Source organism: Corynebacterium sp. MSK032 (assembly GCF_030232065.1).
Taxonomy (GTDB): Bacteria; Actinomycetota; Actinomycetes; order Mycobacteriales; family Mycobacteriaceae; genus Corynebacterium; species Corynebacterium jeikeium_D.
In genome coordinates, this window is record NZ_JASPJR010000012.1 from 1 (window position 1) to 87,797 (window position 87,797).

The 87,797-nt window shown below is 58.8% G+C and carries 84 protein-coding genes, 2 tRNA genes and 1 other RNA gene; 39 read left to right on the forward strand and 48 right to left on the reverse strand.

Going from position 1 to position 87,797, the window contains the following annotated elements:
* Nucleotides 1-140: 140 nt before the first annotated feature.
* Nucleotides 141-214 (reverse strand) — tRNA-Met (locus tag QP995_RS07790).
* A 184-nt stretch (nt 215-398) separates the two neighbouring features.
* Complete coding sequence (locus QP995_RS07795; protein ID WP_049189694.1) at nt 399-3,386, reverse strand: UPF0182 family protein; 2,988 nt, start codon at nt 3,384-3,386, stop codon at nt 399-401.
* A gap of 151 nt (nt 3,387-3,537) precedes the next feature.
* Between QP995_RS07795 and QP995_RS07800 the strand changes: the two genes are divergently transcribed.
* On the forward strand, nt 3,538-4,119 hold the full coding sequence (locus QP995_RS07800) for a PPA1309 family protein (RefSeq protein WP_016423245.1): 582 nt from the start codon (nt 3,538-3,540) through the stop codon (nt 4,117-4,119).
* Nucleotides 4,120-4,381: 262 nt separating this feature from the next.
* Entirely contained in the window at nt 4,382-5,221 is an 840-nt protein-coding gene (locus tag QP995_RS07805; RefSeq protein ID WP_048733544.1) for a GDSL-type esterase/lipase family protein, read from the forward strand.
* A 73-nt stretch (nt 5,222-5,294) separates the two neighbouring features.
* Here the strand turns inward: QP995_RS07805 and ssrA are convergent.
* Nucleotides 5,295-5,679: a transfer-messenger RNA gene (gene ssrA / locus QP995_RS07810) on the reverse strand.
* A 355-nt stretch (nt 5,680-6,034) separates the two neighbouring features.
* Here ssrA and QP995_RS07815 point away from each other — a divergent pair.
* A complete protein-coding gene (locus QP995_RS07815) occupies nt 6,035-6,430 on the forward strand; it encodes a DUF3887 domain-containing protein (RefSeq protein ID WP_016423247.1) in 396 nt (131 codons plus the stop codon).
* Nucleotides 6,431-6,458: 28 nt separating this feature from the next.
* Here the strand turns inward: QP995_RS07815 and smpB are convergent, their stop codons facing one another.
* Nucleotides 6,459-6,962 (reverse strand): SsrA-binding protein SmpB, encoded by a 504-nt coding sequence (smpB, locus tag QP995_RS07820; protein ID WP_038626299.1) that lies wholly within the window; start codon nt 6,960-6,962, stop codon nt 6,459-6,461.
* Between the two features lie 178 nt (nt 6,963-7,140).
* Here smpB and QP995_RS07825 point away from each other — a divergent pair, with 178 nt between their 5' ends.
* The 3 genes from QP995_RS07825 (at nt 7,141) to QP995_RS07835 (ending at nt 10,680) form a co-directional block, all read left to right on the forward strand.
* Nucleotides 7,141-8,784, forward strand: coding sequence for an AbgT family transporter (locus QP995_RS07825; protein ID WP_080985600.1), 1,644 nt, complete (start codon nt 7,141-7,143; stop codon nt 8,782-8,784).
* Nucleotides 8,785-8,947: 163 nt separating this feature from the next.
* Nucleotides 8,948-9,715, forward strand: coding sequence for an alpha/beta hydrolase family protein (locus tag QP995_RS07830; RefSeq protein WP_049193066.1), 768 nt, complete (start codon nt 8,948-8,950; stop codon nt 9,713-9,715).
* 20 nt (nt 9,716-9,735) lie between these two features.
* Entirely contained in the window at nt 9,736-10,680 is a 945-nt protein-coding gene (locus QP995_RS07835; protein WP_284853087.1) for a cation diffusion facilitator family transporter, read from the forward strand.
* Between the two features lie 29 nt (nt 10,681-10,709).
* Here QP995_RS07835 and QP995_RS07840 read toward each other — a convergent pair whose 3' ends face one another.
* The 6 genes from QP995_RS07840 to metG all read right to left on the reverse strand — a co-directional run bounded on the left by QP995_RS07840 (nt 10,710) and on the right by metG (nt 18,028).
* Nucleotides 10,710-12,539: an ABC-F family ATP-binding cassette domain-containing protein gene (locus tag QP995_RS07840; RefSeq protein ID WP_049171263.1), complete on the reverse strand. Its 1,830-nt coding sequence runs from the start codon at nt 12,537-12,539 to the stop codon at nt 10,710-10,712.
* Entirely contained in the window at nt 12,523-13,038 is a 516-nt protein-coding gene (locus QP995_RS07845; RefSeq protein WP_284853088.1) for an NUDIX hydrolase, read from the reverse strand. The genes QP995_RS07840 and QP995_RS07845 overlap by 17 nt, the downstream gene beginning before the upstream one ends.
* Nucleotides 13,039-13,062: 24 nt before the next feature.
* Nucleotides 13,063-13,977, reverse strand: a complete 915-nt coding sequence (gene rsmA, locus QP995_RS07850; protein WP_049171269.1) for a 16S rRNA (adenine(1518)-N(6)/adenine(1519)-N(6))-dimethyltransferase RsmA — start codon at nt 13,975-13,977, stop codon at nt 13,063-13,065.
* A gap of 65 nt (nt 13,978-14,042) precedes the next feature.
* Nucleotides 14,043-15,182, reverse strand: a complete 1,140-nt coding sequence (locus QP995_RS07855) for a resuscitation-promoting factor (RefSeq protein ID WP_284853089.1) — start codon at nt 15,180-15,182, stop codon at nt 14,043-14,045.
* A gap of 179 nt (nt 15,183-15,361) precedes the next feature.
* The gene (locus QP995_RS07860) at nt 15,362-16,186 is read right to left on the reverse strand and encodes a TatD family hydrolase (protein WP_049171274.1); all 825 of its coding nucleotides are present in this window, start codon (nt 16,184-16,186) and stop codon (nt 15,362-15,364) included.
* A gap of 15 nt (nt 16,187-16,201) precedes the next feature.
* Entirely contained in the window at nt 16,202-18,028 is a 1,827-nt protein-coding gene (gene metG, locus QP995_RS07865) for a methionine--tRNA ligase (RefSeq protein WP_049171277.1), read from the reverse strand.
* A 115-nt stretch (nt 18,029-18,143) separates the two neighbouring features.
* On the opposite strand from metG, the gene QP995_RS07870 reads away from it, so the two are divergent.
* On the forward strand, nt 18,144-19,385 hold the full coding sequence (locus QP995_RS07870; protein ID WP_070767157.1) for an aminodeoxychorismate synthase component I: 1,242 nt from the start codon (nt 18,144-18,146) through the stop codon (nt 19,383-19,385).
* On the opposite strand, the gene QP995_RS07875 is transcribed toward QP995_RS07870, so the two are convergent.
* A complete protein-coding gene (locus QP995_RS07875) occupies nt 19,382-21,058 on the reverse strand; it encodes a BCCT family transporter (protein WP_284853090.1) in 1,677 nt (558 codons plus the stop codon). The two genes, QP995_RS07870 and QP995_RS07875, sit on opposite strands and share 4 nt — an antisense overlap.
* A 159-nt stretch (nt 21,059-21,217) precedes the next feature.
* A complete protein-coding gene (gene rsmI / locus QP995_RS07880; RefSeq protein ID WP_284853091.1) occupies nt 21,218-22,129 on the reverse strand; it encodes a 16S rRNA (cytidine(1402)-2'-O)-methyltransferase in 912 nt (303 codons plus the stop codon).
* Between the two features lie 85 nt (nt 22,130-22,214).
* Here rsmI and QP995_RS07885 point away from each other — a divergent pair, with 85 nt between their 5' ends.
* Nucleotides 22,215-23,711, forward strand: coding sequence for a dolichyl-phosphate-mannose--protein mannosyltransferase (locus QP995_RS07885; RefSeq protein ID WP_395451742.1), 1,497 nt, complete (start codon nt 22,215-22,217; stop codon nt 23,709-23,711).
* On the opposite strand, the gene QP995_RS07890 is transcribed toward QP995_RS07885, so the two are convergent.
* The 6 genes from QP995_RS07890 to QP995_RS07915 all read right to left on the reverse strand — a co-directional run bounded on the left by QP995_RS07890 (nt 23,708) and on the right by QP995_RS07915 (nt 29,616).
* Entirely contained in the window at nt 23,708-24,490 is a 783-nt protein-coding gene (locus QP995_RS07890; protein WP_284853093.1) for a zf-HC2 domain-containing protein, read from the reverse strand. The genes QP995_RS07885 and QP995_RS07890 overlap by 4 nt on opposite strands.
* A gap of 51 nt (nt 24,491-24,541) precedes the next feature.
* On the reverse strand, nt 24,542-24,946 hold the full coding sequence (locus tag QP995_RS07895) for a DoxX family protein (RefSeq protein ID WP_042388863.1): 405 nt from the start codon (nt 24,944-24,946) through the stop codon (nt 24,542-24,544).
* A gap of 236 nt (nt 24,947-25,182) precedes the next feature.
* Nucleotides 25,183-26,454 (reverse strand): divisome protein SepX/GlpR, encoded by a 1,272-nt coding sequence (gene sepX, locus QP995_RS07900; protein WP_016423263.1) that lies wholly within the window; start codon nt 26,452-26,454, stop codon nt 25,183-25,185.
* 173 nt (nt 26,455-26,627) lie between these two features.
* On the reverse strand, nt 26,628-27,260 hold the full coding sequence (locus tag QP995_RS07905; RefSeq protein ID WP_049193056.1) for a GNAT family N-acetyltransferase: 633 nt from the start codon (nt 27,258-27,260) through the stop codon (nt 26,628-26,630).
* Nucleotides 27,261-27,290: 30 nt separating this feature from the next.
* Nucleotides 27,291-28,562 (reverse strand): molybdotransferase-like divisome protein Glp, encoded by a 1,272-nt coding sequence (gene glp / locus QP995_RS07910; RefSeq protein ID WP_005511382.1) that lies wholly within the window; start codon nt 28,560-28,562, stop codon nt 27,291-27,293.
* A gap of 79 nt (nt 28,563-28,641) precedes the next feature.
* Nucleotides 28,642-29,616 (reverse strand): UTP--glucose-1-phosphate uridylyltransferase, encoded by a 975-nt coding sequence (locus QP995_RS07915; RefSeq protein WP_016423265.1) that lies wholly within the window; start codon nt 29,614-29,616, stop codon nt 28,642-28,644.
* Between the two features lie 132 nt (nt 29,617-29,748).
* On the opposite strand from QP995_RS07915, the gene QP995_RS07920 reads away from it, so the two are divergent.
* From QP995_RS07920 to mscL, 3 genes are all read left to right on the forward strand, one after another.
* Complete coding sequence (locus QP995_RS07920) at nt 29,749-30,423, forward strand: 5-formyltetrahydrofolate cyclo-ligase (RefSeq protein ID WP_284853094.1); 675 nt, start codon at nt 29,749-29,751, stop codon at nt 30,421-30,423.
* A gap of 105 nt (nt 30,424-30,528) precedes the next feature.
* On the forward strand, nt 30,529-31,074 hold the full coding sequence (locus tag QP995_RS07925; protein ID WP_224433571.1) for an SAF domain-containing protein: 546 nt from the start codon (nt 30,529-30,531) through the stop codon (nt 31,072-31,074).
* A gap of 252 nt (nt 31,075-31,326) precedes the next feature.
* The gene (gene mscL, locus QP995_RS07930; RefSeq protein ID WP_016423268.1) at nt 31,327-31,743 is read left to right on the forward strand and encodes a large-conductance mechanosensitive channel protein MscL; all 417 of its coding nucleotides are present in this window, start codon (nt 31,327-31,329) and stop codon (nt 31,741-31,743) included.
* Between the two features lie 286 nt (nt 31,744-32,029).
* Here the strand turns inward: mscL and QP995_RS07935 are convergent, their stop codons facing one another.
* The 6 genes from QP995_RS07935 to QP995_RS07960 form a co-directional block, all read right to left on the reverse strand.
* Complete coding sequence (locus QP995_RS07935; protein WP_016423270.1) at nt 32,030-32,575, reverse strand: MogA/MoaB family molybdenum cofactor biosynthesis protein; 546 nt, start codon at nt 32,573-32,575, stop codon at nt 32,030-32,032.
* A gap of 96 nt (nt 32,576-32,671) precedes the next feature.
* Nucleotides 32,672-33,991: a S1C family serine protease gene (locus QP995_RS07940; protein ID WP_069359643.1), complete on the reverse strand. Its 1,320-nt coding sequence runs from the start codon at nt 33,989-33,991 to the stop codon at nt 32,672-32,674.
* A gap of 158 nt (nt 33,992-34,149) precedes the next feature.
* Nucleotides 34,150-35,706: a sensor histidine kinase gene (locus QP995_RS07945; RefSeq protein ID WP_048733614.1), complete on the reverse strand. Its 1,557-nt coding sequence runs from the start codon at nt 35,704-35,706 to the stop codon at nt 34,150-34,152.
* Nucleotides 35,706-36,398 carry a response regulator transcription factor gene (locus QP995_RS07950; protein WP_005511429.1) on the reverse strand — a complete coding sequence of 231 codons (693 nt, stop codon included), beginning with the start codon at nt 36,396-36,398 and terminating at the stop codon, nt 35,706-35,708. Before QP995_RS07950 ends, QP995_RS07945 begins: the two co-directional genes overlap by 1 nt.
* A 242-nt stretch (nt 36,399-36,640) precedes the next feature.
* On the reverse strand, nt 36,641-36,814 hold the full coding sequence (gene rpmF, locus QP995_RS07955; RefSeq protein ID WP_005511439.1) for a 50S ribosomal protein L32: 174 nt from the start codon (nt 36,812-36,814) through the stop codon (nt 36,641-36,643).
* A gap of 21 nt (nt 36,815-36,835) precedes the next feature.
* The gene (locus QP995_RS07960) at nt 36,836-37,102 is read right to left on the reverse strand and encodes a type B 50S ribosomal protein L31 (protein WP_005511390.1); all 267 of its coding nucleotides are present in this window, start codon (nt 37,100-37,102) and stop codon (nt 36,836-36,838) included.
* A gap of 456 nt (nt 37,103-37,558) precedes the next feature.
* On the opposite strand from QP995_RS07960, the gene rpmB reads away from it, so the two are divergent.
* The 7 genes from rpmB (at nt 37,559) to QP995_RS07995 (ending at nt 42,076) form a co-directional block, all read left to right on the forward strand.
* Nucleotides 37,559-37,795 carry a 50S ribosomal protein L28 gene (gene rpmB / locus QP995_RS07965; RefSeq protein ID WP_016423274.1) on the forward strand — a complete coding sequence of 79 codons (237 nt, stop codon included), beginning with the start codon at nt 37,559-37,561 and terminating at the stop codon, nt 37,793-37,795.
* Between the two features lie 3 nt (nt 37,796-37,798).
* The gene (gene rpmG / locus QP995_RS07970; protein WP_005511413.1) at nt 37,799-37,963 is read left to right on the forward strand and encodes a 50S ribosomal protein L33; all 165 of its coding nucleotides are present in this window, start codon (nt 37,799-37,801) and stop codon (nt 37,961-37,963) included.
* Nucleotides 37,964-37,966: 3 nt separating this feature from the next.
* On the forward strand, nt 37,967-38,272 hold the full coding sequence (rpsN, locus tag QP995_RS07975; protein WP_005511414.1) for a 30S ribosomal protein S14: 306 nt from the start codon (nt 37,967-37,969) through the stop codon (nt 38,270-38,272).
* 14 nt (nt 38,273-38,286) lie between these two features.
* The gene (gene rpsR, locus QP995_RS07980) at nt 38,287-38,538 is read left to right on the forward strand and encodes a 30S ribosomal protein S18 (RefSeq protein WP_005511410.1); all 252 of its coding nucleotides are present in this window, start codon (nt 38,287-38,289) and stop codon (nt 38,536-38,538) included.
* A 165-nt stretch (nt 38,539-38,703) separates the two neighbouring features.
* Nucleotides 38,704-39,639, forward strand: coding sequence for an AEC family transporter (locus QP995_RS07985; protein ID WP_070767160.1), 936 nt, complete (start codon nt 38,704-38,706; stop codon nt 39,637-39,639).
* 47 nt (nt 39,640-39,686) lie between these two features.
* A complete protein-coding gene (locus QP995_RS07990; RefSeq protein ID WP_016423276.1) occupies nt 39,687-40,412 on the forward strand; it encodes a TIGR03089 family protein in 726 nt (241 codons plus the stop codon).
* A gap of 53 nt (nt 40,413-40,465) precedes the next feature.
* Nucleotides 40,466-42,076 (forward strand): FMN-binding glutamate synthase family protein, encoded by a 1,611-nt coding sequence (locus QP995_RS07995; protein WP_016423277.1) that lies wholly within the window; start codon nt 40,466-40,468, stop codon nt 42,074-42,076.
* 20 nt (nt 42,077-42,096) lie between these two features.
* On the opposite strand, the gene purE is transcribed toward QP995_RS07995, so the two are convergent.
* From purE to QP995_RS08015, 4 genes are all read right to left on the reverse strand, one after another.
* Entirely contained in the window at nt 42,097-42,573 is a 477-nt protein-coding gene (gene purE / locus QP995_RS08000; RefSeq protein WP_042389458.1) for a 5-(carboxyamino)imidazole ribonucleotide mutase, read from the reverse strand.
* 117 nt (nt 42,574-42,690) lie between these two features.
* A complete protein-coding gene (locus QP995_RS08005) occupies nt 42,691-43,980 on the reverse strand; it encodes a 5-(carboxyamino)imidazole ribonucleotide synthase (RefSeq protein WP_016423279.1) in 1,290 nt (429 codons plus the stop codon).
* Between the two features lie 30 nt (nt 43,981-44,010).
* Complete coding sequence (locus QP995_RS08010; RefSeq protein ID WP_016423280.1) at nt 44,011-44,472, reverse strand: PH domain-containing protein; 462 nt, start codon at nt 44,470-44,472, stop codon at nt 44,011-44,013.
* A 6-nt stretch (nt 44,473-44,478) separates the two neighbouring features.
* The gene (locus tag QP995_RS08015; protein ID WP_016423281.1) at nt 44,479-45,336 is read right to left on the reverse strand and encodes a biotin--[acetyl-CoA-carboxylase] ligase; all 858 of its coding nucleotides are present in this window, start codon (nt 45,334-45,336) and stop codon (nt 44,479-44,481) included.
* Between the two features lie 126 nt (nt 45,337-45,462).
* On the opposite strand from QP995_RS08015, the gene QP995_RS08020 reads away from it, so the two are divergent.
* The 3 genes from QP995_RS08020 to QP995_RS08030 all read left to right on the forward strand — a co-directional run bounded on the left by QP995_RS08020 (nt 45,463) and on the right by QP995_RS08030 (nt 49,094).
* Nucleotides 45,463-47,103, forward strand: a complete 1,641-nt coding sequence (locus QP995_RS08020) for an acyl-CoA carboxylase subunit beta (protein WP_016423282.1) — start codon at nt 45,463-45,465, stop codon at nt 47,101-47,103.
* A 105-nt stretch (nt 47,104-47,208) separates the two neighbouring features.
* Nucleotides 47,209-48,837, forward strand: a complete 1,629-nt coding sequence (locus QP995_RS08025; protein ID WP_016423283.1) for an acyl-CoA carboxylase subunit beta — start codon at nt 47,209-47,211, stop codon at nt 48,835-48,837.
* Nucleotides 48,834-49,094 carry an acyl-CoA carboxylase epsilon subunit gene (locus QP995_RS08030; RefSeq protein WP_016423284.1) on the forward strand — a complete coding sequence of 87 codons (261 nt, stop codon included), beginning with the start codon at nt 48,834-48,836 and terminating at the stop codon, nt 49,092-49,094. The genes QP995_RS08025 and QP995_RS08030 overlap by 4 nt, the downstream gene beginning before the upstream one ends.
* 136 nt (nt 49,095-49,230) lie before the next feature.
* Here QP995_RS08030 and QP995_RS08035 read toward each other — a convergent pair whose 3' ends face one another.
* Complete coding sequence (locus QP995_RS08035; RefSeq protein ID WP_016423285.1) at nt 49,231-49,773, reverse strand: hypothetical protein; 543 nt, start codon at nt 49,771-49,773, stop codon at nt 49,231-49,233.
* Between the two features lie 2 nt (nt 49,774-49,775).
* Nucleotides 49,776-49,988: a helix-turn-helix transcriptional regulator gene (locus tag QP995_RS08040; protein ID WP_042388872.1), complete on the reverse strand. Its 213-nt coding sequence runs from the start codon at nt 49,986-49,988 to the stop codon at nt 49,776-49,778.
* A gap of 159 nt (nt 49,989-50,147) precedes the next feature.
* Here QP995_RS08040 and QP995_RS08045 point away from each other — a divergent pair, with 159 nt between their 5' ends.
* Nucleotides 50,148-50,750, forward strand: a complete 603-nt coding sequence (locus QP995_RS08045) for a Maf family protein (RefSeq protein WP_016423286.1) — start codon at nt 50,148-50,150, stop codon at nt 50,748-50,750.
* A 66-nt stretch (nt 50,751-50,816) separates the two neighbouring features.
* Here QP995_RS08045 and QP995_RS08050 read toward each other — a convergent pair whose 3' ends face one another.
* Nucleotides 50,817-51,875: a Cj0069 family protein gene (locus QP995_RS08050; RefSeq protein WP_016423287.1), complete on the reverse strand. Its 1,059-nt coding sequence runs from the start codon at nt 51,873-51,875 to the stop codon at nt 50,817-50,819.
* Nucleotides 51,876-52,238: 363 nt separating this feature from the next.
* On the opposite strand from QP995_RS08050, the gene QP995_RS08055 reads away from it, so the two are divergent.
* The 3 genes from QP995_RS08055 (at nt 52,239) to QP995_RS08065 (ending at nt 55,848) form a co-directional block, all read left to right on the forward strand.
* Nucleotides 52,239-53,123: a sulfurtransferase gene (locus QP995_RS08055; protein ID WP_070545931.1), complete on the forward strand. Its 885-nt coding sequence runs from the start codon at nt 52,239-52,241 to the stop codon at nt 53,121-53,123.
* Nucleotides 53,124-53,541: 418 nt separating this feature from the next.
* A complete protein-coding gene (locus QP995_RS08060) occupies nt 53,542-55,329 on the forward strand; it encodes an acetyl/propionyl/methylcrotonyl-CoA carboxylase subunit alpha (protein WP_042388874.1) in 1,788 nt (595 codons plus the stop codon).
* A gap of 117 nt (nt 55,330-55,446) precedes the next feature.
* Entirely contained in the window at nt 55,447-55,848 is a 402-nt protein-coding gene (locus tag QP995_RS08065; RefSeq protein WP_042388876.1) for a hypothetical protein, read from the forward strand.
* 30 nt (nt 55,849-55,878) lie between these two features.
* Here the strand turns inward: QP995_RS08065 and cobF are convergent, their stop codons facing one another.
* Together cobF and QP995_RS08075 are read right to left on the reverse strand one after the other, a co-directional pair.
* Nucleotides 55,879-56,727, reverse strand: a complete 849-nt coding sequence (gene cobF / locus QP995_RS08070) for a precorrin-6A synthase (deacetylating) (protein WP_016423291.1) — start codon at nt 56,725-56,727, stop codon at nt 55,879-55,881.
* Nucleotides 56,678-56,959 carry a cg0963 family protein gene (locus tag QP995_RS08075; protein ID WP_016423292.1) on the reverse strand — a complete coding sequence of 94 codons (282 nt, stop codon included), beginning with the start codon at nt 56,957-56,959 and terminating at the stop codon, nt 56,678-56,680. Before QP995_RS08075 ends, cobF begins: the two co-directional genes overlap by 50 nt.
* A gap of 275 nt (nt 56,960-57,234) precedes the next feature.
* Here QP995_RS08075 and QP995_RS08080 point away from each other — a divergent pair.
* Both QP995_RS08080 and QP995_RS08085 read left to right on the forward strand, forming a co-directional pair.
* A tRNA-Arg gene (locus QP995_RS08080) sits at nt 57,235-57,307 on the forward strand.
* Between the two features lie 197 nt (nt 57,308-57,504).
* Nucleotides 57,505-58,365: a siderophore-interacting protein gene (locus tag QP995_RS08085; protein ID WP_016423293.1), complete on the forward strand. Its 861-nt coding sequence runs from the start codon at nt 57,505-57,507 to the stop codon at nt 58,363-58,365.
* Nucleotides 58,366-58,379: 14 nt separating this feature from the next.
* Here the strand turns inward: QP995_RS08085 and QP995_RS08090 are convergent, their stop codons facing one another.
* On the reverse strand, nt 58,380-58,955 hold the full coding sequence (locus QP995_RS08090; RefSeq protein ID WP_070545928.1) for an RDD family protein: 576 nt from the start codon (nt 58,953-58,955) through the stop codon (nt 58,380-58,382).
* Between the two features lie 281 nt (nt 58,956-59,236).
* On the opposite strand from QP995_RS08090, the gene QP995_RS08095 reads away from it, so the two are divergent.
* A complete protein-coding gene (locus QP995_RS08095) occupies nt 59,237-59,872 on the forward strand; it encodes a hypothetical protein (protein WP_016423295.1) in 636 nt (211 codons plus the stop codon).
* Between the two features lie 187 nt (nt 59,873-60,059).
* Here QP995_RS08095 and gcvT read toward each other — a convergent pair whose 3' ends face one another.
* The 6 genes from gcvT to QP995_RS08125 all read right to left on the reverse strand — a co-directional run bounded on the left by gcvT (nt 60,060) and on the right by QP995_RS08125 (nt 67,946).
* Nucleotides 60,060-61,232, reverse strand: coding sequence for a glycine cleavage system aminomethyltransferase GcvT (gene gcvT, locus QP995_RS08100; protein ID WP_016423296.1), 1,173 nt, complete (start codon nt 61,230-61,232; stop codon nt 60,060-60,062).
* 279 nt (nt 61,233-61,511) lie between these two features.
* On the reverse strand, nt 61,512-63,164 hold the full coding sequence (locus QP995_RS08105) for a monocarboxylic acid transporter (RefSeq protein ID WP_016423297.1): 1,653 nt from the start codon (nt 63,162-63,164) through the stop codon (nt 61,512-61,514).
* 2 nt (nt 63,165-63,166) lie between these two features.
* A complete protein-coding gene (locus QP995_RS08110) occupies nt 63,167-63,544 on the reverse strand; it encodes a DUF485 domain-containing protein (RefSeq protein ID WP_070437585.1) in 378 nt (125 codons plus the stop codon).
* A 226-nt stretch (nt 63,545-63,770) separates the two neighbouring features.
* The gene (locus tag QP995_RS08115) at nt 63,771-66,224 is read right to left on the reverse strand and encodes an HAD-IC family P-type ATPase (protein ID WP_284853095.1); all 2,454 of its coding nucleotides are present in this window, start codon (nt 66,222-66,224) and stop codon (nt 63,771-63,773) included.
* A 41-nt stretch (nt 66,225-66,265) separates the two neighbouring features.
* Nucleotides 66,266-67,018 (reverse strand): enoyl-CoA hydratase, encoded by a 753-nt coding sequence (locus QP995_RS08120; protein ID WP_016423300.1) that lies wholly within the window; start codon nt 67,016-67,018, stop codon nt 66,266-66,268.
* Between the two features lie 61 nt (nt 67,019-67,079).
* Nucleotides 67,080-67,946: an aldo/keto reductase gene (locus QP995_RS08125; RefSeq protein ID WP_284853096.1), complete on the reverse strand. Its 867-nt coding sequence runs from the start codon at nt 67,944-67,946 to the stop codon at nt 67,080-67,082.
* A gap of 133 nt (nt 67,947-68,079) precedes the next feature.
* On the opposite strand from QP995_RS08125, the gene QP995_RS08130 reads away from it, so the two are divergent.
* From QP995_RS08130 to QP995_RS08145, 4 genes are read left to right on the forward strand one after another with little or no spacing between them, the layout of a single operon-like run.
* Entirely contained in the window at nt 68,080-68,343 is a 264-nt protein-coding gene (locus QP995_RS08130; RefSeq protein ID WP_070545920.1) for a helix-turn-helix transcriptional regulator, read from the forward strand.
* A 2-nt stretch (nt 68,344-68,345) separates the two neighbouring features.
* Entirely contained in the window at nt 68,346-68,915 is a 570-nt protein-coding gene (locus QP995_RS08135) for a hypothetical protein (RefSeq protein ID WP_070545918.1), read from the forward strand.
* A gap of 60 nt (nt 68,916-68,975) precedes the next feature.
* Nucleotides 68,976-69,881, forward strand: coding sequence for an ABC transporter ATP-binding protein (locus tag QP995_RS08140; protein WP_070545916.1), 906 nt, complete (start codon nt 68,976-68,978; stop codon nt 69,879-69,881).
* Nucleotides 69,878-71,143, forward strand: coding sequence for an ABC transporter permease (locus QP995_RS08145; RefSeq protein WP_070549881.1), 1,266 nt, complete (start codon nt 69,878-69,880; stop codon nt 71,141-71,143). Before QP995_RS08140 ends, QP995_RS08145 begins: the two co-directional genes overlap by 4 nt.
* Before the next feature lie 92 nt (nt 71,144-71,235).
* Here the strand turns inward: QP995_RS08145 and QP995_RS08150 are convergent, their stop codons facing one another.
* Nucleotides 71,236-72,222, reverse strand: coding sequence for a ribokinase (locus QP995_RS08150; RefSeq protein ID WP_284853097.1), 987 nt, complete (start codon nt 72,220-72,222; stop codon nt 71,236-71,238).
* Between the two features lie 109 nt (nt 72,223-72,331).
* On the opposite strand from QP995_RS08150, the gene QP995_RS08155 reads away from it, so the two are divergent.
* Nucleotides 72,332-73,813 carry a carboxyl transferase domain-containing protein gene (locus QP995_RS08155; RefSeq protein ID WP_284853098.1) on the forward strand — a complete coding sequence of 494 codons (1,482 nt, stop codon included), beginning with the start codon at nt 72,332-72,334 and terminating at the stop codon, nt 73,811-73,813.
* A gap of 249 nt (nt 73,814-74,062) precedes the next feature.
* On the opposite strand, the gene QP995_RS08160 is transcribed toward QP995_RS08155, so the two are convergent.
* Nucleotides 74,063-74,422 (reverse strand): FKBP-type peptidyl-prolyl cis-trans isomerase, encoded by a 360-nt coding sequence (locus tag QP995_RS08160; protein WP_005511805.1) that lies wholly within the window; start codon nt 74,420-74,422, stop codon nt 74,063-74,065.
* A 215-nt stretch (nt 74,423-74,637) separates the two neighbouring features.
* A complete protein-coding gene (locus tag QP995_RS08165) occupies nt 74,638-75,933 on the reverse strand; it encodes a citrate synthase (protein ID WP_016423307.1) in 1,296 nt (431 codons plus the stop codon).
* A 724-nt stretch (nt 75,934-76,657) separates the two neighbouring features.
* Between QP995_RS08165 and serC the strand changes: the two genes are divergently transcribed.
* The 3 genes from serC to QP995_RS08180 all read left to right on the forward strand — a co-directional run bounded on the left by serC (nt 76,658) and on the right by QP995_RS08180 (nt 79,981).
* Nucleotides 76,658-77,794, forward strand: coding sequence for a phosphoserine transaminase (gene serC / locus QP995_RS08170; RefSeq protein WP_070605449.1), 1,137 nt, complete (start codon nt 76,658-76,660; stop codon nt 77,792-77,794).
* Nucleotides 77,795-77,935: 141 nt separating this feature from the next.
* Nucleotides 77,936-79,060, forward strand: coding sequence for a septation protein SepH (gene sepH / locus QP995_RS08175; protein ID WP_083295721.1), 1,125 nt, complete (start codon nt 77,936-77,938; stop codon nt 79,058-79,060).
* A gap of 15 nt (nt 79,061-79,075) precedes the next feature.
* Complete coding sequence (locus QP995_RS08180) at nt 79,076-79,981, forward strand: DUF6928 family protein (protein WP_069359663.1); 906 nt, start codon at nt 79,076-79,078, stop codon at nt 79,979-79,981.
* A gap of 3 nt (nt 79,982-79,984) precedes the next feature.
* Here QP995_RS08180 and QP995_RS08185 read toward each other — a convergent pair whose 3' ends face one another.
* The 3 genes from QP995_RS08185 to QP995_RS08195 all read right to left on the reverse strand — a co-directional run bounded on the left by QP995_RS08185 (nt 79,985) and on the right by QP995_RS08195 (nt 83,232).
* The gene (locus tag QP995_RS08185) at nt 79,985-80,857 is read right to left on the reverse strand and encodes a TrmH family RNA methyltransferase (RefSeq protein WP_070545908.1); all 873 of its coding nucleotides are present in this window, start codon (nt 80,855-80,857) and stop codon (nt 79,985-79,987) included.
* Nucleotides 80,858-80,866: 9 nt separating this feature from the next.
* Nucleotides 80,867-82,381 (reverse strand): NCS2 family permease, encoded by a 1,515-nt coding sequence (locus QP995_RS08190; RefSeq protein WP_016423312.1) that lies wholly within the window; start codon nt 82,379-82,381, stop codon nt 80,867-80,869.
* Nucleotides 82,382-82,539: 158 nt separating this feature from the next.
* Entirely contained in the window at nt 82,540-83,232 is a 693-nt protein-coding gene (locus QP995_RS08195; RefSeq protein ID WP_224433761.1) for a DUF3027 domain-containing protein, read from the reverse strand.
* Nucleotides 83,233-83,255: 23 nt separating this feature from the next.
* Between QP995_RS08195 and QP995_RS08200 the strand changes: the two genes are divergently transcribed.
* Together QP995_RS08200 and QP995_RS08205 are read left to right on the forward strand one after the other, a co-directional pair.
* On the forward strand, nt 83,256-84,416 hold the full coding sequence (locus QP995_RS08200; RefSeq protein WP_284853099.1) for a glutaminyl-peptide cyclotransferase: 1,161 nt from the start codon (nt 83,256-83,258) through the stop codon (nt 84,414-84,416).
* A 122-nt stretch (nt 84,417-84,538) separates the two neighbouring features.
* Nucleotides 84,539-85,033, forward strand: coding sequence for a DUF2771 family protein (locus QP995_RS08205; protein ID WP_016423315.1), 495 nt, complete (start codon nt 84,539-84,541; stop codon nt 85,031-85,033).
* Nucleotides 85,034-85,105: 72 nt separating this feature from the next.
* On the opposite strand, the gene QP995_RS08210 is transcribed toward QP995_RS08205, so the two are convergent.
* Nucleotides 85,106-85,537: a cold-shock protein gene (locus tag QP995_RS08210; protein WP_005511873.1), complete on the reverse strand. Its 432-nt coding sequence runs from the start codon at nt 85,535-85,537 to the stop codon at nt 85,106-85,108.
* An 870-nt stretch (nt 85,538-86,407) separates the two neighbouring features.
* Here QP995_RS08210 and QP995_RS08215 point away from each other — a divergent pair.
* The gene (locus tag QP995_RS08215) at nt 86,408-87,028 is read left to right on the forward strand and encodes a transglycosylase family protein (protein WP_016423316.1); all 621 of its coding nucleotides are present in this window, start codon (nt 86,408-86,410) and stop codon (nt 87,026-87,028) included.
* Nucleotides 87,029-87,236: 208 nt separating this feature from the next.
* On the opposite strand, the gene QP995_RS08220 is transcribed toward QP995_RS08215, so the two are convergent.
* A partial coding sequence (locus QP995_RS08220) for an IS30 family transposase (protein ID WP_284853100.1) occupies nt 87,237-87,797 on the reverse strand: 561 nt, incomplete at its 5' end.

Here is an 87,797-nt window from a genome sequence, read left to right on the forward strand (position 1 = left end):
TGCTTATATCCGCCCGATTTACCCAGCCTAATCAGCAGTAATGCTGAAAGTCAGACACACTTTTTGCTACTTAACCCTGATTTGGCCCCAGAATAAAGAAGACCCCTACCGGCGTTGCACCGGTAGGGGTCTCTTCTTAGTGGCGGGGGCAGGATTCGAACCTACGACCTCTGGGTTATGAGCCCAGCGAGCTACCGAGCTGCTCCACCCCGCGTCAACTGTCCTGGCTTTTACAAGCACTCACAGCGGGCGCTGGTCTCTCTGACCAACGAGAAGTAACTGTAGCACGACGCTCCCAACAAAGACCAATCCCCAGGTCATAGCCAATTTCGCTACAACCTAGGGAGTCTTCGGACCATAGAAACCTATGATTCTCGGTTAACTACTCGTTGCACGTCTTACTGGCCGTTGGCCTTCTGGTAGTCAGCGGCAGCGCGGTCGAGCTCGGCAAGTGCCTGGCCCTGTGCCGCGTAGTCACCGTTCTTCTGAGCGTCGTTAAGCTTTTGCAGTGCGTCGGAGATACGGCGAGCGGCGTCGTCACGCGCGGCGACATCAACCTTGCGCTCTTCCTTCGGTGCCTCGTCGTCGGACTCAGCGTCGGCGGCATCCTTGTCCTTATCCGCCGACTGCTCCTCAGTCTCTTCCTCACCGCGGACCTTGGTCGCGGCGGAAGCATCGATACCGACCTGACTCAGAGCCTCAGTGACCGTGGCGCCATAGCCCACCTGACCGCGGTAAGCGACGAGAATACGCAGCAGCTTCGGGAATGCGGTCTCCTGGCCCTTGCGCTGGGTGTAGACCGGTTCGACGTAGAGAATCTCGCCATCGCCGACCGGCAGCGTCAGCAGGTTACCGTTGGTGACCACGTTCGTGCCCTCGAGCAGAGTACGGTCCTGGGCGACCTCATCTGCGGACATCATCGTGTCCTGCGCCTGCCGTGGACCCATGGTCTGGGTGTTGGTCGGCAGGGCACGGATGGTGATTTGACCGTACGTCTCCGGATCGGAGGAAGCGCTCATCTGGGCGGCGAGGAACTCGCGCTCCAGACCGCGGAAGGCGGAAATCAGCTGGAAGCTCGGCTTTCCGGTCTTCGGATCGGAAGCGACAACGTAGTACGGCGGCTGGGAGAGGTTCTGCTCTTCCGGCGCGGTCGGATCGGACGGGACGGACCAGAAGGAGTCATTGGCGAAGAACACGCCCGGATCGCTGACGTGGTACTTGGCCATCAGCTCACGCTGAACCTTAAACAAGTCCTCCGGGTAGCGCAGGTGCTCCTGCAGCTCCTCGGAAATCTCCGACTTTGGCTTCACCACATCCGGGAAGACACCCTCCCAGGCCTTGAGCACCGGATCCTTCTCATCGAACTCGTAGAGCTCAACGGTGCCATCGTAGGCATCGACGGTCGCCTTGACCGAGTTGCGGATGTAGCTGACCTCGCTGTTCGGCAGCGGGCGTGGAGTGCCATCCGGGTTAATGGAGTCCTGTGTGGTTTCCTGGAGGCTCATGCGCTGGGAGTACGGCATCTTGGCCAGCGTGGTGTAGCCGTCGACGATCCACTTCATACGGCCATCGACTACAGCCGGATAGGTCTTGGTGTCAGTGGTCAGCCACGGGGCGACCTTCTGAACACGGTCACGCGGATCGCGGTTGTAGATGATCTTGGAGTCCGGCCCAATGCGGTCGGACAGCAGGATGTTGAGTTCCTGGTAACGGGTGGCGAAAATCATGCGGCTGGCAAGCCCGCCTACGCCAACACCGCCCTCACCGTCGTAGGTGAAGTTACGGCCGTCGGCATCGTACTCATAGTCCTTGCCGTCACCGTTACCGCCAACAATCGCATAGTCGGCATCGCTGTTGGCGATAACCGGGCCGTAGTAGATACGCGGCTGCTTCAGGTTCAGGTTCATGCCGTTCGGGTCCTCGGACTCGAACAGGTCAGCCACGGTATACAGCGGGTAACCGCCGCGGGCGGAACCGGACTCGGAGGCAACCTCGTCGACCTTATTAGCCGGCGCAGCAACGAAACCATTGCCGTGGGTGTAGACCGTGTGACGGTTAATCCAGTCAGTCTGGTTACCCTGCAGCGTCTGCGGGTTCAGTTCACGAGCAGCGACGATGAAGTCACGGGACGCACCATCGATCTGGTAGCGGTCAATGGCAAGCGGATCGGAGAAACCATAGAAGTTCTTCAGCTGGCGCTGCTGCGTGAAGGTACGTGGCAGCACTTCCGGATCCAGGATTCGGATATTGGCCAGCGTCGCAGCATCGCGGGAAATCGAGTCCGCACCTTCCTTCGCGGCTTCCTTATCGCCTTCCTTTTCAGCCGGAACACCCCAGTCGCGCTCAACCTTCACCTTGTCGTCAGTAAGCCCGTAGTGGTAGCGCGTCGATTCAATATTGCGCGCAATGTATTCGCGTTCCTTGGAAGCGCGGTTCGGGTTAACTGAGAACTGCTCAACTGCCATCGGCCAGGCCACGCCAATCAGACCTGCGGAAACCAACATCAGCACGGTGGCAAACGCCGGGATCGAAAGATTGCGCAGGAAAATGGCCGCGAAGAATGCAGCGGCCACGACGATTGCGATGACCAGCAGCGTAATCTTCGCCGGCAGCAGCGCATTGATATCGGTGTAGGAACCACCGGTGAAGGTCTTCTGCTTGTTATTCAGCAGCTCATAGCGGTCCAGCCAGTAAGACACAGCCTTGAGCAGCATGAAAACACCGGCCCAGCACGCCAACTGCGCACGAGCCGCATTGGAAACGCGGGTCTTCTCCCCTGTAGTCGGGTTACCTGGGCGGATGCCACCAAGGAAGTAATGCGTCACCAGCGACAGCAGGAACGCAATAACTACCAGGACAACCAGCGTCGAAATGATGTACGACCACAGCGGCAACTGGAATGCATAGAAGCCCAAGTCCTTGCCGTACTGCGGGTCAGTCTCACCGAAGGACTGCCGATTTAAGAACAGCTGCACCGTCTGCCAATTACCCTGCCCCACAAGGCCACCGAGTACGCCGAATACAACGGGCAGCGTGGTGAACATCGACTTCGAACCGGATTCAGCCATCCGTCGGTACACTGCCTGCGGGCTGCGTGGATCCGTCAGTCCGAGGTCGACGGGCCGCGAGCGCCACGCCAGCCACATAGATAGAAATGTCAGTGCGCCCGTTATCAGGCCTACAGTGATAAACAGGACGATACGAGTGAGCCACGTGGTGGCGAATACCCCTCGATACCCCACTTCACCGAACCACTGAAAGTCCGTATAAAAATTGACGGCGATTGGAATAACAAAGGTCAGCGCGGCAATCACCAACACGGTAATTGCCAGCCACCCCGGTCGGCCACCCGCCGATCGTCTCGGTCGAGTCTGGTTTAGAGACAACGTCTCTCCTGTTCGAGTTGAGCTTGACTTGCCAGCGAGCTGGTAAGTCGGTCGTACGCTTATCTGTCATCTACTCTAAATAAAGTTCCTAACATTTGACTAAGGATGCTGTTAATACAGCGTTGCCAGGAAAGGGGCGTCGTCAAGCGTCATGAGCGAAAACAACGGCACTCAGACTCATCTCAGCCAGCAGGCACTCAATCGCGCCGTGCGCGAAGCTGTCGAATACGTCCACACCGAAGGTTGGGACCGCGCTCCGAGCCTCTTCGCCCTCGTCCCCACCGCCGCGCTTGCCGACGTGCTTGCCGACGAGCTGATTGACAGCGCCCCATTGACTGTCGTTGCGCAGGAACCCCTCCCCGAGGGAATTGAAGGCGGTAGCCCTGAGTTGGCGGACTTTATCGCTCGGACATCGTGGCCGGCAGGTGTCGTCGGTGCCGTGTTAGCGCAGGAAATAATGGTCATCGCTCCGGAGCAGGCGGACAGCTTTGAGGGTGCATCCCTGGACGAGGTGCGGGCACAGGCGGATGGTGAGGCGGCTCGCCAGGCACGTCTTTTCAGTGGTGTTATCAGCGAAGGTCCACACCTAACACTGATCCAACCTCGCCCCACAGAGGCGGAACTGGATGAGCGTGGGCCCTTTGCTGAAGATGAGATTGAGCTAAAAGATGGTTCTGGGGTAGCCGATGGTGTCATCGCTGCGTTGTATTCCACGTTCGGAAGCGCCTCATAAACCCACCTACCAGCGATAAGAGACAAAAAGAGGTATTGAAAGCGCCGAATATACATATAACTAGCTGATTCCGGTTGACATCGGACTTAGAACCTAGTTGTATAACAAAGTGATAAAGGCGCGTCTCTAAGTATCCGCTCAGGGTTCTGTCGGACTTGGTTCTGTCGGACTTGGTTCTTCCAGGGACGGTCTGTGGCGAAGAAATCGCGAGTGTAGCGCGAGTTTTTCCTTCTATAGGTTTTCAACTAAGAGGTTTTTAATTATGAAGAACAACGTTGTTCGCCGTGCAGCAGCCTCGGCAGCTGCAGCTTCTGCGCTGGCAGCCTCCCTCCTGACCGGTGGTGTTGCCAACGCTCTTCCTACTGGTAACTACGTTGCCTTCGGCGATTCCTTCGCTGCTAACCCGGGTCAGTCCGACCCGGCCGTACCGGGCCGTGGTGGCTGCCCGATTTCGGTCTCGAACATCGGCTCTCACGTTGCTCGTGAGACTGGTCTTGAACTGCACGACTACTCCTGCAACGGCACTACCGCTTTCATGCCGACTCAGCCGCAGAAGTCCCTGATGGGCCAGGTTGACAACGCCATCGCTCAGGGCTCCCTCGGCCCGGCTACCCAGCTGGTAACCATCTACGTTGGCGCCAATGACGCGATGCAGGGCGCTGTGCTGCCAATGCCGGTTCAGGATGACCTGTACACCACCAACGTTGTGGCCGCTGTGGAGAAGATCAAGGCCGCTAACCCAACTGCTCGCGTCATGCTGATTGGTTACCCGGCTTTCACCTCTAATGACCCGACTCACTACGCTTGCCCGGTTAACGCCGCAGGTTTCGCACCGCACATTCCGGCTGCCGGTATGCACCACTTTGAGATGGCTCTGCAGAACCGCCAGATGCGTGCTGCCGCTGAATCCGGTATCGGTTTCGTCAACATGAAGGAGGTCACCAACATCGACGTCGCAATGTGCGGTCCGGACGGTGAGCGTCAGGTCTCCGCAATTCTGGATACCGATGTTGCTTCCTACAACATGACCAACCACCCGACCTTCCACGGTTCGGCAGTTGCTGGCACCACTATCGCCAACGTCTACAAGAGCACCTTCTAAGGTCTTTCGACGTCGCTCAGACGTCTTCAAGTACAACGAAAAATCCCCGGTCGTAATGACCGGGGATTTCCATTTGTGGAGCTGCCGAGAATTGAACTCGGGTCCACCGCCAACTCGCCAGGGCTTCTCCGTGCGCAGTTCGCACGATCGCCTCTACTCGACCCTTCGGCTCAGGCAAACATGTCCGAATGACGGGCCCAGCCGCAAGTAAGAAGATCCCCGATGAGCCTTACGGCACACCCATCGGGCGAGCCCTTTTAAGTCGATGCCAGGGTCCGGACCAAAGGGCAAGCCCGGTCTGACAGACACGCTAGTCGCTTAATTAGGCAGCGAGAGCGTAGTCGCGCTGAGTGTTCTCGGCGCTTAATCAGTTGCTACGACGCTTAAACGGTGGTCTCTAGCCTGCACCGGCACGCTTCCCCTGGCTCACTGTACGGTGTCGAAACCATGTCAGCCCCATACAATGCCTTCGAGCACGGGAAAGTGCGTTGCGCTCAAAGGATGTTCAAGAATAACGCTTTACGACGGGAAAAGTCAACAAGCTTCGCCGCAAGGCCCACACCCCCCCCCGAATGTCAACTCCGGGTTGACACTGACGTCAACCAATGGTTGACTGCAGTCATGGATCCATTGACGACAATCCGTCACCGACTGCAAGCAACGAACATTGCCGAACAAGAACTTGAAGATGCCGTGGCGCAGGCTCGCGCAGCGGGCCATTCATGGGCAGAGATTGGAAATGTACTCAATATCTCCCGGCAAGCGGCATTCAAGCGGTTCGGAAGTGTCCAAAACCCCGTTTCAGGAGAATTGATGACTGCCACAAAAACTACACATATCGCCGAGCTCGGCGAAAAATTCCTTCGCCACATCATCAACGGCGAAGAAGCAGAAACCGTAAGCATGATTTCCCCAAAGCTCCGGAAGGATCTCCCCTGGTCCACTATCTACTCTGTCTGGGAAGATGTTCTCACCGAGACTGGGGCGTTCGAATCTTTCGACGACACCCAAGTCACCAGCCTCGGGGGAACCAGGACTAAGGAACCGACCTCGCAGAAACTCCTGTCGAAGATTCTCGGCACAAGTCTCGTCATCACCACCCTCAAACATGAGGCTGGCGAATGGATGGCTCGAGTTGCCTTTGACCGTCACGAAAACGTCATTGGCCTACTCATCCTCCCAGTCGATGCGACTGAGTTCCCCTTCTAAAAAGGGTTTCTTCTAATGAAGACCTCTTTTACCCCTTGATGCCCTTCACACGACGGCCCAGCGCACGAGTAGCTTCGCGCTCCTCCGTGCGGCGCTTGATGTCCTGGCGCTTGTCATAATCCTGCTTACCGCGGGCGAGTGCGAGCTCGACCTTCAAGCGGCCGTCGGTGAAATACAGCTTCAGGGGTACAAGCGTGTTGTTGCCATCGCGGACCTTGCCCCACAGGGTGTCAATCTCCTTGCGGTGCAACAACAGCTTGCGCGAGCGACGCGGTGAGTGATTAGTCCACGAACCGTAGGAGTACTCCGGGATATGCAGCCCGCGGAGCCACACTTCGCCGTCGTCGATGGTCGCGAAGGCGTCGTTAAGCGATGCTTTGCCCTCGCGCAGCGCCTTGACCTCAGTGCCCACGAGAACGACACCGCATTCGTAGGTGTCCAGAATGTTGTAGTCATGGCGGGCACGACGATTGGTGGCCACCACCGCGTTGTTGGCGCTGACCTTTTCTTTCTTCGACTTCTTCTTGCCCATAACCTGATTAACTCTAGTCGAAGAAGGTGCACTACAGCTATTCCCTAGCTATTCCCTTAACTTTCCCTTATGCGCCTGCTCGCACCCGACATACATATGCCTCTGGCCTTTTACGTTGTGACGCAACTTACTTTCCCCTAACCTTTTACCAACGTCTAACACAGAGGGATTTATATATATGGGACAGTCAAAAACGTTGGAACCGGACAAAGCGCCACCGAAGCCAAAGGGGTTCCTAGCAACACTGGAACGTATCGGCAACGCACTGCCAAATCCATTTTGGCTATTCGTGATTCTTGCCGGTGTAGTCATCGTTTCTTCGTGGCTCGGTGAGGCTGCGGGTATGCAGGCCAAGGATCCCGCGTCGGGTGACATCATCGAGGTGGAAAGCCTTGCTACCGCAGAGTACCTGCAAAAGATGGTTTCTGAGGCGGTAACGAACTTCACGGACTTCGCACCAGTTGGCCTGATTCTGGTGTGCATGCTCGGTGTCGCAATTGCGGAGTACTCCGGTTACATCGGCTCGGCAATCCGCGCGGCAATTTCCAAGGTGCACTCCCCTGTCCTGCTGACATTCATTGTTGCACTGGCCGGCGTGACTGGTTCGATCGCTTCTGATGCCGTCTACGTGATTCTCATTCCGCTGGGTGCCGCCTCATTCGCCGCAGTTGGTCGTAACCCCATTGTCGGTGCGATGGTCGCCTTTGCCGCCTCGTCAGCCGGGTTCAATTCGTCGCTGGTGCTCAACATCACCGATGTACTGCTGGCGGGTATCTCCACGCATGCGGCGCACTTCGTGGATCCGGAATACGTGGTTTCACCTCTGGCCAACTACTTCTTCACCATGGCTTCGTCCATTGTGCTGGCTCTGATTATTACCGCCGTTACTGAACTGTTTATTACCAAGCACGTGGAGAAGACCGTCCACGACGACCACATTGACCACGATGCCGCGGAATTCACCAAACCGGGCGCTTCGGAGGAAGCTGCCGAGGAAAACGCCAAGAAGGAGGAGCGGAACACCGCATCTAGCAGCTCCAGCAATGGCCGCGACAAGCTAATCCTCAACGATGCCGAACGACGTGGCCTCCGCTACGGCAACATCGCCGCTGTCATCTTCCTGGCGCTTTGGTTCGCTGCCCTGTTCATCCCGGGTTCGCCTCTGCGCGGCGAAGGCGACGGCATCTTGAATTCCGTGCTGCTTACCGACGTCGTGGTGTCCATTGCCGTCTTCTTCGCAGTGGTCGGCATTGCGTACGGCATCGGTGCCAAAACCATCACCTCCTCTGCAGACGTGCCCGCCTTCATGGAACGTGGCCTGGGTACACTGACCACAATGATGGTGCTCTTCTTCGCCGTCTCGCAGTTCACGGCCTACTTCAAGTGGTCCAATATCGGTCAGTGGACCGCTATCAAGGGCTCCGAATTCCTGACCAAGGCGGATCTGCCGCCGCTGTTGCTCTTTGCTGCCTTCGTCCTGATGGTGGCTGTTCTCAACCTGCTGATTACCTCGGGCTCCGCACAGTGGGCTCTGATGGCGCCGGTCGTTGTGCCGATGCTGATGTACGTCAACGTCTCCCCAGAGGTCTCCCAGCAGCTATTCCGTATTGGTGACTCCCCGACCAACATCATTACACCGATGTCTCCGTACTTCGCGCTGGCGCTGACTTTCCTGCAGAAGTACTACAAGCCTGCGGGTGTCGGCACGCTGATGTCGCTGGCCATCCCGTACTCGCTGTGCATGATGGTGGGCTGGTTCCTATTCTTTGTCGTGTGGTACCTCGCGGGCATTCCGCTGGGGCCAGGGGTTCCGGTGCGTTAACTCACAGCCACTAGGAGATTGAGGGATTGGTCGAATTTTTCGCCCAATCCCTCACTTATTTGTGGCACCCGGGCTTAATATTGCGTACGGTCGCCACCACAATGGGCGTCGTAAAGCGAAAACGTACACACATTGAGCACACACTGAGACGCGGATATAACCTATGCCAACAAAGCACCTAAAATTTACGGGATCGACCGGCGAGACTCTGGCTGCATCAATTGATTTGCCGGACGGTCAGCCACGCGCGTGGGCGCTATTTGGTCATTGCTTCACGTGTAATCGGATGGTGCCCGGCGCGTCACGCACCTGTAAGGCGCTGGCGAAGAAGGGCATTGCGGCATTCCGGTTCGACTTCACTGGCCTCGGGCAGTCCACTGGTGATTTCGGTGAGACGACGTTCCAGACCAACATCGATGATCTTAAGGCCGCCTACGAGTTCATGGAGGCAGAATTTGAGGCCCCCGCGCTACTGATTGGGCACTCGCTCGGTGGTGCAGCGGCGCTGAACGCCGGCCACGATATGCCGAAGGTCAAGGCGGTTGCGACAATCGGTGCACCCTTCGATCCGGCACACTCGATTGTGCGCATCGCCGGTGACATTTCGACGGTCGATGAGCACGGCACGCAGGTTCTGCAGATTGAAGGTCGTGGCATTCCCATCTCCCGTGAGTTCTTGGAAGTGTTGGCGGACTACAACCCGGAGGTTTATCTCAGCCAGCTGCGCAAGCCGCTGCTTATTCTGCATTCCCCGACCGACCAGACTGTTGGTATCGATAGCGCCCAGAAGATTTTCCAGGTATCTCGCTATCCAAAATCTCTGATGAGCTTGGATCGCGCGGACCACTTGCTCACTCGCGCTAAGTCCGCCGCGCGCGCTGCTGACCTGATTTATGCGTGGGCGGATAGCTATCTTCCGGAGGCTGAATAGCCCTGTTATCATTAGGGGTTATGGACACAACTGAACACTCTGGCCACTCACACGGCCACGACCACGCTCATTTTGACCCCGCGAATACTCCTGCCCGTCGCCTGCTCGTGGCTGCGGGTCTGACTCTTGCCGTATTTCTCGCCGAGCTCATCGGTGGCTTGGTTTCGGGTTCGCTGGCGTTGCTGGCAGATGCCGGCCATATGGTGACGGACTCCGCGGGCCTGCTTATGGCAGTTGCCGGTTTGGCTATCGCCCAGCGCGGTGCGAATCACCGCGCGACGTACGGGTACCGTCGTGTTGAGGTTCTGACTGCTCTTATCAACGGTCTGACAGTTTTCATCATTGCCGCTGTGATTCTCTGGGGCGCAATCCGGCGTTTTGGCTCCCCAGAACAATCGGAAATTCAGACCACGTCGATGCTCATCATCGCGGTCATCGGCCTGCTCACCAATGTTATTGCGGCCTTTCTGCTCGCGGGGGCTGCCAAGGAAAGCGTCAACGTCCGCGGTGCGTATCTGCATGTGCTTGTCGACGCCGCTGGTTCGGTTGCCGTCATTATCTCCGCTATCGCTATCGCATACACCGGCTGGACTGCCATCGACTCTGTGGTCTCCATCGTGATTGCGCTCTTCATCGTCCCCCGAGCCGCCGTTCTGGTGCGCGACTGTCTCCACGTGTTGCTGGAGTACACCCCGAAGGGCGTCGACACTGAGAGAATCACTGCTGACCTGTCTGACTTGGACGGAGTGGTCGATGTCCACGATCTCCACGTCTGGTCCCTCAACGGCAGCGACCTACTGGCATCTGTCCATCTCGTGCGCTGCGACACGCTCCCCAACGGCGACGAGCACGCATTGCTCGACCGCGCGCAGGCACTGCTTCACGACGTCCACGGGATTGAACACGCCACGGTGCAAATTGAAAGAACCGGGCACGCTGACCACGAGTACCCGGCTCATACCTAAAATGTTCGGCTAGTAGCTGAAGTAAGATGCTAGCCCTCGAGCTGCTCCCCTAGCTCCAGCCACTCCATCTCCAGCTCTGCCTTCTGCTCAACCACCTCCGCAGCACGGCGATCGAGGTCCGCCAGCTTTTGTGTGTCCAAGTTGGCTACATCAGCACTCGCTTCCGCCATCTGCGCATGCAGTTCACTTTCTTGCTGGCTGAGCTTCGCCATCTTCCGCTCCAGAGCACTCATCTTCTTCTGGACAGCATGAGCTTCCGCAGCCGAGAGCTTCGAGGTATCCTCCTCTGAAGCTGCGCCACGGGTCTGCGGACTACCGGCATTTGCTTGAGAGGCACCACCACTAGCGGCCGAGTCAGCCAGCTGTGCGCGACGCTGGAGGTACTGACTAATCCCGCCTGGCAAGTTCGTCAGCTCGCCATCGCCGAAGAGGGCCCAGGTCGAGTCGGCAATACGCTCAATCAGGTAGCGGTCGTGCGAGATGACCACCAACGTGCCCGGCCAATTGTCCAGCAGGTCTTCCAATTCCTGCAGCGTGTCAATATCCAGGTCATTCGTCGGCTCGTCGAGCAGCAGGAAGTTCGGCTCACTCATCAACACGCGTGTGAGTTGCAAGCGGCGACGCTCACCGCCGGAGAGGTCTGCGATTGGGGTGCGCTGCCGCTTCGGGGAAAAACCCAGTCGCTCCGCCAGTTGCGAGGCGCTAATCTGCTTCTTGCCCAGGTCAATGTAGGTCGCCACGTCCTCCACAGCGTCGAGCACACGCATATCCAGCGGCAGATCATCGAGCTCCTGTCGCAGCCAACCCAGACGCACCGTCTTGCCCTCAATCCGCTTGCCATCGCTTAAGGGGTAGTCTCCCGCCAATGCGCGCAACAAAGTCGTCTTACCCGAGCCGTTGACACCGACCAGGCCAATGCGCTCGCCGGGGGCCAGACGCCACGTGACGTCGTTAAGCAATTCCCTACCATCGGGCGTTTCCAGGGACGCATGCTCTAGCTCTACGACCACCTTGCCCTGTCGACGCTGCGAAAACGCCATCAACTCCACGGAATCACGCGGCGCCGGGACATCGGCGATGAGAGCCTCAGCTGCTTCGATGCGGTAGCGAGGCTTCGAGGTGCGGGCCGGCGCACCCCGGCGCAACCACGCGAGTTCCTTACGCGCAAGGTTCTGGCGACGCTGCTCGGCGGCATCGGCTTGGCGCGCACGCTCGGCACGCGCGAACGTCCAGTCGTTGTAACCGCCATCGTAAAAATCGACGGTGCCATCGTGGACTTCCCACGTCTTCGTGGCAACGGTATCCAGGAACCAACGATCGTGCGTGACGACGACCAGGGCTGCCCGGCGCGAAAGAACATGATCGGCCAACCACTGCACACCCTCAATATCGAGGTGGTTCGTTGGCTCATCGAGAATGAGCAGATCCAGATCTCGGACCAGCGCGGCCGCCAGGTTAACGCGACGGCGCTCACCACCGGAGAGATTGGCGACCTTGGTATCCATACCGAGGTCATTGATACCGATGCCATCGAGGACCTCGCGGATGGAAGCGTTACCCGCCCACTCGTGTTCAGCGAGTCCCAGCGGTGCAATGACGCACTCAAACACGGTGGAATTCGGGTCGAGCTCGGCGCCCTGGGTGACATGCGCCATGGCCATGTCGTTGGCTCGCGAAATACGTCCGGAGTCCGCTGGCTCCACGCCTGCCAGAATCTTCAGCAGTGTGGACTTGCCGCCACCGTTCAAACCGACAACACCGATGCGGTCGCCCTCTTGAACACCGAGGCTGACGCCGTCGAGCAGAGTCTTGAGCCCGAAGGACTTAGAAATATTCTCGCAATTAATAAGATTCGCCATGATGAGTATTTATTGTGCCCCATTCGACGTTGCCAAGCACACGCCGGACATACCAGGCCACCGGCAGCTCATCGAACTGCTCTCGGGTTACCCATTTAAATTCCGGATGCTCGCCGCTGAGCTGGACATTCTGCGTGTCGTCGGCCTCGCGTACTAGAAAGGTCACCGTGTGGAAGCGGAAATTCTCCCCGCCCAAGTCCGGATTGGAATAATGGGCAAATTCGCTGACCTCCGCTGCGCGCAAGCCGGCCTCTTCACGCAGTTCGCGCACAGCGGCCTCCACGGGCTCCTCCCCCGCGTCTAGCTTGCCACCGGGCAAATCCCACTGGCCCCCGAGGAAGCCCTCGTATTCACGCAGCAGAAGCAGCAAGCGGTCACCGCGGAAAACTATGCAGTTGCACACCCAGCCGTCGTCGTCAGGCCAGAACTTAGTCCAAGCCAGGCTGCGCGGTTCGCGCCGGCCGATCTCGGCCCTACTGGGGGTGTCGTCACGGTGCATGGGGGAAAGATTGCCTGTCCTTTATTAAAAGCGCTGGTCTCGTGAGACCTCAGCGAGACGAACGAAATCGGCAATTTCAAGCTTCTCTCCTCGCTGCTTGGGGTCAATCCCCGCTGCCATAAGCGCCTCTTCGGCTGCGGCACCAGATCCGTAAATCCCCGATAGGGCCGCCCGGAGGGTCTTGCGGCGTTGCGCAAAAGCAGCGTCGATAAGCGGGAAAAGGCGTGCGCGGAACTGCGGCGAGATTTCCCACGGGGCCTCGGGGGCATCGGCGGTCTTGGAGTTCTCTGGAGCGTCGGAGCGAGCGTAGCAGTCAATGCGAACGAGCCCGGAATCAACCTTGGGGACCGGCCAGAAGACGTGCGGACCAATGGCACCGGCGCGACGCACTGTGCCGTAGTAGGCGGCCTTGACACTGGGGACACCGTAGATCTTGGAGCCCGGCTGAGCCGCCAGCCGGTCAGCGACCTCAGACTGCACCATCACGAGCACGCGACGGATGGTGGGCAGCTCGGCAAGCATGTGCAGGAGCACCGGTACAGAAACGTTGTATGGCAGATTGGCCACCAGCGCATCTGGGGCAGTCTGAAAGTCCTCGCGGCTGACCTTCAGCGCGTCTTTCTCAATGAGCTCAAGTGCGCAGCCCTCGGCGCGCTCAGTGACTGTCTGGGGCAGACGCGCCGCCAGCCGCGAATCGATTTCAACAGCCGCCGCGCGGCCGCAGTGTTCGAGCAGCCCGAGGGTCAGCGAGCCCAAGCCGGGGCCAACCTCAACAGGGTAGGAATCCTCCGGCAAGTCCGCCGCAGCGACAATTCGACGCACGGTGTTGGCGTCGTGGACGAAGTTCTGCCCCAATTTCTTCGTCGGGACAATATCCAACTGCGCCGCCAAGTCGCGTACTTCGACCGGCCCCAAGAAAGAAACTTCTGCTTTAGTCACAGTTAGATACTACGGGGTCAACACAAAAAATAGGCTTAGCTCGTTATGGCTAGACGGAACTAGCTTTAACGAAGCCCCATGGAAGCGGTACAAGCGGGCCATGCGCCCCAACCCTGACCAGCCTGGACACGCTCAGCGACAGCAATCTGCTGCTCGCGGGAAGCCTGCGATGCACGCGGTGCATACTCAGTACCGCCGTAAGCTGCCCAAGTGGAATCGGTGAACTGCAGACCACCGGAGAAACCGTTACCGGTATCGATAGCCCAGTCGCCGCCGGACTCACACTGAGCCAGCTGATCCCACACGCCGTAGCCGGCAGCCGGAGCTGCAATGCGGGACTTAGTGCCCTGGCGAATAGTGGAGATACCCGGAGCCTTTAGCTCCTTTTCTTCCAGGACCTCGCGTCCGAGCTCTTCACCATCGCGAGAGGTGACCTTGACCTGACGCTCTACCTGGCCCGGTTCACCTTCCTGCTCAACGATGCGCTCATCTTCGAACATCGAATCATCTTCAATGATGTTCTCGTGAGCTGGAATCTCCTCAGTCTCGGTGATGGTCTTATCAATCAGACGAGACAGAGCGATGCGCATCCCCTCGGTGACCGGAGCATCCAGACCCGGCTCGACGGTGTCATCTTCACGCAGTTCAATGCCACGCTGAGCCAGCACATCTCCGACGGTCATAGCCGGGACGGTCAGGTCGATGTCCTTGGCATCGTCGTGAAGCACAATATTCTTGGCACGAACGACGTCGAGTTCGACTCCCTTAGTGGAAATCTCGCCCTTTTCGACCTCGACCTTGTCCTTATCGGAGATGAGCCCCTGCTTCTTCAGACCTTCAATCAGCTCATCGGTAGTGATGGCATTGGTCTTGTGCTCCTGCGGCTTGCCATCGACAATCATCGTGACTGGCTTGGCAGAGCGGTAGACCAGCTTGCCGCCGTCCGTGAGATCGCCCTGACGCTGAACCAGGTCGCCACCGGTGGTTTCGACACCAGCCTTCTGCAGAATGGCCTTGTCATCCTTGGACCAGGTTGCGATTTGCTCAACCTTACCGTCGATTTCGACGGTGATGGTGTCATAGTTGGATGCTGCGACAGTACCACCCAGAGCAACAGCAGCGACCAGACCGCCTGCGGCAATCTTGGACGAAGTGGAGACTCCGTCATTAGCACGATTGAGATGACGCTTCTTCGCAGCACTCACGGGGTTCGTCACAGCCTTTCGGAGGATGGGGCAGCTAGCAAATGAAAGAAATACAGTTTGTAACAGTACGGTAAAGATTCAGTGTTGTCTAAAATATATCGATAAAAGTGACGGGAAATACAACAAACCGCCCCGGCTGCATTTCCACAGCTCAGGGGCGGCAATACGCCAGCACGTGCTTAAATGCCGTACACCCGACGTGCATTATCCGTCAAAATCTGTGCCATCTCCTCCGCCCCGATTTCTCGGGCTGCGGCCATCGCACGCGCCTGATGACCGATAAAAGTGGACTCGTTGCGCGCACCTCGGAAAGGCTCCGCGGTCATGTACGGGGCATCGGTTTCCACCAGCAGCTGCTCCGCCGGCGCCTCAGCCACAGCCTGCCGCAGGTAATCATTGCGTTTGAAGGTCACGTTGCCGGTAAAACTCAGCAGGTAACCGCGTGCAATGGCTTCGCGGGCAACCTCGATGGGCGAAGAGAAACAGTGCAAAATGACCGTATTGTCGTAGCCGTCCAACGCCGCCATCAGGTCTTCATCGGCGTCGCGGTTATGAATCATCAACGGCTTGCCGACGGTTGCTGCGAGCTCCATATGCCACTGCAACGCAGCCAGCTGTTCGCTCTTCGACGCGCAGCCGTCGAGGGAATCCAGCCAGTACCAATCCAATCCCGTCTCCCCCACGGCCACAACCCTGGGGTCGGCAGCCATTTCGGTTAAGCGGGCCTTGGCGTCGTCGTCAAGCTCGTGCGCGCGCGTCGGATGGATGGCGGCGGCGGCCCAGACGTTGGGGTGCGCGTGCGCAGCGGCAAAGGCCAGTTCGGTTTCCGGCATGCCATCGCCGACCGTGCAGACTCCGACGACGCCCGCTGCGGCGGCCCGGTCCATGAGCGCCGCAATCTCTTCCGGAGTTTGCGCCCCACAGGACGCGAGATGCGTGTGGGCGTCAAACAGCGGAGTGAGATACTCCGCGGGTTCTGCAATCTTGCGTTTGCGCTTTCCCATACCTCTACTGAGCCCCTACTTCACCTGTGCCCACTCGGGGCCGTGCTCAGCCAACTCAGAGTCGAGCTTGGTGAAAATCGGCTTCGGCTTGGCCAGCGCCGTACCCGGCTCAATGTCGAAGCGACGCCAGGCGGCCTTCTGATTGACGTAGTCACCGGTGATGATTGGGTAGCTCCTACCCTCTGCCGGCAGGTCAGCGCCGACCGGTTCGACCGGCATGTCGTCCTGGACTTCCTGGACTTCTGGCATTGCGGCCCAGATCCCCTCGCCGCCCAGGGTCTCGAAGACCTTCTGCGAGCTTTCCGGCAGGTACGGGGTCAGCAGCACATTGGCGTCGCTGACTACCTGCAGTGCTGTCCACAGCACGGTGGCGAGACGCTCGCGCTGGGACTCGTCCTTCGCCAGCTTCCACGGCTCCTGCGCAGCAATGTAGGCGTTGGCCTCTCCGACCAAGTGCATGGCGGCGGTGATACCGGCGCGGAAGCGGGACAGCGCAAGCGCGTCGCCGACCTCGGCGAAGGAACGCTCAGCCAGGTCGAGCAGTTCACGGTCAGCGTCAGTGAGTTCGCCCGGAGTTGGCACCTCACCGAAGTTCTTGAAAGCCATGGACACGGTGCGGTTGACCAGGTTGCCCCAGGAGTTGGCCAGCTCGTTATTCACGCGGCGGACGAACTCATCCCAGGTGAAGTCGGTGTCCTGGTTCTCCGGGCCTGCCATCGCGATGAAGTAGCGCAGCGGATCCGGACCAAACTCCGCCAGGAAGTCCTTCACATAGATGACAACGCCCTTGGAAGAGGAGAACTTCGAGCCCGACATGGTCAGGTACTCCGAGGAGACGACCTCCGTCGGCAGGTTCAACTCACCGAGCTCCCCGACCTCGCCCCCGCGGGAGCCCTCGCCACGGTAGCCCAGCAGCTCAGCCGGCCAAATCTGGGAGTGGAAGGTGATGTTGTCCTTGCCCATGAAATAGTAGGACAGCGCCTCCGGGTCATTCCACCACTTGCGCCACGCTTCCGGGTCACCAATGCGCCAGGCCCACTCGATGGAAGCGGATAGGTAACCGACGACGGCGTCGAACCAAACGTAGAGTTTCTTCGTCCCGTTTTCCGACCAGCCCTCCAGCGGAATCGGCACACCCCAGTCAATATCACGGCTCATTGCACGCGGACGGATGTCCTTCAGGATGTTCAGGGAGAACTTCAGCACGTTCGGGCGCCAGTCCTTGCGCTCCTGCAGCCACTCGGTCAAGGCCTCTGCCAGAGCCGGCAGGTCTAGCAGGAAGTGCTCAGTTTCAACGAACTTCGGGGTCTCGCCGTTGATTTTCGACACCGGATCAATCAGATCGGCCGGGTCAAGCTGGTTACCGCAGTTGTCGCACTGGTCGCCGCGGGCACCGGAAGCGCCACAAATTGGGCAGGTACCTTCGATGTAACGGTCCGGCAGGGTGCGACCGGTCGACGGGGAAATCGCACCCATCGTGGTCTGCTTGACCATATAGCCGTTTTCGTAGAGCCCACGGAAGAGCTCCTGGACAACGGCGTAGTGGTTGCGCGTGGTTGTGCGCGTAAACAGGTCGTAGGAAAGCCCCAGACCCGCGAGGTCCTGCACAATCTGGCGGTTGTAACGGTCGGCCAATTCCTGGACAGAAACGCCTTCCTTCTCCGCCTGCACAAGCAGTGGCGTGCCATGCTCATCAGTACCGGAGACCATCAGCACGTCATTGCCAATCATTCGCTGGTAGCGAGCGAAAACGTCCGAGGGGACACCGAAACCTGCAACATGGCCGATATGTCGCGGACCGTTAGCGTACGGCCACGCAACTGCTGTGAAAATGCGAGACATATTTAACAGGGTAATAGATGACCTACCATCACGATGAACTGTGCCCTCATGAAGTCTTCCAAGAACTGTCCCCTAGCGTCATCGCGCGCTCGCGCAGTCACTACGCTTATGTCCTATGTCCACTCGGTCTACCTCCTCCGGCTCGGCTGCTGACTTCACTTCGCGTGCGACCACTGCGCTGGCGCGTCTTATCGCTGCCGGTCATCGTCCCGCCGCGCTCATCGGCTCCTGGTTCGGTTATCGCGCGGTTCTCGCCGCCAACGTCGAGCTCACTGCCTGCGAGTCGGCAGCGCTTTTCACCATCCCCGACCCCGATGCGTGGATCTTTGGGTTCCGCCCCTACTCCGGCACCAGCGCGCACGGGGTCGCTACCTGCGTCGCGTTGCTTGCCGACGACGGCACGTGGCATTTCGACGGCCCCGGCACCGGTGACCCCTTCAATCCGGATTTCCAAGCCCTTCAGGAGGCCATCAACTACTCGCACGAAGACACGCGTGCCGACGCGCTCCCCGCGGCCACACCACTGGAGTGGGATCAGGGCGACCGAGAACACCACCAGCTTGCGGTGGAGAACTGTAAGGAGGCAATTGCCGCAGGCGAGGTGTACCAAACCTGCATTTCCACACGCTTTCACGCGGAGCTGGCAGCGAGCGACTCTGCACTAGCCCACGCCGGTGCGTGGTTTTCCTCCCGCGTGGCGCGGTATCAGCCGGCTCGAGCAGCATTCTTGCCCGGCAACCTCGACGCTGGAATTCCAATCCTGGCCTCGCTGAGTCCTGAGGAGTTCCTCATCCGCGCAGGCACAAGCGTGACTGAAACTCCCATCAAAGGCACGATTCCCGCTGGCCGGCCCCCGAACGAGTTATTGCGCAGCGACAAGGATGTCGCCGAGAACATCATGATTGTCGACCTGGTGCGCCATGACCTCGGTCAAGTTGCCAAGACCGGCACCGTGAAGGTCACAGACCTGCTCAGTGTGCGTCCGGCACCGGGCGTGTGGCACCTCTTTTCCACAGTTTCCGCGGAACTTCCCGATCAGCTCAGCCACGCTGAACTAATCGAAGCCTGCTTCCCACCGGCCTCAGTCACCGGTACACCGAAGCTGCGAGCAATTGAGCTTCTGCGCGAGTGGGAACCCGAACCCCGTGGCGCTCACTGCGGCGCGATTGGTGCGGCCCACGGTGATGCACTTGAGCTCAATGTCGGTATTCGTACCGCTGAGTACACAAAAGACCCGAACTCGGGGAGAGTTCGGGTCGAAGCTGGCATCGGCGGTGGCATCACCATCGGGTCTACACCCGAGGGCGAATGGGCCGAGATTGAGGCCAAGGCCGCACCGCTGCTGTTGGAAAGCTAGTTGCGCAATTTACGAGCACGGCGGCGCTCGCGCTGTTCGGCCGCTTCCGCCAAGCGGCGCTCACGAGCCATGCGCAGGGCAAACTGACGCTGTTCCTTGTCATCGAGGTACATCGGATCGTCGGAAAGCCCCTTAACCAGCGCCACCATCAGCGCCAAGATAACAATGACGAACGGGCTTGCCGCCAAAATGGTGATGTTCTGCAGGTTCGACAGGGCATCGCTGCCACCGGTGACCAATAGGACGATGGCAATCAGAGCGGTGAAAATACCCCACATAGCAGTGACCGTGCGCGACGCTGTGAGTCGACCGAACTGACTCATGGTACCCATCACCGTGGAGGCGGAGTCTGCCGAGGTAATGAAGAAGGTAGCCAGCAGAATCATTGCGATAGCGGAGGTAATCGCGCCACCCGGCAAGGATTCCAGCAGATTGAACAGCTGACTCTCGGCCGAACCGTCACCGTAGATGGACGCACCCTGCTGCTCGTGGGTAATGGCGGTGCCACCAAAGATGGAGAACCACACTGCAGAGACAATCGACGGAACGGCGACGACGGTGAAGACGAACTCACGGATAGTACGGCCGCGAGAAATACGTGCGATGAACATACCGACAAACGGCGACCATGAGATCCACCAGGCCCAGTAGAAAATTGTCCAGGAAGAGAGCCATTCACCGGCGGTGCCGTCAGCGGAAGCACTGGAGCGGGCGGCCATCTCAAAGAAGGAATTCAGGTAGCTACCAATAGAAGTCGGAATCAGGTTCAGAATCACCACGGTAGGGCCGAGGACCAACACCAGCAGCGCCAGCAGGCCAGCGGCAACCATGTTGAAGTTCGAAATGTACTGAATGCCCTTGCCCACACCCGACAGCGCAGAAGCCAAAAAGGCACAACCCAGAATGAGGATAAGACCAATCCACAAACTTGTGCCCTTGATGGCGGTGAAACCGTTGATCTCCAAACCAGCGGAAATCTGCAGCACACCAACACCGAGAGAGGCTGCCGTACCGAAGACGGTGGCAAAAATCGCAAGTGCGTCGATAAGCTTGCCCAACCATCCCTCAGCGCGACGTGCACCGATGAGCGGAATGAACGCCGCGGAGATTAGCTGCTTACGACCAAGACGGTAGGTCGAGTAAGCAATGGCGAGGCCGACGATGGCGTAGAGCGACCACGGGTGCAGAGTCCAGTGGAACATCGTCGATGCCATGGCGGTACCGACTTCCTTTGGCTGGTGACCCGGTACACCTTCGCGGTAGAAGGTCAGTGGCTCAGCAACGCCGTAGAACATCAGACCGATGCCCATACCGGCGGCGAACATCATGGCAATCCAGCTAGGTGTGGAAAACTCTGGTTTCTCGGCGTCCTTGCCCAGGCGGATGTGACCGAACTTGGAAATCGCGATGGACACAATAAAGAAGACAAAGACGGTGCTAGCCAAGATAAACAGCCAGCCGGTGTTCTCCACAACCCAGTTCAGAGAACTAGATGCAAACGTGGAGAAACTATCTGGCCACACCAGGCCCCAGACGATAATTGCCAGAATTGCGACAATGGCGGGGACGGTAACCCCGAGGTTCACGGGAGCGTGAGAATCGTCGGCCCTGACTTCGCCAACGACCGACTCCCCTACTTCTTGTTGTATTTCATGTTCTGGTGGATTCGTCATTCCTCCACCATGTCCACCATTGACCTGGGATTTCAACTTAGAATGCGGGTTTTCTCAGGTTTTCTTCATTTTTCCCAGAGTGCAAAAACTGCCACTAATGGCGTTTACCCTGTTCACTGCCGTGTGCTGGGAGATTTTCTGGCACAAAGTAACAATCGCCTAACGATTTTCCTCGCGAGCAGCCAAAACCGCCTGATAAAGATCACGGTGCTTTGTCATTCCAGCCTCCGCCGCAGCCTGCTTCGCGGCATCCTTCAACCGCATGCCATCAGCCACGAGCTCCTCCACGCGGTCAACTAGGTCCTCCGTGGATACCTCCGTCGCCTGCTGCCCCGCGCCCTCAATCACCACCGTAATTTCTCCGCGGACACCTTCTTCCGCCCACGCAGCCAGTTCTCCCAGCGTCGCGCGGCGAGTCTCTTCAAAGCGCTTGGTCAACTCACGGCTTACCGACGCGCGCCGCTCCTCACCTAAAATCTCCGCGGCATCCGCCAACGTGACAGCCAATCGATGCGGCGACTCAAAGAAACAACAGGCTCGCTTCTCTGTCTTCAGTGATTCCAACCAGGCCCGGCGCGCCCCCTGTTTACGAGGTGCAAAGCCATCGAAGCAGAAGTGGCCGACACCCAAGCCGCTGAGAGCTAATGCGGTAGTCACCGCGCTCGGTCCCGGTACGCAGGACACCGGCACACCCGCGTCGTGAGCAGCCGCCACCACAGCCAGGCCGGGGTCTGACACCACCGGCATCCCCGCATCGGTCACCACAATGACTTTCTGTCCCGCCTTCGCCGCCTGAATCAGCGACTCAGTGCGGCTCTCTTCGTTGTGATCGAAGTTCGAAACAAACTTCCCCTTGGGGGAAATGCCCAGCGCTGTGGCTAGGTTGCGCGCCCGCCTGGTGTCTTCCGCGGCGATGATATCGGCGTCGATAAGCGCACCGCGCAAGCGGTCGGAGGCATCGGCGATATTGCCCAGCGGCGTTGCCACCAGAGTGATGCCGGGAGCCAGCGTCGTAGCCTCGCTGAGGGGCTCGTTCTCGTGCGGTTGGAAGTTCGATGCCGAATGCGTCATGATTCCATAGCTTAAACTGACATTCGTGACCGATGCCGCTTTAACCCCACCACCGGAAACCGAGCGCCGCGCGAAAAAGCGTTTCCTGCGCCCGATTCCCCCGGTTCCCCCGCTGCCGCCACTGCGGCGGTGGGACAAATGGGATACCGCCACTTTTGTGGTTCTCGGAATCGTCGCAGCGCTAACGCGTTTCATCGGGCTTGCTGCCAAGACCGACAATGGCACCCCGCTCTTCGATGAGAAGCACTATGTGCCGCAGGCATGGCAGATTCTGGAGTCCACGCGCGACCCCATCTCGTCTGGCATTGAGGACAATCCCGGCTACGGTCTGATTGTGCATCCGCCAGTGGCCAAGCAGGTCATCGCCTTGGGCGAGTGGATCTTCGGTTATTCACCAATGGGCTGGCGATTTATGTCGGCAGTGTGTGGCACGCTGGTTATCCTGCTGCTCATGGACATCGTCCGACGCATCTCTCGTGGCTCGCGGTTGGCGGTGGGTATTGCTGGTCTCTACGCGCTTGCCGACGGAGTGCTGTTTGTCTCCTCCCGGGTCGGCATGCTGGACATGATTCAGACCTTCTTCATCATCGCGGCCGCGTGGGCACTTCTCATTGACCAGGCCGATGCCCGCAAGCGCCTGGAATCCGCCACGGAGCTAGGTAGTTTCGGCCCCTATCTCAGTTATCGCTGGTGGCGACTGCTCGCCGGCATCATGCTGGGGCTTGCCACCGGGGTGAAGTGGTCCGGTCTGTACTACATGGCCGCATTCGGCCTGTGGTCCGTCTTCACGGATCTGGTGTCACGCAAGAATGCCGGTGCGGACAAGCCCGTGCTCGGCGCACTCGCCCGGGATACCGTCCCGGCGTTGCGTGATCTGGTGGTAGTCCCACTGGGCGTTTACTTCTTAAGTTGGCGTTCCTGGTTCGCCGAAGAAACGTCGGTCTATCGCCATGTCTCGCCCGAAGACCGCGATACGGGACTCCCCGGCACCGACTGGCTTCCCGAGGCCCTGCAGAACTACCTGCACTACCAAAACAGCGTGCTGAAGTTCCACGCCGAGCTGACCACCTCTAATGGCCACAAACACCCTTGGGAGTCCAAGCCTTGGGAGTGGCTGGTGAGTTGGCGGCCAATGCTCTACTACTCCACCGAAACCACCTGCAGTGACGGCCAGGAGTGCAAGGGCTGGATGATGCTCTTTGGCACCCCACCCATCTGGTGGTTGCTGGTCCCCGTGGTCCTGTGGGCCACATGGCGTTGGCTCGGCCGCCGCGACGGCCGCTACGCGCTGCCAGTCATCGGTTTCCTCGCCTCGTGGCTGCCGTGGGTCATCGGCTACGACCGGCAGATGTACTTTTTCTACGCCACCGCGCTGATTCCATTCGTACTCATCGCCTTTGCTCTGCTTGCCGACGATCTCTCACACTGGCGGCCCCGCGGTAAGCCGGTGGGGTTGGTAATCGTTGGCACGCACGCCGCACTAGTGGTGACCGCGTTTGTGTTCTGGCTGCCGATTTTGACCGGCTACCCGCTGCCTCTCAACCACTTTGAATGGCGGTTCTGGTTGCCGTCTTGGAGCTAGTCCCGCTGTGGTGGCACGCCTGTGACCGGCAACCCCGAGGCGGCCCGCCATGCCTGTGCGATTGCCGTCGGCGTATAGCCGCCCAGCCACACAACGGCCAGCGTCAAAGCGGAGACAAATATCAAGGCCAGGCCAGCGATCTCTGATGCTCCCTGGGCACCGATGAGAATGTCACGAATACCAAAACCGATGCTGAACGTGGCGACGGCACCGTAGACAGGCGCCATGCCCATGGCAGCGCGTGGCCGCCAAGCAGCCCAGAACAATCCCACTGCCAATGCAAGCCGAATTGCCGCGAGTTGAATGGCAAGGCGTGCTCCGAGCTCCATTGGGTCAACGGTGGCAGTGGAACCGTCGATAGGCGCTCCCGTGCTTGTTGCGATTCCTGCACCGTCCTGCGGCTGCGTCGAGGAAAGTCCGAGCGTCATCATGCCGGAGGCGTCGACCAGTGTCGCAATCCCCCAGACCGCCCAGCAAAGGCCCAGTGCAATGAGCACCCCGCGGGCGGTGCCGGCCATGAGCAGCCATGCGCGCTCACGCCGCCGGCGCTCCGGTTCGATGGAGACCAAAATGCGCTCCGAGAGATCATCCGTGGAAATCTCCGGCATACCATCGGCAGGCCCAACCGTAAGGGCGCGGTTCAGCCGCACCGCTCGCTCGTACCAAGCTCGGCACTCCTCGCAGGCCCCAAGATGGGCATCGATGACTTCATCGGCAATGCTTGCCTGCTCGCCATCGAGACGAGCTGACAATGCTGCGCGAATTTCCTCGCACTCCACGGGGGATCTCCACCGCCTTTAACTCTTAAGGGGGTTGTACCTAATGAGGTCTTACCTGATGAACTGCCTGTCCAAACTGAAACGGCCAGCCCCGAAAACGAAAATCATCACCAGACCACCGATGAGCGACATCACAAGCTCCGCACCGTTGTCGCGGATAAACAGGCCATTGCCCAAGTGCATCGACCACCAGGCACCAATCATCTCAATGATGAAGACCATCGCCACCGTCGGTGCCAAGAGTCCCAGAATCAGCAACGCGCCACCGACCAGTTCGACTAGAGCGACAACCCAGACCGTCAAGTGCGCCTGCGGGATATTCACGGCGACAAAGTAACCGGTCGTCTTGTCGATACCGGTGATAAAAATCTTGTCCCAGCCATGGCAGATGAAGATAATTCCGAGTATCAGGCGGAGAATCACGAGCGCGATATCGCGCATTACCGGTCGATCCATGAGGGACATGCTACCCGACGGCACGGTCAAAACACGGTAGCACTGCGGCTGCGAGAGGCCAGCGACTTAAACATGCAAAAAGGCTTCTCCCAACCCCTCGGGAGAAGCCTTCCGCCAAACACACCCGGTGTGTCATGTCTTAGGTAGTGACATCGTAACAGGCCGAGTTTCTAACAAAAAATCGCGCTGACGTGCTCAGACAACTTTAAGGTTGTTCTACGGCTCAGCTCACAGGACTAGCTCACACGAGCCTGTGGCATTTCGTCATAATCGTCGTCATCAAAGCGGTAGTCAGTGTAGGCCAGATCTGCGAAATCCGGGTCCTCATCATCAAGCTCGACCACTACCGCGCCCGGACGGCGCAGACGCTGTGGAATTCCCAGCTCATCATCCTCGCGGTTACGCACGCCGAGGCGGGCCATCTTCATACGGCGAATTCGGCGAGCCCGCAGTTCCTGCTCTGCACGCACGGTGCGGCGCAGGTTGACCAGATACAGGGTCATCAAGCCGACACCGACCAGTGGAATCCACCAGGTCCAACCACCGGCGAAAGCAGCGATGATGACCGTGACCGCGATGAACGCTGCCAGCCCAGCAACCGAACGGCGGCGGCGGGCAAAGCGAGTCTCAGCGTACTGGGCATCCGAAATCGGATCGAACCCACCACGACCACGGCGCTTCTCAGCGAACGCGTAATCATCTTCGGTCAAGGTGTCATCGACAGCGACTGCGTCATCGTTGGACTCGACACTGTGGTCGCTGTCGTCCTCGACGGTCTCGTCGGGTTCCGCCTGCTCGTCTACGGTGTCTGCTGCCTCTTCAGTCTCAGAGAGAGCCTCAGCGTCCGCGTGCTCAGCGTCAGCCGCGGCACCGGAATCAGCGTCAGATTCAACGGCATCTTCGAACATCAAGTCATCGGCGTCGACAAACTGACGGCGAACGTCAACGCTCACATCGGAAGAGGACTCATCTGCACGAACCACGTCACCTTCGGCGGAGGCAACGGCGGAGTCAGATTCAGCATCCTCGTCATTAACGACAGCCTGCAGCGACTGGTCTGCAGACTCATCATCGGACACGTCCATGTCAGAGCGGTCAGAAGACTCAGCAGTGGCTTCCTCGGTAGCGGAATCATCCGCCTGCGGGGTCTCCTCTTCTGCATCTGCCGCTTCCAGCTCGTAGACGATATCGCCGTCAACGACGGCCGGGTCGGCCGCCTCGTCCACGGTGTCGTCGATAAGCACGTCGCTGACATCGAAGTCATCGTCGACCTGCGCGTCAACGGTTTCGAGAGAATCGTCGACTTCTTCGGCTACGCGCACGTCCGACTCCTTAAAAGACGGACGGCGGCGCGTCGTGGCCAACTCCTCGCCACCACGATGCAGCACGCGGGTCTTACCTAGCGCATCGGAAGTACGACGAATCGGCTTGCGCGTATTGACCACCAGCGGGGCCAGCACAAACAGCCACAGTACAACGATGAGTATCAGCAACAGTGAAGTTGACATATTTTGTGTCTCCTTGCGATTTCGCCCGGGGTTTCGCCGTCTCTCCCCGGCCCAAATACGCCACCCACATGCCCTTCCACAGAGGCATTTGCGAAGGCAGTCAGCGTATCTAGAGCGAATTCGCCCAATAGTAGAGTTGTCATCACCCTATCGGCGTGTGTTACTCAGACTACTCAGGCGCGCCGTTGCGGTGGGTATTTCTCCGCCTCTTCATATTGCGCGCGACCACTCGCCACGATGAGGTCCACTGCACTGTCCTCCCCCACCCGCGCATAAGTCAGATGATCGCGCCACGCGCCATCCATATGGAAGGCTTCCCGCGCCACGCCTTCGTACTCGAACCCACAGTTTTCCAGCACGCGTATCGACGGGACATTGCTGTCCAACACAGTCGCTTCAATTCGGTGGACGCCAACTCTCTTGGCATAATCCGACGCCAACGCCACTGCCGCAGTGGCGACCCCTCCACATGTAAAGCCGCTGCCGACCCAGTAGCCAATCCATGCGTGAGCGACGGGGAAAGGTGTAATACCGCCGAGTGTGAGCATGCCAGCGAACTGGCCGTCTACTTCAATGGTGGAGACAATCATGTCTCCCGCAGCCTCTGAACGACGCCAACTGCGCAGGTTACGGCGGAAAACAGAAGCCTTGTGGGCGTTATCCCAGTCGTCCTCGAGGGTTGGCTCCACGGGGCGCAAAATGGGCTCGTCGCGCAGCCGCAGTGTCCGCCATGCAGAGGCATCAGAGCGCTCTGGCACACGCAGGCGGACTCGGCCGCCACTGGTTACTAGACGAGAAGTACGCACAGCAACAATACTCGCGGTAGTGGAGTGAGGTTAGGCCTGGCGCGCCATGAACAGCACGTCAACTACATCTCCCGGACGCACGTGCAGCACGTCTTCCGGAATCACGATGAGGCTGTTGGCTTCCGACATACCGGCCAAAAGATGGGCTTGCGCACCGCCGGAACCTCCCAGCGGCTGCACCATGTATTCGCCGGTCTCGCGGTCACGCATGAGCTGGCCACGGATGTAGCCACGGCGCTTCTCCGCCGACTCAATCGGGCCGACAGCACGAGCGGTGACAGCGCGGCGGCGGGGATTGCGCTTACCCAACGCCAGCCGAATGAGGGGACGAACCATGACCTCAAAAACGACCAATGCGCCGACCGGATTCGACGGCAGGAGGAACGTTGGAATCTTGTCATCTCCCAGCAGACCAAAGCCCTGGACCGAACCAGGATGCATAGCGATGCGGGAAACATCAACCTCGCCCAATTCAGCCAGCACACGGCGAATCTGCTCACCCGCGGCACCGCCGACAGCCCCCGTGATGACCAAAAGCTCACTGCGAATGAGCTGGCCTTCGATGATTTCCCGGATGCGACGGGGCTCACCGGTGGCAATACCCACTCGGTGTACCTCAGCCCCAGCATCGCGGCCGGCTGCTGCCAACGCGTAGGAGTTGACGTCGTAGACCTGACCGAGCCCCGGCGTGCGGTCAACATCGACCAACTCATTACCAATGGAAATCACGGACATACGCGGCTTGGGGTGCACCAAAACCTTCGAACGCCCCACCGCTGCCAGCAATCCAACCTGTGACGGCGAAATCACCGAGTCCAAGGACACCGCCACGTCACCCGGCTGCACGTCGTCACCGACCTTGCGCACAAAGTCACCGGAGTAGACCGGATGGAGAACATTAACTCGACGGCCACCGCGGTCGGTCCAGTTTAGGGGCACGACGGCGTCGGCAAGCGATGGCAGCGGCGCACCAGTTTGTACGCGCACGGCCTGCTTCGGCTGTAGCCGCATCGGGTGATGCGAACCCGCTGTCACCTCACCGACAACAGGTAGCTCAACCTCGCGAAAATCAACATCACTCTGACGCGCATCCGGAGGTAAAGAACCAGATTCGCCGACGATATCGACAGCGCGCACCGCATAACCATCGATTGCTGACTGCACGAATCCCGGTAACGGCTGCTCAGCGATGACATCCTCAGCGCACAGCATGCCGAGGGATTCCGAAATAGCAACGCGCACAGGATCAGGCATCACAGCGTGTGCGGTGATTGCCGCCAACTGTTCTTCCACAGAACGCATGTTTTACCTTCCTCGGCACCAACCCGCGGTGCGCTTTATGGCTATTCAGCTTCTCAGTACAAGCCTCTATAAAAAGGCTTTAAGCCTGTTCATCCTGCGCCAGACGCTGCTGCATGTAGTCGCGCAGCCCCTCGCCGTAGTCCGGATGCCTGAGTCCAAAGTCTACGCAAGCACGAATGAAGCCACCAGGATTTCCCAGGTCATGGCGGAACCCCTTGTGAACGACCACATGAACCGGATGCCCCTCTTGAATCAGCAGCTCAATTGCATCGGTGAGCTGGTATTCGCCGCCCTTACCGCGCGGGATGCGACGCAGCGCATCGAAGATGGCGCGATCGAGCAAGTAACGTCCGACTGCAACGAAGTTGGATGGAGCATCCGCAGGGTCCGGCTTTTCCACCATGCCCTTGACTCGCTTCACATCGTCCCAGGCATCAGCGTCGGCCGCGTCAGCACCGAGCTCACCAGACTCCGCCGGGGTGGCGTCCTCAATATCGAAGACACCGTAGTTGTAGACCTCTTCATGAGGAATTTCCAGCGCACACAGCACCGAACCACCAAAGCGCTCGCGCACTTCCGTCATCCGATCCATCACGCCCACTGGGAGCACGAGATCGTCGGGAAGCATGACAGCAACGCTGTCTTCATCGTCTTCGAGCAGCGGCTCTGCGACCAGCACCGCATGCCCCAGGCCCAGCGGTCGATCCTGGACAACGGATTCGACGCGGATAACCTCGGTGGCGCGGCGTACCTTCGCTGCAATTTTGTCCTTGCCGCGCTCGGCGAGAGTCTGCTCAAGGTCCGGGCGCGGGTCGAAGTGCCCAAGCACGCCATCCTTACTCGGCGCTGTGACAATAGCCAGGCGTTGCGCACCAGTGGCGGCGGCCTCTTCAGCAATCATCTCGATGCCCGGCGTATCAACTACGGGCAGCAATTCTTTCGGCACTGTCTTGGTGGCAGGCAAGAATCGCGTACCCATGCCCGCGGCAGGAACGATGACAGTTCGAACCGGAGTAGTCATGTCCGAACCAGACTCTTTAGACGATGAGACCATAATGGCAACGATACCTATATAACTTCCATTTGCTCGGAGGCTGACCCCGCTTTTTCAACGCATTAATCAGAAATTTTCTCCTGCGCTGACGACAGAGGTCGCTCCCCTACCTGACAGAGTAGGTTTGCAGGTATGGCTCCGCTTCCAGAAACCACGTCTGATTTCAAAGCCCGCACACGGCACGAGGTACTCGCCGCACGCGCCGCCAAGGGGCAGCGTGAGCGCATGCTTGACGACGAAGCACTGGTACAGCGGTTGCAAGAATGGTTATCCAATACCGTCGGCGACCTCGCAAAACCCATCTTTGCCGCCTATGTCCCCGCTGGCGACGAACCCGGCGCAAGCGTTTCTAGTTCGACTGGTGGTGAGCCCGGCCAGGGCTTTGTGGAAGCTCTGGCCAACGCGGTTCCCGGAGCACGAATTCTGCTTCCCGTCTGCCCGCCCGGTCCACCACAACCGCTGCACTGGGGTTACTACAACGGCAGCTTCCACAAGGGCCGATTTGGACTCTTAGAACCTGTTTCGGTGGAAGACTCTGCTGGCCCAGCTGAGCTGGGTGTTGCCGACGCCATTATCCTGCCGGCAGTTGCGGCCGACCTCGCAACCGGGATGCGGTTAGGGCGTGGCGCTGGTTACTACGATCGCAGCTTGGTTTTCGCTCGACGCGACGACGATACGGATGGGGTGAGAGCTGCGGCCATCGCTGTTGCGGTTTTCGACACCGAATTGCGCACGGAGCTTGCCTACGATGAGCACGACATTCCTGCCGATTATGTGATCACGCCAGCGGGGATTTCACAGATTTAATGGAACCGATTCCGGGGTTTTCGCGCCTAACTTAATATGAGCCCAAAATATTCGTCCCGGTTTCCGCGTCCATTCCGAAAGCTCCGCCCCACAACTATTCGGCGGATGGTTGCCCTCACTGTTTTCCTATGCGCAGTCGGCCTGGCGGCGGTGGAGTCATTGACACCCCGCAGCGGCCATATTCGGGTAGTGGTTAGCGCCAAATCCATTGCCGCTGGCGCATCGGTGGCAGAACAAGATGTGGCTTTCAAGGACATTCCCCGGGAGCTCGTTCCCGGTGGAGCCGTAACGGACATCGCCTCTGTGCGGGGACGCACCCTGGCCACCGGCATGTCACCGAGAGAGATAATTACAGAGCAGCGAATGGTCGGCCCGTCACTTGCCAAGTCGCTGACGGGGACGTCGGAAAGCAAAATTATTGCCATCACGTTGACTGATGCGGGCATTGTGTCCGCTCTTCGCACTGGTGACAGCGTGGATATTGTGTCGACAGCGGATGAGCGCGGGGTGGCGGCGCCGCTTGCACACGGGGCAAGGGTGGTCAACATCGTCGACGATGAGGTGGTCTTGGTCGCTCTGCCCACCGGCGCCGCGGAGGTGGTGGCTGCGACATCGCTAGCATCTCCGCTCACACTGTTACTCGCAGGTTAGTGACCAAAATCTCACTGGTTCAAAGATTTTATGGTCCTGAACAGTGTTTTTCGCAGAAAGTTGACTTGTCCCACAACTTAGTGCGGGGATACAATGGCCAGGCAATTCAAAACTACGATTAGAGCGAAGAAGAGTGGCACTGCCTGATATCGCACTGCCCCGTTTCTCAAAATCGTATGGGCCTGCCATGAGCAACACGATGACTCACAGGTCTCGTTTGGTTTGTTCCGTTTCTACAGAAGGAAATTTCCTATGCTTAAGGGCTTTAAAGAGTTCATCATGCGCGGCAACGTCATCGACCTGGCGGTCGGTGTTGTCATCGGTGCTGCGTTCACCGCAATCGTCACTGCTTTCACCGACAGCCTGCTCGAGCCGCTGCTGAACACCATCGGTGGCGCTGAGGTCACTGGCCTTGGCTTCGAAATCATCAGCGGCAACCCGTCGACCTACCTTGACTTCGCAGCTGTCATCACCGCAGTCATCAACTTCCTGCTGGTCGCAGCGGTTGTCTACTTCGTCATCGTTGCTCCGATGAACAAGTTCAACGCGATGCGTGAGGCTCGTCTGGAGACCTCCGCTGAGCCGGAGGTCACCGAGGCTGACCTGCTGACTGAGATTCGTGACCTGCTGGCAGAGCAGAACGGCAAGCCGAAGACGGAGCTGAACTAGCCTCTAGCTGCTAGTTGCGAGCTTCCGATGAGAAGCTAACTAACGCCTTTACACAGCGCTCATCCCCAATGGGGTGGGCGTTGTTTTGTCCAGTAGTCCACATCAAAATCACGAGCATCCTCCGGGGATTCATCGTGATAGTGCACTTTGCGCGCAGTTTTCGCACTGCGCGACTGGGCAAAGTTTTTCGCCGGTGCACCTGCGCGGCGACGCTGCCTACGGCTGCCACTGCGCGGCGCGGCTTGCTCTTGCTCAGGCTGATTGGGCTGCTTAGCGTCGCCCATTCCTAGACGCTCCAGCGGCAGAGATCGTCAAGCACATGTGAGACCAGCGGGAGAATTGTCGCCATGCCATCGCGCACTGCAGCGCGAGACTCCGCGAGATTGACAATCACTGTCTGACCGGACACGCCGGCCAAACCGCGGGACAGCCCCGCATCCAAGGCGCCAGCTCCCATACCGGAGTTACGAATAGCCTGTTCGATGCCCTGCAGTCGTACATCGAGAACCTTGCGAGTGGCATCCGGAGTCTTCGCACGAGGACCAACTCCAACACCGCCCACCGTGACGACCAAATCTGCGCCACCGACAACAGCGGTATCTAGAGCCTTCCGGATCTCACGCTTCACTGCACCAGTGCTGACCACGGCATCGACCGAGTAGCCGTCTTCTTCCAACAGCTCAACCATGAGCGAAGCCGCACCATCCGGGTTCTCGAAATGGTCGCCCACGAGGACAACGAACGCATTTCGGACCTGGCCGTCGTCGTTGATAAGACGCTCCATCTCAGCGAGGTTGACGTCACTTGGCTCAGTACTCACGGTTTCGCTCATCTGCTCTATCTCGCCTTCTCCCACAGCTTTTCACTCGAAGTTTCACTCGAAAACTCTTCTACAGATGGTGAGGTACTCACTCCACCACGCTGCCTATCAATCCTGGGCTTCTGCCAAGGTGACATCGACCGTTCGCTCGTTGCCGCCTCGCTCATCTGTAACTGTAAGTGTGACAGAATCCCCGATCCGATGCGACCGAATAGCCGCAATTAGTGCAACGCCGTTGTCAAGTGTGCGGTCATCAACCTTGGTAATCAGGTCACCATCTTTCAGCCCCGCTTTATCAGCTGGGCCACCTGGCGTTACCTCTCGCACCAGTGCACCACGTGCAATCGGACGCGAATCGATCTGGGCGCCAATGACAGGCATCCGCGCCTTGCCGGAATCGATCAGGTCTTCCGCTATGCGACGAGCCTGATTAACCGGAATTGCGAAACCAAGGCCAATGCTGCCCGCCTGTTCCGATGCCTCACTGTTAGAGGCAATCACGCTGGGCACACCGATGAGGTTGCCTTCCATGTCCACTAGCGCTCCGCCGGAGTTACCCGGATTAATCGCCGCATCGGTCTGGATTGCATCAATGACGGAAGACTGACCGTCTTCACCAGCGGCGGTTACCGGACGGTTCTTAGCGGAGACAATGCCCTGCGTAACAGTGGAGGTCAGTCCCAGTGGCGAACCAACGGCCACCACTTCCTGGCCAACCTGAACCTGCGAGGAGTTGCCCAGCGAGATTGGGCGCAGCCCGTTAACACCTTCAATTCGAATAACGGCAATATCCGTAGCCGCATCCCCTGCAACCAGAGTTGCCGGGTGCGTGGTGCCGTCGGAAAGCAGGACTTCCATATGTGCGTCCGGACCCGCGCCTGCAACGACGTGATTATTCGTCAGCACCAGACCGTCGGACGACAGAATGGAGCCTGACCCCGACGCCGTGCCCCGCTCCGAGGCAGTGGTGATGGAGACGACACTGGGAAGGACCTTCTGCGCGACCTTCTCCACGGACCCCTCAGCTGCTGCTACCTGACGGGTTTCCGCAGGCTTATCCAGCGCGTTGTCCGCGGGGGCCGACGACTGCGAGTTGTGAACTACCCATGCGCCGACACCGCCACCGATACCGGCCGAGCACAGCATCAGGGCAGCGACTGCCAGCGCCCCCATGCCCTTAGCCCCCTGGGCACCCTTGGTCTTCTGCTGATTGGCCGCAACGTCCCACTCTGAACCGCCTCCGTAAGCGCCGTTCGGCTGAGACGGGATGGTGTTGTAGTGGGAATTCTCCCAGCCGCGCTCATTGACAGAAAACTGGTTTGTCTCACCAGCATCCCCAATGGCACGGTTCTCGCTGAAGTTGTGAGATTGCGAGGAGTAGTGTCCCCGCTCATCTCCCCGCGAGGAATCGTTGAAAGAGTTGCTCATACGTAATACCTTGCACTGTCTGTCTAACAATTGGCTGAGAGCAGTCTGCGGTCTCGCCGATAATTCCCCGAATGAAACACCGAATCCCCGCCACGCACTTCCTTAAAAGGCCGCGTGCAGCGGGGATTACATCAGCTTTGACGTGGGGTTATGCGTTTCTAGCTAGGCTCTTGAGCTGAATCGGAGTCTTCGCCTTTTCCGCTGTGCGGACTGCCCGGCAGAGTCACTCGCATCAAGGCACCGCCATCATCGGACTCATCGGCAGTAATCGTGCCCCCGTGGCGGACGATGACCGACTTCACAATGGCCAAGCCCAGGCCGGATCCAGGCATCGACCGCGACTGAATGGAACGGTAGAAACGCTCGAAGACCTTGTCTCGATCTTCCTTCGGGATACCTGGCCCCGAGTCCGCCACCGTGAATTCAGCGACAACCTCGCTGAGCGGCGTTAGACGAACCCGCACGGTGCCATTTTCCGGCGACCACTTTGCAGCATTGTCCATTAAGTTCAAAACTGCGCGACCAAGACCCGCCGAATCCCCGTAGACATACCACGGAGCTGTCTGCACATCGAAGGTAATATCCGGACGACGACGCTCAACACGCGCCAGCGACGTGGAAATGATTTCGTCGACATCGACATGCTCAATAACCTGTTGCGGGCCATCTTCGCGTGCCAAATCAACCAAGTCACCGACCAACGTCGACAACTCTTCCAACTGTGCGATGACGTCAGCTTCCAGATCCGCGCGATCCTCATCCGAGATTGCCGCTCCCGAACGGGAGGCCATCATCAGCAGTTCAATATTTGTGCGTAACGACGTCAGCGGAGTCTTCAACTCATGACCAGCATCTGCAACCAGCTCCGCCTGCTTAATGCGCGACGCTTGAAGTGCAGCCAACATCTCATTGAAGCTGCGGGTAAAGCGCGCAAGCTCATCGTCGCCCTCCACAGGGATTGGGCGCAGCTCGTCGGTTTCCGTCACTCGCTCCGCAGCAATGCGCAGCCGAGTGACCGGGCGCAGACCCGTTGTTGCCACCGTAATACCTGATCCGATTGCGAAGAGGATTCCGATAGCAGAGATACTCAGCAGCACTGCACTGAGCGCTTTCAAGACCGACTGCGTCGAGCTCAGATCCTGCGAAAGGATTAGCGTCGCACCGTCTTCGGAGCGGACTGCGTATACGCGACGGCCGTTGTACTCATCGGTGCGAATCGATTCCTGTCGATTCCCCCGCAACACCGCAAGTTCGGGGCCACCAATAGAGATTGAGCCACCGCCTTTGCCCGCCACACTGCCGTGGGCAAAGTACACCGCGTCCAAATCGGGGTTCAGAATCCTGTTCGAGTCCGCTTCAAAGGAGGGGCCAATGGCAAACTCCGAAGCGTACGGTGACATCAGCAGCTTTTCCGCCTGGCTACGGAGGTTACTGTCCACCTCGCGGTATAGCGCTGCCTGCACAGTAAAAAATGCAGCCAGCGTCATCAGCCCCACCGACATCGCCACAATGAGCGCTGTCAGAATAGTCAGCCGCCAACGCAGCGAAGGGATACGCGAGCTCCGCGGCAGGCCGGGAAGCGATTCCCCTGCCATCGTCTCAGTATTCGCGGACTTCTCTTGCTTACCGACGGTACCTTGCCCCGGATTGGCCTCCGTGGCAGAACGCTGATTTGATTGCACGCCACCGCCGGTCGAACGACGACGGCGCAACATCACGGTGCGGTCTCCCGCATCACATAACCGACACCACGAACGGTGTGAATCAGACGCGGCTCTCCCTCTGCCTCCGTCTTGCGACGCAGGTAGCCAATGTAGACCTCCAGCGCATTGCCGGACGTCGGGAAGTCATAGCCCCAGACATCCTCCAAGATGGCGGTACGGGAGAGTACACGCCGCGGGTTGCTCATCAGCAATTCCAGCAGCGCAAATTCTGTACGCGTGAGACTAATGCGGCGTTCACCGCGGAAGACCTCACGAGTTTCCGGGTCCAAGGAGAGATCCTCAAACTGCAGAGTTGCGGCATCCTCCATCGCAGGCACTTCCAAAGCAGAACGACGAAGTAGCGAACGGACACGAGCGAGCAGCTCTTCCAATGCGAACGGCTTGGGCAGGTAGTCATCTGCGCCGGCATCAAGACCAGCAACGCGCTCGGAGACCGAATCACGTGCAGTCAACATCATGACCGGCAGATCATCGCCTTCGCTGCGCAGCCGACGGCAAACATCCAGGCCGTCCAGCTTCGGCATCATGACATCCAAAATGGCCAAATCCGGACGATCCTTGGCAATCTTTTCCAAGGCCTCTGCGCCATCCTCGGCGAGCTCGACCGTGTAGCCATTAAAAGTCAACGATCGCCGCAACGCTTCGCGTACCGCTTGATCGTCATCAACTACCAAAATCTTCATACTGCCCATTGTGCCTTGAAAATATAAGGTGAGTGTAAATGTGACACAGATTCTTCGTGAGAGTGCTCCCATAAAACCTGGCCATAGAACTGAAAAACCTCACCCCATCGCCGAGTACAAGCGATGGGGTGAGGTTTAAAAAGCTCTTTACCAACTGTTCCTTACGCACTGAACGCGCTCTGGGCGCTCGAAGCGCTCCACGGTTCAGCGAGGAACGTTGTCAGCATCCTAAAAGATGCGCGTTAGAACTTCTCGACGTCAACCAGGCCGAGCTGAACAGCCTTGGCGATGCGACGAGGAACGTTGTAGACGCGGCCGTTTACCTTGACTTCCTGGAGAGCGACGTTGTTGCTCTTCCACTGGGAACGGCGAGCGCGGGTGTTAGCACGCGACATGCGACGCTTTGGTACTGCCATTTTCTTATTCCCCTCCTATTCTTAGTTCTTCTTCGCGCGGCGAATGCGGTTACCGTAACGGCGCTGGAACTTCTCGACGCGACCAGCGGTGTCCATGACACGCTGAGCACCGGTCCAGAACGGGTGCGACTCGCTGGTGACGTCAACGACGATCAGCGGGTACTCGTTACCGTCTTCCCACTCGACAGTGCGGTCGGAGGTGGCGGTGGAACGGGTAAGGAAAGAGTGACCCGTGCCTGCGTCCTTGAAAACCACCGGGTGGTAATCAGGATGGATGTCCTTCTTCATTAATTCTCGTTTCCCTCAGGATTGAACTTCAGGTCGCTTTCCCCCAGCTAAGAGTGAGAGAATCGTGCCTGAGTTGGGTACGAACACGACTTACAATGACACGCACCGGGTCAATATTTCTATAAACCGGCATGTGACACTCGATGGAATATTACAGGCTCGAGCCCGAAAATTAAAAAAGGGCCCTGCACTAACGCCCGTCGACAAGCACGAACTCTATGACGACACTCGAGAGTCGCACCGAGAAAACCACAGTGGAACAGCGATTAGGTTATCCCGCAACTCGTGTGTAAACTGTTCTCTCGCTGTTGTCTAGTTATTCGTTTACGCGCTCAGCGTCGAGTGTCAGTGGGCAGCGCCCCGGAAAAGGCCAGGTGGATTCCTCGGTTATTCAATAGTCCGGCGTGGCGCACCAGTGATGTCGGCATTGGGCGGCAAGGAAGCAAAGGAATCCCTATGTCGGCGATTTGCCAGGTTACGGGACGCAAGCCGTCTTTCGGCAAGACCGTGTCCCACTCCCACCGGCGCACGTCGCGCCGTTGGAACCCCAACGTGCAGCGTAAGAAGTTCTACCTCGCCTCTGAGGGGCGTCACATCACTCTGAATGTGTCCCCGAAGGGTCTGAAGACCATCGACAAGTACGGTATCGAGGCTGTTGTTGCTCAGATTCGTGCACGTGGGGAGAAGATCTAAAAAATGGCACGTAATGACATTCGTCCAATCATCAAGCTGAAGTCCACTGCGGGCACCGGTTACACCTACGTGACCCGTAAGAACAAGCGCAATACCCCGGACCGTATCACCATTAAGAAGTACGATCCGGTTGTCCGCAAGCACGTCGAATTCCGCGAGGAGCGCTAATTCATGGCTAAGAAGTCCAAGATTGCCAAGAACGAGCAGCGCAAGGAAATCGTCGCTCGTTATGCAGAACGTCGCGCTGAACTGAAGCGCATCATCAAGTCCCCGCACTCCACTGACGAAGAGCGCATGGACGCACAGTACGAGCTGAACCGTCAGCCGCGTGACGCGTCCCCGATTCGCGTCCGCAACCGTGACGCTGCAGATGGTCGCCCGCGCGGCTACCTCCGCAAGTTCGGTCTGTCCCGTGTCCGCGTTCGTGAGATGGCCCACCGTGGCGAACTCCCGGGCGTCCGTAAGTCCAGCTGGTAAGTCGAGGAGCACCAATGAAGCGCAATCACTCTAACAAGAAGGCGCGGATGGAGCAGTCCCGCCGCCCGAAGAAGAACCCGCTCAAGGCCGCAGGCGTTGAGAAGGTTGATTACAAGGACATTAACCTGCTCCGCCAGTTCATCTCTGACCGTGGCAAGATTCGTTCCCGCCGCGTCACCGGTCTGACTCCGCAGCAGCAGCGCCAGGTCGCTACCGCTGTGAAGAACGCCCGCGAGATGGCACTCCTGCCGTTCACCAGCCGCTAAAGATGGCTGGTCGGCGGGAGCCGATCATTCGAACACCCGCCGAAAGGCCTTATTTACGCGCTGGCCGCATGACGATACATGCGATAACAGCGTAAAACGGACTCAGTCCTTCCCCACCGAGGGGATTGGATTGGGTCCGTTTTTTATTGTCTAAAATATGCACTTATGCCCGCTCTCACCGAAATATTCACCGGCTTTGGTTCCGTCGCAGTACTGATCATTGTTGGCTGGTTGTTTGGGCGCAGTGAGATCGTCGATAAGCGGGCATCTTTTACCCTGAACATGGTCGTGTTCTGGATCGCGATGCCGTGCATGCTCGCGCACACTCTCGCAACGGCGGATTCGGCGAGCATCTTCGGTTCGGCGTTTGGTGTCGCGGCACTGTCGGCGCTTGGCACGGCGGCGTTCTACCGGATTTTTGTGGCGCCCATGTTCAAACAGCGCGGCGCCGATGCTGTGGTCGGCGCGATGTCGACGAGTTACAACAACGTCGCTAATCTCGGCGTGCCCATCGCAGTCGCAGTGCTTCACGACGCTACCGCCGTCGTCCCGGCCCTTATCTTTCAGATTGCCTTCTATGCGCCCGCTTCCATGACCGTGCTGGAAATCCTCACTAACCGCGGTCATTTCCGACCGCGCAATGTCATCATGACGCCGCTGAAGAACCCAATCTTTCTGGCGGCGATGGTGGGGCTTGCGGTTAATGCGTTTGCTATCGAAGTACCTCAGTTCGTAGCGCATCCAGTGGGGCTATTGGGGCAGGCCGCGGTGCCAATGGCACTTCTGGCCTTCGGTATTAGCCTGCATGGCATGCCGTTTATGGAAGCCGGCCGCTCCCCTCGTCGCGCTGTCGTGGTGGCGTCTATGCTGAAGCTTTTCCTCCACCCCGCGCTGGCTCTGCTGTTCGGCCATTTCGTTTTTGGTCTCAACGGGCATGCGCTGCTGGCAGCTGTGATTATCGCCGGCCTGCCGACAGCCCAGAACGTCTACACCTTCGCCTCCCGCTTCGGCCGGAACCTTGAGCAGGCGCGCGACTGCGGCGTGATTACGACAATCGCCTGCTTGCCGACGATCCTGTTGTTCACCCTGCTATTGAGTTAGGCGACTCTTCCCGACGGCCTGGAGAGAATCTCGTTACCCTTGGAGGCGTGGAGATTCTGAAGACACTTCTCGAGGCCGACCCGTCCGTGCCTCGTTTGACCTGTTATGACGAAACTACCGGCGGTCGTACCGATTTATCGGCCCAAACCCTGGACAACTGGGCCAGCAAGATCGCCAACATGCTGCACGATGAGTTCGACCTCGTCGCCGGAGACCAAGTATGGATTGACTTGCCGTTGATCTGGCAGTCCGCCTGCATCATCCTGGGCTGCGAGCGTGCTGGCGTCACCGTTAGCGATGAGGAGCCGCTGGTCGTATTCACCACTGTCAGCAACGTCAGCACGTGGGAAGAGAAGTTCCCAGATGCCTACCTCGCAGTGCTTACCGACGATCCCTTTGGCCGTGGTGTCGTGGAATGCGGTGATGATATTCCACCGGGAGTCATTGACTTTGGTCCGGAAGTTCGTTTCCACCCAGACGCATATCTAGGCGCAGGCCCGGACTCCGACCAAACTCCCGTTATTGGGGAGAAGTCGGCTGCAGAACTGCTTTCATCTGCTGGCGATTACGCGGACGAGATGCAGCTCACGACCGGTTCCCGCGTCGTTTCCGACGGCTGGCTGGTGCCTGATTCTTCACAGGTCACCGCAGATAAATGGGCACGTAATGTGCTGTCGGCTTGGGTTCGTGGAGGTGCTGCCGTCGTCGTGCGCGGTGGTGATAGCGAGCGTGTCACTGCTATTTCTACGGCCGAAAAAGCCCGTGTGATTTAGTCGCAGCTGTCCCGTCGAGAAGCGCTCTAAGTAGTCGCGATAACCTGGAAACCGTGATTACCCGACCATATATTCTTGCGATTCTCGCCCTCATCAACGTCTTGGGCGCACTGGCTGTATGGGATCTGAGCCCATGGTGGTGGATTCTGATGGCCTTCATCCTCTTCCTGGATGTTGTGGCTATCTATGACATGCTTCAAAAGAAGCACTCCATCTTGCGGAACTTCCCGGTCATCGGCCATCTGCGCTACATGGGTGAGACCATTCGCCCTGAGATGCAGCAGTATTTCATCGAGCGCAACTTCGACGGCGCTCCGTTCGACCGCGATACTCGTACCGTGGTCTACGAGCGTGCGAAGGGGCTGTCCTCGAAGAAGTCATTCGGTACTGAGCGAAAGATTAATGCGCCCGGCTACGAGTACGTCCGCCACTCGATGGCGCCGAGCCAGCACGTCATCGAGGATCCGCGCGTAGATATTGGCGGTCCGGACTGCGCCCAGCCGTACTCAGCGTCTGTCTTCAACATCTCAGCCATGAGTTTCGGCTCTCTGTCCCCTAACGCTGTCATGGCAATGAATAAGGGCGCGAAGCTGGGCAACTTCGTACAGGACACCGGCGAGGGCGCTATCAGCCCTTACCACTTGAAGTATGGCGCAGACCTCTATTGGCAGCTGGGGTCCGGATACTTCGGTGCACGTACTGAGGATGGCGACTTCGACCCGGAGCTCTTCCGCGAAAAGGCTAAGATTCCGCAGGTCAAGGCAACCTATCTGAAGGTTAGCCAGGGCGCAAAACCTGGACTCGGCGGCATGCTGCCAGGTCACAAGGTCAACGAAGAGATTGCGGCTACTCGCCACGTACCAGTTGGCAAGGGCGTGATGAGCCCTCCGTACCACCGCGTCTACTCCACCCCGCGTGAACTTGTTCGGTTTATGGGCACCATGCGTGAGCTCAACGGTGGCAAGCCGGTCGGTTTCAAGCTGTGTGTTGGCTCCCAGCTTGAGTTCCTCGCCGTGTGCAAGGCCATGCTGGAAGAGAACATCACCCCGGACTTCATCATCGTCGACGGCGCTGAAGGCGGCACCGGTGCTGCACCGCTGGAATACTCCGACCGCGTTGGCCTGCCGCTTACCGACGGCCTGATTCTCGTCCATAACGCGCTCGTAGGTGCCGGTCTGCGCGATCGCATTAAGCTCGGTGCGTCCGGCAAGGTCATTACTGGCTTCGATATTGTGAAGCGCATGTGCATCGGTGCTGACTTTGTGAACTCGGCTCGCGGCATGATGATGGCCACCGGCTGTATCCAATCTCAGCTATGTCATACAAACACCTGCCCGGTGGGTGTGGCTACCCAGGATCCGAGCCTGTGGAAGGCCCTGGATGTCGACGACAAGGGTCAGCGTGTGGCCAACTATCACAATGCCACGGTCGCGGAAGCAGCTAGCCTGTTGGCATCGATGGGCCTGAATAGCTTCTCTGAGCTGGGGCCGTCCCACCTGCTGCGGCGCACCAATGAGCAGGTCGGTGAGACCTACGCGGAGCTCTACAACTGGCTGCAGCCAGGCGAGCTGCTGAGCGGAACTCGCTTCCACAACTGGGCCGAAGCCTGGGAGACTGCCGACCCGGACACGTTCCACTACCCCGCAGTTCATATGCGCGGGTAGTTCGGGGCTGGTTGCGCGCCCTACTCACCCATCAGCTTCTTGCGCAGACGCTCGTCCTTCGCCAGAACTTCATCGCGCATGTTGGCCTGGTAGTTCTCCATCGCCACAATGAGCTCCGGGTAACCGGCCGAGAGAATACGCACAGCCAGCAGGCCAGCGTTCTTAGCGCCGCCCACACCGACGGTTGCCACCGGAACGCCGCCCGGCATCTGAACGATTGACAGCAGGGAATCGACACCCTCCAGGTTCTCCAACGCGCGTGGCACGCCGATAACCGGCAGCGGAGTGGCCGACGCAACCATGCCCGGCAGGTGTGCTGCACCACCGGCGCCAGCGATAATGCAGCGCAGCCCCTTGTCAGCGGCGGACTTTGCGTAGTCAATCATGCGTTCCGGAGTGCGGTGTGCAGAGACCACACCTACCTCAAAGGGAATTCCGAACTCAGCCAAGACCTCCGCTGCGGGCTCCATGGTCGGCCAATCCGAGTCCGACCCCATAATCAGACCGACCAGCGGACCGGTTACGTTGGCCAACTTCGGGCTTGCCACCTGGTTTGCTTCAGCCAATGTTGTCTCCTTGAGATAGCAATCTAATTCTTATACAGCGCCAGCCACCTATGCGGTGTAGCCGTCTGCCCACACGCCATCGACGATGTAGCCAGCAGCGAGGTTGGCAACCCGCCGGGTCTCCGCGATGCCTTCCGGGCTTGCGTCGTAGCCGCACAGGTTGACGTGCCCCAGCTTACGTCCAGGGCGCCAATCCTTCCCGTACCAGTGAATCTTCGCTGATGGGAAACGACGCCATACCTCAGCAAAACGCTGTGAAATAGGTACATCCGAGGCCTCATCGCCACCGAGCGTATTGACCATTACCGTCACCGGCGCAGTCGGGCGAGTGGAACCCAGTGGCATGTCAGCAACTGCACGCAGGTGCTGCTCAAACTGGCTGGTCTCACAGCCGTCCTGCGACCAGTGACCAGTGTTGTGTGGCCGCATGGCCAACTCGTTGACAAAAATCTCCGGATTGCCGTCAGCATCGACGGTTTCGAACAGCTCAACTGCCAGCGCGCCGGTTACTCCCAGCTCGGAAGCGATGGTCACACTGAGCTTTTCGGCCGCTCTCGCAAGGTCGTCGGCAAGCCCTGGCGCCGGGCAGATTGCCTCAACACAGATGCCGTCACGCTGCACGGACTCGAGGACCGGCCAGGCCTTGACCTCGCCCGACGGCGTGCGCGCACACATGGCCGACAACTCACGAACCAGCGCGACCTTCCGCTCGGCCATCAGCGGCACGTCCTTGCCCAGCAGTTCGTCGACAAGCGCACGCAGATCCTCGCGGTCCTTCGGGAACCACACGCCGTGACCGTCGTAACCGCCGCGGCGAGCCTTCAGGCAGACGGCACCGTCAACGCGGTCGAAGAATGCTTCGGCATCCTCGGCGGACTCAATTGCAGCGTAGGCAGGTACTGGAGCGCCCAGTTCCTCCAGGCGCTGGCGCATCAGCAGCTTATCCTGCGCGTACAGCAACGCCGACGGCTGAGGCTGAACCGAGTAGCCCATCTCGGTCAGCTTGTTGAGGAATTCGGTGGGAACGTGCTCATGGTCGAAAGTCACGGCCTGCGCACCGGCGACAGCGCGCTCAACATCTTCCCAGACGTGGTAGTCGCCGATGATAACGTCCGCACACACCTGCGCTGCGGAAGCATCCGGCGAACCGGCGAGCAAACGGATGGACTGTCCCAGCTCAATGGCCTCAGTCTGCATCATACGAGCCAGCTGACCGTCACCAATCACCGCCACAACCGGCACGCCATCAGCATGCGCGGGATGCTGCGCAGCAGTTAGCGCTGCAGCGGAATTAGAAGTGGAATTAGTGGAGTTTTCAGGGGTATCCGAAGCAATCACACCCCTGATTGTAGGTTATGACCCAAAATTCTAAGTCAACCGGGAGACCAACTTAGCCACCTTGCGGGAGCTGGGAATATCTTCTACAGCCAGCGGCGGGCCGAAACTGCGGGTGTGCAGATACAACACGCCGCCCTTGCGATTGACCGCACGCACCGAACGCAGATCAATCGAGACCACCTGCGGGCGCAGAATGCCGCGGCGCAAAATAATCCGCCTATCAGTCAGCACAAACCGCTCCCCCAGCCAACTTAGTACCGGACGAACGACGCGCCAGAGAATAAGCCCCAGCCACGCGAAGAGCAGCAGCTGACGCACACCTTGCAGATCTCCCGGAGCAATCCCAGGGCCGTCGATAAAACCAATCAGCAACCAGCAGACGCCCGTGATAACCATGAGTTCCAAGAGCGGCCACACCAGCCGACCAAAAGTTGGATTGGTGTCCAGCAGAATTGCCTCGCGCGTGTCCAACTCATCATCGGGAAAGGCCATACAGCACTACCCCCGCTCCGAATCAGCCTGCGGGGACGCATAGCCGCCGTCAGTGGCACGAACATGGAACACGTCACCGGCCGCAACAAAGTGACTTGTGCCAGCTTCATCGGTGACGATCAATTCGCCGTCGGCACGCACGCCAACCGCCTTGCCCACCAGCACGCGATCCCCCGGCAACTCCACGCGCACGTTCGAACCGATGGTCGCGCACACCGCCTCGTAGTCCCGCAGCAGCTCCGCATCGCCCTTTCGCCACTGCGCTTGACGACGTCCCAGCGCACGCAGCACACCAGCGGAGATGTCGTCGCGGTCGAGGTTTTCCGCTCCCGCCAGGTATAGCGAAATGGCGTGTGGCACCGGCAGCTCATCTTCCTGCAGGGAAACGTTGATGCCGATTCCCGGAATGAGAATTGGCGGTGTCAGCGACGCGGCCTCCACCAGAATTCCGCAGAGCTTACGACCGTCAACCAGGACATCGTTCGGCCACTTCAGGGAAACGCGTTCAGGCGCAAGACCCGCAACTTCCACAACAGCATCGACAACTGCGAGGCCCGCGACTAACGGCAACAGACCCAGTTGCTCGGGTGCGAGCCCTTCCGGGCGCAGCAGCGCGCTGAGTGCAATGGACGCACCCTTCGGGGCCGTCCAACTACGACTCAGTCGACCGCGACCTGCGGTCTGCTCCGAGGCGATAAGCGCACTGAGATCTGCCACCTGCCCCAGTGCCGCCTGTTTCCGAAGATCAGCGTTGGTCGAACCAGTGGTTTCGACAACCTCAATGGAATTCCAGCCCGGCGCGGCTGCGCGCACACGCGTGGCGTCAAGAGGCTTGCGGGAAGCAACAATCCTGGGGTTGGTCATGCACAGCAGTCTAGCGCCATGGCCGGATTCACTGAGTCGTGACCTTTCTCAAGAGCTCGACAGCGTGAGAATCATCACAGCTCGCCTGCTTTACTATTTTCCTTCCCAAACACTACATTCCATAACATGACTATTTCCTCACGTTTGGCGGCGGAGCAACACACCACCGCTTTTCTCAATGAAGACCTTCTACGCCGACGCACTGCTGCACTGACTCCGATGGGGTCGCGGGGCTACGACAAGCTCAAACTGACTGAGCGCATGAATGCCCGCGAGCGCATTGACTACCTGCTGGACGAAGGATCTTTTGTCGAATTTGATGCGCTAGCCCGCCACCGCACTACCGCATTTGGGATGGAAGCCAAACGCCCCGTGACCGACGGAATCATCACCGGCTGGGGAACCATAGACGGCCGTGAGGTCTGCATCTTCTCTCAGGACGGCACAATCTTCGGTGGTGCACTCGGAGAGGTCTACGGCGAAAAGATGGTCAAGATTCAGGAACTTGCCATCACTACCGGCCGCCCCCTTATTGGCATGTACGAAGGCGCCGGCGCCCGCATCCAAGATGGCGCAGTCTCACTGGACTTTATTGCCCAGACGTTCCACCACAACGTTCGCGCCAGCGGCGTCATTCCGCAGATTTCAGTCATTTTTGGTGCCTGTGCGGGCGGAAATGCCTACTCCCCAGCACTGACGGACTTCGTTGTCATGGTGGAGGAAAGCTCCCGTATGTTCGTCACCGGCCCTGACGTAATCGAAACAGTCACTGGCGAAAAAATCAGCCAGCACGAGCTCGGCGGCGCCGACACCCATATGGAGATCGCCGGAAACTCCCACTACACCGCCACTAGCGAGCAGGATGGACTCGACTGGGTCTGCGATTTGCTGGACTACCTCCCCAACAACACAACCTCCCCCGCGCCCAGCTGGGATTCCGATGCCAGTGACGAAATCACCGACACTGATCGCACCCTCGACAGTCTCATTCCCGACAGCCCATCCACGCCGTACGACGTGCATGAAGTCATCTACGCGCTTTGCGACGATGCGGAGTTCCTGGAAATCCAGGAAAACCGGGCAGCCAATGTCGTAATTGGCCTTGGCCGTCTCAATGGTCAATCTGTTGGGTTTGTCGCTAATCAGCCCATGGAATTCGCGGGCTGCCTAGATATCGATGCAGCGGAGAAGGCCGCGCGATTCGTCCGAACCTGCGATTGTTTCAACATTCCACTCGTCTTTCTCGTAGACGTACCCGGCTTTCTCCCCGGTTCAAATCAAGAACACCAGGGAATTCTGCGCCGTGGCGCTAAATTGCTCTATGCGTATGCAGAAGCAACCGTTCCTAAAATCACCGTCACCATGCGCAAGGCCTATGGCGGTGCTTATTGCGTGATGGGGTCAAAGGGGCTCGGCGCGGATGTAAATCTGGCTTGGCCGACGGCACAGATCGCCGTGATGGGCGCCTCTGGCGCAGTACGCTTCCTCCATCGTGCCGAGATTCGAACCGCCACCGAAGCAGCTCTCGCAGCAGATCCAGCGGCCGATAGATTTGGCACTCCCGAGAGTGTGAAAGAACTCATTGCTGAACTGGAAATGGGATACGAGCAACACATGCTCACGCCTTATCGTGCCGCCGAACGGGGGTTAATTGATGAAGTCATCCTCCCCTCCGAGACACGAACTCGAGTGATAAAAAATCTGCGCCTGCTAACTTCAAAGAAAGTACCGTGGCCTGCGCGCAAGCACGGCAATATTCCACTGTAAGAGCAGGCTTTTTGCTGTACAACGAGCTAGTCATTACCCCTACTTTTGTTAACAGCGATTGCCCCCAACTACCTCCCCCCGTTTTCGAAACGTAAACTAGTTGGTATGACGACTGCCGCAAATACATCAACCGGTGAAACCCCGGATTTGACCACTACTGCTGGAAAGCTGGCCGATCTGCGAGCCCGTCTCGCAGAGACCCAGGCTCCAATGGGCCAGGCCAGCATTGACCGCGTCCACGACAAGGGCAAGATGACCGCTCGTGAGCGCATCGAGTTCCTCTTGGACGAGGGCTCGTTCGTGGAGGTTGACGCTCTCGCACGTCACCGCTCCAAGAACTTCGGCCTCGACGCCAAGCGCCCTGTCACTGACGGTGTTGTGACAGGCTACGGCACCATCGATGGCCGCCAGGTCTGTGTCTTCTCGCAGGACGGCGCCATCTTCGGTGGCGCGCTCGGTGAAGTCTACGGTGAAAAGATTGTCAAGATCATGGATCTGGCCATCAAGACCGGTGTCCCAATTATCGGCATCAACGAGGGTGCTGGTGCCCGCATCCAAGAGGGCGTTGTTTCCCTCGGCCTCTACTCCCAGATTTTCTTCCGAAACACCCAGGCTTCTGGTGTTATTCCACAGATCTCCCTGATCATGGGCGCCTGCGCTGGTGGCCACGTCTACTCCCCGGCTCTGACCGACTTCATTGTCATGGTCGATGGCACTTCCAAGATGTTCATCACCGGCCCGGACGTTATTAAGACCGTCACTGGCGAAGAGGTCACACAGGAAGAGCTGGGTGGCGCTGGTACTCACATGAGCACCTCCGGTACTTCGCACTACACCGCCGCTGATGACGAAGACGCTCTGACTTTCGTTCAGGAATTAGTCAGCTACCTGCCGTCCAACAACCGCGCTGAGGCTCCTCGCATGGAGGCTGAGCCGTTCGAGGGCTCCATCGCTGACAACATCACTGAGACTGACCTCGAGCTCGACACGCTGATTCCGGACTCCCCAAACCAGCCGTACGACATCAAGGACGTCATCACCCGTCTGGTCGACGACGAGGACTTCCTGGAAATTCAGGAGGACTACGCACAGAACGTGGTCATCGGCTTCGGTCGCGTGGAGGGTCGCTCGGTCGGTTTCGTCGCCAACCAGCCGATTCAGTTCGCTGGCTGCCTCGACATCAAGGCATCCGAGAAGGCGGCTCGCTTCGTCCGCACCTGTGACGCCTTCAACATTCCGATCATCATGCTGGTTGACGTTCCAGGCTTCCTGCCGGGCACCAACCAAGAGTTCGACGGCATCATCCGCCGTGGCGCCAAGCTGCTGTACGCATATGCTGAGGCCACCGTCCCGAAGATTACCGTCATCACCCGTAAGGCCTACGGCGGAGCTTACTGTGTGATGGGCTCCAAGGACATGGGCGCTGACATCAACCTGGCATGGCCGACCGCTCAGATTGCGGTCATGGGTGCTTCCGGCGCTGTCGGCTTCATCTACCGCAAGGAGCTCAAGGCTGCTGCGGCCGAGGGCAAGGATGTCGTCGCACTGCAGAAGGAGTACGAGGCAGAGTACGAGGCCACCCTGGTCAACCCGTACATGGCTGCTGAGCGCGGCTTCATCGACGCCGTTATCCCGCCGAGCGAGACCCGCGGCCAGATCATCGAGGGTCTGCGTCTACTGGATCGCAAGGTTGTTAACGTACCCGCCAAGAAGCATGGGAACATTCCGCTGTGACCGATTCCAAAAACACCCCAGCAACCGAAGACAAGGACGCCGCTACAGCCCCGGCTGCACCGTTCATGTCCGTCCTCAAGGGCAACCCGTCTGACGCTGAAACTGCCACGCTCGCGCTTTTGTTCGCAGGGATGGCAGCAGCCGGCGGCGCCCCAGAGGACCGCGGCCCGCGCAACAACTGGGGTCGGCTGGAAGAGGGTTTCCACCAGCCGCACCAGCACGTACCGGGCACGTTCCGCAACGTCCATTTCTACTAGTACAGCTACCGCTTAGCGCGTAGTCGTTACCGCACGCTAGCTGCGTCGATTCGCTAGCACAAAGCGCCACCATCGGGTTTTCCGATGGTGGCGCTTTGGTTTTTGTTACTGCCTTAGCCTTGACCACTGCTTATTACTAGCGTTGTTCACCCAGCGACTCGCCATCAAACTCGTCATCGAGCTCCCGGTCCAGCCGACGCTGATCACGGTTGCGAGCTACCGGCCACACCACCTTGAACAGGAAATACACAAACGCCAGACCGATGGCAGCACCCACCACAGCGCCGGCAATGAATCCCCACGATTCCGATAGTGCCCCACCAGCGCTTGCCTCAGAGAGCAATTGCACTCTGATAAAACCAATCAGCCACAGCCCAATGACGGCTACGAGTGCTGCAATCTCGCCTTTTGTAAGACCATTAATCTTCGGCATTGGCACTTGACGTCGCAACCACCGCTGCGAAAACAGGAGTCCAACCAGCGGCATCAAGATGATTGCCACTGTCACGCCCACCATCTTTGGCTCTGGAATGAGCCAAATCAGTACCGTTGCAAGCACGTAGTTAGCCCACATCATCATTGTGAACCCGTACGTGTAGGACTTATGCAGCAACATCTGCTGATACTCATCGTCCACCGTGGCGCTGTTGCGTTCAATTACGACATCCGCATAGGACATTGTCAGTATCCTTCCTCACCAAAAATTTCTTCGACTGTTTTTCCCAGGACCTTGCAGATACGCAACGCCAAATACACCGAAGGCGAGTAATTTCCCCGCTCGATATTTGCAATGGTTTGCCGCGAGACCTCCACCTGCGCGGCTAAATCCGCTTGGCTCAGCTCCAACCAGCGTCGGTATCTCCTGACCTGGTTCGAACGTTCTTCCCCACTCATCTGTGTACTTTCTTTAACTTGATGTCCACTTTACTTTACATCACTAGAAGGCAGCTGCCATCTAAAAAAATCTGCCTGTTCTTACAATCGGGCCAACCCCACGCATGTTTGCCACAAAAATTAGGCTTTACGATTCCGCCCTCACTAAAATCACTAACTATGAGCAGCCCCCGAATCGTCTTGGCTTCCACTTCCCCTTCGCGACTGCACATTCTCCGCTCTGCAGGCATCGAGCCCATCACAGTAGCGCCCAACGTCGACGAGGATGCCGTAATCACAGCCCTTCCGGACGCATCGCCGGTACGCATCGTCGAGGAACTCGCGCAGGCCAAGGCACACGCTGCCTCTCCGGCCTACCCCAATGACATTGTCATTGGCGGGGATTCAATGCTGCTTCTCGACGGGCAGTTGCAGGGCAAGCCCCACACGGAAGAAAAGACCATTGAGCGCTGGCATCAACAGAGTGGCCGGACGGCTGAGCTGATTACTGGTCACTGTGTCGTGACACCAAAGGGCGAGCACCTTGAGGTGGCGATTACTTCCCTCGATTTCGCTGAAGTCCCAGAAGAGGACATCCGTGCCTACGCTGCGACGGGCGAGCCGCTGAAGTGCGCTGGCGCGTTTACTTTGGAGGCTCTAGGCGGCTGGTTTGTCGATGGCATCAATGGCGACTCATCCAGTGTGATCGGACTGTCGCTACCTGTCGTGCGCCGAGCTCTGTATCGCTACGGCTATTCGGTCTCCCAGTTCTGGAATCGGTAGGCATCGCAAGAACCGTCGAAAAGCAAAAACCGCACCAATTTGGTGCGGTTTTCCTAGCTGTTGAGACTACTTGTTAGCAGCCTCAACGCGCTTGATGGCCTCCTGAGCAACAAGCTCCTGGATACCCATATCCAGCTCGGAGGTGAAGCCAACACAGGAGCAGTTGATCTCGCCGAGAACGTAGGTGTCCTCGCCGTTCTCGCCGTCTGCCAGCATGAAATCAGCGGTCCAGATCAGCGGGATATTGTCGCCACCGAGGTTCTCGGCAATGACCGGGCGAGCCTCAGCAAACATGTCGATGAGGTCCTGCCACTCTTCCGGCTTGTTGTAGGTGTACTTCGCGCCAGAGAACAAGGTTGCGGAGAAAGCGTCGCCGCCCTCGGCCGGCTTCTTGTGAACCACGAAGACCGGGTGCGGGCCGACCAGCAGAATGCGAATTTCGCCTTCGGTGATGCGCGGCATGAAGCGCATGTCCACAAGCATGCCGTTATCGCCGATGATGTACTGGTCGCAGAAATCCATGAACTCGCCGAGCTCACGAGTCTCAGTGTGATTGTCCACGGCCTCGGTGCACTTCAGCTTGGTGTTTAGCGGCAGCGGGGTGCCCGGCTCAACGTTCTTAGCAACCTCTTCGTCAGCGATGCGCACGCGCCAGATGCCGGATCCGGTGGAGCCACGGTTCTGCTTAAGGACGCGCTCGCCGTAGGACAGGGAGGTCGGGAAAGTGCTGTGGAATGCCTCGACGTCGTAGTAAGCAGCGGTGTCAGACGGAACCAGGTCAGTATCCTTGAGCTTGACCAGTGCGTCCTTTGCGCCGTAGGCCATCATCTCGCCCGGGGTGGACATACCAACCAAACCAGCGACCGAGAGACTGGTCAGAAGCTCGAAGTAGCCCCTCTCACCACCCGGGATGTTGCCCGGGTTTACGCGGGAGATGTAGCCGTCGAAGTTCTGGGAGACGTAGTCGTACAGGTCGTCCTTCCACTCCGGTCGGTAGTAGACGACCTCAGCGGACCAACCGGCTTCGCGGATAGCGTTGACGATTGGCATGGTGTCCTTGCGGTGTCCGTCGAAGTACTTGTCCGAGCCGCCCTCGATCTCGAATACAACAATGTTCTTGTGCACAGGCACTCCTTTTAAGAAAATACATGGACTTCCGGCACTCAATTGTCTCCGTAACGCAGCGAATACCCAGGCAGATAGCCCATTTCAGCCCATTTTCCAGTGATACGAATCAACACAGTTTTTGCGCTAACTCTCAGCTAAATTTTAGGGCACTACCTGGACTCCAAGCGCGCTGAAAACACTGCTTTTACCCCCAACTGTGAGGCGTATCCCAGGGTGGCCGCGGACGCAATTGTTGCCGTCGGAAAGCGCTCACACTGGGGACTATTCCGCCGTTCGCCACGCGACCCGTAAACTAGATATGCAATCGACGATAAACGTCAGAAAGTCCCACCCACCCAACTTGCGCCAAGGGAGTATCCGATGGCTGTTCCGCACGACCCGCACCCCCAGTTCCAGCAGTACGCCCACCCTGAGCGCCTCGTCTCTAGCTCCTGGCTTGCTGCCCGACTGGGCTCTCCCGGTCTGCGCGTTGTTGAATCCGACGAGGACTCACTGCTTTACGACATTGGACATATTCCGGGCGCGGTTCGCATCGACTGGCATCACGACCTCAACGATCCTGTGCGCCGCGACTATATCGACGCCGAAGGCTTTGCCGAGCTCATGCGCGAGAAGGGTATCTCGCGGGACGACACCGTCGTAATCTACGGCGACAAGTCCAACTGGTGGGCCGCCTACACACTCTGGGTTTTCGAGCTTTTTGGGCATCCCGACGTGCGTCTGCTTAACGGTGGCCGCGATGCCTGGATGACTGAAGAACGAGACACGAGCTTCGAGGTCCCCAATTACCCACGCACTGACTACCCTGTCGTCGAGCGCGACGATAAGACAATGCGTGCCTACTTCAGCGATACACGTGAGCTCATTGGAAAGGCTCCGATTATCGACGTGCGCACTCCGGAGGAGTATGCCGGTGCACGAACCCACATGGTCGATTACCCACAGGAAGGCGTCCTGCGTGGTGGCCATATTCCAACCGCGGTAAACATTCCATGGAATCAGTCCGTTCACCCGAACTCGCGTTTCCGCGATCGCGAAGAGCTCGAGCAGATTTACGCGCACGTCCAATTTGAAGATGAGGCGATTGTCTACTGCCGCATCGGCGAGCGCTCCGCGCACACTTGGTTTGTACTGCACCATCTCCTCGGCCACGAGAATGTTCGCAACTACGACGGCTCGTGGGTTGAGTGGGGCAATATGATTGGCATGCCCATTGCCCACGGTTCGGAGCCGGGAAGCCTGTAGGCGATCGATGCAACCGGTGGGCGCTTCCCCCACCGTTTTCCGGCGTCCGCGACTGGCTCTACATCGGAGATTTAGTTTCCCCCTGCCGCCCCCGATCAAGGGGGCGGCAGTTGCACTCTTGGGTGATAATTTTAACCACAAACCTAGGTTTTTGGGCGAAAAATAGCCACTTCAGCTGCCCCCACACTCACTTGAACGCTGCTCAAGACCACAATCCCTACCCCCTTATGTAGCGAGCAATAAGAGGTTGCTTACCGCACCTGTGACACAATGGAGACATTGGGTCACACGCTGTTAGCTACCGCGTGGTTAACCGTATTGCGGTTCACCACTCAGTTAACTGCAGTGCTGCTTGTGATTCCTACAAATGACTGTCGCAACCTGCCCCGAGGGCCAATTCTCGGGGTGCCCACGAAAAATGGAGGATTTCGTGTCCGAGCAGACCACTGAAAAAATCACGAAGGTTCTCGTCGCCAACCGTGGCGAGATTGCCGTTCGCGTTATTCGCGCTGCGAAGGACGCAGGCATTCCTTCCGTCGCCGTTTACGCCGAGCCGGATGCGGACGCTCCTTTCGTGACCATGGCGGATGAGGCTTTTGCTCTCGGTGGCACCACTTCCGCTGAGTCGTACCTAGTCTTCGACAAGATTCTGGACGCCGCAAAGAAGTCCGGCGCTAATGCCATCCACCCGGGCTACGGCTTCCTGTCGGAGAACGGCGACTTCGCTGAGGCTGTTGAGAACGCTGGCCTGATCTGGATTGGCCCGTCACCAGAGTCCATCCGCGCCCTGGGCGACAAGGTCACCGCTCGTCACATCGCGCTGAAGGCTGACGCTCCAATGGCTCCAGGCACCAAGGAGCCAGTTAAGGATGCAGACGAGGTCGTCGCGTTCGCTAAGGAGCACGGTCTGCCAATCGCCATTAAGGCCGCTTTCGGTGGCGGTGGCCGCGGCATGAAGGTCGCACACAAGATGGAAGAGGTCGCCGACCTCTACGAGTCCGCTACCCGTGAGGCCGTTGCGGCCTTCGGTCGCGGTGAGTGCTTCGTAGAGCGCTACCTGGACAAGGCACGCCACGTCGAGTGCCAGGTTCTCGCTGATAAGCACGGCAACGTCGTTGTCGCCTCCACCCGTGACTGCTCGCTACAGCGTCGTTTCCAGAAGCTCGTCGAGGAAGCACCCGCTCCGTTCCTGACCCCAGAGCAGGATGAGCGCCTGCGCCAGTCCGCTAAGGACATCTGCCGCGAGGCTGGCTACTACGGTGCGGGCACCGTTGAGTACCTGGTTGGCGCTGACGGTCTGATTAACTTCCTCGAGGTCAACACTCGTCTACAGGTGGAGCACCCGGTCACCGAGGAAATTACCGGCCTCGATCTGGTCCGCGAGCAGTTCCGCATTGCTGAAGGCAAGGAACTGTCCATCAAGGAAGACCCGGAGATGCGCGGTCACGCTTTCGAGTTCCGCATCAACGGCGAGGACGCCGGCAGCAACTTCATGCCGGCTCCGGGCACCATCACCAAGTACGTCGAACCGTCCGGCCCGGGTGTCCGCATGGACACCGGCATCAAGGAGGGCGACGTCATCGGCGGCCAGTTCGACTCCATGCTGGCCAAGCTGATTGTTTGGGGCGAGACCCGCGAAGAGGCCCTACGCCGCTCCGCTCGTGCTCTGTCCGAGTACCAGGTTGAGGGCCTGGCAACGGTCATTCCGTTCCACCGCCACATTGTGGAGAACCCGGCGTTTGTCGGCGATGGCGAGAAGTTTGACGTCTACACCAAGTGGATTGAAGAGGAATGGGACAACCCGATTGCTCCGTACGACGGTGACTCCGACGCTGACACCGACACCGTTCCGGCTCAGAAGGTTGTCGTCGAGATCGACGGTCGCCGCGTCGAGGTAGCCCTGCCGGGCGACCTGGCTCTGGGCGGCGGCAACGCTGGTGCCAAGAAGAAGAGCAAGAAGAAGCGCGCTGGCGGTTCCAAGAAGGCCGCTTCCGGTGACGCTGTGGTTGCTCCGATGCAGGGCACCGTCATCAAGGTCAACGTCGAAGAGGGCCAGGAAGTCTCCGAGGGTGACACCGTGGTTGTCCTTGAGGCCATGAAGATGGAAAACCCAGTCAAGGCTCACAAGGACGGCGTTGTCACGGGTCTGGCTACCGAGGCTGGCTCAGGTGTCGGCAAGGGCGATGTCCTGATGGAACTGAAGTAGTTCTAAAGCTCTAAGCGGGGCTGGTTGCGATGGGATTCGCAGCCAGCCCCGCTTGATTCTTTTCAGCCCCTCCCCCGGCGCCCTTAAACACTGTTCAGGACGTCTAGAGTGGACGGTATGGAACCCATGGAAGTAAATGCCGGCCGCTTCTACTGCCGTCCGCTGCGCCACGATTCCCGCGTCGATGACGCCCCGGTCGCAACCCAATTACTCACAGAATTGGCCCCTGACTCCGTCGCCGAGTTCCTTCGGAACTCCACCACCGAGTGGGAAAACGACACCGCCTACCGCTTTGCGGTTGCTGAGCAGACGAACGTCGAGATGCTCGCACTAGCAACCGTCGAGGTCATCAATGCCGACCACGTCAGCATCACCGTCCGTCCCGCAGGCGATCCCGCACGCGTGTTGCCTAACGACGATCAGGTCCTCACCAAGGTAACCGTCGCCGACGGCGTCGAAGCCGCCGAAAAAGCCCTCCACCGGTGGGCAGAGGGCTTCTTGGGCAAGAAAGTCAGCTAGCCGAACTGGCACCGCTACGACTGCTCAGTCCTAGGCGCCGGAACGCAGCAGGTAGATATCCATAATCCAACCGTGCTCCGCACGGAGCTTCTTTTTCAGCTCCGCAATCTCTTCGCCGACGTCGCCAACGCGACCACGGCGGAGCGTCTCCAGCTCCGTTCCCAGGAATGCACCCCAGAGAATCTCTTCCTCCGGGTCCGCGTGCTCGAGCCAGGCTGCACCGCCATCGAGCATCACCACCGCATCCATGCCAGGCGCACGCTCCCCCAGGCGCCGACCAGTGGTAATCAATACCGGCTTACCAATCTGGTTCAGGCACTCTCCATGCGCTGCGGTCAGCGCGGAAATCGCCGTCACACTGGGGATAACTCGCGAGCGCACGTCCAGCCCAAGGTCGCGGACGCGCTGCAAAATCCGCAATGTTGAGTCATACAAGGAGGGGTCACCCCAGACCAAGAACGCACCGCGGCGCTTGCCCTCTCGTCCGAGGTGAGCGACGAAGGCGTCGGCAAGCAGCTCTGCACGGCGCTGATGCCAGTCACGGACGACTGCGCCGTAGTTATCGGGCGTGCGGTCACGTGGCGGGTCGGGAACGGTAACGAGTTCGACATGCGGCGCATGCTTATCGACGATCGCCTGTCGCGCAGCCAACAAGTCCGCTTTGGCATCACCCTTGTCGAGAGCAAAAACTACGTCGACATCAGCAAGAGCGCCGATAGCCTCGAGCGTAATGTGGCTCGGACTACCGGCGCCGATTCCGATGACGTCTACATCGACATATCCGCTGTATACAGGGCTCTCGGCCTGAGTGCGGGCGGCGTCGTTTCGACTAGTGATTGGTCGGATCTCCCTCGTAACCGAACTGTTCAGCCATCTCATCTGGAGACAGGCCAGCCATCGAACCCTGGAGGTTAGCCGAAGCGGCCTGCTTCAAGTAAATCTCGCAAGCGTTGGCCATGTACTTGGAGTCGTACACGTTCATCTCCAGAATCGGAGTCAAAGAGCCATCATCTTCCATGCGCGAAACCAAAAGGTGCGGCTTGTCCGAGTCCGTGGTCATGGAGCACTTAATCTTGACACCGTTGACATCCGTGAAAGTTGGCTTAATCATATTGTCATCCTCCTCCAAAACAGCGACCGGAAAATAAGTAGCGCTGTTGCGACCGCAAGCGCAAGAAAGTCGCTCGTTATAAACCATGTTAGCCAGATTCCGGGCGGCACCGCCGAGCACAAAAGCACATGGGGGTAATAGCGAGCTTCCTGCATGTTTGCGTGTCAGGTCGAGGACCCAATTGCCACTAGAGCTCGCAGATGCGTTAAAGTGATGAAGTAATTTTCCGGCCGCCGAGAATGTGTTTTCACGGCTGTTTTACCCGGAAGATGATTGCCCTAGTAGCTCAGTGGATAGAGCACGGCTCTCCTAAAGCCGGTGTCGGAGGTTCGATTCCTCTCTGGGGCACAAATACCCTCGTGACCTTTTACATATAGGGCGCGAGGGTTCTTTGTTTTTCTCACGACCGGCCACTACGCCCCCTCCTGAGAACGCATCACCCAGCAATTTCCAGAAACACTTGTGTTAGGCTTACCTAATCACGTGGCGTGTAGACTTCCGCCAGTACAAAACAGCCCAAGACTTGTTGAAGGACAGTGACAACTATGGCTGGCCTAGCTAAAGCAGCAGCACCGAAGCGTAAGCCCCGTAAGGCACACGAGGCAACAGTTACTGGACGTCGCCAGATTTCCCCAGACCTTGTTCGTTTGAGCATGAACTCGCCTGCATTTGTGGGCAAGGAGCTGGAGTTTACCGACCATTACATCAAATTATTGTTTGTGCCAGAGGACGCTGATTACTCCTGGCCGTTCGATATTGCGAAAATTCGCGCCGAACAGCCGCGAGACAAACTGCCAATCACCCGCACATACACTCTGATTAATGTGGACTCCGAAACCGGCGACTTTGACGTCGACTTCGTCACCCACGGCGATTCCGGCCTGGCTGGACCGTGGGCACGCGTAGCCGAAATCGGAGACAAGCGTGGCTTCTTAGGGCCAGGAGGCGCATGGGGACCTGCAGCAGAATATGAACACTTTGTACTCGCCGGAGACGAGTCCGCAGCGCCAGCTATCAGCGCCGGACTGAAGCACCTCCCAGCAGGCACGACCGCAACCGCATACATCGAAATCGAGTCCGAAGATCGGAAGTTTGAGCTCCCAACCCGAGAGGGTGTGGAAGTCCATTGGGTCCTCCGCAACGGCGCAACCCACGGCACAGAGCTATCCCGCGCAGTGCGCGAGGCGGGCATTCCAGAAGGTAAGAAAACTAGCTGGTTCATCCACGGTGTCGCCGAGATGATCAAGGAATTGCGCCGCTTCCTCTTCGTCGAATCTGAGATCCCGAAGAAAGACGTTTCCATTTCTGGCTACTGGCGTATCGGTATGACCGAAGACCAGTGGCAGTCTTCTAAACGAGAATTCAACGCTGAGGTTGAGGCCGAGGAGGAAAGAGCCAGGGCCTGACGCTTGCTCGAACGTTAGCGCTCGCTACGCCTTTCAACAACGACGCGTTTTCCTGCCAACCAGTCGAATGGGTGCCAGCGGCAAACAGCAACCCAAATCATCAGGACACCAAAAAACAGTTCAACGTTTGGCTCAAAACCCGTAGGCAAGAAAATCAGCGACAATAGGTAACAATTACGTACCGCTGCCCGCCAACCTCTGTGCCAAGAATCGTCTCCTGATTCGAGCTCCGATGTTCCCTCTGGCTGAGCGACTTCGAACGGAGTTGCCCCAGAGTCTGCTTTCCGCGCTGGAACAACGTGTAGCAAAAATGCGCTTTTACCAAACGTCTGTTCACCGCGAGCCTCTGCAACCACGCGCACAAAGAAAAAGACAGCTGGGAATATGACACCATACAAAATCCTGAACTCTGGCGGACTCGGCAGCGCCCAGTTCGCCATGGCTGCTTCCCACGCAAGTTTGCCAAGTGCCATAATGATGGCAACAAAGATTCCTACAAGGAACGAATCCAGTATCCACGCGCCACTGCGCCGAGCGAACAAATCCGCATTACTCTTTACGGGGAATCGATTCGGGGTGCGCCGATACATGGGACACACGCTATCAAAACCACTTATGACTTCACAGACGAATTGCCTTTCCCTACCGCACCCGTTCTGCCACGATTAGAAGCATCCAGTATGCAAATCGAAAAGTCGACTGTATAGTTTCCGGTTGAATCAACCTATCTATTGGATGCCAGCTCCTTCCATGCCAGTAACTCGGCAAGTAAACCTACAGCTGGCACCCCCAGTGGTTTTTCAGGAGACGCCGACCCAGAAAGCCGGGAATTAAACCACGCAACGCAGGCCCGAGAAGCCCAGAAAGTGAGATGGATGTGAATACGCGAACTCAGCTGTCAGCTGTACAGCACCCTCAACTCACTACTAGCCGGCGCAATCACCGCCGGCACCTGGCGCTGGCCTGCTGCTTCCTCACCTTCGCAGCCACGGCCACCAGCTGCGCCAACAACGAAGGCGAGGAGGTTGCCGCGACGCAAACCTCGTCGTCAAGCTCGCTTACTACGGCGTCGTCGACAAGCTCGCCGACGACGACGGGACCAAAGGTTCGAGAAGGCGGTACGCCGCGCATCGGGCAGCTGTGCCCGAACCAGACCGGCGAAATACGAATGAGCGCCAACGGCCAGAATCTTGAATGCGCACAAGTCGGCGAGCAGGAGGTGTGGACGGTGCTGCAGCAAACCCCCGCGAACCCGACATCGCAGCAAATGTGGATCTCCACTACTTCGACGACCTCTGAGCCACAGCCTCAGGAACCTGAGCCGACGACTCCGAGCGAGAGCACAACGGAGACTAGTGAGACGGAGAGCTCGACGACCTCTGATTCTTCCACGCCGCCCGATACTTCAACGACTCCGACTACCTCCGGCGAGCCGACGGAATCGGAATCGGAGCAAGACGAGCAGCCAAGCGAAGATAATCAAGGGCTCACCGGCCTGTTCCGCTAGGTTCGTCTCGGACGGCGAGGTTCGTCGGCTCGGGACTTAGTTAGGTGAGGTGCGCTAGCTCGCCCTAAAACACCAAAATCCGCTGCAAAAATTCTGCAGCGGATTTTTTTATTTACCCAACAGATACGAAGAGACGAGCCTGAACAGATCTGAGCCCGCCACAATGCGGCGGAGCACCCGGGCTCCCCTACTTGCGGTGACGGCGATTGTAGAACGGCGTCGGAACGACGGTGGCGGTAATGTCGGCGCCTTCAACGGTCAGCTCCGTGCCAGTGGAGGACTGCCAACGCTGAACGTATGCAAAACCGATGGGGTGACCCAAAGTCGGCGACACCTTGGCGGAAGTCAGCACGCCAACCTCGTTACCTTCCGCATCAATGAGCTTGGTGCCACGCTTCGGAGCTTCATCACCGGAGAAACGCAGACCAACCAGTAGCTCCTTCGACTGCGGACGATTAATCAGTGCGTTGCGACCAATAAACTGCCCCTTGGTCGGCCCCATGATGGACTTCAGGCCGGCCTCCAGCGGAGTGCGGTCTCGAGTCAGCTCGTATCCATAGAGCGGCATACCGGCCTCAAGACGCAGGGTGTCGCGGCAGGCCAGACCACACGGCAGCAGGCCGAGGTCAGCGCCGTTGTCAGCCGGATCCTCCGGGTTTTCCACCTTGCCACCTGCTGCAATGATTGCACGCCAGACCTCGACGGCGCGGTCAGCCGGCGGGAAGATCTCGAAGCCGTCCTCACCGGTGTAGCCGGTTCGGGCGACAATCATTTCCACACCTGCGACCTCGAGCAGAGTGCAAGAGTAGTAGTTCATGCCATCGAGAGTCGCGTGCAGATCCTGTGGCAACAGACGGCGCAGAAGCTTCGCAGCCTTCGGCCCTTGAATGGCCAGGAGCACATTCTTGTCATTCATGCGCTCAACCTCGACGTTGTAGCCACCAACGCGCTCGCGCAGCGTCGAGTACACATCTTCAGCGGCTGCGGCATTCTGCACCAGCATGAATTCGTGACTACCGAGGCGGTAAATGATGAGGTCATCAATAATGCCGCCGTCTTCCTGCACAATCATGGTGTACTTGGCACGACCCAACGCCAGCGGCTTGATTGCCGAAATCAGGGAGTGTGCAAGGAACGCCGCCGCATCCTCACCAGTGACGCGGATGATACCCATCAGCGACAGGTCGAAAACACCAACGGCCTCACGCACTGCGTTGTGCTCTGCAATTTCCGAAGAGTAGCGGAACGGCACTTCGTAGCCACCAACATTGCGCATTTCTGCGCCAAGGCTTACGTGCTCATCATGCAGGGCGCTACGGAAAGAATTGTTGTTCTCAGAAGCGCCAGAATTGTCAGTCATACACACTCCAATTATTGCGGTGGGGCAAACCAGATTGTTACCTTCCCACCTTATATCTAAGACTCCGTGCTCGCTTCCGCGAGCCCCTGCGGAGCCAGGGCAACAGGCCCGTCCATTAACTATCATGCACTGATTCGCACACGCTTGACGACGACCCCGCGGCCACCACAAAGGCCCCGCTACCAGTGACGATAACGGGGCCCTTGCATTTGTCTATTCAGTTAATTGCGATTGGCTGAGCTGTTCGGGCAGCGTTGCCAGCCAAGGACGCAGTGGTTATTAGTGATCAACCGCAGCCTCGGTGCCAACACCGGTCAGGGAGCGAACTTCCATCTCAGCTGCCAGGTCATCGAAGTTATCCGGCTTGCCCATGTAGGTGGCGATGATGCCAGCCAGGAACGCCAGCGGGATTGCGAGCAGACCCGGCGAGGTCAGCGGGAACCAGGAGAAGTCAACCGACGGAATCATCGAGGACTCGCTGCCGGAAACTGCCGGGGAGAAGATAATCAGAACCAGCGAGGCGATGACACCGGTGTACATGGAGGCAACTGCGCCTGCGGTGTTGAAGCGCTTCCAGAACAGGGACATCAGGATGGTTGGTACGTTTGCGGATGCTGCCACTGCGAAGGCCAGCGACACCAAGAAGGCGACGTTCTGCCCCATGGCCAGGATGCCGAGGATAATGGCGACAACGCCCAGCACGATTACGGTAATGCGGGAGACACGAACCTGCTCGGCTTCCGTGGCCTGTCCCTTGCGGATCACGGCCTGGTAGAGGTCCTGGCCGACAGACGCGGAAGCGGTAATTGCCAGACCAGCGACCACGGCCAGCACGGTAGCGAACGCCACTGCGGAAATCACTGCCATGAAGATGGAGCCACCGATTTCGAAGGCCAGCAGCGGAGCTGCAGCGTTGGCTCCGCCCGGGGCGGCGTTGATTCGGTCCGGACCAACAAGTGCGGCGGCGCCGTAACCGAGTACCAGGGTCAACAGGTAGAAACCACCGATGAGGATGATTGCCCAGGTCACGGACTTACGAGCTTCCTTTGCAGTCGGCACCGTGTAGAAGCGCATGAGCACGTGCGGCAGACCAGCAACACCGAGGACCAGTGCCAGGCCCAGAGAGACGAAGTCCAGCTGCTGAACGAAGGAGCCGCCGTACTTCAGACCCGGCTCAAGAATGGCGGAGGCTTCGTAGCCCTTCTCGGCGATGTGATCCGAGCTCGCGTGCATGTCCACTGCGTCCTGCAGGAGCTGGGAGAAGTTACCCTTAACGCCAACCAGGATGATCAGGGTCATGATGATGACAGCACCGACCAGCAGGACGGCCTTAATCATCTGCACGTAAGTCGTGCCCTTCATACCACCGATGAGAACGTAAGCAACCATGATGATGCCGACGACCGCGACAACGATGGACTGCTGAGTGGAGTCGTGAATGTTGAGCAGCACGGCGACCAGGGAACCTGCACCGGCCATCTGCGCGATGAGGTAGAACAGGGTCACCGCGAGGGTCGAGATAGCAGCCGCAGTACGTACCGGGCGCTGCTTAAGACGGAAGGACAGCACGTCGGCCATGGTGAACTTACCGACGTTACGCAGCGGCTCTGCAACCAACAGCAGCGCGACCAGCCAGGCTACGAAGAAGCCGATGGAGTAAAGGAATCCATCGTAACCAGTCAGCGCGATGGCGCCGACGATACCGAGGAAGGAAGCCGCCGAGAGGTAGTCACCCGCAATGGCAAGACCGTTTTGGGTACCGGAGAACTGTGCGCCACCGGTGTAAAAGTCTGATGCTCCCTTGTTTCCGCCCTTGCCCACTCGAGTAACGATGAACATGGTCGCAACAATGAAGGCGACGAAGACCGCGATGTTGAGAATCGGGTTACCTGCTGCTGCAGTGTCATCTGCAGCAAAGAAACTAGTCAGCATGCCTATGCCTCCTTCTTTGCGACGATTTCAGCGATTTCTCCGCTTTCCAGTGCCTCGCGCAGCTCTGCCTGCATCGGCTCAAGCTTCTTGTTGGCGAAGTTGATGTACACCCAAGTGATGGCGAAGGTGGTCACGAACTGAAGCAGACCAAGGACGATGCCCAGGTTGATATTGCCCAGTACGGGAGTCGCCATGAGATCCGGCGCGAACGTCGCAAGCAAAACGAATGCGATGTACCACACCAGACCTGCGACGGTCATCGGGATGGCGAAAGAACGGAATGTAGAGCGGAGCTCTTGGAACTGCGCTGAGTTTTGCACGTAGCGGTACTCGGCCGCCTGTGGCTTATGCCGGTCTGTCGGCAAGGGAGTTGCGGACACGGGCTAATCCTTTCCAGGAAGTTATGCAGGTGTTCGTAATGAGGTTCAGCACAGCCACCCCGAGGGTGTGCCATGCACCACATTTTTCATTATGTGTGGAAACAAAGTTACCTGGAACACAGTTAGCAAAGAAGTTAAATGCGACTAACTACTTCTCAGCGAGCCTTAAGGCACCCCCAAAAACGCCATTACCTGCATACTTAGGCGCCGTTTTTACTACCCCCATTTACGCCGTTGTACTCGTGTTCTCCGCTTCTTCCGGCAATGGCTTACTCTGACGCCACCACCACAGCGCTTCGATAATGACCGCGCCGATGGCCCCCACGATCAGCGCGGGAATCAACAGCTCCCGCCCTACCCAGTACAGATTAAGCACTGTGGCCACTGAACGAACCGAGAAGATGAACAGGTAGGCTCCTGCCGATACCGCCAGCAACAGAACCTTCCACCAGGTGTATGGCCTAGCCACGACCACCAAAACCCAAAATGCCGAAACAATCAGCACAATGAGGGTCGCAGTAGACGCCTCCCCTCGTGCCGCATCGCTGGCGTCGACTCCCGGGTTTGCCCACAACCAAAACATGAAGGTCAACAACCCCACCGTGATGCCCGCCGGTATCGCTAAGCGCAACACGCGCCGTACGAAACCATCGCGCGCACGCTCCAAGTTAGGAGCCAACGACAGCACGAAGGCCGGGATTCCAATCGTGAACCATCCCGTAATGGTCACATGAATCGGCTCGAATGGATAATCCATCCCCCACAGCCCCACAGCCAGCGCCAGCACCACCGAGTAGATAGTCTTCGTCAAGAAGAGGTTGGCCACGCGCTCGATATTGCCAATGACGCGACGCCCCTCCGCCACAATCATCGGCATCATGGCGAAGCGATTATCCAACAGCACCAACTGCGCAACCGAACGTGTCGCCGGCGCCCCATCCCCCATAGCCACGCCCAGGTTCGCCGCTTTCAGCGCCAGCACATCATTGACACCATCACCGGTCATCGCCACATGATGCCCCCGCGACTGCAGCGCATGAACCATATCGCGCTTATTCTCCGCCGTGACACGGCCGAAGATCTGCCGCGACTCCACAATGTCTGCGAACTCGTTGCGGATCTCGGTGGGCTTGGCTTCGCTATTCTCATCGCGGCTGACCGGAAGCTCAGACGCATCGACAGGATTGTTAGCCCCCTCCATTTCCAGCTCACGTGCAACAGCCCCCACGGAGCGGTCATTGTCACCAGAAATGACCTTGACCTCGATGCCTTCTTCATAGAAGTAGGCCACCGTGTCCGCCGCATCGGAACGCACCTTCTGCCCCAGCACGACAAGTGCGACTGGCTCCAACTCCACCTCGCCACTCTTCCGCAGCGCACCGCCGGGCAGGTCATCTGCCCCAACTGAGGTCCGCGCGAGCAGGAGCACACGAAGTCCTTTCTCCATAAGCTCCCGAGCTTTCTGCATGCCGACCGCGGAGTCGTCGACAAGCACATCGGGCGCGCCGAAAACCCACGTCGCACCGCCGTGATACGTCAGCGCCGACCACTTATTCGCCGAGGTAAAGGGGCGGGTTTTGGTTTGTTCATGCTTTACGACGTCCCCTGCGTCCGCAAGTCCATCGAGCAGTGCACGAGCCGTTGCGTTGGGGCGATCGTCGAGCTTGCACAGATCGATGAGTGCGGAGTCGACCTCATCGCGGGAGGTACCGTCACCCGATACGATGTCGACTTCCACTAGCTGCATCGCATTTTCGGTGAGCGTGCCAGTTTTGTCGACACACACGGTGTCGACACGCGCGAGACCTTCGATGGCGGGCAACTCATTGACCAGCACGCGATGTCGCCCCAAGCGCACCACCCCAAGGGCAAATGCGATGGTGGTCATGAGGACAAGCCCCTCAGGGACCATGGGCACCAGCGTGGCGACCATCCCCAGCAGCGCATCGTTGAAATCATCGCCGGCGACAAAGAGCTGCGTATAGATTGCCAAGGCGCCGACGGGAATGAGAATCCAGGAAATGTAGGTCAGGATCTTGTTGATGCCGCGGAAGAGCTGGGAATCAGTCAGCGTGAATTTGTTGGCCTCAGCTGCGAGCTTGGCGGCGTAAGCCTCCTTGCCCACTTTGGTGGCCTGATATCGCGCCGACCCCACCACGACCGAGGAACCCGAGTAGACCATGTCCCCAACGCTCTTATCGACGGCATCGGATTCACCGGTGAGAGAGGACTCATCGACAGCCACGTCAGAGGCGTAGCGGAGAATACCGTCAACGACGATTTGGTCACCGGGACCAACCTCGATGAGATCGTCGAGGACGACGGACTCGCGGTCGATCTCGCGAGCAGGCTCCCCGTCGCGAATGACCATGGGTTTTGCACGGCCGACAATGGAAAGCTTGTCCAGTGTGCGCTTGGCACGCAGTTCTTGGATGATGCCGACGATAGAGTTGGCGATAATCAGCAGACCAAAGGCACCGTTGACGATTGAGCCGGTATAGAGCACGACTGCGAATAAAACAGCGAGAATACCGTTAATCCGGGTAAACACATTGGCACGGATAATGTCCCACACACTGCGCCCGGATGTTGGCGGCAGCTCGTTGACGTGCCCCAACTCGATGCGTTGCTGGACCTGCTGTTGAGTAAGACCACTGTCGGGAGTTTTCCACGAGCCCATGCCTGCCTACCCTATTCGCCTAATTGCTGAACCTATTCGACCTATTTGCCAATGAAATTTGGTTCGCGCTTTTCGGCTCGCGCCTTCGATGCCTCCGCAGCATCCTCGGAAGCCCACACCGTGTTGTAGAGCTCCTGCTGGTAGTCCTTCAACGGGCTATGCGTCTCATCGTCGTTGAGCACTGCCTTGTGGTAGGCCAGCGACAGGGGCGCGTAGGTGGCGATACGAAGCGCTACCTCCTCCGCCTTGTCCGGACCACCGAGGTAGGAAGCCAGACCGCAACCGCGGGCGGCTTCCTGATCCATGCGCTCGGCCGCCAACAGAATAGTGCGGGCACGGGCACCGCCGACGAGGACGCGCACGCGGCGAATTGTCCAGGCATCGACAGCGATACCGAGCTTGACCGGCGGAATCATAAACCAGCCGCGCTCACCCACGACGCGCAAATCGGCCGCCATCGCCAGCTGCATCCCAGCGCCGACAGCCGGCCCCTGCACATCCGCTATAACCACCAGACGGCTGGCCTCGATTGTGCGCAGCATTCGACGGAGCTGTTCGTGGAAGGAATCTTCATGGTGCTGGCCACTCAGGTCGGCGCCCGCACAGAAAGCGCGGCCTTCGCCGCGCAGCAGGATAACGCGCTGCTCTGGAACCTCAGCGGCAGCTTCCACCGCATCGGCGATGTCACGACACACGTCGGCAGTCAGGGAGTTGCGCTTATGATCTCGGTCGATGGTGATAGTGACAATTGCGCCGTCGGCTTCGACGCGGATTTCAGATGCTGGGTTCGTCATAGCATTTAGGCTACCCGCGAAACACCAATAGTGATGGGGCTATAAGCAAATCTAAATTCGCTTATTCGTTGCCGAATACCCGCGGGTCGCCACTCAGGCGCCCGTCGGCACGCGCCATCGACGCAATCGTTTCCATGTCCTCGTCGGTGAGCTCAAAGTCGGTGACCTGAAAGTTCTCCTTGATGCGCGACGGCGTGCCCGACTTCGGGATGGCCACGATGCCACGCTGGAGGTGCCAGCGGATAGCAACTTGGGCGGGAGTTTTACCCAGGCGGTCTGCGATTTCAGCAATCGGCGAGCCTTCAAAGTACTTCGCACGTCCCAGCGGCGACCACGCCTGCGTGACGATGCCGCGGCGACGATCATCTACAACCTGCTCATCCTGCGGGAACTGCGGATGCAGCTCAATCTGATTGACCACCGGAACCTCGGAGAGCTGGTCGAGGACCTCTGGGTAGAAGTTCGCCACACCAACCGAGCGAATCAGCCCCTCGCGCTTGAGCTCTAGCAGCGTGTCGAAGCACTGCCCAAACGTCCCCTGCTTCTCCACCGGCCAGTGCACAAGCACCAGGTCAACATAGTCAAGGCCGAGCCGCTCCAAAGATGCCTGCACGGATTCGCGCGTCGCCGCCGCCTCCTGCGCATCGTTCCAGACCTTCGTGGTCACGAAGATATCTTCACGCTTTACGACGTTCGCAGCGACCGCATCAGTAATTCCCTGCCCAACTCCACGCTCATTGCCATAGAGCGATGCGGTGTCGATGTGACGGTATCCGAGCTCCAGGGCATAGCGCACGGATTCACGCGCTTGCTCATCGTCGAGCTTGTAGGTACCAAACCCCAGAATCGGGATGGCGTTACCATCAACCATTTCCACGTTGACAATTCCGGTTGTCGCTGCATCGTACTTCAGATCGAGTGTGGTCATGCCAACCGAGTGTACGGACTGAAAATTTTTTAGATTTTTTCTGCCCCGCTGACCTGCGATTTAAAAAAGTGATTGCCATTCATTTTGTTGCAAACGGTTGACGGAACGTTGCGTTTATACAACACTTTGGGGTGTGTCCCCAAAGATTAAACCCAAAGAACAGATATTCAACAGAATTTCAGTGCTGCGGGCAGAACACGGACTCAGCCGAGCCGAACTAGCCAAACAAGTAGAGGTCAATCCTCAAACGATTGGTGCGTTGGAGCGAGGTGACCACTACCCCAGCCTGGATCTGGCATTTCGTATCTGCGCGGTGTTCGATCTCCCCGTTGAGGCGGTGTTCTCTCGCGAGGAATTCAAGCCCATGTCCTCTGCCCTATACCGAAAGGAAAGCTAACGATGCCAACTATTCGGACTGAAAACGCAACACCGAGCTTTTTCGAGAAGCTAGAAGCTCGGCGCGAAGCGAAGTACACAAAGCGCGTCGAGCAGATGTCGAGCTGGCTGCCCAAATGGCGCAACCAGGCGGCGCGGCGAAAGCTGGTCATCGCATTCGAGGTATGCCTTGTGCTGATGCTGATTAGTGGCATCGCGCTTCTCGGCACTCTGACCGATATTTTCCCGGGCTGGCTTTCTCTGCTCTGGCCAGTGATTTCCCTCATTGTGATTGTCGTCTGGACCAGCCTCAACATCACAGTCGACATGGTCGACAGTGCACCCACCTCACTGCTGGACGAGTACCAGCAAGAACAAATTTTGAACCTGCGGGGGCTGACATATCGCTGCTTCATCTACTTCGGCCTAGTGTCCTTCCTCGCTCTAGTTCTGGTGGGCACCTATGTTCTGAACGCGCAGCCTGACTGGGGACACTACATTCCGTACAGCTTCGGAATCTTCGGAATTATCGCTTTCCTTTACATTTCCTCGCTTCCCACCGTCGTCTATGCCTGGAACCTGCGGGACGACTAGCACTGGCTCAAAAAACTCACATCCCTCCTCTGCCCTTCACTCCTCAATCTAAGGATCACCATGAACAGCCTCATTCTTGACGGGCTTGAGAAGTCCTACGGAGACCTGCAGGTTCTCCGTGGCATGAGCTTCCAAGTTCACCCTGGAGAAATCTACGGCTTCGTCGGCTCTAACGGTGCCGGCAAGACCACCACCATGCGCATTGCCCTCGGCGTGCTGGCCACCGATAAAGGCGAAGTGCGCATCGGCAATACCCCGATGAATGACTCGCTGCGCCGCACGATTGGCTACATGCCAGAAGAACGCGGTCTCTACCCGAAGGCTGAAGTCCGCAAGCAGCTGATCTACTTTGCTCGCTTGCACGGTGTGCCCACCAAGCGCGCGGAGTCCAACGCCGACAACTTGTTGGCGCGCCTCGGTCTCACTGAGCGCGCCAACGACAAGGTCGACACGCTCTCGCTCGGAAATCAGCAGCGAGTGCAGCTGGCCGCCTCCCTCGTCCACGACCCGGAGGTACTCGTCCTCGACGAGCCCTTCTCCGGCCTCGACCCAGTTGCGGTCAAGGTGATGAGCTCCGTACTCAAGGAGTACGCCGACCGAGGCACCCCGATTGTGTTCTCTTCCCACCAGCTCGATCTCGTTGAGCGTATGTGTGACCGCGTCGGCATCATCCGCGACGGCCGCATGCTCGTGGAAGGCACCGTTGATGAGCTCCGAGCACGTGGTCCACGGGCTTTCGTCGTCAAGCTCGATAGCGCGTCCCAGGATTGGGCGACCTCTGTCGAAGGCGTAACAAGCGTGGAGCGCGAGGCCCACGGCTCCACCGTCGTTCACCTCGATTCCGACGCCCCAGCCGACACCGACCAGAAGCTACTGCACAGCGCAATGGCAGCGGGAACGGTCCGTTCGTTCGGACCTCTGCAAATTCCACTTACCGAGCTCTACCAGGAGGCCGTACAGCAATGAGCACCAACACTTACAACGCCTCAACGGCCGTCAAGACCGTTTTCGTCCGCGAACTCCGCGAGCATCTACTGAAGAAGAGCTCGCTGATCACGCTCATCATCATGGCAGTGGCGGTCGTCGGCGGTATCTTCGTTGCCGACTACATGACTTCCAAGTCCGATAATGACGCTGTCAAGATCGCGGTCGTCGGAGAAGCGCCGTTCGCGGACTCTCTCGCCGACGCCACCGCCGAAATGAAAGATGCTGAAGGTGCGGATGCCGCAGCCGGCGCATTTGCCACGGCATCACTGTCACCGTTGGAGATTACGTCCGCGGCAGACGACAAGGCCGCTCGCGCTGCCGTCACCGACGGTGATGCCGACGCCGCTCTCGTCCCCGACACCGCAGAAGGCAAGGAGGGCTCGTGGAAGCTGCTTGCCGACGACGCCCCATCCTGGCTAGCCCCAATGCTGCAGGAGTCGCTGCAGAAACAGAACGAAGCCATGCTGCTCAGCGAAAACGGAATCAACCCCGGCGAGTTTTTCTCCAAGACTCAAAGCGCAGCCGTGTCGGTGGAATCCCTGGATGAAGCAAAAGACGAGAAGATGCCTGCGATGCTCATCACGCTAATCGGTGTGATGGTCATGATGACCGCCATCCTCGTCTTCGGTGGCGCAGTGGCCACCAGCGTCATCGAGGAGAAGTCCTCCCGTGTCATCGAGATCATTCTCTCGACAGTCCGCCCGGCGCACCTGTTGGCCGGCAAGATCCTCGGCGCCGGTCTGGCCGGCATCATCATGATGAGTGTGCTGACCGCCAGCGCCGCAGTTGCCCTCATGATTACCGGATTGGCGGAGAGCTTCGATGTCCCGTGGTCCGCAGTCTGGCTGCTGGTCCCGTGCTTCATCCTCGGTTACTTCTTCTTCGCCGCGCTGTATGCAGCCTCCGCATCACTGGTCAGCCGTATGGAAGATTTCCAGGGCGCACAGATGCCGGTACTGGTGTTCTCGCTGATTACGATGTATGTTCCGCTGTTTGGCTGGAGCAAGCTGGACTCTACCGTCATGCAGATTGCCTCGTGGATTCCGCCGGTTTCCATCACCACCGCTCCGTTGCAGTATGCCGTTGGCAATTTCTCCGCACTCCAGTTGGTTGCCTCACTGCTAATCATGGTTGTGGGAGTAGCCGCAGTCATCGCACTCGCAGCCTGGATCTACCCGCGCAATGTCCTGCGCACCGGTGCCGCGGTCAGCTGGAAGAAGGCCCTAACGGCCAAGAGCTAGCCCCAGCCCTGCCCAAAAAAGGAGCGTGGCCCCCTTCGGCCGCAGTCACCTAAACCGAATACTCGTCAATCGCGTAGTTTGCTCAGCGCACCTTATAGACCATGGTCCGCCGCAAACTTCGCGATTTTTCCTGTCTCGCCATAGGAGGTCTGCGCCCCCACGCCTGTCGCCGCATGAGCCGAGACCACCGCCGCAAGACGAGCTGCCGTCACCACATCATCGCCCGCGGCCAACGCGGTGAGGACCGTACCCATGTACGCATCACCGCAGCCCGTGGTGTCCACGACCTCGATGGGCAGCGCTGGAATGCGAGTGACTGCCACCTCGCTTTCCGACGTCCTCAAGACCGCAGACCCCTCCCCGCCAAGTGTGACAATGGCCGTGGAAATCCCGTGTTCGTCGGCAAGCACGCGCCCAACCGCATCCCACTGACCGTGCTCGCAACCGGCGACCGCGCGCTCGGAGCCGATGATGGCTGCGAGTTCGTGCTCGTTGACAATGAGGACATCGACCAGCGCGAGCAGATCCTCACTGACCGCCCGAATCGGCGACAGGTTGAACACCACCGGCACACCCGCATCGTGGGCAATCTGTGCGGCGGCCAGGACAGCCTCATCACAAATCTCCAGACACAGACCGAGGCACCCAGCCCGCTGAATCTTGTCCGCATGACTGCGCACCATCTCAGCATCGACTTCACCATTGGCGCCAGCGGAGATGACAATGAAATTCTCCGCCGCATCATCAACGACAATCATGGCTGTACCAGTGGCAGAGTCGACGGTCTCAACTGCAGAGATGTCCACGTGAGCGTCGGTAAGCGCGTCGCGCAGCAACTGCGCATTGGGATCCGAACCGACCGCGCCGACCAGTTCCACGGCCGCGCCCAGTCTTCCAGCCGTCGCCGCCTGATTCGCCGACTTACCGCCCGGCAGAATGCGCAGAGGACTGCCCTCGATAGTCTCGCCACCATGCGGCAGGCGCTTCACGGTGACAGTCAGGTCTGCGTTGATGGAACCGACGACACATACGTTTGGCCTCTGTTCAGCCAGCTCGGTGAGGCGCTCAGTAATCGGCATTGGTTCGACTCCTCGGTAGTGCGGACACGTTTTTTTCCGACAATAGCGCTACCCCTTTCCGCCCACCATCAACTAAGCCGGTTTACCCCTTGTTTACTACCGTGGAGGTATGGCTAGAATCAGCGCCCAACAAGTAATAGATACCGTCCTCGACCACGGAAGTTTCACCTCCTGGGACGGCGCGCCCGAGCATGGCAACATCGACGAGGCCTACCGCGGCACACTGTCCCGAGCCTCTGAGAAAACCGGTCTCGATGAGGCCGTTATCACCGGTGAAGGCACCGTCGGCGGCAAGCGCGTCGCCGTCATCTGTTCTGAGTTCGGCTTCCTCGGCGGTTCTATCGGCGCCGCAACCGCTCGTCGTATTATTCGCAGCATCGAGCGCGCGACTGCGGAGCAGCTGCCCCTGTTGCTCTCCCCGACCTCGGGCGGCACTCGCATGCAGGAGGGCACTGCGGCGTTCGCGCTCATGATCTCTATTACCACCGCAGTGGCGCGCCACAAGGATTCTCACTTGCCATTCCTGGTGTACCTGCGCAATCCCACCACCGGTGGTGTCATGGCGTCGTGGGGGTCGGCAGGCCACTTCACCTTCGCAGAGCCCGGCGCACTTCTCGGCTTCCTCGGCCCGCGCGTCGTCGAGCTCGCTACCGGCGAACCCATGCCCGAAGGCATTCAGACCTCCGAGAACCTGTTCAAGCAGGGCATTATCGACGGCATCATTCCGCTCGAAGGTCTGCGCGGCGCTGTCCGCCGCACCATCGACGTGCTTGCCGACGGAGACCCCAGCGAACCCACCCCACCGCCAGTAGCAGCCATTGATGGTCGCGATACCTGGGAAGCTATCCTGCGCACCCGCGATACTTCTCGTCCAGGTGGCGGCGACATTATCGATGCCCTTGTCGACTGCTCCGTGCCGATCTCCGGCACTGGCGATGGCCACAAGTCGCTGTCGGTCCGGGCTCGCCTGGCGCGGATTGGTGAGCGGCCGGTGATTCTGGTCGCCCAGGATCGCCATAACCAGCCGCCGCTGGGCACGCATCCAATGGGGCCTGGCTCACTGCGTTTTGCCCGCCGTGCGATGCGCATCGCGGAGAGCCTGAACATTCCGCTAGTCACGGTCATTGACACCCCAGGCGCTGAGTTGACCAAAGACGCCGAGGAAAATGCCATGGCCGGCGAGATTGCCCGCACCTTGACCACGCTGGTGAACTTGAAGGTTCCGACCGTGTCACTCATTCTCGGCCAGGGCTGCGGTGGCGGTGCGCTGGCCATGCTGCCCTCTGACCGCGTGCTGGCAATGCACGATGCCTGGATGTCTCCGTTGCCGCCGGAGGGCGCTTCGGCGATTATCTACCGAGACACCGAGCATGCCCCGGAAATGATGGAGGAGCAGGGCGTTGGCGCCGAGGCCATGCTGAAGACCGGGGTCATCGACGAGATTGTGGCCGAACCTGAGGATTCGTCCGAACTGCCCCGCCGTGCTCTGAGTGCTATCGAGCACGCCCTCTGGGAGCTGGAGAAGAATCCGGCTCGCGTTGGCCGTGAGCAGCGTTTCGACCACTACCGTCGCTTCGCGCTGAGCGAGTAAGGGGGCTGGGGCCTGGTGTGGGGCTGGTCTGGGCCTGGTTTGGGGCTGGTGTGGGCCTTCAGCCCCCACCCCAACCTCAGAAAGCAAGAAAGTGACTGAGTTTATGACACTTTTGGGCAATTTTTCACGCCTGAAGTGTCATAAACGCAGTCACTTTCTTCGCCGGAAATCCTGCAAACCGCCGACGGAGGGATGGGCAGGAACCGCGAAGCGAAGCTCAGCCGACCAACAGAGCTAGCATGCGGACTTTTACTTAACGTCCAACAGGTCGATGACGAAGACCAGGGTCTTACCAGACAGGAAGTGTCCTGCACCAGCCGGGCCGTAAGCTTTCTCCGGCGGGCAAATCAGCTCGCGACGACCGCCGACCTTCATGCCCGGAATGCCTTCCTGCCAACCGGCAATCAGGCCGTTCAGCGGGAACTCGATGGACTGGCCACGGTTCCAGGAAGAGTCGAACTCTTCACCGGTTTCGTAGTCAACACCCACGTAGTGGACCTCGACACGAGCACCCGGGGTGGCCTCCTTGCCGTCACCGACAGTGAGGTCGTTGATGACGAGTTCCGTCGGAGCCGGACCGGACTTAGCAGTGAGTTCTGGCTTGGACAAGACAATCTCCTATCACAGTTGGCTTTTTCACAGTTGGTATTCAGCCCAACGTAAATGGACCCAACTTAAATGGGGTTTCTTAGAATTCTAGGAAAAATAAAAGGCGCGTACCAACCTTTCGAAGGCTAGTACGCGCCTTTTCGCGTTTTCAACGCTGGACTTTTCTATGCTGAGTTACCTGCGAGGAACCCCCTACGCAGTAATCGCTAGAAACCTTAGCGCTGGTCGCGCGGAACGAAGTCACGCTCGGTCTCGCCGGTGTAAATCTGGCGAGGGCGGTTGATCTTCGATGCCGGGTCAGTGACCTGCTCGTTGAACTGAGCGATCCAGCCCGGGAGGCGGCCGATGGCGAACAGGACGGTGAAGAAGTCCGTCGGGAAGCCCATGGCGCGGTAAATCAGACCGGTGTAGAAGTCAACGTTCGGGTAGAGCTTGCGGGAGACGAAGTAGTCATCAGCCAGTGCAATCTCTTCCAGCTTCATAGCCAGATCCAGCAGCTCGTCGCCGCCGAGGTGCTGGAGCACCTCGTGAGCGGTCTTCTTAGCGATAGCTGCACGCGGGTCGTAGGACTTGTAGACGCGGTGACCGAAGCCCATCAGGCGGACGCCCGGCTCCTTGTTCTTCACGCGGTTCATGAACTCGGTTGCGTCGCCACCGTGGTTCTGCTGGATGTCCTCGAGCATCTCCAGAACAGCCTGGTTAGCGCCACCGTGCAGCGGGCCAGACAGAGCGTTGATACCAGCAGCGATGGAGACGAACATGGAAGCGCCGGAGGAAGCGACCATGCGGACGGTGGAGGTGGAGCAGTTCTGCTCGTGGTCAGCGTGCAGGATGAGCAGCTTATCCAGAGCGTCAACCACTACCGGATCAACCTCGTAGTCAGCGGTCGGGTAACCGAACATCATGCGCAGGAAGTTCTCGCGAGCGTTCAGGTTGTTGTCCGGGTACATGTACGGCTCACCCTTGGATGCGCGGTAAGCGTATGCAGCCAGCATCGGGACCTTAGCCATCAGGCGAACCGCAGCCAGGTTGCGCTGCTCTTCGTTCAGCGGATCCAGCTCGTCCTGGTAGTAGGAAGCCAGAATGTTGACCGAGGAAGCCAGGGTCTGCATCGGGTGTGCGCCACGCGGGAAGATGCTGAATGCGCGACGGAAGTCCTCGTCCAGCAGGGTGTGGTGACGAATGTCGTGGTTGAACTGCGCAAGCTCTTCCTCAGACGGAAGGTGGCCGTGAATCAGCAGGTAGGAAACCTCGTTGAAGGTAGCCTTCTCAGCCAGCTGCTCAATCGGGTAACCGCGGTAGCGCAGGATGCCGTTACCGCCGTCGATGTAAGTGATCTTGGACTCGGTAGAACCGGTGGCGGTGTAGCCCGGGTCGAAGGTGGTCAGTCCAGTTTCCTGGAGCATCTTGCCCAGTGCGATACCGTCGTTACCCTCGGTTGCCTTGACGATGTCCATCTCGAACTCGCCGCCCGGGTAGTGGAGTACAGCCTTGCCGTCTTTAGTAGCCACAACTTCCCTTTCACAGAAAAATTCTTCTTAACGACTCCAGAGTGCGGGGGAAGCAGGCACAGCGGAAAACAGCATGCTGCCTCCCAACTCCACGCCACCCCTTCGGGGTCGCATTGTTTTCAATGATTCAATTATGCGCGACATTTGCGTTCCATTGCATCTTGCCCAGTGAAAAAAGTTTGCTTAGTTCACATCGACCGTGTCGTAACCATAAAGAGCCGACACCTGCAGTGGATTAGAACACACAATATCAAAGAGTGTGAGCAGTGCAACACCCTCTACCCCATTCGGGCAGCCTGGGCTTACCCAATCTTGACCCCTCTTTACCCCGAAATGCAAATGGAAAAACGGGTTTATTACGTTGTCACTGCTCATTTACTAATCAGGAGGCCAGGAGCACATTCAACAGCCAATGTCTTTAAAAGTTCAAAAGCCATCGAGCCGACGCCCGAAAACACATCGACTAAATCCACAATAATTCACCCCTCGCCGCCCGCCCGAGGCTCCACACCGCCAAGTTTTCAGCGCCAACAAAACTGGAAAAAATTCTTCGCAAACTTTGCAAATACGCCAATCCACCCTGTTTTGTTATGCAAAGTACGGAAGCGGGGGCAATTGAACCCCACCCTTTTGCTATAAGTACCCCCGATTACCGCTAGAGTTTGAAGACAACGGCTGTATATCAAGCTTCACTTTGAATGCACTTTGAAAGGTTGCGCCTCATATGAGCGATCAATTCCCAGTCCTCCCTGAAGAGTTCCAGCCCGGCGACGGCCGCTTTGGCTGCGGCCCGTCGAAGGTTCGCCCGGCGCAGATTCAGGCAATCGTTGACGGCGGTACCTCTATCATGGGTACCTCCCACCGTCAGCCGGCAGTGAAGAACGTTGTTGGTGAGGTTCGCGAGGGTCTGGCTGAGCTCTTCCAGCTTCCGGAAGGCTACGAGATTGTCCTGTCCCTCGGCGGCGCAACCGCTTTCTGGGATGCTGCCACCTTTGGGCTCATCGAGAAGAAGTCCGCTCACCTGACTTACGGTGAGTTCTCCTCCAAGTTTGCCAAGGCCTCCAAGATGGCTCCGTGGCTCGACGCTCCGCAGATCATCGAAGCAGAGCCGGGTTCCGCACCTGAGGTTGTCGCTGGCGAAGAGGGCGTTGACCTTATTGGTTGGGCTCACAACGAGACCTCCACCGGCACCATGGTTCCGGTCACCCGCCCGGCAGGCTCCGAGGGCCAGCTCGTGGCTATCGATGCCACCTCCGGTGCCGGCGGCCTCCCGGTCGACATGTCCCAGGCTGACGTCTACTACTTCTCCCCGCAGAAGTGCTTCGCTTCTGACGGCGGCATCTGGTTGGCTGCAATGTCCCCGGCTGCCATCGATCGTATTGAGAAGATCAATTCTTCCGACCGCTTCATCCCGGCTTACCTGAACCTGCAGACTGCCGTTGATAACTCCCGCAAGAACCAGACCTACAACACCCCGGCCGTCGGCACTTTGCTGATGCTGGCTGATCAGGTCAAGTGGATGAACGCCAACGGCGGCCTCGACGGCATGGTTGCCCGCACCACCGAGTCCTCCTCCCACCTCTACAACTGGGCTGAGAACCGCGCGGAGGCAACTCCGTTCGTCACCGATGCTGCAAAGCGCTCGCTGGTCGTCGGCACCATCGACTTCGAGGACAACATCGACGCCGCACAGATTGCCAAGGTTCTGCGCGCCAACGGCATCCTCGACATCGAGCCGTACCGCAAGCTGGGCCGCAACCAGCTGCGCATCGGTATGTTCCCGGCCATCGACCCGGAGGACATCCGTCGTCTGACTGGCGCTATCGACTGGGTTCTGGACAACGGCTACGCTGCAAAGTAACAGCCAAATACCGGCCTCAGCCGCATAACTCCCGCGCCACGCGCAAGGGCATTGCCCCATTTGTCCGTGACGCGGGAGTTTTGTCGTTTACCATGATTAGTGAGCATTACTTATAACGTCGACCAACAAGGAGGTTCTCGCATGAGGGAGCTGAAGCCCGTTCTGGACGGCGATGTGACCGATTCACTGATTCTCGTTCCCGCCGATATCACCGAGCAGGAACGGCAGGAGGGACTTCGCTTCACGCTGCCTCTCGACGAGAACCTGCGCACTTTCCTGGTCGAGCACTTCGAGCTCGCCGATGCCGCCGGTTCCCCTGCTGCAGCTGATTCCGCATCGCTTGCCGACGGATCCAGCGCCGCCACCGCCACTGCCAGCGGTAGCTCTGGGGAGAGTGCTACCGCAGAGAGGGGCTCCACCGACGGAAGTTCCACTAGTGGCAGCACAGCGGAAGCCACCACCGCAAGCGGCGACGCGGCCGAAGGCAGCGAGGCGGCCGGCAACTCCGCTACGGCAGGCGGGGCACCGAAGAAGACTCCAACGGCGCCGAAGCCTGTTCTGGAAGAGCCTCGCGTAGTTTTGTCGCCGCGCGAAATTCAGGACCGCATTCGCAGCGGTCAGACGGTGGAGGAGCTCATTGAGTACAGCGGCATGCAGCCGCGCAAGATTGAGTCCTTCGCCTACCCGGTGCTTGCAGAGCGCGCACGTATTGCGGAGCTCGGCAAGCAGTCGAAGCCACGTCGCATTGATGGCCCGGCCAAGTTGTCCCTGTGGGAGATTCTCGCCACCGCTTTTGCCGCTCGTGGCCAGGAACTCGCCGATGCCTCGTGGGATGCCTACCGCGACCCGAGTGGACAGTGGATTGTGACGGTTACTTGGAATGTCGGCCACACCACCAACGTAGCTGAGTGGAGTTACCAGGCGGAGGGACTTTCCGCACTCACCATTGCTCGCAATGAGCTGGCAGCAGAGCTGATTGACCCCGACTTTGCCCGCCGCAACCGAGACTTGGCTCCGCAGGCCAATCGAGCTGCTGATACCGCGGATACCTCTGAGATGCCAGCCGCATGGCAGTCTTCGGCGGAGCCGCAGCGAGGCCACGGGGAGCAGGATGTTCCGTCGCAAAGCGACGTCGACGACGATGTTGACGAGGCGGAGTTCTTGCAGCACCCGGACGCGGAGCAGCCGAAGCGCAAGAAGAAGACTGTCATGCCGTCGTGGGAGGATGTGCTACTCGGCGTACGTCCGAACGGCCCGAAGAAGTAGGAGTTTCCCTCGACAATGAGCTCCATGACCAGTGGCAACGCTTCTGATTTCGAATTCTCCGCGATTCGCCGCGGTGTAGTCACGATTTGGTTTATCAGCACCAATGACCCTGCTGCGACCCTGGAGACAGGTGTTCAGCATGACCGCGGTTTCGGGCGTCGTTTCCTAGCTCTCTATGACTCGACGTTGCCGGTAACACCGATTGGTGATTTCCCGCTCAACCGCTCGGCGGAAACCGGTGACGGTGAATACTACATCGGTGGATTTGAGGGCGTTGCCGTACTGCAGACGGTTCTCGATGATGTCTCGCAGCTGTCCAAGCTGTCGCCTCGTCTGCGCCAGGAGATTGCCGCCACGGACGTCTACGCGAGTGTGTCGAATAAATCCACGGGCTTCGGTGCCTTTGCGCATTGGCACGATGGTGAGCTCAAGCGTGCTTTCTCCGCTACTCGCTACCGCACACTGGAAGACATCGGTCTTCCCTGCCCCGCAGAGGGCAGCTTCTGGGCGGGCAAGCACCGCCCGCTGCCCGATGCTTTCGAAGGTACGGGTTCACGTCCACGCGAGGGGGTCGGTTTGCCGTTCGTTCCGGCAGAGCTTGCCGACGCCGTCATCACCGACTGGCTCGGATTCGACCCGCATTCGCCCGCTACCGATATCCCTGTTAGTGGTTTTGCGGTGGATGGCCGTCGTGCGGCTCCCGGGGCTTCGTATTCGACGTCTCGTAGTCCACGCGGGCTAATGGGTGAGCCGGGTTCGTCCGAGTCTGGCGCAGAGCTTGACCGCGCCTACGACGACTACGAAGTTCACAACGCAGAGCCGAACCGAGACTTTCTGGAGGAGCTCAGTCGCTTTGGGGCTAAGGCCAAGAACTTCGCTGGCCGCACCTGGCAGCGGGCGCGAGGCAAGTTCGGGAAATAGTTTCTACCGCCCTGCGCGCTGCGACTGAACGCGCAGTCGCTCGTAGAACGCGATCGCCGCGGAGGTAGCCACATTCAGGCTGTCAGTTCCCGGTGACATGGGAATGCGAGCACGCACATCGGTGGCTGCCATCGCGTGCTCGGTAAGCCCCTGCCCCTCAGCGCCAACGAGAATCGCGACCTTGTCCGTGTCCATGGCATCCCACAGGTCCACCGTGCCCGCAGGGGTCATCGACACCACGCGGAAGCCCTGCTCTTTGAGCTGGTCCAGGCTTCGCTGCCAGGTGGTCGTAGTACCGGGCAGAGTCGCAAATGGGACTGTCAGCACATGCCCCATGGAAACGCGCACGCTGCGGCGATACAGCGGATCGGCGCAGGCCGCGCCGAAGACGACCCCATCCACGCCCATGCCCGCCGCGTTACGGAACAGGGCTCCGATGTTCTCGTGGTCACCGACTCCCTCCATCACGGCCAAGGTGGTGGCTCCGCTCAGAACTTGGTCCACCGATAGCTCCGGCGCGCGGTCAGCGGTGGCCAGAAGGCCGCGGTGAAGATCAAATCCGGCCGCTGCGGCCAGAACCTCGCGGTCGAGTTCAAACCAGGGCACCGTTTCCGCAATAGCGGCCTCGCTCGCGGTCAGTCCGTCGGCAAGCGATGCGAGCTTCTGGCGAGTACCAAAGACTGCGCGGAGCGGAAAGCGTGAGCGCACTAACCGCGGCACAATGAGCGTGCCTTCGGCGATGACCAGCCCCTTCCCACCGGGCAAATCGGGGCGGGAATCGGACTTGTTGAGGTTGCGGATGTCATCGAGACGGCTGTCGGCGGGATCGTCGACGACGATGGGCGCAAAGCGTTCGAGGGATGTGGTGGTACTCATGGAAACTCTTTAGCCGCCCAGCAGAGCGGTGAACGGATCGGCGGCGAAGTAGATGATGAACAGGCCGGAGACAATCCACATCAGCGGATGTACGGACTTGGCACGACCCGAGAAGATAGCCATCGCAGCAAAGGTGATGAAACCGATGCCGATACCATTTGCAATCGAGTAGGTAAACGGCATGGTGACAATAGTCAAAAATGCCGGCAGTGCGATGTCGAAACGGGTGAAATCAATCTCGGTAATCTGCCCGATCATCATGGCACCGACGATGACCAGCACTGGCGCGGCAGCCTCGATGGGCACGATTTCATAGAGCGGGGTGAAAAACATCGCTGCCAGAAAGAGGATGCCGGTGACAATGTTGGCAAGGCCAGTGCGTGCACCATCGGCGATGCCCGCTGCGGAGTCCACAAAGACGGTGTTCGACGAGGAGCTGACTGCACCACCGACAATGGCACCGGTGCCTTCGACAACCAGTGCGCGCTTCATGTCCGGCAGCACACCGTCTTCATCGACAAGTGCGGCCTGCTTGCCCAGACCAGTCATCGTGCCCATGGCATCGAAGAAGTTCGCCAGGACCAAGGTAAACAGCAGCATGGTGGCGCTGAGGGCACCGACGCGGGCAAAGGATCCGAAAAGATCCACAGCTCCAACGAGGGACAAGTCCGGCATGCCGCCTACGCGGTCCGGCAGAGTCGGTACCGCGAGATTCCAACCGGTCGGCACTGGCTTGCCATCAGCGAAGGAGGGGCCCGCATCCGTCAAGGCCTCGACTGCGAGCGCAATGATGGTATTCAGCACGATGCCGATGAACAGGCCACCTGGAATATTGCGGACAACCATGATGCCGCAGATAATCAGCCCGAGGACGAACACGGCGGTCGGCCACGAGGCAATCTGACCATTGATGCCGAGCTGCACCGGGACAGTCGTGTCAGCGGCATCGGGAATACGGCGAACCAGGCCACCGTCGACCAGACCAATCATGGCAATGAATAGGCCGATACCCACACTCATCGCGGCCTTCATATCGGACGGAATCGCGTGGAAGACAGCTGTGCGGAATCCGGTCAGCGCCAGCAGCACGATAATCACCCCGTCCAGCACGACCAGGCCCATCGCTTCTTCCCAGGCCAGCCCCTCGTTAGCAACGAATGTCACGGCAACCAGGGTGTTGATGCCCAGGCCCGTCGCAATGCCGAAGGGGTACTTGGCAAAGAGACCAAAAGTAATGGTCATGACACCCGCGGCGAGCGCGGTGACAGCAGCGACCTGTGGTATCCCCAGGCTATTGCCGTTGACATCCTCGATATTGCCGAGGATCAGCGGGTTGAGCAGAATGATGTAGGCCATCGCGAAGAAGGTCACTACGCCACCGCGAATCTCGGTCACGGTCGTCGAACCGCGCTCCGTGATGTGAAAATAGCGGTCCACTGCCGAAAGATGGCTCCCCTTCCGTGCAGGCTTGGAGTCCTTCGCCTCATCTGAGGATGTTGCAGAGGTGGACGTACCTTTGTCCATTTTTTATGCCTCTCTAGAGTCTCTTTACTATCCGTGTCACGTGTTTATCCGTGTCAGAGCGGAATTTTTGTGCCGAAAACCGTAACGGTGCAGTCTCTGGGGCCACGGTGGCGTCGAAACTGCACCTTCTTCGTCATCGCGTTTGCCTAGGTGGAAAGCTACAGGTGGGAATCCTGGTAGGGTTCCGCCACCGGTGCACCCTGCCCCGTTACTTCCGGGATAGCTGAGTGAGCACCGCAGCCGTGGTCAAAGCTTACGGCCGTGGCATCGAATGTCCATTCGTTAACGCACACGCCCCAGTTCTTACCGAGCGGCCCGGTCAGCGGGACCATAAAGGCGCAGGTTCGGCAACGGTGCAATGCTTCCCGAGCAAAGTCACTCTCGGGGCCGGTATCGCCCTCTTCCCAACGCTGCTCGGTGTCTTCCACACCACGCGCCGACAAGGTGCGGGTCTGCAAGTCATCGCCGTCGAGTCGCTCATCTCCCACTGCAGCCGGCAACAAATCGCGTGGACCGAGGTCACCGGGGCGCAGCCGCTCCTCGTAGGGCACCCATTCAGGCGCCTGCAGCGCGGTTTCGCCAGGGACAAGAGCCACTTCACTGACCGTCGCCTGTTGAGTGCCCGGCGCGCACGCGACCACCACATGCCACTCCCAGCCCCTGTATCCGGGCAGGTCAGCCGCAAAACGATGCACCGCAACGCCCTCGCCTACGACACTTACACCGGTGTGCGCGCCGGCAGGCCCCTCCCCGAGCTCTTCAATCGCGGTACGGGCAGTGTCGACCGCCTGGTGATTCATCACCTTCCCCCGTCGGCGGCTGTTTCGGGAACGTCGTCGATTTTCAGTCACGTTTCCTATCCTAGAGTGAAGCTATGGACAGATTCCCGTCGGGCGATGCAAAACTCGCCCGCCCTTTCCACTCATCACGCTTTACGACGGTCCGAGCTGCCATCCTCTCCGTGGCAACTGCCGCCCTATTGGCCGGCTGTGCGGCTGAAACTGGTTCAGGTGGCGATCCCTCAGGCGAGGCCCCTTCTAGTGGAGCTAGTGCGGACTCGAACTCCGGCACCGCCCCAAGGTCGACTTCGGCATCGGTTAATCCCTCCGAGCTGGTCGGTGCCGATAAGGTGCCGGGGCTCGGTGACGTTCCGACACTGAAACTGGCCATCGAGCAGTCCTATCCTGTCTTGGCTCCACCACTTCCCACGGAGAAGAATGTCGCTGCGCCTTTTGTCCAGGGCCTTGAGTTCGAACCCGATGGTTCTTTGTTGATGGGCACCGGCCTCTACGGTGAGTCCCAGATTTACCGATTACCGCAGTGGCTCGACAACTCTGCAGCCGAGCCGACCAACGTGGAAGATTTACAGCCTGAACTCTTCGGCGAGGGGATTACCCGTCATGGAGATACCGTGTGGCAGCTGACGTGGAAGGAAGGACGCGCCATTGAACGCGACGCGGCTACTCTCAAGCAGCGTCGCGAGGTTCCCTTCGACACCGAGGGCTGGGGCGCGTGCTCCTTCGATGACACCATCGTGACCTCCGACGGCAGTGGCACCCTCACTTTCCGCGCCCCCGATGACCTCTCTTCCCAGCGTCAACTGCCCGTCACTGCAGCAGGTACAGAGACAACGTGGCTCAACGAACTTGAGTGCGTCACTGTCAACGGCGACGCAGCTCTGGACGAAGTGCCGGACGAAGCACCAGCGGACACGAGCGATTCAAACAACCAGAGCAACGCGGACGGACCAAACTCCCCGCAATCGCACCGCGAGATTTGGGCCAACGTCTGGCAGAGTCCATTCATCTACCGCATCAACCCGGAAGACGGAAAGGTCACAGGCATCGTCGATGCCACCGAACTCTTCCGCGACTTGTACGCGCAGCTCTCCCCAGCAGAGCAAAACAGTATTGATGTGCTCAACGGCATTGCTCTAATGCCGGATTCTTCCTCTACCTCCCCCAATGGCCCCCGCCAGTTCCTGCTCACAGGGAAGAAATGGCCCACGGCCTACCGTGTTACCGTGAGTGAATAGCAGTATCTGGCCCGAAAACGGCTAGTGTGACTGAACGTAGCTTCAATTCCGTTACGAATGTCGGGAAGTGAGAGTTGATGGGATCGAGTAGGCGCCGCTGGCAACAGAATAGTAAGGCGTTCATGGTTGTCGGCGCTATTGTCGTGGTGGGTCTTGTCGTCACCGGCATTGTCCTTGCTGTCAATAAGTGGACCAACCAGGCAATCGACGACCCGCACGCGCTGTCCATCGAGGTCATTCAGGACGGCGAAACCACAGAGGTTCTTCCCTACCGTGTCTGCGACCTCTTTGAGAAGAATGCCTGCACCACGACTGAGGCCAACGCCGCCAAGATTTCTCTGGGCGAGCAGGAGACAGCTGAGGTTAACGTCGGCTCCACTGTTGGCTCTAACTCTTGGACTCTGCAGCGCTTCTTCTCCGACGATGCGGTCAACTCCACCTCTCGCAAGGATCCGGGCGAAGCCACGACCGAGACCATCGCTGGCTCCGCCGCTGTTGCCGGCAAGCGCACTCCCCTCGGGGTCGTGGAGGTTTCCACCGCGCTCATCGGAAAGAACTCCGAGGGCGAAGAGACCACCTACGGAATTACTTGGTCGATCGTCAACGAACCGTCGTAAAGCACAGCAAAACGCCCGCTCACTGAGGTTATCCACCTTCGTGAGCGGGCGTTTTTCACATCTTCTACCGACTTACGAGTCCAGCTCGCGCGCGACCGCACGCAGGACTTCAGCCATCTGGTGGCCGTCCTTACGCTCCGGGTAACGCCCGGCGCGCAGGTCACGCTGCACCGTCGACTCCAGCATGGAAATCATGTCCGAAATCATGCCGTTGAGATCGCTGGGGCTGTGCTTCTTTGCTTGACGACGGGCTCCTGCGCCCCCACCTGCCCCGCCACGGCGGTGACGGGCACCGCGCGGTCCCTCGTCGAGCACCTTGATCCGGAGGGCCTGCGGGCCTGGGCGGCCGTCAGCGTAGTCGTACTCCAGGCGCTGACCAGTTACGAGTTCTTCCACGCCTTTCGGCAGCACGTTCTTGCCGATGTAGACATCTTCACCGTCCGGATTCGAAACGAAGCCAAAACCGCGATCCTTGTCGTACCACCTGACCTTACCGATGGGCACTTTCCACCTAACCTTCCCGTGCCCTGTGACTGGGGGCACTCAACCTCGTTCCCCTTGTGCAGCGGTGACTGCCCTTCGGGGTCTTCGGATCGGAGATGCAATTCTTCCGCATTTGCCACCGTCCTCGCACGCACAAATGGCCAGAGTTAGAGGCTCGCTCGGGGCGAGCTTGGCCAGACAGGACCGCGAGGATATGCCAGGCCGGGTGCTGTCTTAATGGTGTTCCTTTAATTAAGGTGCGACCAAAACAGGACGCACTCCAACCGGGAACACATTATTTATTACTGCTTACTAGTGCGAAGTGGCGGCAGCGGTAGCGGCGTGCATGTGCACGTCACCTCCGATTACCTAAAGAACTCAATTATACCCATAGATGGGGACATAAAGGGAAGACGGATCTGTGTGAAGCGAGCACTCTCGCGGATTGACGCACCGAGACGGCAACTAACTGCCAGCGTTGGTTCTTTATGGCTATCTCTTATGGCCATCCTTCTCAGTGCATGCGGCGCGCCAAAACCGGAAAAATAACAAGACGATAACGTGAGCTTTATCACATTTTGAAGTTTTAACTTACACAACACCAATAACAGTCACGTCTCTTACCTGCAGCTTCACCTACTTTTATGCATATTTCCCACCTGCGCTCAAAATTAAGAATCCGGCGATTCGCGTGACTATTTCGTTATCAACCGCTACGGTGTGCAATCGACGCGTTTAACGGACGAAGTCGCATAGATCGCCTTCATCTCACTCCAGTGCGATGACATCGGCCCGTTATCAATAACGTGAAGAACTTTCCATAAGAGTGAGATGGGGTTGCATTAGCCCCACTGGCGCCACAAAGAAAATCGACGAAAAGGAAATTTTCATATGGCTCGCCACGCAGCTAAGACCAACACCTTCGCTTCCACTTCGGCAAAGGTTGCACTGACCGGCGCAATCCTCGGTGCCGGTGCCGCTATCTTCGCACCGACCGCTTCTGCAGCTCCGGACTCCGACTGGGACCGCCTGGCACAGTGTGAGTCCGGTGGCAACTGGCACATCAACACCGGAAACGGCTACTACGGCGGCCTGCAGTTCTCCGCAAGCACCTGGAACGCTTTCGGTGGTAACGAGTTCGCTTCGACCGCTGATCAGGCTTCCCGCGAGCAGCAGATTTACGTTGCTGAGAAGGTCCTGGCTCAGCAGGGTTGGGGCGCATGGCCGGCTTGCTCCGCAAGCCTGGGTCTCTCCTCCGGCCCGACCGATCGTCCGCACCCGAGCCAGGGCTCCGCTCCTGTTCGCGCACAGGCCGCTCCGGCAGCTGCTGCTTCCGACTCCAAGACTGACCTGGTTCAGCAGTTCGCTGACCGCCTGTCCAACGTCGACAGCCTGTCCGACGCTCAGGCACTCATCGCTGAGTTCCGTGCACTGACCGGCGAGGTTGAGCTCCCGCAGGAACTGGTCGCAGCCATTCCGTTCGACCTGTCGAAGCTGCAGGGTCTGATTTAAGACTTTCGAGCTAGCCAGCTCATCACAGTAGCCCCGAGGGTAATCCCCCTCGGGGCTACTTTTTGCCTTCCGCAGGTTGGCGGTGCCGACCCAATGTGAATTAGTGCCTGCGTGAGTTACTGCTTGCGTTTATGGCTGGCGACGGCGTGCCAACGCGAGTTAGTGACTGCGTTTATGACAAAAATCGCCCGAAAAACGGCTGGTAGGGTCAGGCGGTCATTGCATCATGGATAACACCAGAGATTACCTCCCGAGGAGTTAACCCGTCGAGCACTACCCGCGGCCGGTTATTCAGCAATGCTTCCGCCTCGGCGACCTCTTGGTCGGTGACATCGGTAAAGTTGGTGCCTTTGGGGAAATAAAACCGGATATCCCGATTCATCCGCTCATTGCTACCTCGCTGCCACGGCGAATGCGGATCGGCGAAAAACACCTGGATATTCTCCGCGACGGAAAACTCCGTGTGTTTGGCAAACTCCACCCCCTGATCCCAGGTCAACGTCGAAATCGTGGTGTCCATCGACTCTTTGAGCCGACGAATCATCCGTACCATCACCTCATTGACACTGGCGGCAGTATGGTCAGTGCCGAGTCTGCCGAGCAGCACAAACCTGCTGCGGCGTTCCACCAACGTCGCTAAAGCACTGGTGCCATCTGCGCCAATAATCAAATCGCCTTCCCAATGACCGGGTACCGCACGATCATTGGCTTCGGCTGGGCGAAGTGAAATATTGGCATCATGAGTCCAGCGTTTTCCACGTGGCTTGGG

Bases quoted from the DNA above. Each gene is read 5' to 3' on its own strand.
- QP995_RS07985 (WP_070767160.1), top strand. From the start codon at position 38,704: ATGCCCGCTCTCACCGAAATATTCACCGGCTTTGGTTCCGTCGCAGTA.
- QP995_RS08035 (WP_016423285.1), bottom strand. From the start codon at position 49,773: ATGTCCTATGCGGATGTCGTAATTGAACGCAACAGCGCCACGGTGGAC.
- QP995_RS07925 (WP_224433571.1), top strand. From the start codon at position 30,529: ATGGTTGCCCTCACTGTTTTCCTATGCGCAGTCGGCCTGGCGGCGGTG.
- QP995_RS07935 (WP_016423270.1), bottom strand. From the start codon at position 32,575: ATGAGCGAAACCGTGAGTACTGAGCCAAGTGACGTCAACCTCGCTGAG.
- purE (WP_042389458.1), bottom strand. From the start codon at position 42,573: ATGGGGTCGGACTCGGATTGGCCGACCATGGAGCCCGCAGCGGAGGTC.
- QP995_RS08025 (WP_016423283.1), top strand. From the start codon at position 47,209: ATGACGACTGCCGCAAATACATCAACCGGTGAAACCCCGGATTTGACC.
- QP995_RS07945 (WP_048733614.1), bottom strand. From the start codon at position 35,706: ATGTTGCGCCGTCGTCGTTCGACCGGCGGTGGCGTGCAATCAAATCAG.
- sepH (WP_083295721.1), top strand. From the start codon at position 77,936: ATGAGGGAGCTGAAGCCCGTTCTGGACGGCGATGTGACCGATTCACTG.
- rpsN (WP_005511414.1), top strand. From the start codon at position 37,967: ATGGCTAAGAAGTCCAAGATTGCCAAGAACGAGCAGCGCAAGGAAATC.
- QP995_RS08060 (WP_042388874.1), top strand. From the start codon at position 53,542: ATGGAGGATTTCGTGTCCGAGCAGACCACTGAAAAAATCACGAAGGTT.
- QP995_RS08115 (WP_284853095.1), bottom strand. From the start codon at position 66,224: ATGGGCTCGTGGAAAACTCCCGACAGTGGTCTTACTCAACAGCAGGTC.
- QP995_RS07895 (WP_042388863.1), bottom strand. From the start codon at position 24,946: ATGGATCGACCGGTAATGCGCGATATCGCGCTCGTGATTCTCCGCCTG.
- QP995_RS07920 (WP_284853094.1), top strand. From the start codon at position 29,749: ATGGCTCCGCTTCCAGAAACCACGTCTGATTTCAAAGCCCGCACACGG.
- QP995_RS08135 (WP_070545918.1), top strand. From the start codon at position 68,346: ATGCCAACTATTCGGACTGAAAACGCAACACCGAGCTTTTTCGAGAAG.
- QP995_RS08120 (WP_016423300.1), bottom strand. From the start codon at position 67,018: ATGACGAACCCAGCATCTGAAATCCGCGTCGAAGCCGACGGCGCAATT.
- QP995_RS08065 (WP_042388876.1), top strand. From the start codon at position 55,447: ATGGAACCCATGGAAGTAAATGCCGGCCGCTTCTACTGCCGTCCGCTG.
- mscL (WP_016423268.1), top strand. From the start codon at position 31,327: ATGCTTAAGGGCTTTAAAGAGTTCATCATGCGCGGCAACGTCATCGAC.
- sepX (WP_016423263.1), bottom strand. From the start codon at position 26,454: ATGTCAACTTCACTGTTGCTGATACTCATCGTTGTACTGTGGCTGTTT.
- QP995_RS08215 (WP_016423316.1), top strand. From the start codon at position 86,408: ATGGCTCGCCACGCAGCTAAGACCAACACCTTCGCTTCCACTTCGGCA.
- QP995_RS07875 (WP_284853090.1), bottom strand. From the start codon at position 21,058: ATGACGAATCCACCAGAACATGAAATACAACAAGAAGTAGGGGAGTCG.
- QP995_RS07860 (WP_049171274.1), bottom strand. From the start codon at position 16,186: ATGGGAAAGCGCAAACGCAAGATTGCAGAACCCGCGGAGTATCTCACT.
- rpsR (WP_005511410.1), top strand. From the start codon at position 38,287: ATGAAGCGCAATCACTCTAACAAGAAGGCGCGGATGGAGCAGTCCCGC.
- serC (WP_070605449.1), top strand. From the start codon at position 76,658: ATGAGCGATCAATTCCCAGTCCTCCCTGAAGAGTTCCAGCCCGGCGAC.
- metG (WP_049171277.1), bottom strand. From the start codon at position 18,028: ATGTCTCGCATTTTCACAGCAGTTGCGTGGCCGTACGCTAACGGTCCG.
- QP995_RS07870 (WP_070767157.1), top strand. From the start codon at position 18,144: ATGTCCACTCGGTCTACCTCCTCCGGCTCGGCTGCTGACTTCACTTCG.
- QP995_RS08075 (WP_016423292.1), bottom strand. From the start codon at position 56,959: ATGATTAAGCCAACTTTCACGGATGTCAACGGTGTCAAGATTAAGTGC.
- QP995_RS08085 (WP_016423293.1), top strand. From the start codon at position 57,505: ATGGCTGGCCTAGCTAAAGCAGCAGCACCGAAGCGTAAGCCCCGTAAG.
- QP995_RS08090 (WP_070545928.1), bottom strand. From the start codon at position 58,955: ATGTATCGGCGCACCCCGAATCGATTCCCCGTAAAGAGTAATGCGGAT.
- rpmB (WP_016423274.1), top strand. From the start codon at position 37,559: ATGTCGGCGATTTGCCAGGTTACGGGACGCAAGCCGTCTTTCGGCAAG.
- QP995_RS08205 (WP_016423315.1), top strand. From the start codon at position 84,539: ATGGTTGTCGGCGCTATTGTCGTGGTGGGTCTTGTCGTCACCGGCATT.
- QP995_RS08040 (WP_042388872.1), bottom strand. From the start codon at position 49,988: ATGAGTGGGGAAGAACGTTCGAACCAGGTCAGGAGATACCGACGCTGG.
- QP995_RS08010 (WP_016423280.1), bottom strand. From the start codon at position 44,472: ATGGCCTTTCCCGATGATGAGTTGGACACGCGCGAGGCAATTCTGCTG.
- QP995_RS08105 (WP_016423297.1), bottom strand. From the start codon at position 63,164: ATGCTGACTAGTTTCTTTGCTGCAGATGACACTGCAGCAGCAGGTAAC.
- QP995_RS08095 (WP_016423295.1), top strand. From the start codon at position 59,237: ATGGATGTGAATACGCGAACTCAGCTGTCAGCTGTACAGCACCCTCAA.
- QP995_RS07830 (WP_049193066.1), top strand. From the start codon at position 8,948: ATGCCAACAAAGCACCTAAAATTTACGGGATCGACCGGCGAGACTCTG.
- gcvT (WP_016423296.1), bottom strand. From the start codon at position 61,232: ATGACTGACAATTCTGGCGCTTCTGAGAACAACAATTCTTTCCGTAGC.
- smpB (WP_038626299.1), bottom strand. From the start codon at position 6,962: ATGGGCAAGAAGAAGTCGAAGAAAGAAAAGGTCAGCGCCAACAACGCG.
- glp (WP_005511382.1), bottom strand. From the start codon at position 28,562: ATGCGTTCTGTGGAAGAACAGTTGGCGGCAATCACCGCACACGCTGTG.
- QP995_RS07835 (WP_284853087.1), top strand. From the start codon at position 9,736: ATGGACACAACTGAACACTCTGGCCACTCACACGGCCACGACCACGCT.
- QP995_RS08045 (WP_016423286.1), top strand. From the start codon at position 50,148: ATGAGCAGCCCCCGAATCGTCTTGGCTTCCACTTCCCCTTCGCGACTG.
- QP995_RS07825 (WP_080985600.1), top strand. From the start codon at position 7,141: ATGGGACAGTCAAAAACGTTGGAACCGGACAAAGCGCCACCGAAGCCA.
- QP995_RS08190 (WP_016423312.1), bottom strand. From the start codon at position 82,381: ATGGACAAAGGTACGTCCACCTCTGCAACATCCTCAGATGAGGCGAAG.
- QP995_RS07960 (WP_005511390.1), bottom strand. From the start codon at position 37,102: ATGAAGAAGGACATCCATCCTGATTACCACCCGGTGGTTTTCAAGGAC.
- QP995_RS07845 (WP_284853088.1), bottom strand. From the start codon at position 13,038: ATGCACCGTGACGACACCCCCAGTAGGGCCGAGATCGGCCGGCGCGAA.
- rpmG (WP_005511413.1), top strand. From the start codon at position 37,799: ATGGCACGTAATGACATTCGTCCAATCATCAAGCTGAAGTCCACTGCG.
- rsmI (WP_284853091.1), bottom strand. From the start codon at position 22,129: ATGACGCATTCGGCATCGAACTTCCAACCGCACGAGAACGAGCCCCTC.
- QP995_RS07840 (WP_049171263.1), bottom strand. From the start codon at position 12,539: ATGGCGAATCTTATTAATTGCGAGAATATTTCTAAGTCCTTCGGGCTC.
- QP995_RS07915 (WP_016423265.1), bottom strand. From the start codon at position 29,616: ATGGTCTCATCGTCTAAAGAGTCTGGTTCGGACATGACTACTCCGGTT.
- QP995_RS08015 (WP_016423281.1), bottom strand. From the start codon at position 45,336: ATGACCAACCCCAGGATTGTTGCTTCCCGCAAGCCTCTTGACGCCACG.
- QP995_RS08150 (WP_284853097.1), bottom strand. From the start codon at position 72,222: ATGCCGATTACTGAGCGCCTCACCGAGCTGGCTGAACAGAGGCCAAAC.
- QP995_RS08155 (WP_284853098.1), top strand. From the start codon at position 72,332: ATGGCTAGAATCAGCGCCCAACAAGTAATAGATACCGTCCTCGACCAC.
- cobF (WP_016423291.1), bottom strand. From the start codon at position 56,727: ATGAGATGGCTGAACAGTTCGGTTACGAGGGAGATCCGACCAATCACT.
- QP995_RS08140 (WP_070545916.1), top strand. From the start codon at position 68,976: ATGAACAGCCTCATTCTTGACGGGCTTGAGAAGTCCTACGGAGACCTG.
- rpmF (WP_005511439.1), bottom strand. From the start codon at position 36,814: ATGGCAGTACCAAAGCGTCGCATGTCGCGTGCTAACACCCGCGCTCGC.
- QP995_RS08145 (WP_070549881.1), top strand. From the start codon at position 69,878: ATGAGCACCAACACTTACAACGCCTCAACGGCCGTCAAGACCGTTTTC.
- QP995_RS08125 (WP_284853096.1), bottom strand. From the start codon at position 67,946: ATGACCACACTCGATCTGAAGTACGATGCAGCGACAACCGGAATTGTC.
- QP995_RS08055 (WP_070545931.1), top strand. From the start codon at position 52,239: ATGGCTGTTCCGCACGACCCGCACCCCCAGTTCCAGCAGTACGCCCAC.
- QP995_RS07815 (WP_016423247.1), top strand. From the start codon at position 6,035: ATGACTGCCACAAAAACTACACATATCGCCGAGCTCGGCGAAAAATTC.
- QP995_RS07805 (WP_048733544.1), top strand. From the start codon at position 4,382: ATGAAGAACAACGTTGTTCGCCGTGCAGCAGCCTCGGCAGCTGCAGCT.
- QP995_RS08180 (WP_069359663.1), top strand. From the start codon at position 79,076: ATGAGCTCCATGACCAGTGGCAACGCTTCTGATTTCGAATTCTCCGCG.
- QP995_RS08185 (WP_070545908.1), bottom strand. From the start codon at position 80,857: ATGAGTACCACCACATCCCTCGAACGCTTTGCGCCCATCGTCGTCGAC.
- QP995_RS07950 (WP_005511429.1), bottom strand. From the start codon at position 36,398: ATGAAGATTTTGGTAGTTGATGACGATCAAGCGGTACGCGAAGCGTTG.
- QP995_RS07940 (WP_069359643.1), bottom strand. From the start codon at position 33,991: ATGAGCAACTCTTTCAACGATTCCTCGCGGGGAGATGAGCGGGGACAC.
- QP995_RS07800 (WP_016423245.1), top strand. From the start codon at position 3,538: ATGAGCGAAAACAACGGCACTCAGACTCATCTCAGCCAGCAGGCACTC.
- QP995_RS08020 (WP_016423282.1), top strand. From the start codon at position 45,463: ATGACTATTTCCTCACGTTTGGCGGCGGAGCAACACACCACCGCTTTT.
- QP995_RS08200 (WP_284853099.1), top strand. From the start codon at position 83,256: ATGGACAGATTCCCGTCGGGCGATGCAAAACTCGCCCGCCCTTTCCAC.